Raw genomic sequence first — 114,983 nt, 5'->3', positions numbered from 1 at the left:
CGGTGATCTTCTTGTTGCGCTTCGCCTCCTCGGCGGCAGCGGGCGCGCAGGTAAAATCATCCTCGCGCACCAAAACGGTGACGTGGCGCGCGTACTTGGTGAGAAAGACGCTCTCCTCCGCCGCGGCGAAACCGCCGCCAACAACAAAGACGTCCTTGCCGGTGAAGAACTCGCCATCGCACGTGGCGCAATAGGCGACGCCGTGGCCGCGAAACTCATCTTCGCCCGCAAAACCAACGCTGCGAGGACTGGCGCCCGTAGCGAGCAGGGCTGCGAAACAGGGGATATCGCCCTTAGAGGTCTTCACCCGCTTGACATCGCCATCCAGATCAAAGCCCATCACTTCCGCGAGCATGAACTCGGCACCAAAGGCCTGGGCCTGGCGCCTCATGGTCTCCGTGAGCTGCGAGCCGCTGGCGGCGTACACGCCGGGATAGTTCACCACCTCATCGGTAATGGTGATCTGGCCTCCAAAATGATCCTTCTCAACAACCAGCACGCGGTAACGTGCGCGGGCGAGATAGATTGCAGCGGTAAGGCCGGCAGGCCCTCCACCAATGATGACGGCATCATAGAGTTTATCGATGTCCATAAATTGGTCCTCCAACGTTATAAGCCGGGAAAGCAGCCATAACGGCGCCCGCCCGGCAAAAGGGCCGCGGCGAGGGATCTCTTCCCCACCGCGGCCCCTCTTAGGATCGTGTATGTGCCCCAAGGGGGCTCATGTGCGAAATCGCGTCGAGCAAGCGCATCGAGAATACCCTCGAAAAAGGCTCTCCTTACAGCTGACCCACCAGGTCAAGCGAGGGCTTAAGGGTCTCGGCGCCGGGCTGCCACTTAGCCGGGCACACCTCGTCACCGTGCTCGGCGACAAACTGGGCTGCCTGCAGCAGGCGGAACAGTTCGTCCGCATTACGGCCGATACCGCCGGCGTTCACCTGGTACACCTGGATCTTGCCCTGGGGATCGACGATGAAGGCGCCGCGCTCGGCCAGACCGTTCTCCTCAATGAGCACCTCGAAGTCACGGGAAAGCGCGTGGGTGGGGTCGGCGAGCATAGGATAGGCTACCTTGCCGATGCGCTCAGAGGTCTCATGCCAGGCCTTGTGGGTAAAGTGCGTGTCCGTGGAAACGGAGTACACCTCGCAACCGGCAGCGGAGAATTCAGCATACTTGTTCGCCAGGTCCTCAAGCTCCGTGGGGCACACAAAGGTGAAGTCAGCGGGATAGAAGAAGAACAGCGACCACTTGCCCAGGACGTCGTCCTTGGTGACGTTGCGGAACTCGTTGTTCTGATAGGCCTGGACGGAAAAATCGGCGATCTCTTTTCCGATAAGCGACATAATTAGTCTCCTTTCATCACAGCTATTTGCTGTCTTTATTAGTACTGAATCTTATTATGAGTAGGTACAAGGAGATGTCAAGCAGAAACTTGAGATACGGACCGAATTCTGTTGAAATATACAAGTGAGGTTATGACATTTATTATTTGCATCGCACTGCCCGCGCGTCGCGCTACGACGCACGCTTATGCTACCGGGGCGGTATAGATGCATCGAAAGGGGTCACCATGGGTGTGCAGAGACGCAACACGCGCCAGCGCGCGCTTGTGCTCGACGCCGTTCGCGCGCACGATGATCATCCGACAGCGGACGATATCTATTTGGACGTACGCCAGCAGGACGAGAAAATCAGCCGCGGCACCGTGTACCGCAATCTCAACCTTCTTGAAGAAGCGGGGATCATCAGCTCGGTCAAAACGCCGGGCGGCAACCGCTTTGATTGGAGGTCGGACGGGCACGCGCACATTCTTTGCAGAAAATGCGGGCGAGTGCAAGACGTTCCACTCGCCTATGACCTTGACCTAGATGAGGCATGCGGCGCGCAAACGGGTTTTGCCGGCATCGATCACAGCACCCTGTTCACCGGCATATGCCCGGACTGCCTTGGGGATTCCCCCGTCGCTGATACAGCTCTAGAGGACCGCCAAGCCGACTAGCGCGCAGAGGCTGGACGAGAACGGACGTGAATCTACCAACCGCGCAAAATATGGCCCCGTGCACGCTTTCATGCACGGGGCCTTTGCATACGCAAGTTTACTCGTCCACCGGGGTGTAATACGTATCTAGCACGGTCTGGTAAACCGCATCCTGATTAAGATGGAACTCCGCATAGGTTTCGCCCTCGCCCATCTCGCCATCCAGGGTGACCACGTCAAAGGAAGTCATGCCTTTCGCCAGCATAGTGCTTGCCAAATAGGAGAACTGATCAAAGCCAAGGTTGGTCCAGGTGTAGTCCTGCGCTGTCTGGTACAGGCTCAGCAGGGCCGCGGGGTCGCCCGTTGCATTCTGGAGCACCTTGCCGGTAAACGCCTTAAGGTAGGAAACCTGGCGACGCTGGCGGTCAAGCGAGGAGGTCAGCGTAGAGGTGTCGCGGAACTGAACGTAGCGCTCAGCCGTCTTGCCGTACAACGTGGTTTCCATGCCCTCGCTGATACCAACGCTGGGGACGCTTTGAACGGGCACCAGCGTGACACCGCCCACGGCATCGTTTAAGGGGCCAACGCCCTCGACGTTAAGGGTGAAGTAATAGTCGATGGGCATGCCGTACAGCACGCGCGAGGCGCAGCGGGCAACAAGCTCGGAGCTCTCCTCGCTGGTCGAACCGTAGGAATACTGCAAGCAGATCTGCATGGAGTGCGTGCCGTTGTAGTTACCCGAGATATAGGTGTCGACGTCAACCATGCTGTCGCGCGGAATGACGATGCCCGTGGCCTTACCCGTATCCGTGTTGAGGGCGACGACCATGATGGTGTCCGACTGGCCGGCGACGTCGTTGCCGCTGGCGGAGTTGGTAGTGCGATTATCGAAGCCAATAAACGCCACGGAGACCATATGCTCGTTGAGGGCGTAGGTCTTGCCGTTGTACTCGACGGTCTTGCCCTTCTCCTCGATAGCCTGGCTCATGGAGTCTTCGAAAGCCTTGCGACCACGGGCGATGGACTGGTTGATATAGATGGCACCGGCGGCGACGGCCACGGCCAAAACGATGACAACACCTAGCAGCACCCGCAACGCGATGCGGCGCTTGGACCTTTTCGCGGGCGCTTTAGTGCCGTCCTCCGCAGCGGGCGTGGAGGATGACCCCTCAACGACCTTACCCGCAGAACCCGTCGCGACCTGGACATCGGCTTCAGGCTCGAGTGGCGGCGCGGGCTCGGGAGCGGCGGAGCCGACCTCGAGTTCGGGGGCTGCGGCATGTGCAAACCGCTTACCTGCGGGAGCGGTGCCCTCGGAAGCAGAAGAGCTGCCGGAAAAATGGCGCCCGGTCATCTTCTCATCGTCCATTTACTTGGTCTCCTGATCATCAACAAGCACGCCCGTCACAATGTAGCGCGAAGATCCATGATATTCATCAAGCATGCAGGTGCTAAATTGCACGATCTTGCTGTCGACATTCAACTCGACGCCGTCGCGCACGCATTTGAGCATCGAATCGGGATTGGCCACGTAGGCAAAGTACTCATCGCGAACGCTCGCCTTGCTAAAGTCGAACGAGTTCAAAATGTGCCTATCGTCGTACTTATAGGCGGAAACAATGGTGTAGGTCAGCACGTGGCCAGGCCGGTAAATGTAGAACGTATCGTTTTGGTCAAAGAACTCCTGGTCCTCAAAGTAGTGCAGGTTCTTAAAGACGCCGTCGGTATCGTGACCGTAGATCACCGTGACGGGATCGGAGAAATCAAGGCTGTTGGCAGACTGGGTAAACGCGCACCCCACTGGGGAACCCTCGCGATTCTGATCATGCGTGAGGTAGTAGAAATCGTCCGTGGAACTCTGCTGAATGGGCGCATTGATCTGGGTGCCCGGGATATAGACCCATGCGTAGCTCTCAACGTTGTTCTCCCACAATGCGTTGAAATCGATGGGGTTCTCTTGCAGCTCTCCCCCATCATCGGGGGTATCGGGAACAGCGGCGCCCTGCATCTGCTGCTGGGCGCGAAAGACCTGGAACTGCTGCCAGATAAGATAGCCGCACCCGCACAACACGCATGCGATGAGCACACCCAAAAGAACGGTAAGCGCGCGCTTGCGCTTGGACGATGATTCGTTGGACATGGGACTCCCACAGATCAAGCCGTTTAATACGGAAAGGGGTTCGCCAGAAGACGAACCCCTATCTACATCAAGAGCGATAAAGTCAAAGAGGCAGGCCCGTTACTCGGAAACCTTCTTGCGAGCAACATACACGGCGCCGGCGGCGACGGCGACGCAAACGGTGCCGGCAGCAACGGCAGTGGTGTTCAGGCCGGTCTGAGGAGAGGTGGAGCCGGTGTCGGTGTTGACCACGCCATCTGCCTTCTTGGCTACAACGGTGTGGATGGACAGCGCGTCCGTGGTGAACGTGATGGTGCCGTCAGAGCTGGCAGTCTTGGTAACAACCTCGTTCTCCGCCTTGCCCTCATGGTCAACATAGACGGTGACCTCTGCGTTAGCATACTCGGCGCCCAGGTTGTAAGAGAACTGGTAGGGCGGCTCAACATCGCCGGTGGACTCGATCTTGAAGGACGCGACCTCGGTGAAGCCCTCGGGGACCTCGGCATTGGAAGCCTTGACAGACTCCTCAGGGGTGATGGTCAGCGAACCGGTGCCGTTGCATGCGGCAGCAGCCTTGACCTCTACGCCGGAGGGCGCCTCATACGTAACCGTGGAAGCCTTGACGTCGCCGGTAGGGCTCACCCAAGCGAAAGCGCTGACGGGCAGCGCAAGCGCCATAACCAGGGCGCCAAGAATTGCAGCGTACTTCTTCATATCAATATCTCCTTCATCCCTCAATGCATTGCGTCATGACAACCAGATGGAACGTCATGCAAGTGCCAAAAGTATAACGCACGCGCAAATTGTTGCAACCGCATCACCATAATATGCGCAATGAGCCTACCCGCGAAACATGGGCGAAATGAGGCCGATGGACTACAGAAGGCCAAAGTGCTCGCATGCCTTCCAAATACCGTCATCGTCCACCGAGGTTGTAACGTAATCCGCGCGCTCCTTCACCGTGTCCCAGGCGTTTCCCATGGCAACTCCGGTACCGACGGCCTCAAACATAGAGAGGTCGTTCTCGCCGTCGCCAAACGCGATCGCTTCTTGTGGCGAGATGCCGTAGCGCTCAAACGCCGCCCGGACACCATGAATCTTGCCGCCGTCTGCGGGCATGATGTCGCAGAACAGATGCGTCCAGCGCGTGGTGGCGACATCCGGAATGGCGTCGGTGATGATATGCTCGCGGTCCTGTCCCAAAAACGCACAGAACTGATACACCGGGGCATCGAAGGTGCGATCGATGTCATCGGGCTCGTACTCAAGGCCGGCAGCGCGCGCCACCTCCGCCACGTCATCGGTGAGCTTGCTGCAAAACGCCCTGTCGCCCTGCAGCACAAGGGCCTCGTAGCAACCGCTTTTGACTTGTTCCACCACGCTGGCCACGCCAGTTTTGGAAATGGGGTTGGAGCGAAAGACGCCGTCTGCGTCATAGCACAGCTGGCCGCTCAAGGTGATGTAGGAGTCGAACCCGGTCTTGATGCACGGGGGCAGCTGGTAGGTGGGGCGACCAGAGGAGACTATGGTCAAAATCCCTTTTTCGCGCAGCGTCGCCAACGCTTGCTTGGTCGATTCCGGCATCTTATGCGTCTTAAAGCTAAGCAGCGTGCCGTCGATGTCAAAAAACGCGGCCTTGATCATGGTTCCCCCTTCATCCCTGCAAAAGACCCCACCATGCTAGCGCATGCAAAAGCACGGGGATGCCTTGGTAGATGATACCGAAGAATCCCCGTGCGGGCTCGCATTCGCCGGAAACAAGGCTATTCGCTTAAGGCAACACGCTACGACACGCTTCCCAGGCAGGTTCTATGCCTTCTTGAAAAACGCCAGCGCGATGGCGCCGGGCCCCACATGCGTACCGATGGTCGCGCCCACGGAGTGGACGGGCAGCTCCTCCCCGGGATACTCCTCCCACAGCGCGCGGCTGTCCGCGATGTATTTGCGCAACAGCTTATCGTCCAAACCGGCGTAACCAAGCTCGATAGGCATGGAGAAGTCCGCGCCACCCACTTCCTCGATCTTCTTAGTCAGCAGGTTGCGCCCGTTCTTGGATCCGCGCGCCTTGCCCATCAAGTGGACCTCGCCGTCCTCAACGGTGACCACGGGCTTGATGGAAAGCATCTCCCCCACCGCGCCCATCGCGCCGGAAATTCTGCCGCCGCGACGCAGGTACTCAAGGGTATCGAGCAGGCCGATGACAACCACGCGGTCGCGCGAGGCTTCAACGGCGTCGGCGATCTGCTGGGCATCAAGCCCCCGGTCCACCAGCTGCAGCGCGTACTTCACCAAAATGTGCTCGCCAACCGTAACGCTTTGCGTGTCCACAATGCGCACGGGCGCATCGATCTGCGCGGCGGCGGTCACGGCGCTTTGATGCGTGCCGGAGAGTTTGGACGAGAGGGCTATGACCACAATGTCCTCTCCCGCAGCGACGGCCTCCTCGTACGCCTGCGTATAGGCATACGGGTTCACCTGGCCGGTGCTGGGCAACTCGTCGCCCTCGATAAGCAGCTCGTAGAAGCGCTCATGGCTCAAATCGACACCGTCTTGGTACACGGTGGTGCCAAAGGCAACGGTCAGCGGCAAAACGGTGAGCTGCGGATGATCGACGCTCGCCATGTCGCAGGCGGAATCGGCGATGATACGTACGGGCATGGATGTACCTCCTGGGTTCATTGCGCGCGAGCGCTAGTCGCGCGAGATCTTTTTGAGTTGGTCGAGAATGGTCGAAAGTGACGAGTACATGATCGCGCGGTTACGCTCGGACACCGCATCGCCGGACTCGCTGACCACGCGGTCGATGATCTGAGTTGCAGACTCCATAGCGGCGGCACCGCGAGCGGAGAGCATCACCGCCGCGCGATACCTGCCGGTCCCTGGATCCGGCTGCACCATGACAAACCCCTTATCCTCTAGGGTGGCCAGCGCGCGGGAGACGGCGGCGCGCGTCACGCCGCAGCGCCGGGCGAGCTCCGCGCTGGTAAGCCCCTGCGGGTGGCGTGCCAGCTGGTAGAGCAGCATCACGTCAGCGCCCTTGATGCCAAGCTTTGCCGCCTCGACCATCTTGATGCGTTGGATCTCCTTCGACAGGGCGGAAATCACGCCTACGAAGTCCTCGAACCTCTCCTGCTCCTTCTCGTCCCCTTGATCCACCGCCGCCTCCTTTCATCTACTTGTTAACACATTAACATCTTACGGGTTATTGTTAATAGGTCAACATCTTTTGAATCGCCATCCTCCGCCTGCGCAAGGTCACCACATATGAGAAAACCCCGCCGGCGCCCAAGGGGAAGCCGACGGGGTTTTGAAAGCTTTGGTCTTAATTAGAACTAGATGCAGGCAGCTTGGACCCAAGAGCAGATGAATCGAGAGCCGCTAGGCGCCAATAAAGGCAAGCGCGCTCATACCAACCAGAAACGCCAGGACGTACGGCAGAACGGCCTTGAGAAGCTCGGCATCCTTGCCGGTGACGCGCACGGCGGCAAGGCCAATAGCCAAAGTCTGCGGCGAGAGCATCTTGCCGGCGGCGACGCCCAGCGAGTTCAAGGCCACCATCCAGTAGGGGTCGGCGGAAAGCGCTTGGGCCGCCTCGCTTTGCACCTGGCCAAACAACATACCGGAACTGGTGCCGGAGCCGGTGACAAAAGTGCCGACCATGCCGATCCAAGGAGCGACCAGCGGGAAGAACGCACCGGCCACGCCAATGCAGAATGAAGAGATGGAAGAGATCATTCCGGAGTAACCCATCACCTTGGCGCAGCCCAAAACGGAAAGCATGGTGATCACGGTGGGCATCATCTGCTTGACGGTGGCAGCCAGCACCCCGCCCATGGTGCGCAGGCTCGCGCCCTGGATAAGACCGCCGGCAAACGCGGCCAGGAATATCCACACACCCGGGGTGTTGATCCAAGAGAAGGTAAGCGACCCAGGGTTATCGCCGTTAAACACGGTGACGGTGGTGGCGAACTGCGCCAGGAAACCGTTCACGGGCGGCACCAACTTAGAGGTGCCCAGCAGCAGGATGAAGATAAAGATAAAGCACGACCACGCCTTGAGCGCGGAGCGCGCATCCAGCTCCTGCCCGGCGGAAGCCTCCATATGAAAGGCGCTGTCCAGCTTACCGGAGCGCTCCGTGCGCATAGCCATAAGGGCGGTGACCGCCAGCGAGCAGATGCTGCCCACAACCACGCAGAGCTCGGGACCAACAAACGTGGCGACCGCATAGGTGGGCAAGACAAACGCCACGGCAGAGGCCAGGGTAAGCGGCAAAACGCCCTTAAAGCGATCGGCAAAGCCCACCTTGGCGCCAGAAGCGTCGCCGGAAAGCGAAGAGCCGCCCGCCACGTACACAATCAAGAACGGGGCGATCAGGAAAAATGGCGAAAGCTGCAGCATCTGAGTAGACGCCAGCTGCGCGGAATCAAGCCCCACCAAGTTGGCAAGCGACACCGTGGGGATGCCAATGGAGCCGTACGGGGTGGGAACGCCGTTAGCGAGCAGGCACATCAGCACCGCGGGGATAGGCGAGAAGCCAAGCGCGGCAAGCATTCCGGCGGGAATGGCGACGGCGGTGCCAAAGCCAGCCATGCCCTCCATAAAGCCGCCAAAGCACCATGCCACCAACAGCGCCAAAATCCTACGGTCGCTAGAGATAGAGGTGATCATCTGGCTGATAACGTCCATAGCGCCGGTCTTGACGCACAGGTTATACGTAAACACCGCGGCGATGATAACCAGCACGATCGGCCACAGCGCCATGAGAAAACCCTCAAGGCTTGCGGTGGCCGCCTGGTCAACCGGCATATGCCAGTACGCCACGGCGAGCAGAAACGACGCCACAAAAGAGCCGATAGCGGCCTTCCACGTGGGCCACTTGAATACCAAGAGCATGACAACGAGCCACAAAATGGGCACAAGGGCCAAAACAAACGAGACAAAATCCATACAGAGTCCCCAACACTGTCCGGCGACGCGGCTAACTCGCAGCTTGTCGCGCCGGTACCGTATAAAACGTGCAAAAGGATAGCGCACTCCGCGCGGCCTTGGGACGAGCAACATTTGTTGTTACCCAATAGTATTGTCGCGCGCCACATTTCTGGCGAAACTATAATAATTTGCCAAACATCTCAGCAAGCAAGTAACGTACAAGCCGGCGTGATGAGATCGATAAGAACAAAGTGACGAGGACAAGGCGGGCTAGCGTGGCAAACACTCCTTTGGACATCATCCGCGAACGCATGGCGAGGCGCGGCGATATAGTTGTGGGCAGCCCGCAAAGCAGGCGCGCCACCGTCACAAAGGGGTCCCGCCCCTCCACCGCATCAAGGCGCGGCACGGGACGCGACCAGCGCCGGCGGCCGGACCGCGAGCAAACCTTTGTGGCGCGCATGGTCAACCAGTGGTGGAACCGCCTGCTGCAATCAATCTACGAGGGTTCGCTCAGTGAGCAGGAAGCCGAGTACGAATCGCACAGCACCAAGCGCGACTACCTGTGGAACACGGTGGGCATAGGCGTATGGGGCATGGTGTTTCCCCTGCTCACGGTTGTAAGCACGCAGTTGGTGGGCACCGAGCAGGCGGGCATGTTCTCCATGGCGTTTGTCACCGGCACGCTGCTTATGATCGCCGCCAACTACGGCGTGCGCAACTACCAGGTGTCAGACATAGACGAGGTCAACTCGTTCTCGTCCTATCAAATCAATCGCTGGATCACCAGCATGCTGGCGCTGGTCGCCGGTATTTTGTACTGCACGCTGCGCGGATACGAGCCCTACATGATGACCGTCTCCGTGGGCGTCTACATATATAAGATGGTCGACGGCCTAGCGGATGTGTACGAGGGGCGCCTACAGCAAGCGGACAAGCTCTATCTTGCCGGCATCAGCCAGGCGCTGCGCTCGGTCGCGGTGGCGGCCGTGTTCTCCGTGGCGCTCTTTATCACGCGCAACTTGGCGGTGGCGTCCGTCGCGATGGCCGTGGTCGCCTGCGCGTCGCTGGTCTTGGTCTCCGCTCCCCTGGCCCTGCTCGAGACGGAAAAGTCGCGCCGTTGGAATATGGGCGAGGTGGGATCCCTGCTTCGCCAATGCTTCCCGCTGTTTGCGGCGTTGTTTTTATTCAACCTTATCGAGAGCATGCCCAAGTTTGTGATGGAGGGCATGCTGCCCTATGAAAACCAGCTCTATTTCAACGCGCTGTACTTCCCTGCGCAGGGTATTTTGCTGGCGATTGGCTTTGTCTACAAACCTCAGATGCTGCGCTTGGCAAGCATTTGGTCCAACCCGCGCAAGCGCCGTCGCTTTGACATGGTGGTGTTTGCCGTTATGACGGTCATCCTGGGAATCACGGTAGCGACCGCGCTATTCATGGGGTCCATCGGCATTCCCATCATGAGCTTCATGTACGGCGTGAACTTCGAGCGATTCCGCAACCATGCCCTGCTTATGATCGCCGCCGGCGGCATCACCGCGGCCATCGACTTTCTCTACGCCATCATTACCGTGCTGCGTCGCCAGGACGATGTCATGAAGCTCTACCTCATCGCCTTTGCCGCCAGCGTTGTGGCGCCGCTCATCTTGGTGGCGACGCTCAAGCTGATGGGCGCCGTGTTGAGCTACCTTCTGGTGATGTTGCTGTTGCTGGTGCTGCTCGTGCTGGAATACATCAACATCCGCCGCGCCATCACCCGCGAGCGCAATCCGTTTGGTTGATCGAGTCGCCGGGCAAAGCGGCATGCTGCGAAAAGCCGCCGCTGGGCCGGGGCCCTATACGCAAGCGCGCCCGGCATCGCTACTATAGAACAATAATGCTCCCGCCGGCCGCAGCGCCGCATAACCCGTAAGGCGAGAAGCCATGAACCAACCAGGTAAGACATCCGCAGATAGAAACCCTTGGAACACCGTTGGCAGCGTATCGGCAAAAAGCGGCTTACCCGCAAAAGCGAGCGATGACGCCCCGACAAACCATGCGCCCCAAGTCCCTGTGCCGACGGCGCCCGCGCCCGCCGCTCCCCTGCCGGGTCCCGAGCCCGGGCCCGCGCCAGCCGCGCCCCAAACGTTCCCGCCCGCCCCGCAGCAGCCGGTACCCGCGGCAAAAAGCACCGGTGTTCTGGCGCTCATCTTTGGCATCGCTTCTATCCTTCTGTGCTTTTTGCCCATCATCAGCACCATCATGGGTATTGCGGCAATAGCCCTGGCAATCCGGTCGGCCCGTCGCGCAGAGCACAGCGGGGCCCTTACCGCCGGCAAGATCACCGGCACCATCGGCACCGTTTTGTCCCTCCTCGTCCTAATACTCATAATCCTCAGCATAACCGTCGCATCGCGCATGTACGGCTCGCTTGGCTCACCCGCCAGCAACATCGGCGTAGACCAGGGCTACACGCCCGATCAGCAGCGGGCGTGGACCGCGGTCGAGGACAAGATGGACGCCCTTGCAAGCCAAAACGAGCAGGACGCCGCCGCGATCGCAGATCTATTCACCCAGTATGTCAACGATGACGCCGAGCTTGCCCCATACATGCAGGGCTGCGATCCCGCGCTTTACGCAACATGGTCCGTTCTGGGGCTTGAATATGAGGACGATGGCGTGTTTATCGCGGACCAAGAGGGCTACGCCTACGTCAACGTCACCGCAAGGGATGGCTTTGAGCTTGTCGGCCTTTGGTCTGACCTGCTGGACCAGGCGGCGGCAGACCCTGGTTTAGCAAACACCACGGACGAGGAATTCGCCCAGATCTTCACAGACACCTATCTACAGGCCCTTGCCGCCAGCAACGAAATGTATGAAACCACCATCGTGCTCGACCTCCAACAGGATGCCGACGCCACATGGTCCGTTGTGGAAGAAAGCTGGGATGAGGCGTTAGCCTATCTTTTTGGCCTGTAAGGGCAGGTCAAGGAAACCTTGCGCCCCGCCATGGGCAACTCGATTGAGATAAGCGGCGTCGCCTGTTCTGCCGCGGGCCCCTACTCGCCCTCGCGAACCTCCGCATACCACACGCGGCGGTCCTCAAGACGCATCACGCCCACGCGGCCAGAAGGATAGCCCGTCGCCGCGGCGCAATCCACGCAGATGCGGTCCGCCTCGCCAAAGGTGCTTGCGGTGGCGCCGACCTCCACCATGCATCCGTACATACCTTCATGCGCGCCGGTGCCGCCCATCAACGTTGCGTAGCGACGCAGCAAGATCGATGGCGTGTGCCCTGCCACAACAACCGGTCCGCGCCCGTCAGGACCCACAAGGCCCGTAGGCGCTCCCCAAAACTCGGAACGTATCCACAGCAGGTCGTCGGCAGACTGGCTCGCCATCATATCGCGCAGCGTCGCCACGTCTGCGCCCGATGCAACGCTGGAACCCGCGGCGTCTGCAAAAGCCCCCGTGGATCCAGCCGTGCCGGCCATCGCAAGATATGCCCGCGCCGCAAGCGCGTCTATGCCGGCATGGGTCAACAGGTAGGTACGACGGGCATCGCAGCCCAGCACACCCGCGCGCGCCGCGGCGCCCGGACGGCGATCGTCCACCTCGACCACATCGAAAAGCGGCAGTTGCGCGATCCAGTCGATAAGGTCGGCCGCCTCGTCAGACGCCAGCGAATCCAAGCCGCGCGCGGTAGTGGACCCGCCGTTCATCTCCCAAATAAAGACCTCGCGCTCGTCCTCGCTCATCAAGGTATCCAGCAGCATGCGCTCGTGGTTGCCCATGAGCACGCGAGCGTTGGGAAGGGAGCGCACCAGACGCAGCACGCCAACGGGGTCCGGCCCGCGATCAACCATATCGCCCAACACGTAGACGACGTCGCCGCTACCGGGTCCCGCAAGCTCGAGCGCGCGATCAAGCGCCCGAACATGACCGTGAGCATCCGAGGTTACATACGTCGCCATATCTCCCCCTCAGGAGTAAACCTTCAACCTTCAAGTGATAGTTTACACTTTCTGGTCCCCGGCATCGCAAAAAAGACAATATGCCCCATTCGCCATCAACCTACCATGAATGCGGTTATTAAAAGAAGACGTCCCCGCATCGCGCGCCGAGACCTTCCCGGCGCCGTCTGCTATGTTAGGTAACGTTTTCATTACATGGAACATACTCCACTATAGTAGAGTACTAAGGCAAAATTCCTGGACCCCGCAAGGGAGGTCATTTGACGATGACACGCGTGCACAACTTCTCCGCCGGCCCGGCCGCCCTTCCCCTGAGCGTGCTGGAAGAAATCAAAAACGAGCTGCCGGAATACGGCGACTCCGGCATGTCCGTAATGGAGATGAGTCATCGCTCCCCCGCGTACCAGGCTATTATCGAAGATGCTGAGGCGACGCTTCGACGCGTCATGGGCATACCCTCAAACTACCGCGTCCTGTTTTTGCAAGGCGGCGCCACCCTGCAGTTCGCCGGCATCCCCATGAACCTCATGCGGCGCGGCCGGTGCGGACACGTAGTCACGGGCAACTTCGCGAAGAAGGCTTGGCAAGAGGCCGCTCGCTACGGCGATGCCCGCGTGCTCGCCTCAAGCGAGGACACGCATTTCGACAGGATTCCCGCACTCGACGCCGTTGAGCGGGCGTGTGTGGACGATGACCTGGATTACGTCTACATTTGCCAGAACAACACCATCTTTGGCACGCAGTTCCACACGCTTCCCAACTGCGGCGATACTCCGCTGGTGGCAGACGTCTCAAGTTGCTTTTTGTCGCTCCCCATCGACGTGGAGCGCTACGGCCTTATCTACGCCGGCGCGCAGAAGAACGCGGGCGCCGCGGGCGTAACCGTGGTCATTGTCCGCGACGACCTCATTGGGCAGAGCCCTGCCAACCCCTACTGCCCCACGTACATGGATTATCGCATCCAGGCAGACAAGGGCTCCATGTACAACACGCCCAACACCTTTGGTATCTACGTATGCGGCAAGATCTTCCGCTGGATCGAAGAAACCGGCGGTCTTGTCGCCATGGAACAGCGCAACCGCGCCAAGGCGAACCTGCTCTACAACCTGCTCGACAACAGCAAGCTGTTCTGCGGCACCGCCCAAAAGGACAGCCGCTCCATCGCCAACGTCACCTTCCGCACGCCCAGCAAGGAGCTTGACGCGGAATTCATCGCGGGCGCGGCCCAACGCGGCATTGCCAACATCAAGGGACACCGCGTTGCCGGCGGCATGCGCGCCAGCATCTACAACGCCGTCACACTTGAAAGCGTCCGGGCGCTGGCGGCATGGATGGACGAGTTTGAATCGCTGCATTGTATGGGACAGCGATCTTTGTAGCCCGCATCGACCCTGCGCGCATTGATTCCGCGCGCAGCGGTGCCGGCGGGCCCACCCAGAAGCTTCCATCTCATCCATGCAGCCAAAAGGAGACTTGCAACCATGCGTCACATCAAAACTATCGACGACATCACCAAAGACGGCGACGTAGAATTTGGAGAGGGCTATGACTTTGTAGCCACGGCGGAAGAAGCCGACGCCATCCTTATGCGCTCGACCGACCTGCACGGCTACGACCTACCCGAGGGCATCCGCGCCATCGCCCGCTGCGGCGCCGGCGTGAACAACATTCCCGTCGAGGAATACGCCCGTCGCGGCGTGGTGGTTTTCAACTCGCCCGGCGCCAACTCCAACGCCGTTAAAGAGCTGGTGCTCGCCATGATGATTCTGTCCAGCCGCGGCGTGGTGCAGTCCATGAACTGGGTGCGCGCCAACGCGGACGATCCCAACATTCTCGCGGATGCTGAAAAGGCCAAGAAGGCCTTTGTTGGCCGAGAGCTCAAGGGCAAGCGCGTTGGCGTAGTTGGCCTGGGCAACGTGGGCTCCAAGGTGGCGAACGCCCTCGTCGACCTGGGTATGGATGTCTACGGCTACGATCCCTTCATCTCTGTCGAGCACGCATGGGCGCTGTCTCAAAACGTCCAGCGCGTGGGAACGCTCGAGGACCTGTGCCGCGGCTGCGACTACCTAACCCTGCACGTTCCGTCCAAGGCGGACACCAAGGGCATGATCAGTACGGAACAGCTCGCCCTTCTGGCTCCGGGTGCGGTACTCATCAACTATGCGCGCGAAACCATCATCGACGAGGACGCCGTGCACGCAGCGCTTGAATCCGGCAAGCTTTCCTGGTTCGCCGGCGACTTCGCCACCCCCAAAACCGTGCTCATGCCCAACACCTACATCACCACCCACTCCGGCGCCGGCACCGGCGAGGCAGAGGCCAACTGCGCGGACATGGCCATCTCCGAGCTCAAGGACTATCTGGAAAACGGCAACATCGCCAACTCCGTCAACTACCCCGCCTGCAACATGGGTAAGGCGCGCGCCGCGAGCCGCATCGCCTGCCTGCACGCCAATGTACCCAACATGATCGGCCAGATCACCGCCATCCTGGCAAAGGACAACGCCAACGTGCAGCGCATGGTTAACGAGAGCGCCGGCGAAAACGCCTACACCATGTTTGACACGGACGAGCATCTGGATTCCTCTACCATCGAGGCGCTCAAGCAGATTCCCGCGATCTACCGCGTCCGCGTCATCAAGTAGCGCTTCCTGGATTTGCTTTTTCGTTTCCAGGCCTGCTATCGGCTTCTCCAATTCGCCACTTTCACACGGCCCGGCCCATTAACGTTTACTACGGCGTTGGGTCGGGCCGCACTTCGTGCTCCGCGCTCGCCCTTGGCCCTATGCCCCCGCGTCGAAAACGTCGATATGTATCAATGACCGCCAACCCTTCTAAAATCATTCTGTTTGCAACGCTCCCGTACATCATCTCGCAAAAAGGAGTAAGGTAAGCACTGGGAGGCAAATCATAAGAGGCGAGCCACGTGCACGCCTCTTGTTTTGCTACCGAAGGGAAGCCGATGAATGCATGGCGACTGGCGCAACAATTGGTGCGTATAGATAGCTCTAATCCTGGAGCGCAAGAAGATACGATCGAACGCTATATCAAACTACTGGTAGAGCAGCGCGTTTCAAGCATGCCTGCATGCCTTGTAAAGCATATCTCCATCAAGGAGATCGAGGTCTTCCCCGCTCGGCGCAATCTCAACGTCACCATAGCGGGATATGGCAGCGCGCCCAATCTGGTCTACATCTGCCACATGGATACCGTCACCTTAGGCGAGGGCTGGAGCACGGACACGCCCACGCTAGGAGCAACCGTCCGCGAGAACCGCCTCTACGGGCGAGGCGCATGCGACATGAAAGGCGGGCTTGCCTGCGCTCTCTCCGCTCTATTCTCGCTAATGGACGCCATGGAGCATACCGGCACTCAACCAGAGCGTGGGTTCTCGCTCATCTGTACCGTGGACGAAGAAGCCAACATGCGCGGCGTTGAAGCCGCTATCGATGCGGGCTGGGTCGGCACGGACGAGTGGGTGCTGGACACCGAGCCCACCGACAACCAGATCCAGGTTGCGCATAAGGGGCGCACATGGTTCGAGCTCGATATCAAGGGCGTCACCGCGCACGCAAGCCAGCCTTGGGAAGGAGCAGATGCCGTCGCAGCAACGGCGGAAGCAATCAGCCACATTCGCCGCAGCATCGAGGCGCTGCCGCACCATGCAGACTGGGCGCCTCGACCGTTACCTTTGGCATGGTTCAAGGCGGATACCAACCCTACGTTGTCCCGGATGCATGCACCACGTGGATCGATATGCGATTGGTACCTCCGGCAACCACGGCGAAGGCGGAAATGATAGTTCAGGATGCAATCGAGAGGGCGCAGCAAGAGGTCCCGGGCATCCAAGGCGCCTACCGCATCACGGGCGATCGTCCTCCCATCGAGCGCGACCCCGGTTCTCCCCTGCTGGCCGCCCTTAGCAAAACGGTCGAGCAAACCACGGGGGCGCCCGCGCAGGTAAGCTATTTCACCGGCTACACGGATACCGCCGTCATAGCGGGAACCCGCTCAAACCATAACTGCATGAGCTACGGCCCCGGATCGCTCGCGCTGGCGCACAAGCCTAACGAGTGGGTGCCGCGCGATGATATCCAGCGCGTCGAGGCGGTGCTTACAGACCTGCTGCTATCGCTATCGGGCCTCGCATAGGCAAAACCGCAACGCGTCAAACGCCGTTCATCTAGCCCATCGCCGCACTATCCCAAGGAACGATCTTATCAAGATCATCGGAAAGTCGACGACGAGCAAGTTGAGTGTCGTAAGCCGCTTGAGCACGAAGCCAATATCCATCCGTTAAACCAAAAAAACGGCACAAGCGAAGATCGGTATCCGCCGTAACAGAACGGCGGCCAAGCACAATTTGCCCAATGCGCTGCGCCGGAATACCGGTCTCTTTCGCTAGACGATACTGAGAAATACCCATAGGAACAAGGAACTCTTCCTTAAGCAGCTCCCCTGGAGAGACGGGGTCAATGTATTCAATCATCCGACATCACCACTTTAATGATAATCAACTATCTCAACATCTTGAGGACCCGCTGATGTCCATCGAAAACAGATTCGAAAGCAATCGTTTATTCTGATGCTATGCTGACCAAAGCGATCACCCTGAAGGATTTCCAACCGATTACCCGGAGGAATCCTCAGATCATTAATGCTTGCGGCTAATTCAAGTTGTCGCAGCTTGCGCAAAGCGACGCGCTCGAATGGCAAAAAGCGTCTCACCCTTTCTCCTCGTGCCAATCTTTCGGTCTCTTTATCGGCATAGGATAGAATCATAGTATCGCCTCGCATTACTATTGTAAATCCCCTTGTATCATTATAGAACATGTGTTCGTTCTGAACAACTTTATGAGATTCGAAAGTAAAAATCTTTTGAATGCCAAAGGCCCAGGGCTCAGCCCAATGTCCTCGTTGCTTCTGCTTCCTTTTTAACGCGCATCCCGCCAACGTTACCCTTCCAATAACCCTCTCAGCGGCGCGTGCGCGCCCGTCGCGCAGCACGTACAATGAGAAAACGGCATAACGCCACCAACAAGGAGGATCCCCCATGAAGGCATTGCCCTTTCCCTGCATACGACCCCTGCCGCAGCACGCCGCGCAGGCGGCCTCGCTTCCCTACGACGTCTTCGACCGCAAAGAGGCCGCCGACTACGTAGTCGACCGCCCGCTGTCGTTCCTCAATATCGACCGTCCGGAGACGCAGTTCCCCGCGGACCAGGACATGTACGCGCCGGAGGTCTACCAGCGCGCCGCCCAGCTCATGCAGGACCGCATCGACTCCCGCATCTACATGCGCGACCCAAACCGCTGCTACTACATCTACGAGCTCGAGATGGATGGTCGCGTGCAAACCGGCCTGGTCGCCGTATGTTCCGTAGACGAGTACGAAGACGGCACCATCAAGCGCCACGAGCTCACCCGCGAGGACAAGGAACGCGACCGCATAGAGCACATCCGCGCGCTGGGCTGCCAAACCGGCCCCATCTTCCTGGCGTATCGCGACCAGCCCGTACTCGACATGATCCTGGGCGCTGCCAAAATGGCGACCCCGCTCTATGATTTTGTGGACGAGGAAAACGTGCGCCAAACCGTGTGGGAGGTCAAGCGCTCAGACACGGTCGAGGCCATCGCGGCCATGTTCCAGCACATCCCCTGCGCCTACATCGCAGACGGCCATCATCGAACCGCAAGCGCCGTCAAAGTCGCCCAGCAAATGCGCGAAGAGGCGAAAGCGGCGGGCACCTACACCGGACGCGAGCCGTTCAACTACTTCCTCTCCGTGCTGTTCCCAGCAAGCCAACTCACCATCCTGCCCTATAACCGCGTGGTCAAAGGCCGCTGCGGCCTTAGTGCTGATCAGCTGGTCGAGCGCGTGAGCCAGGCAGGCTTTACGGTTGAGCGGGCGAATGCACCCGTAACTCCGCAGGAAGCCGGGCGCATGGGCATGTTCGCAGATGGTCAATGGTGGAACCTGTCGCTTGGACAGGAGCTTGCGCAGCGGGTCGCAGCGGCAGACCCCGTCTCCGCGCTCGATGTCTCCATCCTGCAAGAACAGGTGCTCTCGCCCATTTTGGGCATTGGCGACCCCCGTCTGGACCCGCGCATCAGCTTTGTTGGCGGCATTCGCGGTGCTGACGAGCTCGAGCGTCGCGCCGGCACCAAGGGCGTCGCGTTCTCCATGTGCGCCACGGGAATCGACCAGCTGCTCGCCGTCGCCGATGCGGGCCTGCTCATGCCGCCCAAATCCACTTGGTTTGAACCCAAGCTTCGCAGCGGCCTGTTCATCCACCAAATCCGCAAGTAAGCAACCAGCGCTTAGCCAATCACAACGCAAGACGTCGATTCCACAACAAGCGGAATCGGCGTCTTTTTTTCTTGGACAATATCAGCGGCCACCGGTGAGCAGCACCAATCAACAGTAATCAACTATGCTCATTGTTATAGCGTTTAGATAAATGGCATATGCAGTATGAGGACAGATCCGGCGGAGTCCGCGTGCGGGCGGCGCTTCTCAAGAGAGGAGCAAAGCCTATAGATACAATCCTGCAAGTCATTCGCGCCCTTGAAGCGCTTTCAAGCATCGCAAGGCTGCTCTTGGAGCTGCTCGAACGATGGAATCGACGTAAGCACATCGCGGAAGACGAAAGGCAAAAGTAAGGACTCGGGTGCCACCGAGTCCTTAAAGTAAACCCCTTGCATCGCCCGCGCCAATTTCACGAGAGACGGGCTCCGCTGGTTCTATTGCGATTGCACCCCAAACTGTGTTGTGGCACTCATAAATCAAAGAGAACACAGCTGCGGTCAGCTGAGAAACGATTACAGAAGGCATCGATTGTCTGCCGAGGCCGCGAAACGCCAAAGCCGCGACTCTGCAAACGGGCTGCACACCACAACAGCACCACGCGCCCTACTCGCCCAACACCGCGCGCATCTCGCTCTGCTCCACAACGCGAACCAGCTCAAAGCGCTCGCCGTCGAAGGCGTAACGCATAACAGAGCAGTTGCCGGGAACATCCGGATAACCCAAATCCTTACCCTCGCGCCACTCCAGCATAAACTCGCGGCAGGCGGATCCATGGCTCACCACCAGCACGTTCTCATGTCCGGGCCGCGCCATGATCTCGCGAAGCGTAGAGCAGATGCGCGCATGGAACTCCCGCTCGCCCTCGCCCCCAAACTGAACAAAGTAATCGCCCCAGGGGCGCGCAGGCATAAGATCGACGCGCTCTCCCTCATAGGCGCCAAAGAACCACTCGCGCAGGCCCGGTTCACGCCCGTAGGGCATATCGGTTATCGCCTCTATGGTCTGATGCGTGCGCGCCAACGTTGAGGCATATGCATGGTCGAAAAAGACGCCCTCGTGGGCGAAATAGCGGCCGACGCGGGCAGCCTGCTCCTCGCCCTCGCGGGTCAGCGGCGAATCGCACCAGCCCTGGATAACGCGCTTCTCGTTAAACATGGTCCTGCCGTGGCGAACCAGGTACAGCGTTGCCGGCATTGCATCCCCCTTGGTCTCATGTCCCGTCGCAGGCGATTGTAGCATTGGTGGACGCAATCATTTGTTAGCACGCTCTTAAATGGGTATACCACACTTGAGGATTATTACACATCTATACAATTGGAGGTCCTCATCATGACGTTCTTCGACAAGCACTCACTAGACCACGCGGATCCTTTTTATTTTGACGAGTACAACATGATAGACCACGTCATCACCACCGTGCGCCGCCTGTACGGCATCACGGGAGCAGTGAGCATGCTCGCCGGCCTGGCGCTGCTGTTCTGGCCGGTAAAGACCCTAGTGGTGCTCACCGTGGTGCTGGGCATCTACTTTATAGTGGCGGGCATCATCCGCCTTGCCACCGCCATTTGGACGCCGCTGCTGCCGGGCGGCTGGCGCGCGCTCAACATCATCACCAGCCTGCTTCTATTCTTTGGCGGACTCATAATGGTGCGCAACCAAGCGCTCTCCGCGGCAACGCTAGCAACCTTTGTAGTGATGGCTACCGGCTTTGGCTGGATCATCGAAGGCGTCATGACGCTGGTCGAATCCGCCGCCGTCCACAACCGCGGCTTCGCCATCTTCTCCGGAGTGCTGTCGATTTTGGCAGGCATCGTGGTGCTCATGTTCCCGCTTGAATCCACGGACATGCTTGTGCTGTTCGCTGGAGCCGCGCTCACCGTGCTGGGCATCACCCTGCTGGTCCGCGCGTTCACGTTTGGCAAGATCGCCTAGCAGCCCAACATCGCGTTCGGCGTCATCCTTAAACGCACCCCATCCTCATTCGCATCCCATCCGCACATGCATCACCAAATCATCGCGCCCTTCCAGCACGTCCTCCTCATAGGATAGCTGGGAGGGCGCGTTATGGTGGATAAGGTAGGGCACGCCGTTCTCGTTTCGCCGATCGGACACTATGCCAATATGCGAATCAAAAATCGCAATGTCGCCGCCCTGCCACTCATCGATCGCGTGAACGTCGCACGTTAGTTGGGCAGCATGCCTGGCAAAGAACACCTTGAGGTTGCGCACGCGTCTAAAGTCGATCGCGGGATCCGGTGCGTCCAGTCCGTAGTCATCCGGGTGCTCGGTGATATCGGTCGCCACCAGCGCCTGCAGATTGTAGCCCGCATCGCGCAGGGCAAACGCCACCACGTCGGTGCACACGCCGCAGCCGTCATCCGGATACCCGCCCGAATAGTACTCGCTGCGATACACGGGTTTGGTCTGCACATAGCGCAGCGCCGCAGACAAGATATCGGTCTGGTCATCCACCCCGTCGCCATCTGCATCGGACGCGCACGCATACGGCGCCAGCACGCCCGTGTATTTGTTTTCCGGCCTAGAAGCAGATGTCACGTTGACGTTGCCCGTAGCCACCAAACCTGCAAGCCCCGCAACGCCAGCACCCAGAATCAGAAGCGCTGCCAGCACAGCAAGGACAACGAGCTTAGAAGAATGCACGCCTTTCGGTGTTTTTGGACGATGACGGCGCCCGCCACCTGCCGTGCGCCCCGCAACGGCCCCGCGCCTGCCACCTGCCATATGCCTGCCACCAGCCGGGCGCCTGCCGGCAGGCGCTCCTCGCCCCGTAGCCCTAACCCTACGCGTGCGATCGACCATGGTAGACCCCCATCCAACGGAGCCAACGCAAAGACACAACGGAATACCAGCGGACGCCCAAGACGGACATTCAGCGCAAGCAAGCGCAGCCAGCCGCAAGCCTCGCTAGAAGCCCAGCAACATCAGCACCAAGCCCCAAAGAACGGCGACCAGATACAGCAAGATCAGAATCGCTATGTTCTCGCGCATACTGCGGTTGGTACGGAACAGCACCAGATAGCCCACGCCGGCGGACACCAAAAGGCCTGCCATAGCGGGTGCCAGCGACAGCACGCCCTCAAGGTAAAGCTGCGTGATAACCACGCTGGCAGAGCAATTGGGAATGATGCCCACCAACGCGGAACCCAAAATGGCAAAGGCGCGGTTGGAAGAGAGGAACGCCTCCATAGCGGGCTCGCCCACGGTCTCCAGAACCGCCACCAGCACGAAGGTGACAATGAAGATGAAGACCGTCACCTGCACGGTATGCGAAAGCACGCTCAAGACAATGGACTTGATCGCACCGGCGCCATGCGCGTGATCGTGATCATGTCCATGGCCGTGGTCATGCCCATGGTTGCAAGCGCACGCAGCGGAAGCGCCATGGGAGCCACTACCGAGTACGCCATCTTGGTGGGCGTGCTCGCGGTGATCGTCATCGTCGCCATGCCCATGATGGCCATCGTCCCCATGGTGATGGGCGTGAGACTCCTCGCAGCCGCAGTGGTCGCGCTCGCACAAACGGTGAATGTGCTCGGCGCTCTCCCCCGCTTCCGAGAGGCTGTCGATGATATCGGCCGCCCTCGACCCGTCCTCACCCGCAAAGGACTTAGGACCCAAAACCGTACGGCGAATCGCCGCATGGACGCGGGCGTTACGGCGCAGCGCGCGCAAGGCGGCATCCACTACAACGCCAGAGATCAGCGCAATCGCAGCCTTGGCGGCAAGCAGCGTCGCCACAGAAGACGCGTCCACCCGCTCGACCAGCAACATGGGCAGCATCTCGTCTGACGTAGAGAGAAACACGGCCACCAGCGTGCCCAGGGTGACAACGCGCCCTGCGTACAGGGTCGCCGCCACGGCGGAAAAGCCGCACTGGGGCAAAACGCCCAGCGCAGCGCCCACCACGGGACCAGCGGCGCCCGCGCGGCGCACGGTGGCGTTGACGCGGTTGCCCGCCGCATGCTCAAGCGCCTCGAGCACCAGGTAGGTTACGAACAGGAACGGAACGAGCGACAGCGTGTCTTCCAACGCGTGCTCAACAAAATGCAGCAATAAGTCCATAGAGTCAGGTCTCCTAATGCCATCCACTATTTAAAACTCGTCATGAGGGGAAGACTGATAAAACGACTTTGGCGATAGGGTGGACGATTTTTGTATAAGTCATTTGTTACCCCGCTTGCGGTTTTCCTAACGCCCCATCTAAGGTAGGCTATTGTAGCGTCAGAGTTTCACAAGGGAAACTATTATTTTCCGATCGTTACAATCAGTTTGGAAGGCACACATATATGAATGCACAGCAAGCGCTTGAGTATTACCGCCAGCCGTTTATCCCCATGTTCATCTACGGCGACTACGACGCCATGGAGTCCGAGCGCCAGCGCGGCGAGGAGGCCCTGAAGGCCCTGGTGGACGAATGGCGCGCAAACGATGAACCAGGATTCGACTTCGATGTCATCCTGGACCTGGCGGATCGCAACCGCGAGCTCTGCGACCAGATTGGCGAGGCGCGCCTGCGCAACCTCTCCAGCCCGCTGCTCGCCCGCAACCTCTCCGATGCGGACCTGTGCGCCGCCATCGGCAAGATGCAGGGCCGCGCCGCCAGCGCCGTCGCGCGCGAGGTCCGCGGCGACCGCGACGCGTACTCCGTCGCCTACGTGCGCAAGCCCATCAAGGGCACCGTCCTGGGCATCGACATCGAGACCACCGGACGCGCGCCGGAACGCGGCTACATCATCAACGTGGGCTGGGAGATCATGGAGCTCACCAGCGACGCCGTCCCGCACGACCCCCAGGCCTTCTACTGCGGTATCCCCGACCTGTACCGCGAAACCGGCGTGCCGCTGGCCGACATCCACCACATCCAGTGGAGTGACCTTGAGGGCAAGACGCCCTTCCGCCTGGACACCAAGCTGCAAAAAGAGCTGCTGAAGCTGATGAAGAAGTATCCCATCATGGCTCACAACGCCGCGTTCGAGGACAGCTGGTTCATGCTGCACCTGCCCGGCTACGCCGAGGCGCGCCGCGCGGGCAAGATCATCGTCATCGACTCGCGCCACATCTGTCGCTCCGTTGACGGCGAGGTGCGTACCCTGCCGCGAGAGAGCGCTCCCGCGAGCCTGCAGAACTGGGCGCGCCGCCGCGGTACCCTTGCCGCAGACGAGAACGAGCTGCACCTTGGCTTGGACGATACCGATCTTATGCTGCGCACCGTGCAGGCGGAGTTTAACGGCAAGGGCATGTTCTTGAAGTAACGCATGTGTAGCGAGCGAGCGCCCTGCCCGCAGAATACGGCGAGCGTCCCGGTGGCTTTCACCGAGAGGGTTAACATCCGAGTTGATAGGATTCGTCCAAATGACCGCTATGGCGGCTTTGGGCGAATCTTTTATTATGCGCGTGAGCTACGGCATTTGTAGCCCTCATCGTCGACCGCCGCAGACATCCCGCCCTAAGCCCTGGGTCGTCCAGGCTTTCTATCCGATGCCAGCAGGCGGTTCACGCTCTCGATCGTCACCATGCGCCTTCCGTTCACAAGTCTAACGTCAAGCGCGCCAGACTTCACAAGAGCGGTCACGCGCGGGCTGCTTACCCCAATGCGTTCCGCCGCCCCCGTAAGGGTGACGCAGCGAGCCGCCTCGACATCGTCATCGCTCACATCAACGCTCACAACGTGAACCTCTGCCACATGGGCCTGCCTTGGTGCGGAGGCACCATCGGTCATCAGGTCCACCGCCTCCAAGGTGAGCACATCGCGTGCGGCCTTCAGAGCATCGGTCCTGGTCTTGCCGCTTGTCGCAACACCGCCGAATTGTGGGAATTCCGCCACCCACGAATCACCGTCGCGAGTCAAAACGCACTCAGCGGACAAAAGCATGTAAACCCTCCGTTGATTCTATGCAGGCGCGATGACGCGCTATCACCGCGCCCTTGCGCATTAAGACCACCCTGCCTGCCTCTTGATGCTCTGCCACTCTCTCCAAGTAGCATGCTTGCCGCCCTGGTCCCTCACGGTAACCTTGTAGCCGTTTTTAGAGAAACGGCGGTGATCGCCTGCGGACGCTCGTTCGACGAAGCCCTCACGAAGCAGTTGTTGGATGATCTCGCGGTAAGTCGGTGGTTGCACGTCTGCCCCCTTCTACAAACCGCTAAATTAACTATATAAAAATTAATAGTTATTTACAACACTATTTAACTTTTTTAGCATACATCGCACGGCGAACACGCCATTACATGAAGCAGGGTTTTCCATAGCGCCCCGTCCAGACAGGTTTTCTTGTCCAGACGGGGCGCTATCATTATGCGTCGTCGCTATCCCCTAACCCAGAGGCTCGTCATGTTGAACCGCACGGAGGCTCCGCGCCGCAGGGCCAATACCCCGCACATCCTCATCGTCCTCATCCTTGCCCTGATACTTGCCATGGGTGGAAGCGCGGGCTGCTCCAGCGCCGGCGCCGCGACCGGAAGCGCCGCGCAGGCGGTCGCGGGATCGAGCGCGATTGGAAACGCCCACGCCGGAACCGGCGCGGAAAACGCAGCTGCAAGCAACACCTCTAGCGACTATCAAACGCCGGCTACAAGCAGCGGCTTTGATTATTCGCAGGTCCCCGCCTACTCCGGCAGCCCGTACGCCGTGATCAACGATAACGCGCCCAACCTCAACGTTGCCGACGCTGAAGCCCTGCCGGCGCAGGCGAGCTCCCCCGCGGAGGCAGAGAAGTTTTCACCACTCGACAACCTCGGTCGCTGCGGCGCCGCCATGGCGGTGGTAAACCCTGACACGCAGCCCACCGAACCGCGAGGCAGCATCGATATGATCAAGCCCTCCGGCTGGCACACCGTACGCTATGACGACCTAGTCGATGGCAGATACCTCTACAATCGCTGCCATCTCATTGGCTACCAACTCACCGGCGAGGGCGCCAACGAGCTCAACCTCATCACCGGCACGCGCTACATGAACACCCAGGGCATGTTGCCCTTCGAGAACTGGATCGATAACTGCGTGGACGCCGGCGGACGCGTGCTGCTGCGCGTTGAGCCCGTGTTTGCGGACGATGAGCTTGTTGCGCGCGGCGTGCACATGGAGGCGCTCTCGCTTGACGATGACGGTGCGTCCGTGAGCTTCAACGTGTTTTGCTATAACGTGCAGCCCGGCGTTGGCATCGACTATGCCACGGGCGACAGCTGGCGCGAGCAGGATGCTGGAGCGAGCACGGAGCCCGCCGGCACCGCTGCTCAGAGCAACGACGAGCAGGCGCACACCTTCGTGCTCAACACCAATACGCGCAAGTTCCACCTGCCCGGGTGCAGATCCGTTAGCCGCATGAAGGCGCGCAACAAACAAGAAGTCACCATGACCAGAAGCGAGGTCATGACCCGGGGCTACGAACCATGCGCGCAATGCAATCCCTAGTGGGCCGCTCGCCAAACGAATCCAGCCATTGGCAGACGCTCTTTTATTCCACGGCTCGATGGGAATAAGTACGCTAACCGGCAGCAATTGCCGAGCACTCCTAGAGATGCGGAGGCGACCATGGACGCTATCAAGCGGTACTGGACGGCATTGGACCAGGCGTCGCGCCGTGCCTTAAGGCGAGCATTCATCATCCCCCTCGTCATAGGCACCGTCTTGATCGTTGCAGCCGCCGCCCTCTACATGGCGACGGTCGACGACATCGAAACTTCGGCGGATCTTGCACGGGAAATTGGCATGCTCCAGGCGCTTATGGCGGCGACCGTGATCGCGGGAATCTACTCGTACTTCTTGATTTACAAGGCGCACAAAGCCATCAAGGAGAATCTCTTCGCCCACCCGGCGGACGGACGCCCCACGCCCGAGACCTGGAGCCGCAAAGACGGCGTTATCCTAGCTCTCGCCCTTCTGGGCGTTGTCAGCATTCCCGGTGCCGTAGTTGGACTTGTTGCGATGGCGGCCTTGCCCATCGACCTTGAACCGTCTAACTTCGCGCCACTTATCTGGCCCATCATCGGCCTGGCGCTGGGGCCCTGCGCTGCAAAGCGCTTTATACCTGTTGAGCAATAAGGATGGACGGGGTCCTAGCGCTGGCATTTGCGCTGCTGACGCGATGTAGCATCTAGCTAGTCCTCGTCCAAAAACGCTGGTAAACAACGGTTAGCGCGCCACCAAGCGGACGTTGCACAAGATATTTGGCAGCGCTAAAGGCACGAAGATCCTATAGTTCCCTTAAGGGGTCTCGCGGGATTCCCCTAAGGGTTCTTTGGTGTGCAGTGGTGTGGACGAGAGGCGCGGGAGCGCGATCACACCGCCGACGGAAAGGGGCGACAATGATTCTCTCCGAGCAGATCAGGCGCGGACGCAAGCAGCTTGGCATGTCGCAGGCGGACCTTGCCGATGCCATCTGGGTGTCCCGCAACACCATCAGCAACTGGGAAAGCGGTGCCACCACGCCGGATATACAGAGCCTTGTGCTTATGAGCGCGCTGTTTGGCGTCACGCTGGACCAGATGGTGAAGGACGACGACCAGGTGATGGCGCGGGCGTTCGCTCGCGACAAGAACCACATTCTGCTGGCGAGCTCCGTGATTGACGCCAGCGGCACAAACGAAAGCGAGGCCGACGGATCCAATGAGGAGGACCTGAGCCTTTTTGGCCTGCGGTCGCTGGGAAACCCGTTGTATGGCAAGTTTGAAAACGCCGATATCACCGACACGTGCGGGCTTGCATACCGCTTGGTGCGCGCGGCATCGTTCTTTAGCCGAGCGCTCTATTTCATCATCGACGAGAAGGGCGAGCGCGTGGGCAGCATCGCCCGCAAACACGCTCTGCATCACCCCGTGTTCCAGGTGCGCATGGATGGATTTGACCGCGTGCAGCTGCGCCGCGAGATTCGCTTCGACACCGGCTACCGAGACGTGATCCGCATCGACGGCGAGGGCGTGGGCGTTGAAGGCAACCTCATGGGCGATGATTTCGCCGTGACGCGCAACGGGTCCTTAACGGCCCGCGTACACGTGCAGCCCGCGCTGAACCGCGTGGCATACGGGATTGAGCTGGTGGACCAAAAGACCGCTCCCCTTTCTCTTGGCGTGGTGCTCACCATCATGATGCTGCGCGATTACGACCGCGTGTGGGTAAGAGGCGCGGGAGCGCGGACGGATTTGAAATAACCCGTTTGAGATGAGCCTTAATGCGCGGCGAGATTGCGTCGCGCATCTTTTTTGCCTGTGATTGCCAAGTTTTGGAACGCCAATCGTATTGTTGGTAGAGGGAGATATCGAAACCGGTCCCTCGTCCAAAAAACAACGACGACCGAAACGAGGTGAGATCATGGCGAAGCAACAATGCGAGAAGGCCGCATGCCCCAACCGCACCTACGCGACCGAACCCGAGCGGCTGGTGGACACCTATGCGGACACCATCTTGCGCGTGTGCTACACATACCTGCGCAGCACGCAGGACGCAGAAGATATATGCCAGGACGTTCTGCTCAAGGTTCTGCAGCGCCCGCAGCGATTTTTCTCGGTAGACCACGAGCACGCATGGATCATCCGCGTGGCGGCAAACGCATGCAAAGACCTGCTGAAGAGCCGCGGAGCGCGGGCCACTATCGCACTTGATGATGCGCCCGAGCCCGCAAGCGCGCCATATGCGACCGAAGCGCAGCTGGCGACACGTTCGCAGAGCGTGCTGCAAAGCGTCATGAACCTGCCTGCGAATTATCGCGAGGCAATCTACCTGCACTATTACGAGGGGTACTCGATCAAGCAGATCGCGGAGCTGGTAGGTGCGAGCGAATCCGCCATAGCGACCCGACTGAGCCGCGGGCGCGCCATGCTACGCCCCGTTTTGAAGGGAGCCGGCCATGACAACCTTTGATAGCGATACGTATCGTACCGAGCTGGACCAGCTCTGCTTCTCCGATGAGCAGAAGGCCCGCATGGCGCAGCGGCTTAAAGCCGCCGCGAGAACGAACAAGGTGCTGGAATTGCACGGAACGCAGTCGGCGACGGCGAGCGCACACAGCGACGAACGCGATAGCGACCGCGGCGATGCGCGCCGTACCACTCGCTGGAGCGCTAGCCGCGCCGCCAGGCCGCAGCGCGCACACCGTCGCAGCCCGCACAGGATCGCCGCCGCCATAGGTATCGCCGCCGTGCTGGCGCTGGGCGGAGGGACCGCCTACGCCACGGGCACACTCGCCCGCGCGGCGGACTCGCTCGCTGCCGTCTTTGGCGCCGGCCCCGCGCAGACCGAGCTTATCGACCAGATTGGCCGGCCCATAGGCGCCAGCTGCACAAGCAACGGCATCACCATCGCGGCCGACGCCATCATAGGCATGCGCAACGCCTACGCGGTGGTCTACACCATCGAGAAGGACGACGGAACGGCGTTCGACGAGCTCACCATGAACCAGAACAGCGCGTATAACCTCGTCCTCGATGGTGGTGGAAGCATCAACGCGCTAACCGCGCTGCGCCTTGGCGCAAAGGGAATCGGGGGCACAAGCTACACCTTTGATGCGGACCCCACGGACAACGCCATTCAGCTTGTTGAGATGATGAGCTTCGGCGGGTCCGGCGTCTCCCTCGTTGGCGAGACGCTGCACTTCAACGCTACCGAAATTGGCTTTACCCGCGTTGGAGAAGATGGGCGCAACCTGCCTTCGCAGGCAATCGCTACCGGCGACTGGAACATGTCCTTCAAGATCGACTACGAGGACCTCTCCATCGACCTGCCTGCGGGCCAGACGTTCACCATCAGCGGCAACAGCGCTGTTGTGGACGAGCTTGCCGTCTCCCCGCTTGGCGCCACCATCACCTATACGGTTGATGCCACGGACGGAGCATCGGGACCCACGGGCCTTGAAACAGATGCCGAAAAACGCGTAGGCCATGGCAACTTCACCGTCACCTTTACCGATGGCACCACGCAAGAGCTTGGCAGCGGCTACAACTCTTGGCAGCAGGACGACAAGACCGTGGTGCAGAAGACCTGGTTCTTCGACCAGATTCGCGATGTCGACGATATCGCCAGCATCACCGTGGGCGACCTGACGGTTCCCGTTCGGTAGCGGCTGCTTAGCATGCCGGCATCAACTGGCAGCATTAAACAGAAGGCAGAAGGGCGTCCTTGCGGCGCCCTTCTTTGGTGTATGTAGTTATTTATATTCACCCCGAAAGAGATCCTCGTGTCTCCCCATCCTCACAAACCTAAGGGAAGGATTCGTCTTATGAGGTTTATAAAGCACTAGAACATCAACGGCACCGTCAGAAAGATGGAAATCAATATGGCCGTTGTAGTTACCGCCCGTGTTAACTAGCTCATGCGGGCCATATTCTGGAGGCAACACGCCATCGATTTCAAGCAATTCAAGAGCGCGCCTCAACTCACGGGTAACCGCTGGCCACCATTTCTTCACCTTCCGATAATCCTCCTTGAATGAAGGCTCAAACTTCAGGTCATACATATGCTATTCACCGTCGAGCCAATTAATTGCTTCATCAGCTGTGGTGAATGAAGGAGAGTCATCATCAATAAGGCCATATTCTTTCGCCTCAGCAGCAATCATTGCTCGACGAGTCTCCTCAGAGGGTTCCTCTTTTGCAGGAAGTATCTCAAATGGGATGCGCCTTTGGTTGATGAGTTGTTTGACCGCCATATTGAGATATCCGTTGAATGTCAGGCCCATCGATTTAAGAAGGTCGGTTGCTTCGCTTTTATCTGATTCTTCGAAACGCGTTGTCGATGCTGTAACCATATTCCCTCCTCATTTATTAAGAGCATTTAGTTCATTATAAGCTTATTTAAACTCTATTTGATATTTGCTTACTTCTAAATGCAATACTTTGACATTATTCCATTGATTGTTGCGCTCAAGGCAGCTCTCCTTAAAACGAAATGGAATGGAATATCGAAGCAGGCGTCTCGTCAGTCACACGCATTCCTGTCGCTACCAACAACGGGAAATACGGCCGGAGGCACAACGCGAGCAGTTGCTTCACTACCGGGATTTGACAAGAAGGCCCTCTTATCAAAAGTCAAAATCCCATACCATCTCCTCCCTTTCCTCGTCTAAAGAAATTCTTAACCCCGTTGACGCCTTATACTATGCGTCATATGTTATAAGTCGAAAGGAGGTATCATGGACGCACAGATGAAGCGAGGCTTCCTAGAGATCTGCGTGCTGGCGTCGTTGCGCGGCGGCGACAGCTACGGCTACCAGATAGTGAAAGACGTGCCCGACGTGCTGGGGCTGACGGAATCCACGCTCTACCCGCTGCTCAAGCGCCTGGAGAAGGCCGACTGCCTAACCGCGTACTCCGTGGAGCACAACGGGCGCCTGCGCAAGTACTACCGCCTAACCCAAGAGGGTGCGAGGCGCATCGAAGAGTTTTTGGCCGAGCAGGCCGACATCCTTTCAATCTATGATTTTGTGAAACGAGGTGCATCGCAATGACCAAGCAGGATTTTCTCGCTGCGCTGGAACGAGCGCTCGCCAAGCTTCCGCATGCAGAGGTGCAGCAGGCAATCGCGTTTTACGACGAGGCGATCAGCGACCGCGTCGAGGACGGCATGTCGGAAAATGATGCAGTTGCAAGCCTGGGCGATGTGGACGAGATAGCGCGGCAGATCGCAAGCGAGATCCCGCCCATTCCCCGTGCGATCGCCAAGGCGAACACCGGCAGCCGCGCGCTCAATATTGTGCTGCTAGCCCTGTTCTCCCCTGTCTGGGTACCGGTTGCAGGCGCGCTGGCGTTGGCCGCGCTATGTATCTACCTGGCTATTTGGCTGATTATCGCCGCCATGTGGATGCTGGTTGTCATCCTTATCGGCATGGGGCCTTTAGGGCTGTTTGTCTTCGCCAACATCCTTGCACGCGGGTTTGTGCTCTCGAGCTTCTTTGCCTTAGGGCTCTGCCTTATGGCGTGCGGAGCGGGCCTTCTGGCAACGTTTGGCGTGATGGGCGTAAGCAAGCAGCTGGCGCTTCTCACCCGCGACTTCGCGCGCTGGGTGCGGGGGCTGTTTGTTAAGGCTGATCCCGTGCCCGCACCCGTGGATGTGGATGCGCCCGCAAATACGCCCTGCGATCTCTCGGGAAACTCGTCCAGCGCTTCCCCCGCTTCGAAAGAAGGTGCCCTGAATGCGTAACGTTAAGAAGACCCTGCTCATAGTGTCCGTCGCGCTCATTGCGGGAGGAGCGGTGCTCGCCGGCGGCGCTTGGGCCGCAGCCGGATTCGACTTTGCAAAGCTTTCCACCCACGTCAACAAGTTCGATAGACAGACCAAAACGCTTGAAGCGGAGTCGACGGCACCTCACAAGGCGATCCGCGTTGAGAGCGAATTTGGCAACGTGAAGCTTGTGCCCGCGGACGGCGATGCCATCGAGCTGGTGTATTGGACAAACGCCAACCGCACCGCCGACGTGAAGGATGAGAACGGCGTACTGACGCTTTCTTTTAAAGAGACCGAATCGATTGGATCCATTGAGATCAACCTGATGGACAAGGGGCAGGATGACACCACGGTGGTGCGCGTGCCCAAGAGCTTTACGGGCGATATCAGCGTGAGCAACGACTTCGCCAGCACCACGGCGACGGATCTTGAGGGAATCTCGTCCTGCACGCTTGTGTCATCAAGCGGCGAGGTTTGGGCGAGCGACGTGAGCACCAAGACGCTCGACGCCACCTCTAATGATGGCGTGGTCATGCTCAACAACGTCGCCGCGGACACGCTCCGCGCGCAAAGCGACAACGGAGAGGTGGGCGTTATTGGCTGCTCGTCCAAAGACGCCAGCGTAACCAGCGGGAACGGCAAGGTGACCGTAAAGGAGAGCACGTTTGATCGGGCCGGTGTCCGCGCGGACAACGGCACCATAGCGCTGGCGCATCTGGCTTGCGCGAAACTGGTTGTCGCAGCGGATAACGGCACCATCACCGGGCGCGAGCTCGATGTGGCGGATGGCGAGTACACGTCCGACAACGGCATGATCACGCTAGGATATGTGGGGTCGTCCAGCGCATACGTTATCGACGCGGCATCCGCCAACGGTACGGTCACGGCACCCGCGAGCAACCTGGGCGCCACCCGCATTGTGCGCGCGCTGAGCGACAACGGCATTATTACGATCGAGTTTGAAGAGGATGCCCAGTGATATAGCGTTTGCGCCTATCGACACCAAGTCAGTAAAACTCAACGACTTCTTATAGCCGATAGGCGCCGCACCGCCATCCTCCCAAGCAATCTAACAACGCTGACAAAGATATAGAAACCGTCTACACGGAGGTCAATCATGTCCGCTGTGGCACTGAGCCTTACCGGAATTACTAAACGCTATCGAAATACCACCGTATTAGGCCCGCTATCCCTTGAGCTTGAGAAAGGTCGAATCTACGGGCTTATCGGAGAAAATGGAGCGGGTAAATCGACACTCATTAGGATCATTATGGGACTTAGCAAGCAAACGGATGGAGACATCGAGCTATTTGGACGGTCCGGGGAGGGCGACCTTACCCTTGCTAGGGCGAACGTTGGATATGTTCCAGATTCAAGCGCAAGCTATCCCCTGCTTAGTGCATATGACAATCTCAAAGCGCGGTGCCTTGAATGGGGAATCGACCAGAATCAGATTCCCAGGCTACTTGATACCGTTGGGCTTGCTCAGGTCGGAACCAAAAAAGCTCGCAGCTTTTCCCTTGGAATGAGAAGGCGACTGGACCTTGCCGTCGCGCTGCTGGGCGAACCACGAATGCTCGTTCTCGACGAGCCGACAAACGGGCTCGACCCCCTTGGAACAATGGAGATGAGAAATCTAATCAAGCGACTTAATGCCGACAGGGATATTACCGTCATCATTTCAAGCCATAACCTTGCCGAGCTTAACCGCATTGCAGACGAGTACCTTGTCTTAAGCGCAGGCTCGCTAATAGCGCGGCTTAGCAGCAGCGATGTCAGAGGTGATTCCCCAAACGATTTAGAAGACCTATACGCCAGCATTGTTCTAAAGGGGCAAATTGGTACACCAAGAAAACCCGGAGGCCATTATGCTCGATAAGGCGCGCCGAGCACTAACCCTTTCCCCGCATTTGAACCCAGTAGCCCAGATAGTAAGATCGTTCGCGAGCGAACTCTACATCACCAAATGCCGGGGAGGATTTCTCCCCTATGTAGGAGCTGCCACTCTTCTCGCCGTTGCGGGCATGGTGCCATCTGAGTACGGTCCGCTATTCATGGTAGCGGGCGATATCAATGGACCGGTTGGCGATTCGATTGGATTCATCGGCAACATTCTCGACCCTGAACACATTGCTGAATCTGCCGTACGTTCATCGTTCTGCTACACAGTGTTCTGGATCCCCTTTGTCGCCATTATGGGAGTATGCGCGGTAGGTGAAGGGATAAAAGGCCTCCAGAGCCAACTTAGCGTGGCACATGGCGTGTCCGGCGGATCAAGCACTTTAGCCCGAGCACTTGTTAACGTCATATGCATACCCCCGTTCTATCTTCTATCCTGTCTCCCTGGGTTCCTAGCAAAGATGTTTCTATACGATGCGCCTATATCTATGAATAGCATCCACCCATTTCTCATCTATCTAATAGTAAATTCTTTTATCCTGTGTGCGTTATTCGCCATGTCCTCGCTGGTCGCCATCATGCTCAGGCCCGCCATCGCCTCGACGCTCTTAAGTATCCTCCCCCATCTTGGAGCGCTGCTCTCATACCCAAGCAATTACGCGATGGGCAATGCCTCTCCGCTTTGGTGGACAAGCCCCGCCACTTGGCTAATGCACTCTTGCTCGTTAAATCTAAGCCAGCCAGCGACGCTCCTCGCCCTGATTTACTCTCTGGCAGTCCTCGCCATTTCATTCGCTCTGATATATGTAGTCTGCTGCCACCAGGAGGCACATCGATGAATCCCCGTAGAAACCAAATGGCTCGTACTTCAAGTCAAACACCTCATAAAAGCCACCACGCTGCCACGGCGGCGCTCGTCTTCAAAGGTGCAAACCTTGGCCTTTGCAGCATTGTCTGCATCGTCGCGCTCGTCCTATTCCAAACCTTCAAAGGAGAAGGAGCTTGGATGTTCGTTAACCTCGATACTGTCTGGAGAGGTTTTGTCCCGGACCCTTCGTATATTACCGCAGAAACCAAAACGGAATTAAACGATGCGATTGCCTTCTCCGCCCTCGCGGGAACCGTTTTCCTACCATTTATCGACCTTATCGCCTGCATCCTTTTTTCCAAGGCGGCATACGACGACAATCAACTTATTCTTTCCATAGCACGAGGTAGCTCTAATTGGCGCGCGGCGTTCTCGAGCCTGGCAGTAATATCGCTACCAATCCACGCCTTATTCGCAATCTCATCTCTTTCTATGTCTTTGACGCTATCCCAACAATACGGGCTTCAACCCGATAGCATCGCAGAAGTTGTAAGGACACTGCTACCGAACCTAGCGCTTGTATCCGCTGTGAACCAATCATTCTTAGTATGCTGTCTTGCTATTGACCGGATTACACAGAACCACATCGTTTCGATCGGAATCATGTCTGCAGCCTTCATCGCTACATGTGTACTGCAAATGGCTCAGCCAGAATCGATTATTCCCGTTCACGCAGGCTATTGGTTCACATTATGCAGTACCCGAAGCAGCGTCGACCTCGCGCTGGGTGCCTTACTTTTTTCAACGACTTCCTCGCTCATCGCATTTGGAATCCTAGCAACCGCCCTGAATATGAGGACGCGCAGGGCCTAGCACGTTGCCCCTGAAAGCATTGCAAGCAGAATGCGCAGGACTTTGCGCCCACAACGATCACCACGACAGATTAGCTTCCTGCATGCCCATCCACATCAACACATACCTCATCTGGGATTGCCCCCCTACCCCCCTGTGGTACCCTTGCAAACTTGAGGGGGGGGAACACAAATGATTGCAATCGATCTTGCCGGCATTTGTTGAGGAAAACGAAAATGCCCAGGCGAGAGCTTGCAAGCATGCACTGAACATTTGAAGACGCCCTTCGCTGCAAGAGCAATGCGATTCCATACAAGACGCGCACGGCGTGTGAAACCAACTCAAGGAAGGCCGCCCATGACAGACGCCATAACACGAGACAACTACGCAGATGCCAATGCTCGAGCAATCGACGGGTGGAATGCAGACGGCTGGGAATGGGGCACGCCCATAAGCCATGAGGACTATCTGCGCGCATGCCAAGGCGACTGGGAAATGCTGCTCACGCCGACCAAGCCGGTTCCGCACGAATGGTGTCCGGCGGACATGACGGGCCTGCGCGTGCTTGGACTCGCCTGCGGCGGCGCGCAGCAGATGCCCATCTTCGCCGCCCTTGGCGCCGTGTGCACCGTACTGGACTACACCCCCAGCCAGCTTGAATCTGAGCGCATGGTCGCCCAGCGCGAGGGTTATGAGATCGAAATTGTTCGCGCCGACATGTCCAAGCCCCTGCCCTTTGAAGACGCGAGCTTCGATATGATCTTTCACCCGGTCTCCAATTGCTACATTGAAGAAGTCAAGCCGCTATGGCTCGAATGCAACCGCATTTTGAAACCCGGCGGCAGACTGCTTGCGGGGCTGGACAACGGCTTTGGCTACGTGTTCGACTACCCCGACGAAGAGCGAGCGATCTACGGCCTGCCGTTCAATCCACTGGTTAATCCCGAGCATATGGCAGCGCTTGACCCGGTTGAGGACGGAATCCAGTTCTCGCACACGCTGGAAGACCAGATTCGCGGCCAGCTGCAGGCCGGGTTCCAACTGGTCGACTGCTACGAGGATACCTATGGCGAGGGGCGCCTGTATGAGATGAACATCCCCACGTTTTGGGCAACGTATGCGGTAAAGCCGCTGTAGAGCGCTCCGTTTAGCGCAACCTGGAACCAGGCAACGGGCTCGTTGACGGTCAGCGTATAGACAGAAGGCCCGATGACGGCCCGCGGCTCCCTGTTTTTATGGCACCGCGGGCCAGCCGCCAGGTTCCATAACACCTTTTGAAGAACCGTCCCCATTCCCGATAGCAGCTGAGGGCCACGAGGCGGAGGACGGGCGCGTGCGGAGAAACGTCTGCTCCCCGCCGCGCGGCCCCAAGCTGAGAAAACCGCGGATTACCGCAACGTACACCGTCTAGGCCAGACCCATGCGGTCGTCCACCTCATCGTCTGGAATATATTCCAGCAGGTCGCCCGGCTGACAGTCGAGAGCCCGGCATATAGCATCCAGCGTCGAGAAGCGCACGGCGCTGATCTTACCCGTTTTGATGCGCGATAAATTCACCGGCGATATTCCGATGCGCTCCGCCAGGTCCTTGCCGTTGACCTTTCGCTGCGCCAGCATGCGGTCGAGCCTCAGCACAATCACAATGCCACCGCCCTACAGCAACTCGTCATCTTGTTGCTGCAAGATAGCGCCGTATTCCAGAATGCGGGCGAACACCAACAGAAAAAACCCATAACGCAAAGCCACGGTTGGAAATCCGGATATATGGAAAGCGACCCCGCGTAGCCCATGGTCGCCAGCAGCACCTCGATTACCGCCCACACCACCAGCGAGGGTACGATGGATGCTAGCACGGCGATCGCTCCGATACGCTTGACCCGGTGCGCGGCGACGGAGCCGAAGGGGCGCCTAGTGGAAGCGACCTCGCTGAAAAAGCGACCCGCGACCGCCGGCGCCCACGCCATGAGCAGCATAGACAGCTCGCGCGCATCGGATGCCTCATGGATCAACGCCTTTTTCATTGCGGACGCCTCCTTTACCGTTGGAAGAGAGTGAACCGGATGGCCTTTATCCTCCTCTATTCAACGTATAGAATATCATAATTAATGTTTATTATTGATTATTTTCAGAGAGCATACCGTTCGCATACTTCCTCCTATACAGGCTTGACATATGAGCATACGTTCATATAATCATAAATAGTTCAATGTATGAGCATGTGTTCATATGAAAGGAGGAGAATATGGCCGAGGAGAACGCCACGTCCCAACCGACGCACGCTGTCTGCGAAAGCGACGGCATGCCAGAAGAAGAACTGCTGTACGATCTCGCAGACCTCTTCAAGGTGTTCAGCGACACCACGCGCATCAAGATCCTATACGCATTGATGTCCGACGAGCTCAGCGTCAACGACCTTGCCGAGGCCATCGGCACGTCGCAGTCGGCCGTCTCGCACCAGCTGCGCATCTTGAAGCAATCCCACCTGGTCAAATTCCGCCGCGACGGGAGAAACATCCATTACTCCCTGGCAGACGACCACGTGCTCACCATCTTGGACCAGGGTCTCACCCATATCTGCGAGTAAACCAACGCCGTAAAATACGCGCCCGCGGGCGCGACGCATTAGAAAGGAATCCAACCATGCGTAAGTCTTTCAAGCTCGATGAGATCGATTGCGCCGTCTGCGCCGGCAAGCTCGAGGACGCTATCAAGAAGCTCGACGGCGTGACCGACGCCAAGGTCAACTTCCTCACCCAAAAACTCACCCTCGAGGCGGACGATACCTCCTTTGACCAGGTGCTTGACGCCGTTGTCAAGCTCACCGCCGACATCGAGCCCGACTGCGAGATCCTGCGCTAGACATCAGCGAACCACCACGCAACGACGGATTACCGTCGCCTTCCCCGTAAGCTCTTAGACATGCTGGCGGCATCGCCACGGGAGAAACAATGAACAAGAAGCAAAAGAAATGGCTCAAGCGCATCTTGATCGCGCTCGTCATCTTCTTCGCCATCATGGTCGCGGACCATCTGGGGCTGCTGGCGCTGGCGTTCGGCGAGCCCGGCGCGCTGTACGCGAGCTTTGTCCTATACCTTATCCCCTACCTTATCGCCGGGCACGACGTGCTCGCCAAGGCATGGCGAAACATCCGCCGCGGCGAAGCCTTTGACGAAAGCTTCCTCATGGCTATCGCCACCGTGGGCGCATTCGCGATGATCCTCTTTCCGGACACCGAGCCGCACATGGCCGAGGGAGCCGCGGTCATGCTCTTCTACCAGATAGGCGAGCTATTCCAGAGCTACGCCGTGGGCAAGAGCCGCAAGTCCATCGCCGACATGATGGACATCGCGCCGGACTACGCCAACATCGAGCGCGACGGCGCGCTTGAGCAGGTCGATCCGGACGAGGTCGCCGTAGGGAGCGTCATCGTGGTCAAACCCGGCGAGCGCGTACCCATCGACGGCATGGTGGTGGAGGGCTCCTCGCAGCTGGACACCGCCGCGCTCACTGGCGAGTCCATACCCCGTCACGTGGAGGAGGGCGCAGAGGTAATCTCCGGCTGCATCAACATGACCGGACTTCTGCGCGTGCGCACCACCAAGCTCTTCGGCGCATCGACCGTGAGCCGCATCCTCGAGCTGGTCGAGAACGCGAGCGAGAAAAAGGCCAAGACCGAGAACTTCATCACCCGCTTCGCGCGCGTCTACACGCCCGCCGTCACCTTCGCCGCGCTGGCCATCGCCGTCATACCGCCGCTTCTGGGCATGGGCGCCTGGGCGGATTGGATCTTGCGCGGCCTCACCTTCCTGGTAGTCAGCTGCCCGTGCGCCCTGGTCATCAGCGTACCGCTCTCCTTCTTTGGCGGCATCGGCGGTGCCAGCCGCTTGGGCATCCTGGTCAAGGGCTCCAACTACCTGGAAGCGCTCTCCCGCGTCGACACCGTGGTATTCGACAAGACCGGCACCCTTACCTCCGGCACCTTCAACGTGGTGGCGATCCACCCCGAAGAATCCATCGACCCCGACTACCTGCTCGATCTCGCCGCTCACGCAGAAGCGTTCTCAGACCATCCCATCGCCGTCTCCGTAAAGGCCGCCTATAGCGGCAAGATCGACCAGGCGCGCGTCGACAAGGTCACCGAGGAATCCGGCCACGGCGTCTCCGCCCGGGTGGACGAGCACGTGGTCATGGTGGGCAACGACAAGCTCATGGCGGCGCACGGATCGAGCTGGCATGATTGCGAGCTCACGGGCACCATCCTGCACGTATCCGTAGACGGCCGCTACATTGGCCATATCGTGATCGCAGACGTGGTAAAAGACGATGCCAAGCAGGCCGTCCGCGACCTGCACGCCGCCGGTGTCGAGCGCTGCATCATGCTCACCGGCGACCGCGAGGACGTCGCGGCCGCAGTCGCCAAGCAGCTTGGCCTGGACGAGTACCATGCGCAGCTGCTCCCCGGCGATAAGGTCGAGCGCGTCGAGCAGATCATGGACGGCGTGCGCGACAACCTCGCTTTTGTTGGCGACGGCATCAACGATGCCCCCGTTCTCACCCGCGCCGACGTGGGCATCGCCATGGGCGCTATGGGCTCGGACGCCGCCATCGAGGCCGCCGACATCGTCCTTATGGACGACAAGCCCTCAAACATCGCCCGCGCCATCAGCGTCGCCCGCAAAACCATGGCGATCGTGTGGCAGAACATCATCTTCGCCATCGGCGTCAAAGTCATCATCCTGGTGCTTGCCGCCTTTGGTATCGCCAACATGTGGCTGGCCGTCTTTGGCGATGTGGGCGTAGCGGTCATCGCGATCCTCAACGCCATGCGCGCCATGAACGTCAAGGAGCTCTAGGCGATCATCCGGACGCGCGCCCGGCTTGCAGGCATCGACAAAGCCCCCTTTGCATACCGCGTTCGCAGATGCAAAGGGGGCTTATTGCGTTGCGTTAAATCCAAGCCTGCGAGCCAAGAGCCGCGGCACCTCTTCTTCGCCTAGTTGGACGAGGTCTTCTTGCGCACGACCACCTTGAGCGAGGGAGAAAGGCGTACCACCGTGGAGATACCGGTGCCGGAAAGGCGCGCGGCAGGGTCGAGCGACGCCTGCTCCACAGTGGTCTGGATACCGGGAATGCTTGCAAGCAGGCGCTGCAGGGCTTCGCTGTGCGGAGCCATCAGCTCGCCCGCCTCGCCGCGAAATAGCGGAACGTGCATGTTGCCCACCTCCCAGCCGACGCGGGCTACAAGCGCGGGGTCAACCGGCTGGGACGCGGTGAAGCGGATTCGCACCACGCGGGCGGAGCGCAACTGCACCGCGACCACCACGGGCTTGCCGCCGGATGCGGACGCGGGTGCTGTGGCGGCGCATGGCTCAACCGAAGACGCGTGGGCCGTCAACGTGTCAGGGGCGACATCGCACCCCAACACGTCGCCGTCTTTGAGACCAATCTCCTCCACCCGCTCGCCCAGGCGAATCTCCACCACGCGACCGGCGCCGCTCTTCACCACGAGGCGGCGCGCGTGCACCTGGTCCCACTCAAGGTCAACGTAATCAACCTCAAAGGGCGCGCCCAGCCTGCGCTGCAGCGCGATGACGCTCGACGGGTCGTTGATGTTTCCCAAAACCTCGGTGCACAGCATGCAGAGAGCCTCCTTGTTGTTGCGAGCAACCAACGCCTAGCGTTCGACGCACTCGATGTAAGCTTTCAACTTGCTGAAGGAGTCGTCGGAAAGGCAGTGCTCCATATGGCATGCCTCCTCCGCCGCCACGTGCGAGTCAACACCGGCAGCCGACAGCAGATCGCGGAAGAACAGGTGCTGCTCCAGCACGTGCTCGGCACGCGCAAGGCCTTTTTCCGTTAGACGGACATCTCGCTTCGCCATCTCGACATAGCCGCGCTCCTCTAGCATCGACATGGCCTTGGAAACGCTCGCTTTGGTGACACCCAGCTGATCGGCGATATCCACGGACCTCACCACGCCGTGCGCGCGGTGCAGCATGAGAATCGCCTCCAGATAGTCCTCGCCAGATTCCCTCAGTGCCATAGCCTTCCCTGCTTTCCGTACGTTATAAAAAGCGCTCCGTCGCGCTATTCGCTAGTTAGTCATAGCTTACACTAGCGAAAACGAGACGGAGCGCAAGTCAGTTAGACAAGGTTAATCAAATTGCCAGATTTGCAAAGCCGGGTCAAGCCTACCCAGCGGCAAACCCTCGCGACTTTAACCCTAGTCCAGAACCTCGACCAGCTCGATATCGAAGTTGAGATCCTTGCCTGCCAGCTCGTGGTTGGCATCGAGCTTGACGCCCTCGGGAGTAACCTCGCATACGGAAACGGGTACAGGCATGCCACCCGGCCCCTGCAGGAACAGCTTCATGCCGACCTCGATCTTCTCGAAATCGGGCACCTGGTCGGCGGGGAAGAAGAGGATCATGTCCTCGCTGCGCTCGCCATAGGCCTCGGCAGCGGGAATGTGAACGGTCCTCTTCTCGCCAACGGCCATATCGAGCACGGCGGCGTCGAAGCCCTTGATCATCTGGCCGGCGCCGGCAACAAACTCGATGGGCTCGCCGCGGTCGTAGGAGCAGTCGAACTGGGTGCCGTCATCCAGCGTACCGCGGTAGTGCGCGCGGACCTTCTTGCCTTCATTGGACATGGAAATCCTCTTTCAGTCGAAAACACTTGCCGGCAACTCGCCGGCAACACCGCTCCACTATACCCGACTATCCAGCAACTCATGCAAGATGCGCTCACGATTATTGATAAAGAGCTCTGTTATCTGGTAGCTCTCGGTCTCCTCGTACGCCACGCGGCGCAGCTCTCCCCCATCAAAGGAAACGATCTGCGCGCCGGGAAGTCCCAGCAGGATGGGCGAATGAGTCGCAACGATCAGCTGGCTGCCGTGTCGTGCGAGCTGATCCATCTCGTAGAGTAAGGTGAGCTGACGTGAGGGCGAGAGCGCCGCCTCAGGCTCGTCCAAGAAATACAAGCCGTTTTCCTTAGAGGAATCTTGGATAAAGCCTAAGAACGCCTCGCCATGGCTCATTTCATGCAGATACGCCCTGCGCCCCGTCGCGGGGTTGTGGTATCTTACGCCGGACGTCCCCGGGAGGAGACTGCACGCCTCCGCCTCGGTCGCCACGTTGTAGAAGCTCTCCGCCCGCAAAAAGAACGTGGTCCACGGTTGCAGCCGTCCACGACGCATGAAGACGCCCTCGTAGAGCGCGGAGTGGGAATCGCGCGTGGAGAAGGCGTAGTTGCGCGTGCCGCCCTCCGGGTTGAGGCCGTATGCGACCGCCATGGCCTCGATGAGCGTCGACTTACCCGATCCGTTTTCACCGACTAGAAACGTCACGTTGGAATCAAACTGCAGCGGAGTCGCGCCCAGGCTCGCCAGCACCGGGATCTGACGAAGATAGGCATCGCCGTGGACGTGCTCCCACAGCACCTGGACCGATGATATGAACAACTCGCCTTCGAGCATGGCTATCGCCGCCTTTGTCGACATAAATCGCGCCACCTTCTGCAGCGCCCAGCCGCCCGCCGTGCAGATGTGACGGATAATTGCACAGATTTGATATTTGCCTTTGTATACCCCGGAAGCGCACTTTTTCTACCAGCACCTTCTCTTGCCTGGAAGGCCTGTCTACTTCGACTTTTTCAAAATCGATGCAATTATCCATCGCAACTGCACATCGCGGTCGCACCACAGCGGAGAACCACCGTCTGGAAAGCATCGTTTTTCGACATCTGCACGCCAAAAAACGCTACAGTCTACTGCCGGGGCCCATCTGGGTAAGAAGGACCCCGGCAAAACAGAAGCCCGCTCGCAGGAAAACCCCAGGAAGAAAGGAAAGATCCATGTGCTCAAGCGCCTCGGGAAACGCCGTGCGCACAGCAGTCATCACAACAACAAGCGGCGACCGCAGCATCCAGGCAACCGTGACGCGCAAGCACGTGAAGAACCTCAACCTGCGCGTCCACGCAGACGGCACGGTGACCATGAGCATACCCATGCGAACCAGCATCGCCCGGGCGCAGGATTTCCTTGACCGCAAGGCTCCCTGGATAGCGCAGCGGCTCGAGTGCATCGAGGCTGCGCGTAACAGCCGGGGCATCATCCATCCTGCGGCAGCGCCCGCGGACAGCGCAGACGCCGTAACAAAGCCGCGCCTGCTTCTATGGGGTGAAGAGGTAGATGCATACAGCACCCTGCAAAAACATGGCCTTCTACCAGAAGTCTTCGGTGGCGCGGACAGCAACGCCGCCGGCGCCGGCATCGACACCGCCCGGTTGCAGCGCCTGGTAGACGTCCTATACAAACAGGAAGTCGCCCGCGCAATTCCGCAAATAGCCCAACCCCTGGAGTCCGCTATGGGCGTCGCCGCGAGCCGCTGGCAGGTACGCAGCATGAAGACGCGCTGGGGATCGTGCACGCCAAAAACGGCGGCGATCCGCATCAACTCGCAGCTCGCCGCCTATCCAATCGATTGTCTAAACTTTGTTGTCGCGCACGAGCTGGTCCACCTTATGGAACCCAGCCACAACGCGCGCTTCCACATGCTGCTCGACGTCTACTGCCCGCGCAACCGCGAACTCGCCGCACAGCTCAAGCACGCGCCCGCCTAGCGCAGGCGCTCGATCTCTACGCCCACCGAGCGCAGCGGCAGGCCCACCGGGGCCCAGGGCTTCTCGATGCGTAGGCGCACGCCTAAAAGCTGCGCGTATCCATCCAGCAGGCGCTCGGCCAACGACTCCGCCATGCGCTCCACCAGCTTAAACGTATGGTCGCGCAAAAACCCGTCTATGTCGTGGCACACCGCGCCGTAATCGATTGATGCATCCAAATCGTCGGTCTGCCCCGCGCGGCGCGTGTCGCAATACAGCGTCGCGGAAACCACGAACTTCTGGCCTAGCTTGTTCTCTTCCTCGTACACGCCGTGGTTGGCAAACACCTCCAGCCCGTCGATGAAGATCTTGTCCGCCAGCGCGATCTGCTCCGCGCTCACGTGCGCCAGAGCGCCGCGTCGCGCGGGCAGGCCGGAACCGTCTCGGCGCGCGAGCACGCCGCGGTCGTCCTCGATGCTCTCGGTCAGTTTCTTCTCACTCATAGCAATCGCTTCCCTACCACGTAATCGTGAGATTCTTCTTCCCATCCGGCCAATTGCACAGCTCGCGGGCAGGGCACGCATAGCAGGCGCGCGCGGCTTTGTCGGCATAGCGCAAAGCATCTGCCAGCGCACCAGCGCTGCACACGCCCTCGGCAGACGCGCCCCCAGCGCAGCCGGCACTCGTTCTGTGATGTGTGATCGCCGCGAGAATCTGCTCGCATTCGCCAGACGAGAATCTCTTGTCCTGCTCTACCGTACCCAAAATCTCGGCCGCAATCCGCGGGCCCGCAATATCATGCGGCTCTCCGCTCTCATATTCATCGGCCCGCCCAATATCGTGCAGCAATGCCGCGGCATACACCACGTCGCGCGCAACCTTTGGACAATGCACATCGGCCGCCGCATCGACTACCATCGCGCCACCATCCGCCGCATCGCCACCCGACAACGCGTCGGCATACGGCGCCGCAACGCCACGCTCCAGCAAGACAGTCCAGGCGATGCGCGCAACATCCAAGAAGTGCTGCAGGTCATGGCTGCAAAACGCCCTGTCGCGCTCAGCGCGTTGCAAAGCTCGATATCGCTCTTGATATACCGGATGGTTCCAAACGGCATCGACCCGCGGCATGGCCCGGGAACGGTCGGTCGCCATTACCCGCGGTCCAACATGTTGAAAAAGCGCTGCTCCAGAGCCGGATCGTCCTCAAAGACGCCGCGACGCGCCAGCGTCACCGTCTTGGTCCCGGGCTTTTGCACGCCGCGCATGGTCATGCACATGTGCTCGGCCTCCATCAGCACTATTACGCCCTGCGGAGCCAAGAACTCCATCATGGCGTCCGCCACCTGCGCGCACAGCTGCTCTTGCAGCTGAAGTCGACGGGCGAAGGTCTCAACCGTGCGCGCCAGCTTCGAAAGCCCCGCCACGCGGCCGTTGGGAATGTATCCAATCGCCGCCTTACCGTAAAACGGCAGCATATGGTGCTCGCACAGAGAATAGAACGTGATATCGCGCTCGATAACCAAATCATCGCTGCCAACGCTAAACGTCTTAGAGAGATGCTCGCTGCCGTCCTGGTCCATGCCCGCGGCAAGCTCGGCGTACATACGGGCGACGCGCGCCGGCGTCTCGACCAACCCCTCGCGCGACGAATCCTCGCCAATGCCCTCAAGCAACAGGCGAACCGCCTCTTCTATTTTTTGCTGGTCGACCATGGAACCTCCTGCATCTCAAACCATGCAGGTATCGTACCATCAGCGCGCGGGCGCATGGGCGTGTGTGGACGAGGATACACGAGGTTTCACGCAGCTGCTATACCGCCGCCTCCCCCGCCGCCGGGTGCAACGCTACATTCTGTGGGTCGCATACACCGGACCGTCGTCCCACAGGCAGACAGCCTCCGCCGGCGCAAATCCCGCCGCCAAGCGCTCGCGCGTGCGGTTCATATCGATCAGGCGCTGGTTGGACGACCCCCTAAAGCGCAGCGTGATGTCATAGAGATCTTGCACAAAGGGGCCGTCGACCAGAACGTCGATGCACTCAAGCAGACGATCGGTCACGTCCGTATGGTGCCTACCGCCCTCCAAAAGTTCGGCTTCCAGCGTGTCGCCCGTGAAGCACCAAATGGTTTTCGACGCGGGGGCATCACGGGGAAACTCCTTGCGCACGCGCTCCAAAAAATCCACCAGCCCGGCCTGGTTCTCCGGTTCCATGGGCTCACCGCCCAACAGCGTCAAGCCATCGATATAGACGGGACGCAGGCCCTCGATGATCTTATCCTCGACCTCGCGCGTGAAAGGCTTGCCCGCAGCGAAGTTCCAAGCAACCTCGTTAAAGCAATTCTTGCACCCGCGACGGCAGCCGCTCACAAACAGCGTGGTGCGCACGCCCTCGCCGTTAGCGATGTCGAAGTTCTTAATCTCCGCGTAGTTCATGCAAGTCATCTCCCAAATACGTGCGTGGGCCCAAGCAAATACGCGCCCGTCAACAAAACCATACACCTCCGGCGCCCTCTTGCTAACGAGCGAATCACGCTTTTGAGCACCCTGCCCGCAATCCCAAAGAAGCCCGCATTCGCGGGCTTCCAAGAAAGGATCGATTGGATATATGGAAAACCGCTCTTAACCGCTTACAGATGCAGCACGCGGTCACGGATCTCTTCCGTGCGGCCCTGGTTCCAGAACTGGGTGCCAATGTAGCCGCAGGTACGACGAGCCACGTTCAGCTTCTCCTGGTTGCGGTTGCCGCAGTTGGGGCATTCCCAGACAAGCTTGCCGTCGTCTTCCACAATGCGGATCTCGCCGTCGTAGCCGCACTCCTGGCAATAGTCGCTCTTGGTGTTGAGCTCCGCGTACATGATGTTCTCGTAGATGTACTGCATCACGCGGATAACGGCCTTGAGGTTGTCCTGCATGTTGGGCACCTCGACGTAGGAGATGGCGCCACCCGGGGACAGGCGCTGGAACTGGCTCTCAAACTTGAGCTTGTCGAACGCATCGATCTCCTCGGACACGTGGACGTGGTAGCTGTTGGTGATATAGCCCTTGTCCGTGACGCCGGGGATGATGCCGAAACGGCGCTGCAGGCACTTAGCGAACTTGTAGGTGGTCGACTCCAGCGGCGTGCCGTAGATGGAGTAGTCGATGTTCTCCGCGGCCTTCCACTCGTTGCACTTGTCATTCATGTGCTGCATGACTTCCATGGCGAACGGGGTGCCGTTCTCGTCCGTATGGCTGTAGCCGGTCATGTACTTCACGCACTCATAGAGGCCCGCATAGCCCAGGCTGATGGTCGAGTAGCCGCCATAGAGCAGCTTGTCGATGGTCTCGCCCTTGTCAAGGCGGGCCAGCGCACCATACTGCCACAGGATGGGCGCGGCATCGGACAGGGTGCCCAACAGGCGCTCGTGACGGCAGCGCAGGGCTTTGTGGCACAGCTCCAGGCGCTCGTCGAAGATCTTCCAGAACTTCTCCTTGTCCTGATGGGAGGACAACGCGACATCCGGCAGGTTGATGGTGACCACGCCCTGGTTGAAGCGCCCGTAGTACTTGGGCTTGCCGGGCTCGTAGTTGAGCGCGCGGGCCACGTTGTCATAGCCGTTGCCGGAACGGTCCGGGGTGAGGAAGCTGCGACAGCCCATGCAGGTGTAGCAATCGCCGTTGCCCTCGGTCTCCCCCTTGGAGAGCTTGAGCTCGCGCATCTTCTTCTCAGAGATGTAGTCCGGCACCATGCGCTTGGCGGTGCACTTGGCCGCCAGCTCGGTGAGGTAGAAGTACGGCGTGCCCTCGGCGACGTTGTCCTCTTCAAGCACGTAGATGAGCTTGGGGAACGCAGGGGTGATCCACACGCCCGCCTCGTTCTTCACGCCCTCGTAGCGCTGGCGCAGCGTCTCCTCGATAATCATGGCGAGGTCGCGCTTCTCAGCCTCGGAGCGGGCCTCGTTGAGGTACATGAACACGGTGACAAACGGCGCCTGGCCGTTGGTGGTCATAAGCGTGACGACCTGGTACTGGATGGTCTGGACGCCGCGGCGGATCTCATCGCGAAGACGGCCCTCGACGACCTCGGATATTTTTTCCTCGTCCGCCTCAAAGCCAAACTGGTCAAGCTCCGCCTGCACCTGACGGCGAATCTTCTGGCGACTCACCTCGACGAAGGGCGCGAGGTGCGTCAAAGAGATGGACTGGCCGCCGTACTGGCAAGATGCCACCTGGGCGATGATCTGGGTCGCGATGTTGCAGGCGGTCGAGAAGCTATGGGGGCGCTCGATGAGCGTGCCGGAGATGACCGTGCCGTTCTGCAGCATGTCCTCAAGGTTCACAAGATCGCAATTGTGCATGTGCTGGGCAAAGTAATCCGAGTCATGGAAGTGGATGAGGCCCTCGTTATGAGCGGCGACCACGTCCTCGGGCAGCAGCACGCGCTGGGTGAGGTCTTTGGAGACCTCGCCGGCCATGTAGTCGCGCTGCACCGAGTTCACCGTGGGGTTCTTGTTGGAGTTCTCCTGCTTGACCTCTTCGTTATTGCACTCAATCAGCGACAGGATTTTATCGTCCGTAGTGTTCTTGGTGCGTTTGAGCCCCTGAACGTAGCGATAGATGATATAGCGGCGGGCGACCTCATAGCGATCGAGCGCCATGATCTCGTCCTCCACCATGTCCTGGACCTCTTCGACCGAGACGGTGTGGCCGCACTTTTCGCAGGCCTCAGCGACGTTCTGCGCGGCATAGACCACCTGGCGATCGGTCAGGCGCTCGCTGTCGCCAACCTCCGCGTTCGCAGCCTTGATGGCACTGATGATTTTCTCGATATCGAACGTTACCTCGGTGCCGCTGCGCTTGATGATCTTCATGAACGCCGCTCCCTCTTCCGTAAACCCCGCGAGGCCAAGCATCTCGCGGGGAAATCCCTACCTTGCCAAGACAGCGCAACTCCCCAGGCACGGCCGGGACCGTACCAAACGTGGCTGCGTGTCTATCGATTCCCAACTACCATATCGCGCCGCCCGGACACGGTTTTCCGTGCGCGCGCGTGGCGTTTCCTCTTTTCGTGCCTGTCTATGATACACCACCTCAACGCGCTATATCCTGATTGATTCTTAAACGGTGACACAACATATAGTGTTTTAGCAGGTCAGGGACGATACTCATGAGCGGCTCATTTTGTCAAGCCCGTTTATGTTTATAAACTGCGCGAGGACAAGCGCAGGCCCCACCTGCAGCTTTGCGCGCGGCAAACGAGAACGTGAAAATAAAATGTTCCACAACTAAGCCATAGGCGTGAAGATGAACGGCACAACCCTCCATCAAACCCAGATGTTGTGTTTTGGCCGTGACCCGATCGGAGTCGGGGTGAGGCACGGACCCCATGCCGCGCTACGGCATTGTCGGCAAAGCGATTCGATAACAAAAAGACCGAGAAGGAAATCCTCCTCGGTCTTGTCATTCTTGGTGGGCGATACAAGATTTGAACTTGTGACCCCTACCGTGTCAAGGTAGTGCTCTACCCCTGAGCTAACCGCCCCAATTGGCCGCGCCTCAGCGCGAGAATTTATAATAGGGTATTGTCCGGAACATGTAAAGGACTTTTTTAAAACTTTTCTAGCAAGCCGGCATGCTGCAAGCCAGCTGTCAACAAACCGCTACCATCAAACCGGCTTCCGACAGGCGACATGGAACTAGGATGGCATGGCCCTTGGATTACCACGCAGATCACTGCGCACCCATCCTACGCGCGAACGATGAGATAAACAAAACAGGCCATGGAGACTTCCCCATGACCTGTGTACTGATTGGTGGGCGATACAAGATTTGAACTTGTGACCCCTACCGTGTCAAGGTAGTGCTCTACCCCTGAGCTAACCGCCCCAATTGGCTGCGCTTCAGCGCGAGGAATAATATAACCGAGAGCGATGAACGTGTAAAGCGACATTTTCAAAAAAGTTTACGAGACGGGCCTTGGCGCACACTCAAGCATGTACAGCCACGCGGCCTCGCCTCGTCCACGCCTACCGCTGCGGCCCGGTGAAGGTCATGTTCTCAAAGGTGTCAGCCATGAACTCGTCGTTATAGTGGGTGTCAACGTAGACCTCGAAGGGGTTTCCGGGTGGCACGCCCTCTTGTCGCTTACCGGCGCGGTAAAAGCACATGAGCGTCATAGCTATGTCCGCGGCGACAAACACGGTCAGCAAAGTTACCACGGTCATCTGCCTTGTAGTGGTGGGTTCGCCTATGCGATAGATCAGCTCCGGCATGATCACCTTGCACCACGCGATACCGATACAACCCCATATTGCAAGGAAGCGCCAAGCCACCCATTGCGAGATATGATCGGGCAAGTGTAGATAGCTCCAAGACTCCGCGTGCATGAAGTATTCCATGCACCAGCCCGTCCCCTGCTCGAGAAGGCCGCCGGTGACCGCCGACACGACGAAGATCACCCACCACGGTTTTTTACGCAGCTTCCATAAAAGCATGGTAAGCAGAACGGCGCCGAACCCGTAGAGCGGAGAAAACGGACCCCAAACCAGGCCGACGCGACTCTCGACGATGCCGAACATGACGAACATCCAGACCATCTCGAGCACCAAGCCCAAGATGGACGCGATCAGAAAGATGATGATGTATTGGTAGAACCCTGGTTGGATATCGTCCAAAAAGTCATCGCGCATCTGCGTTTTGGCGGCGCGGATGATGCGTTGCTGCTCGCGCGAGATCTTGGCCCGCAGTCGCTTTTTGCCAAAATGCTCGACCTCAGACCAAACGGCTTCCTCATACACCTGCGCATCGAGCGCGCCGCTTTTGAGCATGCGCTTAAACGAACGGCCGGTGCCGCGGGCGTCATGGTACTTCTGAACAAGAAGGATTCCCAGCCTGAACAGCAAGAACACTGCAAGGATGAGCACGGTGATTGCGAACACGTACGGTCCTCCCCTCTCATTCGAACAGCGCGACCGCATGCAGGCATGATAGCGGCCATCTATCTACAAACAGTCATCATTTTAGCTGCGGCGCATATTTTTTTAAGATTCCGCTTGCAACGACCCCAAGAATCGCGTATATTACTTTCTCGCAAGCGGACATGGCTCAGTTGGTAGAGCACAACCTTGCCAAGGTTGGGGTCGCGGGTTCGAGCCCCGTTGTCCGCTCCATTGCTTGCTTGAGGGCCGATTCCTTTTTCGGCCCTTTGCATATCGGCGAAGTGGCCAAGTGGTAAGGCAGAGGCCTGCAAAGCCTTTACCCCCGGTTCGAATCCGGGCTTCGCCTCCAGAACTTTTTAGGGCGTCCATATGGGCGCCCTTTTTGGTATGTACGCGGGCAGTTGGTGGGACGTTGACCTGCCCTGAACTTGCCGCTCCCCGCTATCCCCGTGCTGTAAAGACGCCCTCCCCCCCTCTGGTACCAGCGTTGGAGTTGTCCGCCGGGATGGCGAGCCGAGCGGGAGGGCCACTGCGAAGCGGCATGATCCGATACATGTATTACTTTGAGCCACTATTTGGATCCAAAGTGGTTCCTGGTAATACGTAAAATGAGATCGGTATTATAGATAACCACTTTTTCTGATTTTTCTGGTCCGCTGTAATACCGATTTCAACAGTGGTATTACAGCGGACCATATGAAGAGGTTCAATATGGTCCAATCTAATACATGTATCGATTGGAACCAAACCGTCGCCGCACATCCAAGCAACAATATCGCTCCATTACGCGCGGCGCTACGCCAACACCAAGCCGCCACCACCACGCGCTTGCCCGCACTACAGCAGCCACCCGTCAGGGCACCCATAAATACCTGCTCATTCCACACTGCGAACACATTCGATATTTATGCTTGCATCCACCCTGGCAATCACGTATAGTAATTCCTCGCAAAGCGGACATGGCTCAGTTGGTAGAGCACAACCTTGCCAAGGTTGGGGTCGCGGGTTCGAGCCCCGTTGTCCGCTCCATTGCATGCGGACATGGCTCAGTTGGTAGAGCACAACCTTGCCAAGGTTGGGGTCGCGGGTTCGAGCCCCGTTGTCCGCTCCATTGCATTGAGAAAGCCGGTCGCAAGATCGGCTATTTTCTTATATCAACCATCTCTCCCCTATAGACGCAATAATAAGATGCAGGGCAAACGCGCACTCCCTCGCGCCCGCAGTTCCGCGTATACACGATCTCATGACAGCTGCCAATCGGCAACCGCACCCGCAGGCATTAAGCTGCGGCAGCACCAATCAGCTTGACAAGCCTCACGCAGGTACCGGGAACGTCGCGACGCCTAGACACGTCTACGCTATCGACCAGCATGCGCATGAGCTTGATACCGCGTCCACGCTCCTCGCTGGCCTCAATTTCTTGATCAGCGGACAACTCGAAGCCGGCACCGCCGTCGCGCACCTCAATCACAACTCGATCGGGATAAGCCTGCACCGTCATGGAACACCCCACGCCGCCGGCATGGTCAAAAGCGTTGGAAAGCGCCTCGCCGGCAGCCAGCGCCGTGTCAAAGCGAGCGTCCGCTGTCATGGGCAAGGTGGCTAGCAGCTCTGATACACGATGGCGATACGCGCCCAGGCACTCGATTCCCCCGGTGACGGATAGCGTCTTGTTCCATTTGGGCAGCACCCCCGCTGAAAGAACGGGCAATGCCGTCTTTTGCGCGGGGCGAACATGCAGCACATCGATCAGTCGGGCGATTTGGATAAAGCGAATCACATTAGCCGACGCGTTGACCAACGATAACAGGCCCTCGCCGCGTGCCAGCCGGCGCGCACATGCGAGCAAGAACGCCAGCCCGGTCGAGTCGATAAAGGCAACGTTTTGACAATTGATGATGATGCGCCGCATGCCCATGTCGATAAGACCATCGACCTGCTCGCGCAGCAGGGGGACCGACGCGATATCGATATCGCGCACGGGAACCAGTACCGCTATGTCATTCCACTCATTCATGCTGGTATGGTTCCCGCTTTAATCGCGTCTTAATCATTACTTAAGAAAGCTCTCGCTCGTCCCCGGCCCAACGCCGCGACACCCGTGTACGGCAAAGCTCCCCTACAACGCGTCCGAACGGCCCGTGTCGAAGCGCAGAGCCACCATGGCGATGTCATCGTCCAAAACTGATCCCGTAAACTCGTCCAAAGACAAAAGAACGTTGTCGCACAAGCCCTCGATACCCTGCAGGCTCTGGGTTAGCAACAGGTCGCGAAGGCGCTGCTCGCCAAAGAAATCACCTTGGGCGTTTCTAGCCTCAATAGCCCCATCCGTGTACATAAACATGATGTCGCCCTTCTCAAACGTGAACGACCCGGTCTCATACACCATGTTCTCAAACGCACCCACCACACCGGACTGAACGCTCAGCATCTCAACCTCGGCCGCGATATTGCGCCCCTCATGGGGCACGCGGGCGATCATTGTTGGCGGGTGCCCCGCAGAGCAGTACACCGCCGTACCCGCACGCAGGTCGATCTTGGCGATGAACATGGTCGCGAAAGTCTCTACTCGCGAGAAGCCCATGAGCATGCTGTTGAGAGAGCGCGCCAGGCCAACAGGGCTGCGGCCCTCCCATGCGTAAGCGGTCAACGCCGTCTTGACCAGCGCGGACATAGATGCAGCCTCCACGCCCTTGCCGGACACATCGCCCAAGATCATGACAGCGCGATCGTCCGGAAGGCGGATCAAGGTGTAGAAGTCGCCGCCCACAAGCGCCTGCTTGGTTGCGGACGAGTATAGCGAGTCTGACGTTATGCCCGGCACGCGACCAAGCTGGCTGCGCATGCCGGCCTGCAGCGTCTGCGCGATGCGCTGCTCTTCCTTTTTACTGCGCACACCGGTCTCAATCAACTCAAGGTCGTGGACCAAACGCAGCAGGTAGTCATACTCCATGTCATCGATGGGCTCCTGCGTGCCGTCGCGAAGCAGCAAGAACATGCGGACGGAAGCATCTGGAAGCTCAACAGATGCCAGCGAGGTGGACGAGGGCGCGGCAGACGAGGGGTCGCCAGCAGTTGCGCCACCGGCCTGCGGCGAATCCTCGCCATCGGCAATGTCATGCTCGGGGCTCATCGCGTCCAGCACGGCTCCACGCCCCATATCGATGAACACGCCCTGGCCGGGCAAACCGTGAGCATAAAGCCACTCGCCCATCTTAGTGGTCCTGTCAACACGCACCAGGCGCGCGTTCTTAAGATCCGGCTGCGTTGCGCCGGCGCCGGGCGAAAGCACATCCGCTGGCGCGCTAAGGCGCGAGGCGGGCGCTTTGGACGAGAAGAAGGCATCGTCCACAGAACAGGGTAGCGCCACGCGGCTGCCGCCCTCAAAATCGATAACGTAGCTCTTCAGCGTCGCGTCGAACACCACGGGGCATATGCGGCATGAAAGCATGCGCTTGAGTTCGGATACGATCTGCCCGCGACTTTCGCGAGGCCGGTCCTCGAGCGAGAACATGGCGTCGCGCATCTGGTTAAGCGAGCGGGTGAGCTCGGCCACGCGCTGGGAACGCATGGATCCAACCAGGCCCACCAACTCTATGGACAGATAGTCGCAAATGACCTCCAGCACGCGCACCTCGCTCACGCGCGGCGTTGTGTGGCGCTTCCAGCCAAGCTCGATGATGCCCAGCACCTGCGTGCCAAAAAACACGGGAGCGGCGATAACGGTCTTGAACGGAGGGGTGTCCTGCACTCGGATAGGCGTGCTCACACGGGCATCGATATCGTAGAACACGGCGCTAAAGGGCCCGCGGGGCTCCGTGGTGGGAGCGATAGAGAACCTGCAAGCATGTGCCTCGCGCGTCACATAGGTGCCGATACCCGCCCCATAGGGAATAAAACCCGGAAGATACTCCCCCGCAAGGCCTTTCGAGGCGCCGCGGAGCTTGAAGCCGCCGCTCTCTGAGAAGTAGATAGTGGTGCCGTCGGCGTCCAAGGTGTCCGCAAGCTTGTTCAAGACGGTGTCGAGCAGCGCCGAGAGGTCTTCTGACCCCACGGTGGACATGATGACCGACAAGGTACCGGAAAGGCGCTTATTTGCCGCCTGAAGCTCCGAGAGCAGGCGCTTGGCGCGGCGGTCCTTGGCGTATTGCTCCTCCAAGTTACGCAGTACGACCAACACGCGAGGAGGACGATGGCTAAGGCCGGTGAACTTGGGCGGAGTCATCATCAGCGAGCGAACGCTCACCGGAATGAACGAACCATCAGACAGCTTGAGCATCAAGGTGTTCTCAGACCCGTCGACGCCAAACGGCAGGCGATGGTCCTCCGAGCGCTCAAAGGTGTCGCTAAACAGCATGTCCTTGATGTCGATGCCTATAACGTTTTCGCGCATGCCCGACACAAGCGATAAGAACTGCTTGTTAACGTGCAGAACGCATCCATCAGGTTGGCAAACAACAACGGCGTCGCTGGTGATCTCCACCAAGCGGGCGAGATTGGGGAACTCCTCGTGAGCGATGGCCTCCACGTGAACCACGTCCCTCTTGACAAGAGTCGGTAGATAACAAAAAAGGCCTCCGAAGAGACCTCTTAAGATTTGATGGTGTCGGAGGCGGGACTTGAACCCGCATGACCGAGAAATGGTCACTAGCACCTCAAGCTAGCGCGTCTGCCAATTCCGCCACTCCGACTTCCTTGTGTTGCTCCTCGCAACGAATAGTATATTAACCCGAACCCCGCATTGAGTGCAAGCACTTTTTTCAAAAAAGTTTGGACGAAGTTTGCCTGATCTTTTGCAGCAACGTTTATGCAGGTAGAAAGCAATCTGTATCGACAGAAAAGAAGAAAATAGCGCGCTCCCCCACCTGATCCGGATTGTCGTCCTAAGAAAAAAGGGATACCGGTTATAAACCGACATCCCTTAGATGTGCATAATCCCTTGAGCGAACCGCATATCTTAGATGTTGATGTGCGACTCCTTGATGGGGAACGGCTTGGCAAAGTGGCAGGAGCAGAAGTGGCCGTTAGCGACCTGCTTGAACTCCGGAGCCTCCTTGCTGCAGATCTCCTGAGCAATGGGGCAACGCGTGTGGAAACGGCAGCCCGAAGGAGGATCGATGGGCGACGGAGGATCGCCGGCAAGGATGATGCGCTTGCGAGTCTTCTGAATGTCCGGATCAGGCACGGGAACAGCGGACAGCAGAGACTGCGTGTACGGATGATGGGGCTCGGTGTAGAGCGTCTTCCAGTCAGAAAGCTCGACCATCTTACCCAGGTACATAACTGCAACGCGATCGGAGATGTGCTGCACAACGGACAGGTCGTGAGCGATGAACAGATACGCGGTGCCAAATTTGTCCTGGAGCTCTTTCAGCAGGTTCAGAACCTGAGCCTGAATGGAGACGTCCAGAGCGGAAACGGGCTCATCGCAGATGATCAGCTTAGGACGAAGAATGAACGCGCGGGCGATACCGACGCGCTGACGCTGACCGCCGGAGAACTCGTGCGGATAGCGGTTGATGTGCTCCGGGTTGAGGCCTACGACGTCGAGCAGCTCGCGAACGCGCTCGATGCGCTCTTCCTTGGTGCCCACGCCGTGGATGGTCATGGGCTCGGAGACGATTTCGCCGATAGTCATACGCGGGTTGAGCGACGCGTAAGGGTCCTGGAAGATGAACTGCATCTCGCGGCGCATGTCCTTGAGTTCATGCTTGTTCATCGCGGAGACGTCGCGGCCCTCGAAGAAGACCTTGCCCGCGGTGGGGGCGCTCAGGCGCATGATGGTTCGACCGGTGGTGGACTTGCCGCAGCCGGACTCGCCTACCAAACCAAAAGTTTCGCCGGGATAGATCTCAAACGAAACATCGTTAACGGCGGAAACAACGCGCTTGGAGAAACGGCCGCCGAAGGCGCCGGAGCCAGCGGGGAATTCCTTGCTTAGATGCTCGACTTTGAGCAGGGGTTGCCTCTCGGTCATTTATGCCCTACCTCCAATCACGGAAGGGTCGAGAACGTCGGGGGTGCCAGTTGCGATCTTGCCGCGGGAACGCGACGTGTCCGGAGCGTTCTTCTTAACGAACTCGTCATCGCCGGCGAAGTGGCAAGCGGAGTAGTGTCCCGTAGAAGTGGTGTAATGCTCGGGCAGCTTCTCGTGGCAGATCTCCTTGGCATAGGGGCAGCGCGGTGCGAACGGGCATCCCTTAGGAAGGTTCATAAGCGAGGGAGGATTGCCGTCGATGGGAGTCAGCGGCTTCTTCTCGTCCACGGCCTGCTCCGGAATCGAGCGGATGAGGCCCCAAGTGTAAGGGTGACGGCTATCGTAGAAGATCTCGTCGGCGGAACCGAACTCGACGGGGCGGCCGGCGTACATGACCATGATCTTGTCGGCGATATCCGCAACAACGCCCAGGTCATGGGTAATCATGACGATAGCGTTGCCGTTCTTCTCCTGCATCTCCTGCATGAGCTCGATGATCTGCGCCTGGATGGTAACGTCCAGGGCGGTGGTGGGCTCGTCGGCGATGAGGATGTCCGGATCGCATGCAAGGGCCATGGCGATCATGACGCGCTGGCGCATACCGCCGGAGAACTGGTGCGGATACTCGTTGACGCGCTTCTCCGGCTCGGGAATACCGACCAGGTCGAGAAGCTCGGTAGCGCGCTTGAGAGCCTGCTCCTTGGTGTAGCCACGATGCAGGCGAAGGCCCTCGCCCACCTGCTTGCCGATCTTGTAAACCGGGTTCAGGGAGGTCATGGGGTCCTGGAAAATCATTGCGATATCGTTACCGCGAATGTGCTGCATCTCTTCCTCGGACATATCGAGCAGCGAGTGACCGCGATACATGACGCGACCGCCCTCGATATGGCCGGGAGGCATGGAGATAAGACCCATGATGGTCATGGCGGTCACGGACTTGCCGGAACCGGACTCGCCGACGACGCCGAGGGTCTCGCCGCGATCGAGCGTGTAGGAAACGCCATCGACCGCGTGGACGATGCCGTCCTCGGTATGGAAATACATCTTGAGGTTATCGACCTCGAGAAGGTGCTGACCCTCGGGGATGGGCTGCGTCTTAAGGTCGACGTAGTTCTTATTGGACTTCTTCTTCATGAACTTACGCATCCTTCATCTTGACGTCGAGAGCATCGCGCAGGCCGTCACCAAGCAGGGTGAAGGCGAGAACGGTGGAAAGAATCGCCAGACCCGGCATGATCATCATCCACGGAGCGGTCTCAAGGTACGCCTGGCCGGCCTGAATCATGGAGCCCCAAGACGGGGTGGGCGGAACAACGCCCATGCCCAGGAAGGACAGGGAGGACTCGGTAAGGATGGCGCCGCCGATGTTCATGGTCGCGTAGACGACGATGGAAGCCACGGAGTTGGGGAAGATATGACGCGCGATGATACGAGCGTCAGATGCGCCCATAGCGCGAGCGGCGTCGACGTAGTCGTTCTCCTTGACGGTAAGGATCGCGGAGCGGAACACACGGGCGATCGACGGCCAGCCAAGGATACCGATAGCGATAAAGACGTTGGTAAGGCTCTGCCCGATAACCGCGATCATGGCAACGACGAACAGGATATAGGGGAACGCCAGGAACACGTCGGCGAGACGCATGATGATGGTGTCCCAGATACCGCCGTAGAACGCTGCGATCGCACCAAGAATCAGACCGATTGCCGTAGAGATGGCGGTGGCCATGATACCGACCGACAGCGAGACGCGCGCGCCGTAGATAACGCGGACAAGGATGTCGCGGCCCAGCGGATCGGTGCCGAACGGGTGCTCAGCCGAAGGAGGCAGCAGCGAGGTGGTCGCCATGAGCGTAGAGTCGGACGCGGTGGGCGAACCCAACCAATCCTGCGCCCATAGGTCCGCGGTGAGAGCGACCAGGGCGACGAAAATGATCCAGATCACCGCGAGGACGGCGAGCTTGTTTTTACGAAGACGCTTGAAGGCATCGCCCCAAAGCGTGCGGGACTTGGCGGCGGGCTTAACCTGACCCTTGGTCTCCGCCTTTGCGGCCATGCCGGCGCGCTGAGTAGGACTCGGTTCTTGCATGCTAACCCTCCCCTACGCCTTGTCCTTGGGCGCACCGTAACGAATGCGAGGATCAAGGAATGCGTAGCTGATATCGACCAGAAGATTGATAACCATGACCACGACGACAACCACGGTCACGCCACCCATAACAATGGGCCAGTCACGCTGCGTAATAGCGCGATAGATCTCATAGCCAACACCGGGCCAGTTGAAGACCGTCTCCGTGAGGATTGCGCCGGCGAGCATAGCGCCAAAGTCGACGCCAATATAGGTGACAACCGGGATAAGGGCGTTCTTAAGAGCGTGCTTCCAGATGATGGCGCGATTTGAAAGGCCCTTGGCCTTAGCGGTGCGGATGTAGTCCTGGTTCATAACATCCAACAGCTGCGAGCGCATGATGCGCGCGGCATAGGCGGTGGATACGGAAGCCAGGGTGATGGAAGGCAGGATATAGTGGACCCAATCCTGGTACTGGGATGCGGCACCGCCGGCACCGGAGATAGGCAGCGAGAACGCGCCGCCGGTCAAGTCCTTGATCCAGACGCCGAAAATCAGCTGGAGCAGCATGCCCAACCAGAATGCCGGCACTGCGACCAAAACCGACGTAGAGAGGGTTACGAGGATATCCCAGAACGAGTATCGCTTCACTGCCGAGATGATTCCTGCGCCGACGCCCATAATGGCTTCCAAAACGATGGCGCAGATAGCAAGCTTGATGGTATACGGATACTTGGAACTTAAGATATCCGTGACCTCCATCTTGCGCTGGTAGGACTCACCCAGATCACCATGGAACAGGTCGGTGATGTAGGTGACGTAGCGGTCCAGCATGGGGACCGGAACGGGATCGCCGTTCTCGTCGAGAATAGCGTGGCCATTCTCATCGACCTGAACAAGATTATAGCGAATGCGCAGGTTAAGCTCCGCTTCCGGAGTCATGGCCTTACCGCCGCCGCCTATAAGCTTGATCGGATCGCCCGGGACAATGTTCTGCAGCGCAAACAGAATAAGCGTTACGCCAAAGAACACCGGGATGAATTGCAGCACTCGCTTGAGGATGTACTTTCCCATAGATACGATCTCTCCCCTGTCGTCGGGACTAAATGTGAAGATGGAGACGGTCGGGGTTCCTCTCCATCAGGAAACGGGATGCCGACGCGAGCATCGGCACCCCGTTTTCGCGAACAGTTAGTATAACCTAAAAGGCAATTACTGTACGTTAATTGACATTATCTACGCGGACAGCTCAGCGCGGCCAAGGTAGGCCTTCTTCTGAGGATCGATGTAGAGGTTCTTGATGCGGCTGGAGCCGACAAGAGTGTGGGTGTAGAACATCACAGGGATGACGGGCAGGTCGGCGCCGATGAGAGCGTCGGCCTCCTGCATCTTGGCGATACGAGCAGCGTCGTCGGTGATGCCACGGGCGTCCATGATCATCTTGTCAACCTCGGCGTTGCTGTAACCAGACTTGTTGTCGCCACCCAGGGAATCAGAGTGGAACAGCGGGTACAGGAAGTTGTCCATGATCGGGTAGTCGGCAACCCAGGCCAGACGACCGATCTGGAAGTCCATGTTGTCATACTTGGACAGAAGAGCAGACCACTCGGGGGTATCAGAGGTGACCTCGACGCCAACCTTGGCGAGGTCGCCGATGACGGACTCCATGATCTCCTTGTGGCCGCCATCCTGGTTGTAGGACAGAACCATGGAGATGCCGCGAGAATCACCGTTCATGGGAGCGACCTTGTCGAGGTACTCGTTGGCCTTGTCGACGTCATAGGCAGAGAACTCCCATGCGCCCTCCTTGTAACCGTCGATTCCCGGAGGAACGATGCCGTCGGCGGGGGTACGGGTGCCCTTGAAGATGGACTCGCAGATAGCCTCGCGGTTGATGGCCAGAGAAACGCCCTTACGGAAGTCGGCGTTGTTGAAAGGCTCGATGGTGGTGTTGCAGACCAGGTAATACGTGGAGGGCTCGGCACCAAGAAGCATACGACCCTTGTCGTTCATGGTGTAGCCGTCCTCAGACGTGCCGTACTCCTTCTTGGCGGCATCGATCTGAGCGGTGGGAACGTCGGCGACGTCGAAGTTGCCAGCCTGGAACTCCTTGTACGCGGTCTCGATGTCCTTCTGGACGCCGAAGTGGATGCCGTCGATCTTGGCCTTGTCGCCGTGATAATCATCAAAACGGACGAGGTCGATGTACTGGCCGTCCTCCCACTTGGTGTCCGGCTTCATCATGAAGGCGCCGTTGCCGATAGGAGCGAGGTAGAAGTTCTTGGCGTCGGACTCAGCGGCCTCGGGCACGGGAGCCAGAGCGGGGTGAGAGCAGACGTAGGGGAAGTCAGCGTAGGCAGCGGTGAGCTCGACAACCAGCGTGTTGTCGTCGGGGCAGGTAACGCCGGCGAAGTCGTCGGCGTCGCCAGCGGCGAGCTCGGAGTAGCCCTTGACCATGGACAGGTGGTAAGCGATCTGGGAGGGACCGTACTCTACCTGAACCGCGCTCTTGGGGCTGACCAGACGGGTCCAACCGCGCTTGAAGTCAGCAGCGGTAACGGGGTCGCCGTTGTGGAAGGTGGCGCCCTCGATCAGGTGGAAGGTAAAGGTCTTGACGTCATCGGAAACCTCATAGCTCTCGCAGGCGAGCGGCTTGAGCTCGTTGGCCTCGAAGTCGAACTTCATGAGGGAATCGAAGAGCTGGAACTCGACCTGGGTGCCCTGGTCCTCCTGGACGTTGTAGGGATCGATGCAGACCGGGTTGTTGATGTAGTAGTTCAGGGTGCCACCCTCAGCAGCGGTAGAGGTGCTGCCGCTACCGGAAGCGGTGTTCTCCTTCTTGCCGCATGCGGCGAGGAACGCCAGAGAGCTCGCAGCGAGGGTGCCGCCGACGAACGCGCGACGACCGACTACGGGCTGGTTCTTCATTTCAGTCATGCCATCCTCCTTTAAGATGAAACCTTCCGATGCACGGTGATTTCGAGCGCACTCGACCGCAGCAAAACCGCGCACCGTATCATCGTCCAACCCATTGCCCACACTTGGTAACAGGCTGTGATGTTGTACTACCTTAGCGCATTTAATGCATAATTAACGTCTCTTTTTGTGTAACCGCAAGGATTTTCTTTATTTGGCAAAAGTGCGATTGTGCATATTGATACTTTTTAGCGAATCGCACTATTTCTACCTGCAAACTCATGACACCGCTCACCAAACTCAAAAAAGTCAAGTTCAAGTTCGGCGAACGGTGACATGCCCAGATGGATGAAACCATTTAGAAACAATATGCGTTTACAAGCGCTTTACCTACCGTTTGAACAAGCTTAAAAACCCACGCTTGACCACATCGAAAAAGCTCAGCGACCGCACCAGATGGTCCTCTGGAATATAAGCGCGCATGGCGCGCAGGGTCTTCTTGTTGTCCTTGGTAGAGAACGAGAAGTCCCCGTCGTTCTTGGTCATGATCGCAAAGCGCGCGATCCACTTGCCACCAAACATGACGGAGCCCGCTACATGGTCGATCTGCTCCCACGGTATCTGAATGAAATCCTCGGGATTCTTCTCGTTATAGAACTCAAAGGCTTTGTTGCCGATCATGACGTTGCCGTAAGTGGCAAGACCATGGTAGGACGTTGCGGGAATCGTAAGGTCCACGACGCTGTTTTGCGACTGAGCCATCCCCACTCCCCTCATTAGAATATGCAGAAACCATTTTACCGTACCACATAGGTACCAGTGAATACAGTACGCCCCGTGCACGCGACGCAAAGTCGAATACACGGGGCGCGAATGCAAGAATCAGGCTGCTACCGGATTCATCGTCCAAAAAAGCCGTACATGCACGTCGAACGACGACTTACATGATGCCAAGCAGGCGTCCGCCGATACCGACGGCGAACAGGCACAGGATGATGACGATGGGGGAAACCTTCTTCTTAAGCAGCTGGCAGCACAGAAGCGTCAGGCAGACAGCGGCGAGACCCGGGATAAGGGAGTCGAGGTTGGCCTGAAGCGTGGTGGTCTTGATGACGTCAAGGCCGGTGGCGCCAAGCGAGGAGTACTGCGTAAGGGCCTCGCGGATACCATCGGTGCCGGCGGGCAGGTTAGCCCAGTCGATGTAGGCACCGGCAGACTGGGTGACCCTGGAAACAACCGGGGTGAAGGAAATGGAAACCCAGCGCTGGACCAGCGATCCGATGATGAACATGCCGAGGATGGAAGCGCCCTCGGTGATCTTGCCCATCAGGCCGCCGGAGAGGTCCTTGGTGATGGAAGTACCGACCTTGTAGCCGAACTCCTGGGTGTACCAGAGGAACAGCATGCGGATGATGTTCCAGCCGAAGAAGAACAGCAGCGGACCCAGGATGGAGCCGCCGAGCGCCAGCGAAGCGCCCAGAGCACCGAGAATGGGGCGAAGGGTGAACCAGAAGACGGGATCGCCGACGCCGGCCAGCGGGCCCATCATACCGACCTTAACGCCCTGGATCGCTGCGTCCTCCACCTTGGCGCCGTTGGCGCGGTCCTCTTCGAGGGCCAGGGTAACGCCGATAACCGGAGCGGAGACGTACGGATGGGTGTTGTAGAACTCCATGTGGCGCTTAAGCGCGGCAACCTGGTCCTCCTTATTGGAGTACAGCTTCTTGATAGCCGGGACCATGGAATAGCACCAGCCGCCGTTCTGCATACGCTCGTAGTTCCAAGAGCCCTGCAGGAATTGGTGACGCCAGGCAACGGCCATACGGTCTTTCTTAGAGAGAGTAACCTTCTCTGCCATTATCGTTGTCCCCCTTTCCTACTCGTAATCGTTCAAGATGTCGCCGAGCGGGTCACCGGAGCCGCCGCCGTTACCGTTCTTGGCAAGGTCCTTGAGGCCAAGGTAGATAAGGGCGAGGGAGATACCGATGACGCCGAGGGCGATCAGCGTGAGCTGGCTGATGGCGGCGAGGCAGAAGCCCAGCGCGAAGAACGGCCAGACCTCCTTGGTCGCCATCATGTTGATGACCATGGCGTAACCAACGGCGGCGATCATGCCACCGCCGACGGCCATGCCGCCGGAGAGCCATGCGGGCATCATGTTCAGGGCGTCGGTAACGACCTGAGCGGGAACGAAGCACAGCGCGAGCGCCGGGATGGCGATGCGGACGCCCTGCAGGCAGATGGCTACGATCTGCAAGCCGTCGATGGCTGCGAAGTTACCCTTCTCTGCCGCCGCGTCCATAGCGTGAACTATAGGAATAGCGATGGTACGGCAGATCATGGTAAGGAACAGGCCGGCGACGGACAGCGGCACGGCCAGGGCGATCGAGGCGTTGATCGCGTCGGTCGAGTTCGCGCTACCGCCGTCCAGCGCGAGCACCATGATGATCGCGGAAGCGACGGAAGCCAGGGCGGCATCCGGAGCGACGGCGGCGCCGACGTTAGCCCAACCAAGGGCAATCATCTGCAGGGAGCCACCGAGCATGATGCCCTCGGCCAAATGACCGCTCACCAAACCAATGAGCGTGCACGCCACCAGGGGCTGATGGAACTGGAACTCGTCCAGAACGCCCTCCATGCCTGCAAGGAAGGCGACGAGGACGATAAGTGCAATCGTGATAATCGACATTTCTACCTCCTTTTAGGCAAGTTCGGCCTTAGCCTTCTTCAGCATGGCGTCGATAGACTCCGGCGAATCTGCCGGAACCTTGCGGACGTCGAACTCGATGCCCTTAGCGATAAGAGCCTCGATGGTCTCGACGTCTTCCTTGCCCATAGCGACGGCGTTGGAGACAACGACCTTGCCGACGGAGTGGGCCATGGAGCCCAGGTTGACCTTCTTGATGTCAACTCCGCCCTCGATGGCACGCAGGAGATCCTGCGGGTTCTCGAACAGGAGCATCGCCTTGGTAGCGCCAAAGCGCGGATCCTTTGCAACGGAGATCATCTTGTCGATGGGCACGACGTGAGCCTTGACTCCCGGAGGAGCAGCCTGCTCGATCATGGATTTGCGCAAATCATCATGCGCGACGGCATCGGAGACCACGATGATACGGTCGGGACCGGTCATCTTGGTCCACGTGGTTGCAACCTGACCATGGAGCAAACGCGTGTCGATGCGGCAGAGCACGTACTTGATGTGACCATCACCAAGAACAGTGCCCTCGGGGATCGCACCCTTGGGAGCGACAGCGGCTGCAGCGGGCTTCTCCTCTGCGGGCTCGAGCTCCTCGGGTTTGATACGAACGCCCTCGCGGGCAGTCTTGAGAACCGCGACGGCAACTTCCTGCGCGGACTCACATGACATACGGGATGCATACGCCTCGATCAACATAGGCAGATTGAGACCGGTTACGATGGCCCAAGAATCCTCATGGCCATCGAGCACGGCGCTCGCCTGGTTGAACGGGGTACCACCCCAGAGATCGGCCAGAATCAATACCTGATCCTGGTCGTCGAACGAAGAAATGCATTCTTCGATCTTGGCACGGATATCGTCGGGACCCATGCTTGGCATCAGCGACACGGCGCCGACGTTGGGCTGGTCACCGAACACCATGCTGCCCGCCTGCTTGATACCGGGTGCGAGCTCGCCATGGCTAGCGATAACAATTCCTACCAACTCTCCAACCTCCTTTTATCCGACTCTAATCCCTTCTTGCGGATATTGGAGCGTGCAGCGGCTGGTCATACCTTTGCGCACTCCACGGCACATTATTGTAGCCGTTTAGTGGACGAGTTTTGTAGAAAAGTTGATGAACAACCGTTAATCAACTGTATACATTGCATATACTTTTCTATATAATGAATATATTAAAGCATATTCCCTTATTTTTTTATTGCATATTGTATATATTGAATCAGATATTCATGCACAATTATCCGTTAACAGATTTATACTTGACAGTAAATCCCTGATTGTCAAGGCAGAATCCGCAAGCATTTTGTAACAACAATTAGTCCTCGCGCGTAAGATGATCATCGCGAAAACCACGAGACACGCCGTACGACCACACATATAAGAAAACCCGCCTCGAAACTGAGACGGGTTTAGAAAAAGTCAGCTCCCTAAATAAGAGGGCTCTCCCCTATTGCAAACAAGCGCCTTACAGGCCGACGATGCCCTGGGGGAAGAAGAACATGGCGAGAACAACGCAGACGGAGAACACAACGGCGACAATAACCGTAAGTTTATCGAGATTCTGCTCCATAACGCCGGTAGCAGCGCTGGAGTTGTACAGGGAGCTGGCGATCATGTCGGAAACGCCGGTGCCCTTACCGGAATGCATCAAAACGAGAGCGATCAGCGCGATCGCAGAAAGCGCCCAAACGGCGAAGAGAAGAATCTGGAACGGACCCACGTTGACTCCTTTGAGTGGTTTACTGACAGCCCATCATGGTATCACAGCATGGGACCGTTCGGTGAAACCAAGGGAAATTGCACGTTTTCGGCAAAGGCAAAAGAGCTCGTCCTCCCCTATTTGCATAGAGGGGAACGAGCTCTATATGATTCAGGTCAAAGAATCCTCGTCCAAAAGCTTAATGAAGGTCGAGGGGCGCGTCTACTCCTCGACGGCGAGAACGCGGCCGGTCATCTCGGCGCTGGGCTCAAGGCCGGCCATGGTAAGCATGGTGGGAGCGATGTCAGACAGGCGACCGTCCTCGATGCCGGTAAGCTTGGCGGAGTCGCTCACGATGATGAAGGGAACGCGGTTGGTGGTGTGCGCGGTGAACGGCCTCTTCTCGCCATTGACCTCGTCAAACATGTGATCCGCGTTGCCGTGGTCAGCCGTGATGAGCGCAAAGCCGCCCTTGGCCTGGATGGCGGGGATAACCTGGGACAGCGCGTTGTCAACAGCCTCGACGGCGGCCTTAGCGGCATCGAAGACGCCGGTGTGGCCAACCATGTCGCAGTTGGCGAAGTTGACGATGTAGAAGTCGGCGCGGTCCTCGTTGATGGCGGCGACCAGCTTCTCGGTAACCTCCGGTGCGCTCATCTCGGGCTTGAGGTCATAGGTAGCGACCTTGGGGGAAGCGACAAGCACGCGCTCCTCGCCCTCCTTGGGCTCCTCGATGCCGCCGTTGAGGAAGAAGGTGACGTGCGCATACTTCTCGGTCTCAGCGGTGTGCAGCTGCTTCAGGCCATTGGCAGCGATGACGTCAGCAAGAACGTTCTCGGGGAACGTCTTGGGGAAAGCGACCTCGACGTTGAAGGAGGGGTCATACTCGGTCATGGTGACAAAGTGGGACAGTGCGGGAACGACCTCGCGGTCGAAGCCGTCGAAGCCCTCCTCCGTGAACGCGCGGGTCATCTGGCGGGCGCGGTCCGGACGGAAGTTGAAGAAGATGACGGCATCGCCATCAGCGACGCCCTCGTTGTGGCAAACGAACGGATCGACGAACTCGTCACCGCGCGGGTCCTTCTCGTAGAAGGCCTTGATGCCCTCAACCGGATCGGACTCGGCATCGGACGCCTTGGTGATGGCGTCGTAGGCGAGTTGGACGCGCTCCCAGCGGTTATCGCGGTCCATGGCCCAATAGCGACCCTCGATCGTGGCGACGCGGGCGTCGCAGCCGGTCTCGGCGGAAACCTTGGCTAGGAAGTCGACAAGGTCGGCGACGTAGCCGGCGCCGGACTGGGGATCGACGTCGCGGCCGTCCATGAAGCAGTGGACGCGAACGGTCTTCACGCCGCGCTCGGCAGCCATAGAGACCAGGGCCTCGCAGTGAGACTCCATGGAGTGGACGCCGCCGGGGCTCATGAGACCCATGAGGTGCAGGGTCTTACCGGAAGCGGCGACATCGTCCATGGTCTTGGTGAAGACCTCGTTGGTCTTGATGGAGCCGTCCTTGATGGCGTTGTTGATGCGGGAGAGCTCCTGAAACACGATGCGGCCGGCACCGATGTTGAGGTGGCCCACCTCGGAGTTGCCCATCTGGCCGTCGGGAAGGCCGACGTCCTCGCCGGAAGCACCCAGCGTGGTGTGGGGATACTTCTCGTACAGCGAGTCGATGAACGGGGTGCTCGCAGCGGCGACGGCGTTATCCGCGCCCTGGGGCGCCAGACCGAAGCCGTCCATAATGACGAGCAGCGCAGGAAGATGATGGTTAGCCATATCTAATTTTCCTCTTTTCAAAAGAGTGGGCCGCAGCGCGTGAACGCCACGGCCCGAATACCAAACAGGTACTACTCCGCAGACTTCACAACCATCTGGGAGAAATCAGCGGCCTTGAGGGAAGCGCCGCCGACAAGAGCGCCGTCCACATCGGGCTTGGCGGTGAGCTCGGCGATGTTGCCGGGCTTGGCGGAGCCGCCGTAAAGGACGCGGATGCCGGAAGCGAGCTCGGCGCCGAACAGATCGGCCAGTGCCTCGCGGACGGCAGCGCAGACCTCCTGGGCATCATCGGCAGTGGCGGTCATGCCGGTGCCGATAGCCCAGATGGGCTCGTAAGCGACCACGAGCTGAGCCGGGTCAGCGATCTCGAGACCCTCCAGACCAGCCTTGACCTGAGCGACGACGTGCTCGACGTAGGTGCCCGCCTCGCGGACCTCGAGGGGCTCGCCGCAGCAGAAGACCGGAACCAGGCCGGCGGCGACCAGGGCCTTGGCCTTCTTGTTCTGGTCCTCATCGGTCTCATGGAAGTAGTCGCGACGCTCGGAGTGGCCGATGATGCAGTAGGTGCAGCCAGCGGACTTCAGCATGTCGCAGGAGGACTCTCCGGTGTAGGCGCCGGCGGCCTCCCAGTAGACGTTCTGGGCGCCCAGCTTGATAGCGGAGCCATCGAGCTTGGCAGCGACCGTGGTGAGGTCGATGGTGGGCGGGCAGACAAGGACCTCGACGCCATTGTCGACGCCGTCAAGAGCGGCGACCAGCTCGTCAGCCAGGGTGGCTGCAGCCTGAACGTCGTTGTTCATCTTCCAGTTGCCTGCGATGAGCAGGGTGCGGTTATTCTGCGTCATTGAGTGCCTCCACTCCGGGAAGGGCCTTACCCTCGACGAGCTCCATGGAAGCGCCACCGCCGGTGGAAATCCAGCTCATCTTGTCGGCCAGGTTGAACTTGTTAACTGCTGCGACGGAATCGCCACCGCCGATGATGGAGGTGCAATCGGCGTCGGCGACGGCACGGCAAACGGCCTCGGTGCCGTGGGCGAAGTTATCGAACTCGAAGACGCCCATGGGGCCGTTCCAGAAGACGGTCTTGGCGCCCTTGATGGCCTCTGCGTAGAGCTCCTCGGTCTTGGGGCCGATGTCCATGCCCTCGCGGTCGTCCGGAATAGAATCGGAAGAGACAACCTCGGGAACAGCGTCCTCGCCAAAGTGGTCGGCAACGCGGTTGTCGACGGGGAGCAGGATCTTGACGCCCTTCTCCTCTGCCTTCTTGAGCATCTCGCCAGCGCGCTCGACCCAATCCTCTTCCTTCAGGGAGTTGCCCACGGAAAGGCCCTGGGCCAGGAAGAAGGTGTAAGCCATACCGCCACCGATGATCAGGGTGTCGGCAGAGTCGATGAGGTGATCCAGGACACCGATCTTAGAGGAGACCTTGGAGCCGCCGACGATAGCGACGAAGGGACGCTCGGGCTCGGCGAAGATACCGGTGAGGGTGTCGACCTCCTTCTCAAGCAGGAAGCCGGCGACGGCGGGCAGGTAAGCGGCGGGGCCCACAACGGAACCCTGGGCGCGGTGAGCGGTGCCGAAGGCGTCGAGGACGAAGACGTCGCCATAGGAAGCGAGGGTCTTGGCGATCTCGGGGTCGTTCTTCTTCTCGCGCTTGTCGAAGCGGACGTTCTCGAGAACCAGAACCTTGCCGGGCTCGACGGCGGCGACTGCCTCAGCGGCCTTCTCGCCATAGGTGTCGGCGACGAAAGAGACGTCCAGGCCGGAGAGCTCGGCCAGCTTGGCAGCGACGGGCTCGAGGGAGAACTCGGCCTGGAAGCCGGTGCCGTCGGGACGGCCGAGGTGGCTCATGAGGATAACGCGGGCGTTGTGCTCGACCAGGTAGTTGATAGTGGGAAGAGCAGCCTTGATACGGGTGGTATCGCCAACGACGCCGTCCTTGATGGGCACGTTGAAGTCAACGCGGACGAGGACGCGCTTGCCGTCGACATCGATGTCGCGAACGGTCTTCTTGGTGAAAGCCATGTGCATCTACCTTTCAAATCGAATGCGGTCGCACATACGTGCGGCCACGATATAAAAAGGGCGCGACCCCGGGCTGGAAGCCTTGAGGCCGCGCCCCTCTTAGACGCTTATCAAGCGAAAATGGAAGCCATCGGCAACTTAGGCGACGAACTTCTCGAAGTACTTGATGGTGCGGACCATCTGGGAGGTGTAGGAGTTCTCGTTGTCGTACCAAGAAACAACCTGAACCAGGGTCTGGCCGTTGCCCAGATCGTTGCACATGGTCTGGGTGGCGTCGAAGATGGAGCCGTGGGTCTCGCCGATGATGTCGGTGGAGACGATGTCGTCCTCGTTGTAAGCGAAGGTCTCGGAGATGGTCTCAGCGTAAGCCTTCATAGCAGCGTTGACCTCGTCGACGGTGACAACCTTGTCAACGACGGCGTAGAGGTTGGTGAGGGAGCCGGTGGGCGTAGGAACGCGCTGAGCGGCACCGATCAGCTTGCCGTTGAGCTCGGGGAGAACCAGGCCGATAGCCTTAGCAGCACCGGTGGAGTTGGGGACGATGTTGACGGCGCAGGCGCGGCCACGACGCTTGTTGCCCTTGCGCTGCGGGCCGTCGAGCGGCATCTGGTCGCCGGTCCAGGCGTGAATGGTGGTCATGATGCCAGCAACGATGGGAGCGAAGTCGTTGAGACCCTTGGCCATCGGGGCGAGGCAGTTGGTGGTGCAGGAAGCCGCGGAGATGATGTTGTCCTCAGCGGTCAGCGACTCATGGTTGACGTTGTAAACGATGGTGGGCAGGTCGTTGCCAGCGGGAGCGGAGATGACGACCTTCTTGGCGCCGGCGTTGATGTGAGCCTGAGCCTTAGCCTTGGAGGTGTAGAAACCGGTGCACTCGAGAACGACGTCGACGTCGAGGTCGCCCCAGGGCAGGTTGTTAGCGTCGGCCTCGGCGTAGATCTTGATCTCCTTGCCGTCGACGATGATGGAGTCCTCGGTAGCCTCGACCTTGTGATCGCGAGAGTAGTTGCCCTGCGTGGAGTCATACTTCAGCAAGTACGCGAGCATGTCGGGAGAGGTGAGGTCGTTGATGGCGACGATCTCGGAGCCCTCGTGACCGAACATCTGACGGAAAGCCAGACGGCCGATGCGACCAAAGCCGTTAATAGCAACCTTTACTGCCATTGTGTCTCCTTTCGTTAGGCCCGGCAGGATCCCTTTGTCTGCCGCTTGGGCCCACAAACTAACCACTCACCAAATATACCTTTTTTCTTCCCTGAATATCGCGGGAATAGAAAGATTTGATACCACGCAACGATTAAAATCGCTTCAAAAAGTGCTGGTAGAAGTATTTTGAAGCGTTTCATATTAGTATTCTTGCTAAAGGTCTCAACGTCCACGGGCGCCCTCGACCATCTTCTCCAATCGCAAAACACGGTGGTACAGGGCCGATTTTGACAGGGGCGGATCGGCCAGCTGGCCCAGGTCCCTCAAAGACAAATCCGGATTCGCCTCGCGCAAAAGACAGAAGTCCTCGAGCGCCTGCGGAAGACCTTCTCGTAACCCTAAATGCTCCAATTCTCCAATTAGCTCCATCTGGCGCTGGGCTGCACCGGCGCTCCTGGTCTGATTGGCCAGTTCCGCGTTAACGCGGCGGTTCACCTCGTTCTTAACGGACTTTACCGCTCGCGCCTCCTCAATCTCCGCCACGCAACGGGTCGCCCCCGCAAGCGTGAGCAGCTTCTTGATATCGTCCGCGCTCTTTATGTACACCGCGAACGAGGCGCGCCGCGGATTCACGCGCGCGTTTATGCCCAACTCCCCTATCAGCCCGGCAAGACCGCGCGCAAACTCCTCGCCCTGCACGGCGATCTCTAGGTGAAAATCGCCCTTGGGGTCCGCCACAAAGCCGCCGGCGATAAGCGCGCCGCGGATATAGGCCAGTCGGCAGCAATCGCGTGCCACCACGTGATGAGGAACGCCGCGCACCAGCGCACCATGGCGGTCGAGGATTCCCAAAAGCACCAGCGCTTTGCCAAGATCCGGCTGGTCGGGTAACGCGATAAGGTAGTTTCTCACCTTGTGAAGCACGGACTTGCGCACGGTGAACTCGGTCTTGAGCTTCAAGATCTTATGGGTAAGGCCGATCATGGTGCGAGCGACGGCACCCGTCTCCGTGGCTATCTGCAGCCGATATCGCCCCGGGCCGGCAAAGCTCAGGGTGCCGCAAACACGCACCAGTGCGGCGAGCGTTGCCAGGTCGCAGTATTCGCACTTGGGCTCGCAGCGGGCAAGCTCGTCTCTCACCTCCGCACTGAACGACATTGATCAAGCACCTCCTCAAGCGCGCTCGCCAGAGCCTGCACATCATGAACCGCAGGGGATTCGCTACCCGTGAAATCTCGGACGAGAACCACCGGAACGCTTTGCTCGATACGGGAGATCTCCCGCTCGCCGGCCTGAATGGGGCCAAAAGGCGCGCGCTTGGCCAAATCGATATCGCGTGCGGTCACCACATCGCCCGCCAACGCGCTCGTACGGTACGCAGGGCCGGGGGCATACGGGAAAACAAACTCCGGGGCATCCGCATGGTGGACCAAAACCGCATCGAGCAGGGGCGGGGACGCCAGCGATAGCAGCTGATCCACGTGGTCCGCCACGCTCATCCCCTGGGTCTCGCCCAATGAATCGATTTTAGGGCACACGAACACTCGAACGGCATGAGTGCCCGCAAGCGCGCGGGCGATACCCGGCACCTGCAGATTGGGCACGATCGAGGTGAACAGCGAGCCCGGGCCCAAGACCACCAGGTCGGCTGCGAGGATGGCCTCGACCGCCTGCGGGTTCGCCGCGGGATCCTGCTGGTCAAGCCATACGCGACGCATGGCGTTGCCGCCATATGAGATGCGCGCCTGCCCATGTATCTGCTGGCCGGCAACCGTAACCCCGGACATGGTCACCGGGTCGAGCGTCGAGGGATGCACATGGCCCACGCATCGCAACAACTCCTCGCATACGCGAATGGCCTGGGAAAACGAGTCCATCTCCTCTGCCAGCGCCGTAAGCACCAAGTTGCCCAGAGCGTGATCATCTATGTAGGGAAAGCGGTGCGCGAAAGCGCGCGCAAAAGCGCACTCGGGATCGCCCGCCAGCGCGGAGAGGCATTTCCTCACATCGCCGGGAGGCAGGATGCCCGCACGTTCGCGAAGAACGCCCGTCGAACCGCCGTCATCTGCCATAGCGACCACCGAATCAATCGACGCCCCCATATGGCGCAGGGCCGCGATAGCCCTGGGCTGACCGGTCCCCCCGCCTATGGACACCGCGCGAATCCTGTGTTCCATAAGGCGCTAGCTCCTGATATTCGCTTTTGCGAGGTCGCGATGGGATGTGTTTACATGGTACTGCTGCTTCTCAAGGTAGCGAGAGGTGGCCTCTGCGATGGCGACGCTGCGATGCTGCCCGCCGGTGCACCCAATCGCGATGGAGAGCTGCGGCTTGCCCTCCGCCACGTAGCCGGGCATAACGGCATCGAGCAGCTGGAACCACGCCGTGAGGAACTGCTGGGTCTTAGGATGATCCAATACAAAATCAGACACCTTTTTATCAAGCCCCGTAAGCGTGCGCATCTCCGGGTCATAGAAGGGGTTTGGCAAAAAGCGGACGTCGATCATAAGGTCCGCCTCTGCGGGCAGGCCGTGCTTAAAGCCAAAGGAGAAGACGTGTACCTCCATAAGCTGCTGGTCGGACAGTTCGGAAAACGCGGACCGAAGCTTGGTGCGCAGGGCGGACGTCCTCAAGCGGCTTGTATCGATAATCATGTCAGCGTGGTCGCGAATGAAGCGAAGCTGAACGCGCTCGCGAATGATTGCGTCCGCCGTGGTCTCGCCCGGAAGCGCCAGGGGGTGCGGGCGGCGGTTCTCGCTATAACGGCGGATAAGCACCTCGTCCGAGGCCTCCAAAAACACAACCTTGCAGCTGATCTCATGCTCGCCCAGACTGCGGATAACATCGAGAAGCTCGTCGAAGAGCCCCTGGCTTCGAAGGTCGCACGTTACGGCAAGGTGCCTGCCAATACCCGCGTTAATGCCCACCACCTCGGCGATCTGCATAATGAGGCGCGGCGGCAGGTTATCGATGCAGAAGTAGCCCATGTCTTCAAACACATGCATGGCCTGCGTGCGCCCGGAGCCGGACATACCGGTGATGATTACCACGTCGGGAACGCGGTCGGCAAGCTCGGCGGCGGTGATTTCTGAGCGCTCGGACATTGAAGCCCCCTTACATAGAAACGGGGACGACGAAACGCCCCCGCACGGTTTCTATCAAAGTATAGCCCGAAGTTGCTCACGCCATTCACCCGTGCGCGCCGCCCCGTAAAAGTTGCAACCTACGCGGCCGATCGTCTTAAGGTCGCATTCAGGTACTCACGGGTGGACGGCCGACGGGCGCTGCGCCCCCTACTCGTCCAGCGCGGCCTTGAACCAGCTGGTGAGGCTGGTGGGATGGGTGATGGCGGTACCCACCACCACGGCCCAGGCGCCGGCGTCTATGGCCGAGCGGGCCTCCGCCGGGGTGTGGACGTGGCCCTCGCAGATGATGGGCAGGCCCGGGAACTCCGAGGTCGCCTGGCGCAGCAGCGGTAGGTCGGGACCCTCGTCCAGCGTGGTCTCGATGGCGGGCTTGTTGTGCGACAGCGTGGTGGAGACCAGGTCGAATCCGAGCTCGACGGCGCGGCGGATGTCCTCGATGGTCATGCAGTCGGCCATGAGCAGCACCCCCTCCTCCTGGAGCGGGCGCACCGTGTCCTCAAGGGACTTGCCGTCCGGGCGCGGGCGGTCGGTCGCGTCGATGGCGACGATGTCGGCGCCGGCGGCGACGCAGGCGCGGGCGTGGCGCAACGTCGGGGTGATGTAGACGCCCTCGTGGCCGTCCTTCCACAGGCCGATGACCGGGATCTCGACGCGGCCCTTGATGGCGGCGATGTCGGAGAGGCCCTGGCAGCGGATGGCCGCGGCGCCTCCCAGCTCGCAGGCGCGCGACATGGCCGCCATGTGCTCGGGCGTGCGCAGCGGCTCGCCGGGATAGGCCTGGACGCTGACGACGAGCTTGCCCTTGAGGGATTCGATCAGGGGATGCACGGACATAAGCAGGCTTCCTTTCTGCTGCCGCCCCTCAAACGGGGGCGAATGGATAAAAGGAGGGACGCCGCGCTACGGCACCCCTCCCCTACACGTTTACCAATAAGCCCGGAGCGCATATGGACGAGTTCATCCAGCAAGGCTCCTTGAGGCTACAAGGCGGCTGCTAGCGCGCAGCGACGCCGGCGCGCGACTAGCACTCAGCGTAACCGGAGGAGACGAAGTTCTCCGCCGCGCCAATCAGCGGTGCGTCGCCGCCAAGCTCGCCGCCCACAATGGGCGTGGTGGCGACGGGCGGCATGGCCTGGCTCTTGAAGCCCTCGGTCATGGCATTGGACCAGTTGCGGCCGCACTGAGCGACCGAGCCGGACAGGATGACGCACGCGGGGTCAAGCATATTGCACATGCTGCCCAGAACCTCGCCCAGCGCAAGACCGGCGCGATGCTCGGCGCCGATGGCCGCCTCATCGCCCGCGGCGGCGCGGGCATCGATCTCCGCGCCGTGCATGGGGGTTCCATCCGCGCAAAGCTCATCGCCGCCCAGGCGAATGTACTCGCGGATGATGCCGGGGCCGGCGGCGATGGGCTCCAGATGCGCGCTCGCGCCGCAAGAGCACGGAATGCCGGCGGCCGCGGGGCAGCAGACGTGGCCGATGTGGCCCGCCTCGTCATGAGCGCCCAGCATGATGTGGCCGTGCTCTACAAACGCTCCGCCGATGCCGGTGCCAACCGCAACAACCAGGCAGCTGGACGCATCGCGCCCGCCGCCGTGGCGGGCCTCGCCCAGCGCATGGGCGTGCACGTCGTTGAGCACGCGGCACGGAAGGCCGCACTCAGCCGTGACCTCGGCCCCCAGGGCGGTACCGCCCCAGCCGGGCATGAGCTCGTTGGCGTAGGTGATGTCGCCGTTGCGGGGGTTGACCACGCCGGCGCTGGAGATGCCGACGCCCACGGGATCGCCGTCGCAGCGCTCTATGGCGGCCTTGACCTGTTCGATCACCGTCGCCAGAACATGCTCGCCACCCAGCTGCGCATCGGTGGGGACCTTCACTACGCTCTCCACCACGGGCGTCTCTCCGCCAAGGGTGACAAGACCGCACGCGATCTTGGTGCCGCCGATATCAACGGAGACGATCGTCTTAGTATCCATGGAACAAGCCCTCTTTCATATACAAGGTGTGCGGACGAGGAAAAGACGACGCCCTACAGCAGGCCGTTGTCGACCAGGACCTTGCGGATGGCCTCGACGTTCTCGCCCTCAAGCGCCTTGACGGGACGGGGCATGGTGGGGCTATCGAATACGCCCATGAGGTGCATAGCGGTCTTGAACGCGCCGACGCCGCCGGCGTACCCCTGAACGCCGGTGGTGACATCCCAGATATGGCTGATCTCGTTCAGGCGATCCTGCTCGGCCTTGACGGTTGCCCAGTCGCCGGCCTGCGCGGCCTTCCACATGCGAACGTAGCCCTCGGGCTCGACGTTTGCCAGACCCGGGACGGAGCCGTCGGCGCCGCCCAGGTAAGCGCCGTCGACAACAACCTCGTGACCGGTCAGCAGCGTCAGAGGGTGACCAAGCTTCTCGTTCTCCTGCACCAGGTAGCGGAAGGACACGTCGTCACCGGAGGAGTCCTTGACGCCCGCCAGCACGCCCTCGGCGCCCAGCTTGGCAAGGAGCTTCCAGGGAAGCTTGGTGTGCACGCACACGGGGATGTCGTACGCGAAGATGGGCAGGTCGAGCTCGGCATGCAGGATGCGGAAATGCTCCTCAACCTCGGCCATGCCGCCCAGGGCATAGAACGGGCAGGTGGCGACCAGCACGTCGGCACCAAGCTCCTGGGCAACGCGGCCGTGCTCGAGGACGCGCTCGGTCTCGGTGTCGATGATGCCAACCATCACGGGAACGCGATGGTCGACGATGCGGACGGCCTCGGAGATGATCTGGCGGCGGCGCTCATCGGTGGAGAAGACAACCTCGCCCGAAGAGCCCAGGAAGAACAGGCCATCGACGCCGGCGTCGATCATGCGGTTGACGCTGCGCTCGAAGGAGGCAACGTCAAGCTGGTGATCGGGGGTATCGGGGACTACGACGGGCGGATAAACACCGGTGAACTTAGCAGTGGTCATAATGACGACTCCTTATCTGTAAGGCCCTGGACACCAAGCCCAGAGCTGTTGGTCATAAACCGTCAACGCAACGGCAGCGACCGTGAACGGACGCGAATTATAGAGCACCCAAGAACGCGCGCCCAGCGTAAAGTGCCGGACGCGCGAACTCGTTCAAATAATACGACTACTCACCGAGCTTGGGATGCAGCAGCGAGGGCGCGGCGCCAAGCAGCAGCTTGGTGTAGGGGTCCTGCGGGTTCTCGAAGACCTGCTTAGCGGGACCCTGCTCCATGATCTGGCCATGGTTCATGACGATGATCTTATCGGAGATGTAGCGGACCGTCTGGATGTCATGGCTGATGAACATCATGGACAGGCCAAGGTCCTTCTTGAGGTCGGTCAAGAGGTTGAGGATCTGGGCGCGAACCGACACGTCGAGTGCGGAAGTGGGCTCGTCGGCGATGATGGCGCTGGGGTTCAGCGACATGGCGCGGGCGATGGCGACGCGCTGGCGCTGACCGCCGGACAGCTGGCCGGGAAGGGCGCGAAGGGCACTCTTGGGAAGGCCGACCAAGCCGATAAGCTCGTTGATGCGCTTCTCACGTTCGGCGGGGCTTCCCACCTTGTGGACCAGCAGCGGGTCGAGCAGCTGATCATGGACGATCATGCGGGGGTTCAGAGCCGTCGCGGGATCCTGGAAGACGACCGAGACCACGCGACCCATCTGCTTGCGCAGATCGGCGGTGCGCTTGGTGACGTCCTGGCCCTTGAAGTAGACCTTGCCGGACGTGGGGCTCTGCAGGCCGCACATGACGTTGGCGGTAGTGGACTTGCCGCAACCGGACTCGCCGACGATACCGATGGTCTCGCCCGGCATGAGCTTGATCGAGACATTGTTGACGGCGTGGACCAGGTTGGGATGGAGGAGCGAGCCCGTACGGGTCTTGAACGTGACGGAAATGTCGTCGAGGAAGATGATGGGCTCCTTCTCGGCATTCTGCGCAGCGCTCATCTACATCACCTCCGAGGCAGTCTTGGCGCTGATGGTCTCAAGGTAGGGCGTGAGGCCGTTGGCCTTGAGGTAATCGTCCGGAAGCTCCGAGTAGCGATGGTACTTGCCCGGAACGGACTTGATAACGGGATGGACGTCCAGGCCAAGGGTGGGGTGGCTGGAGCGCGGTGCGAAGCGGTCGCCGCGGGGGAAGTCCTCCGGAGAGGGAACCGAACCGGGAACCTGATGCAGGCGCGTACCGTCCTTGGCGCCCTCTTCGATGGAGAGGACGGAGCCAAGCAGGCCGCGGGTGTACTCGTGGATTGGGTTGGTGAGCAGCTCGACGGTGGGAGCCTGCTCGATAACCTGGCCAGCGTACATAACGGTGATCTCGGAGCCAACCTCGGCCACCAGGGCAAGGTCGTGCGACACGAAGATCATAGCGAAGCCGAGCTTTGCCTGAAGGTCGTTCAGGAGCTTGATGACCTGCTTCTGAACGGTAACGTCCAGCGCGGTGGTGGGCTCGTCGCAGATGATGAGCTTGGGGTCGCGGGTAAGCGCCATAGCGATAAGGACGCGCTGGCGCTGGCCGCCGGACAGCTCATGCGGATAGCTCTCGAGCGTGCGCTGCGGATCGAGGCCGACGAGCTCGAGGAGCTCCTCGGCGCTGCGGGTGCCACCGCGGCTGGTAAGCTGCTTCATCTGGCTGGAAATGAGCATGGAGGGGTTGAGCGAGGACAGGGCGTCCTGGTAGACCATGGCGATCTCGTGGCCCAGAAGCTGACGATGCTCTTCCTTGGTGAGCTTGAGCAGGTCCTTGCCATTAAACAGCACCTGGCCGGTAATCTGCTCGCCGGGGTCGGTAAGGCCCATGATGACCTTGGTGGTAATGGACTTGCCGCAACCGGACTCGCCCACCAGCGCCATGCACTGGCCGGGGCGGACCTCGAAGGACACGCCGTCGACAACCTTAACGTCGCCGTGGCTCTCGAAGCTGATGGAGAGGTCCTTGACCGCGAGCAGGGGCTCGACGGACAGGTCGGGCACGTGGCGGTCGGTACGCTTGAGCTCGACATCGCGCAGGGCGCCGAGACGACGATTCAGGGACTCAGCCTGCTGCTCGTAAGCAAGAACGGGATTATTGACCAAGATGTCGTCAGCGCGGTTGGACTCGGAGTCGTTGGACTTGACGGGGGCGCCGGGCTTGGCAGCCATAGCGTCGGTCAGGCCCTCGGAAAGAATGTTCAGCGCAAGGCAGGTAACCATAATGGCGATGCCGGGGAACAGCGCCTGCCACCAACGGCCGGCAAGTACGCCACCGCGGGCGTCAGCGAGGATGTTGCCCCATGTAGCCGTCGGCTCGGTGATGCCCGCGCCGATGAAGGTAAGGGACGCCTCGAAGATGATGGCGTCTGCGACCAGGGTGACGGTAAAGACCATGATGGGCGCGATGCAGTTGCGCAGGACGTGCTTAACGAGGATCCAGGGAGCCTGGGCGCCGGACACGATGACCGCGCGGACGTAGTCCTCGCCGTATTCGGAAACGATGTTTGCTCGCACGATACGAGCGATCTGCGGCGTGTACATGAAACCGATGGAGAAGATGATGGCGGGCACGGAGTTACCGAGGATCAAGACCAGAACGGCTGCCAGGGCGATGCCGGGAACCGACATGATGATGTCGAGCAGGCGCATGATGACCTCGGACACGGCCTTGCGGGAAACGGCGGCGATGGCACCGACAATGGAGCCGCACACCAGTGCGAACAGGGTTGCACCAAAGCCGATGACCAGCGAGTAGCGACCACCGTAGAGCATGCGGGACAAGATGTCTCGACCCTTATCGTCCGTACCGAACAGGAAGCCGCCACCGGGCGCCTGGCGCGCGGTAAAGATCTCCAGCGGGTCATGCGGAGCGAGTACAGGAGCGAGGATGGCAGTAAGCGCCACGAGCACGAGAAGGATGAGGGAGATCTTGCTTCCAAGCTTCATGTTCTTGAAGCCGCCGAACTTAAGGCCCTTGGAAGCGGCATCCTCGAGGCGCTCGGTCTGTTCTTCACGAATCTTAACCATGGCCTACACCGTCCTAATACGCGGGTTGATGAGCAGATACAGCATATCAACGATGATGTTGATGATGACGAAGGCGAGCGCGACGACGATGACGACGCCCTGGACGAGCATGGTCTCGCCACCGGTGATGCCAGCGAGAATCGCCGTGCCCATGCCGGGGAGGTTGAAGATGACCTCGATGACGACGGCGCCGCCCATGAGGTAACCGATCTTGAGGCCCAGCGTGGTAACGGGGGTGATCAGGGCGTTGCGAAGCACGTTGCGGGCGATGACCACGAACTCGGGAAGGCCGCCGCCGCGAGCAGTGCGGACATAGTCCTTGTCGAGCTCCTCGACCATAGCCGTACGAACGATACGGGTCATCTGGCCGGTCAGCGGGAACGCCAAGGCGATGGCGGGCATGAGCATGCGCGCAAGGTAGCCGCCAGGGTTGGTGGTGAAATGCGGCAGAGGACCGGAAGCCGGCAGCAGGTGCATGTAAGACGAGAACACCAAGATCATCAAGACTGCCAACCAGAAGGAAGGCGTAGCGATGCCGGCGATCGAGAACACGCGGATCAACTGGTCGGGCCACTTGTCGCGGTAAAGTGCCGCGATGACGCCAAGCACGAACGAAACGATGGCGCCGATGATGAGACCGATGAAGGTCAGCTGCATCGTAACGGGCAGGGCCGTGGCGATACGGGAGGACACGGACGTGCGCGCTGCGCCGTAGGTGCCAAGGTCGCCGTGGAGCAGACCGCCGATGTAATTCACGTAGCGCTCGGGCAGCGGGTCGTTAAGACCCTGCTCCTCCATATACTGCTCGATCGCTTCAGGCGAGGCGCCCTCGCCCAGGGCGTTGCGCGCGGGAATACTCGGGTCGGTGAACGACATGAGGCCGAACACGAGCAACGTGACGCCGAGTGCCATGATGGGCAGCGCGACGAGACGTCGGCCAATGAGGCGCAAAAGATTGTTCACTGCTTCCCCTCTCTCTACTGATACTGCAGTAAACGATGAATGGGGGGTTCAGGTAGAGCGAGTCACCCAAACCCCCCACTTCACGTACTTTTTGTCACGCGTGAAGGCGTGCTCGTGAAACCGAAGTTACTCGGTAACAGTGGTGCAGTCGATGAAGGACAAACCGGTGGTGCCGATGCCCTCGAAGCCCTCGATGCGGACACCCTCGGCGTTGGGGTTCTCGCTCCAAGAGGCGGTAGCGGTCTTGACTTGGAGAACCGGGTACAGGACAGCCTGCTCGGCGATCATGTCGAAGCACTTGTTCCAAGTCTCCTGCTGCTCGTCGCCGGTCTGGCCCAGAGCGGAGGACATGAGCTCGGTGAGCTGCTTCCACTCAACGGACTCGCTCCAGCGGGCGCGGACCTTCATCCAAGCGTTGTCGCCGTACCACCAGTTCATGAGCAGGTCGGGGTCGGCGCCGAAGCAGGAAGGATCGCCAGGGGCGAGCAGGAGGTCGAAGTCGCCGCCGGCGTCGATGTCGGCGTAGGTGTCGGCGGTGGTGCGGGTCACGATCTCAGCGTCGAAACCGAGCTCCTTGAGGTCCTGCTGGACCTGGACGGCCATGGTCTTGACCTGCTCGTTGTCCGTGGTGAGGAGCTTGATGGCGCCACCGGTAGCGCCGGCCTCCTCCAGGAGGGACTTAGCCTTGTCAACATCATGGGTGTAGACCGTGGAGGCCTCATGATAGTTGGTGTAGGACTTGGGCAGATAGCAGGTGGGGGCGGAGGCGAGGCCGGCGAACGCGTTCTCGATCATCTTGTCGTAGTCGAGAGCGTACATGATGGCCTGGCGGGCCTTGACGTTGTCCCACGGAGCCTTCTGGGTGTTGAAGAGCATGAAGCGGGTGCCGAAGCCGTCGACGACGTCGATCTTGCAGCCGGCGGACTCGAGCTGCTCGACGGCGTCAGCGGTAACCATCTCCATGACGAGCGTGGAGCCTTCCTGCTGAGCGGTGACGCGAGCGGTGGGGTCGACCAGGATGTCGTAGTGCAGCTTCTTGTCCTTGGCAGGATGATCGCCGTTGTACTCGGGGTTGGGAACCATGTCGACGGCGGAGTCGGAGATGGACTCATACATCCAGGGGCCGGAGCCGACGGGCTTGGCGGTCATGTCCTCCTTGGTGGAAGAAGCAGGGACGACGCGGACGATCGCCAGACGCTCCTTCAGCAGGGAGAAGTTGGGAACGGTGGTCTTGACGGTGACGGTGGCGTCGTCCTTCTTCTCGACGGAGGCGATGGGAGCCAGCATCGGGATGTAGATGTTGCCCTCGGCGGTAGCGCGGACGAAGGACTCGACGATGTCGTCAGCGGTCACGGCGTTGCCATCGGAGAACTTGGCGCCGTCGCGCAGGGCGATCTCATAGGTGGTGTCGTCGACCTGCTCGGGGTCGCCGGCGGCCAGCTCGTTGTAGACGCTGTAGTCATGGAAGTCCAGGCCGTACAGACCCTCGACGACATGCCAGTTGGTGCCGCATGCAAGAGCGGAGGAGGTGCTCGACGGATCGAAGTTGGTGGTGGTGTAGGCGGAGCCTGCGGTGATGGTGCCGCCGCCCTTGGTGCCGCCCTCGGCCGGAGTGGAGCCAGCGGGCTTGTCGCCGCCGCCACCGCAGCCGGCGAGACCCAGGCCGGCAACTGCGGCAGCGCTGCCAGCGAGACCGAGGAAGGAACGCCTGTTCATCAGATCGTGCATAATAGCTCTCCAATCACTAGAGCTTTCACGCGGCAGGGCAAAACCCGCCGTGCAATTTACGGACAACCTAACAATACCGACCACATCCGAACGCTCGGTTGTCCGCTCGGCGAGCGTTACCCTGAATCGCGCATACGGAAAAACCGACCGTTCACGGATTTGTTGACTTATTATTGCCAAGGTGTTATTGAGAAGACCACTAATACCAGTTTATTTCGAGCTTGCTTCGTATACATTTGTACATTATTAGAGTTACCCCAGTTGAGCACTCTACTTTAGTAAACCGCCCTATCACTCTCGTTTTTTATCGAATTCTTTCAGCCCTTTTTTCTTCATACCACTTGTTATAACCAGATGACAAAAAAACATCCCGTGAAATATGCCGTTCACGGGATGAAAACTTGCACTTTACCGTTTGTTATGACAGAGGAAAAAACTGTGCTGAACAGTCTTATGCACGAAGGGTATCGTAAAGCGCCCGGGCAACGTCCTCGCTTACGCCCTTAACCGCCGCGATCTCATCCACGCTCGCCTCGCGCAGTCGCTTCATCGAGCCAAAGTGCTTCATGATGTCCTTTTTGCGACGCGGTCCTATACCCTCCACCTCGTCCAAAATAGATACGGTCATAGCCTTGTCACGAAGCTCGCGGTGGAACGTGATCGCAAAACGATGGGCCTCGTCGCGCACCTGCTTGATGAGGTAGAGCGATGCCGAGCCGGTGGGAAGCACAACGGGAGTCTCGTCCCAGGGCACAAAGACCTCCTCGTCCGCCTTTGCCAGACCGCACACGGGGATGTCGAGCCCCAGCTCTTCCAGCTGCGTGAGCGCCGCGGTCAGCTGCGGCTTGCCGCCATCGACCACAAGTAGATCCGGCCGCGAGCCAAAGCGTTCGTCCGCCATGCGCTCTGGAGCATAGCGGCGACCCAGGACCTCTTGCATGGAAACGAAGTCGTTCGCCTCGTCCAGCTCAGCGCGGATCTTGAAGCGGCGGTATTGCGATTTGTCCGCGCGACCATTGGTGAACACCACCATGGACGCCACGGTAAACCGACCGTGGATGGTGGAGATGTCGAAGCACTCGATGCGAAGCGGCGGCGCGGGCAGGGCCAGGGCGCTCTCCAGCTGAAGCAGGGCCTGGTTGGTGCGGTCGTCTGCATAGCCGGTGCGCACCATGTAGCGAAGCAGCGCATGGCGGGCGTTTCGCTGCGCCGTCTCGAGCAGGTGGTGCTTCTCGCCGCGCTGGGGGCGGTGCAGGCGGCACACGCGGCCGCGCTTGGAGGTAAGCCACTCCCCTATCATCTCGCCGTCTTCAAGCTCGCAGGCGACGTCGACCTCTGCGGGGATATCCGCCGTCTCGTCGTAATAGCGCTTGACAAAGCCCTCTATGAGCTCTTCTTCCGAGACGTCGAAGCCCTTGTCCAGAATGAACTCGCAGGTGCGCTGCGTGCGGCCCTCGCGGACTACAAAGACGCAGGCCCCGGCGATGGTCTCCTCGCGGTAGAAGCCGATGACATCTATATCCACGCTGGTTGGGAACACCACCTGCTGGCGATCGTCCAGCCCGTCGATTACCTCGAGGCGGCGCTTGACGCGGCCGGCACGCTCGAAATCAAGCTCCGCGGCGGCAGCGGACATTTCCTCTTTAAGGTCTGCGATGAGGTCGCGACGCTGGCCGGACAAGAAGCGCTCCACACGGCGCACGTTCTTAGCGTAGGAGTCCGCGTCGATCATGCCCGCGCACACGCCCGGACCGCGCCCCACGTGGTAATCGAAACAGGGGCGGCCCTTCTGCGCGCAGATAAGACCGATGAGGTCCGCATCCTGGGGGCTTTTCTCTAACAGGCGGCGCACGCGCTTCCACTCCGTACACGACGCACTGCAGATGGGGCACACCTTGCGCAACGTATCGATGGTCGCCCGCGCCGCGCGGCTGTCCGTGTAGGGGCCGAAATAGCGCGTATCTGGACGATGCTTCTCGCGCGTGTACTTGATAGCGGGAAAGACGTCGCCCTTGGTGATGGCGATGTAGGGATAGGACTTATCGTCCTTGTAATCAACGTTGAAATAGGGATGGTATTGGCCGATGAGGTTTCGCTCGAGCACAAGTGCCTCGTGCTCGTTGTCGACCACGATGTAGTCGAAGCTGGAGACCAGCTGCATCATGAGGGGTATCTTTTGGCGGTCGTCCTGCAAGGTGACGTACTGGCGCATGCGGGCGCGCAGGTTCTTGGCCTTGCCCACGTAGATAACCTGGCCGGAAGCGTCTTTCCACAGATAGCAGCCGGGATCGGTGGGCACCTGCGCCACCTGCTCGGCGATACTCGGCACGGGACCGCCCGCGATATCCATGCAGCTCCTCCCAAACGCTGTAGATTCCTCGTCCAAAAACGCACCGTGCGCACCGCCGTGAAAGCAAGGGCACGGCCATGCGGTATCATGTCCCCTTAGCGACCGCGCGCCGAAGGGCCGCGCGACCTTGCCCGTGAAACATCTCGATGCAAAGGGGACGAATATGGTCCGCATCTCGCATGATGCATCTATCCTACCAGTCATCTTGGGAGGCGACATTGGCGCCTACGCTATTGGACGCGAGTTCCACGAGGCATACGGCTGCAAGGCGATCTCGCTGATTCAGGAGCCCATAGGCATCATCAAGCATTCGCGCATTTTTGAACACGTTCGCTGCACCACCACCGAACCGGAGGAGATCTGCGATCACGTGCGCCGCATCGCGGTGCGCAACCGCGATAAGACCGTGGTGCTGATCACCAACTCCGAGCCGTGCATCCCCGCCGTTAACGCCGCCAAGGCGCAGATCGAGGGCATAGTCTCGCCCACCCCGTCCGCCGAGGTGATCGCACAGGTCTCGAACAAGAACCGCTTTAACGAGCTATGCCGCGCGCACGGCCTGGACACGCCCGCAACCGAACTGGTGCGCTTGGCTGGAAACGAGCCGATCGCCCCCAGCAAAATCGCTTTTCCCCTGGTTGCCAAGCCCGCGTACTCGCCCGAATACGCCAGCTTTATCAACATGGGCTTTAAGAAGGTCTACTTTATCGAGCGCCAGGAGCAGCTGGACGAGCTATGGGCCAAGCTGCGCGACGCCGGGTTCGCCGGCAACTTTTTGGTGCAGGAGCTTATCGGCGGCGACGACACCTATATGGACAGCGTCACCCTCTACATAGATAGCCATGGCAAGACCACCATGTTTGGCGGCGCTCAGGTGTTGCTGGAAGACCACGCGCCCTCTATGCTGGGCAACCCCGTGGCCATGATCACCCAGCCCATGGACGACGTATGGGACAAGTGCGCCCACATGCTCACCAGCATTGGCTACCGCGGTTTTGCCAACTTCGATATCAAGCGCGACCCCGCCACGGGCCGCCGCTTGTTCTTGGAAGTAAACCCGCGCATTGGCCGCAACTCGTTCTACAACTGCGCGGCGGGGGCAAACCCCATGGCGTTTTGCGTTGAGGACCTGGTTTGCGGACGAGACGTCGGGCCGGTGCGCATCACCAACGAGATCCTCTACTCGCTGGTGCCCACCCGCCTGTTGCGCCGCTACGTGCGCGACCCGGAACTGCTGGCGCGCGTCGACCGCCTGATGAGCCAGAACCGCGTGTTTGACCCGCAGCGCTACGCCGCGGACCGCTCGCTGCGCCGCATGGTGGACGTGGAGTTGACGGAGAACAACCAGTACCGCAAGTTCGCACGCTACTACCCCGAGCCCACCGAGACCTCGTTCTAGCGTCGCTCGGCGGCTGCGGCGGCGCGCCTTGCAGCGATGATGCGCGCCGCCGACACTGACGCAAAAAACGGTCAAAAGTAATACCCGGAACTCGCGTATTACTTTTGACCATTTTGAACCGTTTCATATGGTCCCCCGTAATACCGATTTTGGAATTGGTATTACGGGGGACCACTTTTTCTCAGATTTCTGGTTCTTTTTAATACCAATCTTAAAATGTGTATTACAGCGAACCATTTTACCCTCATAAAACGGCCCAATTCGATTCATGTATTACAACGGGCCGTTTTCCAAGAGCACAAAGCGACGGGCACGAAAGGCCACGCACGGAAGGCATGGCCACAAAAACCTACTTGAACAGCCTGCGATACAGCTTGAGCGAGCCCTCCCATACGCCAAACAGCGGGCTCAGCGGCTTATCGAACGTGCCGATCCACTGCGTGGGCTCCTCGATAAAGAGCATCTTAAACTTGCTGATACCGTCGTTGAGCAGACCGTTGAGATCGTAGAGTACAGCTCCACTCTGCTTAGCCTCAAGAATCGCCGTCCACTTGAGCAAGTAGTTGGCGCGCTTTGTTTTACCTTCCTCGTTCACGCCGCCCCAGAGCTCAAACGCAGCGGCAGGCGTGGTGACGTTCCACAGAAACGCGAGCAGGCGACCTTCGCACTCGGCGACAAAGACCTGGTTCACATCGTCCATAGCGTCAAATGCCACCTGGTAGTAATGGTCATCATGGATAAAGAAGTTATCCTCTTCAGCCGTCTTGTGATAGAGGTCGAGAATGGCCGGCAGGTCCTCGCGAGTTGCACGACGCACCTCGACGCCCATGCGCCCGGCCTTGCGAATGTACTGGCGGGCCTTCTTGGAATGAAAGCTCTTGAGAACGGCATCCTCATCCGGCACGGTATCGATCACCGCGGTGTTGGCGATCAAGATGGTGCTCCCCTGCTTCCAACCGTCATTGAGGGTCACGCCGGACACGCCCGGGTCGATCTTGAGCGAAACGGCGTGCACGTGCTCGCGGCACCACTGGGCGATAAGGTCCGCAGCGCGGGGCAGATCGGCGACATCCTCAACAATGGGACCGCGCGGAGAATAGCAGATGCTCTTGAACGGCCAGGGAAGCTTGCGAACCAGTACCAACGCGGCGCAGACAAATGAGCCGGCATCCTCGCACACCACATGATGCGCGGTCCAAGAACCGGTCTGCTCCTTGAGCGATCCCCAGCCCCAAGACTGCATGGGGTGGCCGTTATGGGTTCGGACAATCTGGTCCCAGGCCTCTTGCGTGTCGATCAGACGATATTCCACGGTTGATACTCCATCTATCTCTAATATCCGGCAACCATGCCGGGCTTCATTACAAAGATTGGCAGACAGGTAGGTGGACGATGAAGGGCGGCGCAACCAGAAGCGGGCCCGCCCCCGCCGTCCTACGCCCTGCGCACCAGACGACCTACCTTGCCAAAGATAGCGTCGAAGAACGGCGCCTCGGACTTATGCATAGCGTATGACAAGCCATAGCACACAATCAAGGATGGGATTCCGGCCGCGCAGGCATAAGTCAAGCCGCGCATCATGGATCCGCCCACTTCGCCCGCAAACATGCTGAGAGCGAGCAGGATACCGGCGCCGGTCGCCGCGCCCAACAGGCCAAAGACCAGCCCGCGCACGCAGCTGGACACCACGGACGAAAGACCCAGGGAGCCAATCTCGCGGCGAACATTCAAAATGGTCACCACGTCGACGGCGATAAAGAAGAACGTGGAGCTAAACGGAACCACGTACAGGCCGTAGACGGGCGTGAGGACGATGCAGAACGTCACCTGCACCACGGCGGCCACGCAGGTGGCGATGGCGTAGAACTTCATGCGCATAAGCGAGGAGCATACCTTCTGCAGATAGGTGGACAGCGCGTAGAACGGCAACGCCACGGCCTGGACCTGCAGGTAGGCAGCCGTAAGTGCGGCGTCCTCGGCATCAAAACCGCCAATGACCGCGATGAGCACCGGGGCGAAGACAATCAGCAGCAGCGAACACGGAATGAGCGTGAACATAAGCTTGCGCATGCCGGAGACCAGCGCGCGCTTGTAGGCGTCCATGCGGCCCGCAACGCGGAAGTTGGACAGCTCGGTAAACATAGTGACCGAGATGGGGATCGCCAAAATGGAGTATGGCAGCACGTACCACACGCGCGAGTAATATGCGATGGCGGCGCCGTTGGCCGTGACCTGCAGGGCGCAAGAGGACTGCACGGCAGACGTTGGGAACGACGCGAACGTGACCACCAGCGTGGGCAGACCGATAGCCAAGGTCTCCTTGATGGCGGGGTCGTGCAGATCGACGCGGAAACGCAGGCGTACACCGTGGCGCGCCAGGGCGGGTATCTGCATAAAGACCTGCGCGGCGACGCCCAAGGGATTGCCCACGGCCAAGATGATCAGTGCCTGCTCCCACGTAAGGATGCCGCTCTTGACCACATATGCATACAGCGAGAACGACGCGATGGTGATGACGTTGTTCACAATGGGAGCGGCGTTGCTCCAAAAGTAGTCACGCTCCGCATTGAGTACGCCGGAGATAATGGACGAAAGACCGTACAGCACGATCTCAAACGCGAAGAACCTAAAGAACCATACCGCGAGGTCGAAGTTGAAGTCAGAGCTGGCACCTGCGGACTGCGTCCAAATGAGCGGCGCCGCGAAGATAAAGCTCACCACGGACATCACGCCCATGAGCATGACCACGAGAGAGAGCAGGTTGGACGCGTAATCCGCCGCGCCTTGGCGTCCCAGACGCTTGCGTACGGAAACGTAGACGGGCAAAAACGAGGTGATGAGCATGCCGCCCATGACCAGCTCGTACAAGAAGTTGGGCATGGTCGAGGCAACCGTGTAGCAGCTCGCCACCGCCATAAGGGCGCCGGACAGCGCGTTGGCCTGGGCCATGGTGCGGCCAAAGCCGGTAATGCGGCTGATGATGACGAGGATGCTCGCCGTGTTCGCCTTTTGCGAGGCGATCTGCTCGACCTCTTCCTCGCTCTCAAAATCCTCGTCCATAGCTGGAATTACACCCGTGGACTCAACGGGTTCAGATTCCAACGCAGCATCCCCGCGGGCGGCCGCATGAGCGCGAGCGGCAACATGCGACGGGGTAGCGTGCGAAACCAGAGCTGCATGGTCACCACAAAGCGCGCCGGTCACACCGGCGTCGCTAAACAACTCGCCGGTGGCGAAATCGCTCCCTTCCTCTGCCACAAGCTCGGAATCAGCGGGGAACAGATCGCCCACGTTGTCCATCTCGCCCATAGGCTGCACAGGAACAGGGGCCAGCGCCGCCTCTAAACGCGAGCGCTCCGCAGCAGACAGATAGACAGACGTCTCGTCCGGTCGGCGCATGGGCATGCCATCGCCTTCAAAGCGCGTGCGCGCAGCGGCCAGAAACGCCGTCGTCTCATCGGGACGAGGCGCCTCGCTCCTTACGGTGGGCTTGGACGCAAAATGCCTGCCCCGCGGTCGTTCGTCCATATCCATTGGGTCCCCCTTAGGTCCCTTCATTGCTCCATAGTCTCTTAACTATAAATCAGGCTCCGGGAATGACCCGAAGCCTGATAATCATCACACGTTGACGTGTTTTCTATGTAACTGCAATCTCGCGAACGGATTACACCGGAGAGCCGCCGCCCATATACGTGGCGCTGCCGGTGTTGAGCGTAGCGGTAACAACGCCAACGCCGGGCATGGAGGCGTGAACGTAACGGCCGCCGCCAATGTAGATGCCCACGTGGTAAATCGAGGTTGCGCTGTAACCCCAGAAGACCAGATCGCCGGGTTTCAGCGAGCTTGCGGAACGCACCAGGTGACCCTTGGACTGAACCAGGTTGAACTGGCCTTGCGACCAATGGGTGATGGAATAACCAACCTGCGCGTAGCTGTAAGACACCAAGCCGGAGCAGTCGAAGGTGTTGGGGCCGGCAGTACCGTATACGTACTCCTTGCCCACCTGCGCCAACGCGATATCGACCACGCTGGAAGGAGCGTTGCCGGAATTAGAGCCGTAATCAGGAGTGCTGGGCTTGCTGCTGCCGGACGAGCTGTTGTTGTTGGAACCGGAGTTGCTGCTGGAGCCGGAGTTGTTGTTGGAGTTGTTGTTCGAATTGCTGTTGGAGTTGTTGTTCGAAGTGTTGTTGTTGGAGTTGTTGGACGAGGAATTGTTGTTGTTGGACGAGGAATTGTTGTTGGAACCACCGTTGTTGGTATTTCCAGCATTACCCGTGTTGGAAGAGTTGTTGTTGGACGAGGAGCCGTTGTTCTGCTGCTGGGCGGCCTGCTGCTTCGCATATTCCTCCTGGGCGATGCGAAGGGCCTCCTCCTCGGCAAGCTGCTCCTTCAGCTGGTTATCGAGACCGCTGTAGAAGTTCTGCTGGGCGTTGACGCGAGCGGCGACCGTATCGGTCTGCTGCTGCTGGTCGGCGACCAGCTGCTTCTGCTCTGCCTCCTGCTTCGCCAGGTCCTCCTGCTTCTTCTCAAGCTCGGACTTGGCAGTGCGCACGGCGTCGATTGCCTGCTGATCGCGCTCGGCGATTTTGTTCGCGTAGAACATGCGAGAAAAGAGCTCGCTAAAGTCATTTGCACCAAGGATGACGGAGAGAAGGCTCGCGTCGCCTCGCTTATAGCTATCGGACAGGCGACCGCTCAGTTCCTCCTGAGCCACCTTGAGCTCTGCTTCCTTCTCAGAGATCTCGGTCTTGGTGGCCTCGATCTCAGCCTGGACGTTGCTCAGGTTGGCTTTAACCTCCTGAAGCTTGTTGCCGGCGAGCTCGAGCTCCTGCGTGTAGCTCATAAGCTGAGCATACGCCTCGTTGACGCGCTGCTGCAGCTGATCGGACGGCTCAGCGTAAGCGGGCTGAGCGGGAATAGTGCAAGCCGCGAGTGCAAATGCAGTGGCAACCGTAACAGCCGCGCGAGTACGTTTTAGCATCATTTCATCGACCTTTTCTATCGACGGCGGACCGTTCTATACTAGCAGCCCCGCAACCATCGCGCCAATGGCGTTCACGTCCTCAACACCTTTCAGGCCGTTTACGGGCCCCAATCACACGCTCGCGTCGGTCGCACGGCAAATGTCGGCAAACGTCGCCGCGCAGTAAGTTCCAAGGTCATCGGGCGTGATTTCAATCTGCACACCGCGGCGTCCGCCAGAGATCATGATGGTGTCGAATAATTGTGCAGTTTCATCGATGAGTGTGGGAAAACGCTTCTTCATGCCCACGGGAGAGCACCCGCCGCGAACGTATCCCGTTGTTGCAAGCAGGTCGCGAACATGCAACATCGACAGAGACTTCTCCCCCGCCGCTGCTGCCGCGCGCTTAAGATCCAGCTCCTCGGCAACCGGGATGCAGCACACCACATGACCGCCCTCGGGCGTCGCCGTCACCAACGTCTTGAACACGCAATCGGGATCCTGCCCCAGCACGCTGGCAACATGCGTACCGGATAAATCGGATTCGTCCACCTCATACGTATGGACCGTATAGGCGAGCCCAGCGCTATCGAGTTCACGCATTGCATTGGTCTTCTGAAGCTTCTCGCGCTTTGCCATCGCGCTTCCTCCTTTTGATCCCCGCGCCCCGGCTCCGTAGGCGAGCCCTCGGGCTGATTACTTGGACGAGCTTTTGGGTGGAAACCCTCTAAAACGAGTCCCGATACAACAAAGGCCCCACGAGGAGGCCTGAAAAAATCTGGAGCCGGAGGAAGGATTTGAACCTAGAATCTGCGGAAAACGAGACCGCCGCTCTAACATTGAGCTACACCGGCATATATGGGCTGCTCTTGCAGCGAGATATATAGTACGCTCGCTTGCCGCCGCACACGGGGCCGAAGGGGAATATGCACATCTTCAACACGAAGCCTCATCGCGAGGCGACCGACGGGGCCCTGGCATGGCCCCTTCACGCCCCTACGGTGAGCTCTCTGGCACCCAAAGGAATCCATCACCCCGTCCCCCGAATACGTACGCGCCGCATGCCGACAAGACAGAATATTCCACACAATCGCGGGGAAAATGGAATAATTAGTATGTTCTGGACGAGTACAGTCCGGATCCGGGCTTGCCCGGCAAATGTGAAAGGAGCATATACATGCTACTGGAAGGCAAGAAGGCAGTTATCACCGGCGGCACCCGCGGCATTGGCTACGCGATCGCAGAGCGCTTTATCGAGGAGGGCGCCGTTGTAACCGTCTTTGGCTCCCGCCAGGAAACCGCTGACGCCGCAGTCGAGAAACTGCTGGCAGCGCACCTCGATGCCAAGGTTTGGGGCCGCACCTGCGACCTTACCTCCCTTGACGCCGTGACCGAAGCCTTCAAGGCTGCCGCCGAGGACATGGGCGGCCTTGATACCGTCGTCAACAACGCCGGCATCTCCCAGTCCACCCCGCTGCTGGACTACACCGCAGACGAGTGGCAGAAGGTCATGGACCTCAACGTCACCGCGGTCTTCAACGGCTGCCGCGCCGGCGCGCAGATTATGACTGAGGCGGGCCACGGCGGCACCATTACCACCACCAGCTCCATGGTCTCCAAGTACGGCCAGCCCTCCGGCTGCGGCTACCCCACTTCCAAGTACGCGGTCAACGGCCTTACACAGTGCCTGTCCCGTGAGCTCGCGCCCAAGGGCATCCGCGTGAACGCCGTCGCCCCCGGAATCACCAAGACCGACATGGTCGCCGCGCTGCCCGAGAAGATGATCGCACCGTTGATCGCCACCATCCCGCTGGGCCGCATCGGCGAACCCGAGGACGTCGCGAACGCCTTTGTCTACCTGGCAAGCGATATGTCCTCCTACGTGACCGGCGCCGTCATCCCCGTCGACGGAGCAGCCCGCTCCTAATCGCGCCACATTAATCGCGCATCGCGCTAGGCATAGCTCAAACAGAGGGCCCCGGCATCGTGTTGGGGCTCTTTTTCTCCAGCATTACCAAACAAGAAAATGGCACGTTTTAATACCTCATATCTATTTATTAGAGCGTGCCACATTGAAGCGCTTAAAGTGGTTCGTTCTAATACCAATATCAACATCGGTATTACCATGTGCCGCTTTTTCCTAAAAAAACGGTACTTAGTAATACCGATTCCAACATATGTATTAAAAAGACCCATTTGAGCTACTAAAAATGGTCCATTTCAATACCTCATCTACCGAGAGCGACAGTAGAAGAAAACTGGAGGTTTGACAGGCGCTCAACGAGAAGCCCAGCCCCACAAGTCCACCCAACAACAACGAACGCGCTGCCGACACTTAGATATCGACAGCGCGCTCGCGTTCGCGCTATGTATAGGCACGCACCTCCCGGGGGCGGGCCCGTTTCTTAGAAATGCATCTTATCATCCCACGCAAGCAACGCGGAAACCCTCGCTACTCACCCAGCTGGGCCTGGCGCGCGCGGTCGCGCTCCAGGATGGGGCCGAGGAACTTGCCCGTGAAGCTCTCCGGGCACTTGGCAACCTGTTCCGGCGTGCCGGCAACCACCACGGTACCGCCGCCGTTACCGCCGTTGGGGCCCATGTCGATGATACGGTCCGCCACCTTGATAACGTCCAGGTTGTGCTCGATCACCAACACGGTATTGCCGGCATCAACCAGACGCTGCAGCACGTCGAGCAGCTGGCGCACGTCCTCAAAGTGCAGGCCCGTGGTGGGCTCGTCCAGAATATAGAACGTCTTGCCCGTCTGGCGACGGTGGAGCTCCTTAGCCAGCTTGACGCGCTGGGCCTCGCCGCCGGAAAGCGTGGTGGCGGGCTGACCCAGGCGCACGTAACCCAGGCCCACATCGTAGAGGGTCTGCAGCTTGCGCTTGATCTGGGGAATGTTGCCAAAGAACGCCAGGGCCTCGGTCACGCTCATCTCCAGCACGTCCGAGATCGACTTGCCGCGGTAGGTGACCTCCAGCGTCTCGCGGTTGTAGCGCTTGCCGCCGCAGACCTCGCACGGCACGTAGATATCCGGCAGGAAGTGCATCTCGATCTTGATCTGACCATCGCCCTTGCACGCCTCGCAGCGGCCGCCGGAGACGTTGAACGAGAAGCGGCCCGGCGAGTAGCCGCGCGCCTTGGACTCCGGCACGCTGGCGAACAGCGCCCGCAGATCGTCCCACAGGCCAATATAGGTCGCCGGATTGGAGCGCGGCGTGCGGCCGATGGGGCTCTGGTCGATATCGATGACCTTGTCTATCTGGTCGATGCCCTCGAGCTTCTTATACGGACCCACCACGCGCGTAGAGTGGTGGATGGCGTTGGTGAGGGCGGGCGCGATAGTATCCGTAACCAGCGACGACTTGCCCGATCCGGAGACGCCGGTCACCACGGTTAGGGTGCCGAACTCGATCTTCGCCGTGACGTTTTTAAGGTTGTTGGCAGAGGCGCCGGTGATCTTGAGGGCGCCGCGACCAGGCTTACGGCGCTTCTCGGGCACGCGGATCATGCGCTTGCCGGTGAGGTACGCACCGGTCATGGAGTCCGGGCATGCCATGATCTGCTGAGGCGTGCCCGCGCAAACCGCCTTGCCGCCGTGCTCGCCCGCACCGGGACCCATATCGATCACAAAGTCCGCCGCGCGGATGGTGTCCTCATCATGCTCGACCACGATGACGGTGTTACCGATGTCGCGCAGGCGCTCCAGAGTCTTGATCAGGCGCTCGTTATCGCGCTGGTGCAGGCCAATGGAAGGCTCGTCCAAGATATAGAGCACGCCCATGAGTCCCGCGCCAATCTGGGTCGCCAAGCGGATGCGCTGGGCCTCGCCGCCGGAAAGCGTGGCGGAGGCGCGGTCCAGGGTAAGGTAGTCCAGGCCAACGTCCACCAAAAAGCGCAGGCGCTCCAGGATCTCCTTGACTATGCGTCCGCCGATAAACTGCTGGCGCTCGGTAAGCTCCAGCCCCTCGAAAAACTCCAACGACTCGCGGCAGGAAAGGCAGCACACGTCATAGATCGACTTGCCGCCCACCGTGACGGCCAGCATCTCCGGGCGCAGGCGGGCGCCGTGACACGCGGCGCAGGGCTCCTCGCGAATATATCGCTCAAGACGGGTCTTGGTGTTCTCGTTGGTGGTCTCCGTGTAGCGCTCGTACAAGATGTTGCGCACGCCGGAATACTTGGTATCCCAATGCGTGTCGCGACCGTCCTGCGTGTGGTAGTCCACGCGCATCTTTTTGTCGCCCAGGCCGTCCAGGAAGATGCGGCGCACGCGGGCGGGAAGGTCGCGCAACGGGGTGGTCGGCTCTACGCCCAGGTGTTTGCACAGCGCGCGGAAGATCTGCGGGTAGTAATTGGACTTGCCAAAGAAGGTGCCAAAGACGCCGTCTTCGATAGGGAGCGAATCGTCTTCAATCAGCGCCTCGGCGTCCACCACCTTTTTAAAGCCAAGGCCGTCGCACTCCGGGCAGGCGCCGTAGGGCGCGTTGAACGAGAAATCGCGCGGCTGCAGATCATCGATGGAGTGCCCGTGCTCGGGGCAGGCAAGTGCCAGCGAGTACTGCAGTAGGTCGCCCTCGGTACCCTCCGGCGCATCGCGATCGGGCAGTAGGTACACGCCCACGTTGCCGTGAGCCAGACGGGTCGCCTGCTCAACGGCCTCAGCGATGCGGCCCAGGGAGTTCTCGCGGATGACGATGCGGTCCACCACCACCTCGATGGTATGCTTGAACTTCTTATCCAGCTCGATGTCCTCATCCAAACTGCGGACCTCGCCATCGATGCGAACGCGCGAGAAACCCTCTGCGCGCAAATCCTCGAGCAGCTTGGTGTACTCGCCCTTGCGACCCATAACCACGGGAGCCAGCATGAAGGCACGGCGTCCGTTGCCGGCTTCCAAGATCTTATCCGCCACCTGGTCGGTGGTCTGGCGCTCGATCACGCGGCCGCACTCCGGGCAGTGCGGGGTGCCTATGCGAGCGAAGAGCAGACGCAGGTAGTCGTAGATCTCCGTCACGGTACCCACCGTGGAGCGCGGGTTCTTGCTGGTTGTCTTTTGGTCGATGGAGACCGCCGGCGACAGGCCGTCGATGGAGTCAAGATCCGGCTTGTCCATCTGACCCAGGAACTGGCGGGCGTAGCTGGAGAGGCTCTCCACGTAGCGGCGCTGGCCCTCCGCGTAGATGGTGTCGAACGCCAGGCTCGACTTGCCCGAGCCCGAAAGGCCGGTGATGACCACCAGCTCGTCGCGCGGTATGGTGACGTCGATATCCTGCAGGTTGTGCTCGCGCGCGCCGCGGATGACGATCGAATTATCAGACATGCTGCAAACTCCCATGCTGGGCCAAACAAGACCCCTTCTCAATAGTTTTGCAGCTTCTCAGTCTAGCGTATGGACGAGGACTCTGCACGAACATTTGTACGCAGATAATTGTCACCACGGGAACCGCACGTCTTGTTCGATTGGACCGAACCCCGTCGCTAACGCCATTTCCAACCGCTCTACTTAGCGCGGATAAGGACGCCGCACCATAATAAGCCGGCTCATCGCTTTACGGAATGCGCCCAACGCCGCCAGATGCTACGCAACGTCCGCCACGACCAAATTCCGTATCGGTTCCGAACTGAGATGCAATTCATATGTGCCGGCGGGTAACTCGCCGTTATCAGAATCCACATATCCCGTGGCAGCGCTATAGGGAATATGGGTAGTGTAATCGGTCTGCGGCACTATGCTAAGCGCACCCAAACCCCCTGAGGGAACGCTCGGTTCAGACTTCGACCACAACTCGTTATCAATCTGCAGCACGGCATCTCCATTTGCAAGGTTCAGGCCCATGCCTATAAGCTCGATCGCCGACCCTTCGGAATCGGGCGCCGCTGCATTTCTCACGTTCATCTCAACGCAGATAACAGACTTGGTACTGTCGCCGTCAAGCCCCGCCGCTTTGTCGATTCCGTAGCGCTCGATATACTCATCATGGGTCATACGCTCCATTCCAAGAACCGTCACGCTGTAGTCTTCCGATCCAAGGGGTTCGTTAATGAAGGACCCCGACAGCTCGATGGCCTCCCCCACAGCGTGTCGCCTCGCCTCAAAACGAATCGCGGTCGCGTTCACAAAAGCGATCCTCGCCACGCAAAGGGCAACCAGAACGAGGGACAGCAAGAGCACAACCTTCTTCTTCATACCTTCGGCACCCCCTCCAGACCATTCTGCATCGGGGCCGGTGAGACGGCTCTCCTCTGCCGCTGAATAATGTGGCCGTCTTCCATGCGCACGATCTCATCCGCAACGCGACGCAGCATGGCCGCATCATGGCTCGCGATAATACCTATTGCCCCGCGCGTCTTGATATCCCTTGCGATTCGATCCATAAGCCCGTACCCGCTCTCGTCTAGAGCGTTCGTCGGCTCATCGAGAAAGACTGCGTCGGGATTTCCCAAAATGGCGGCAGCTATGCCGAGCCTTTGCTTCATGCCGAGCGAGAACTGGCGATATTTCCTTTTGTCCCGCGGATCGAGGCCCACGTACGCTATGCGCGAGCGAATTGCCTCGTCCGCAACTCCGCCAATAAGGGCCGCGATGTACTGCAAGTTCTCAAAAGCGGTGTAGCGATCAAGAAATGCCGGGTTTTCTATCAGCATGCCGGCGCGGGGAATAAAATCCAAATCGCGCCCTAATCGCCTTCCGTTGTATTCGACAAATCCCTTGTCAAGATACATAAGGCCGGTCATAGCACGCATCAGCATGGTTTTTCCGGATCCATTGGCGCCGCACAGCCCAAGCACCCTTCCGGATTCGCACGACACGCTCACGCCATCCAGCACCTTGATGCCCCGGACGGTTTTCTCCGCACCCTGAACTACGAGCCTATTCATTGCGTCCTCCCCCGGATAGCAATTGACGAGAAAAGAAGATACCCCCTATGGCGACCGCCAGCCAGGCGACCACCAGGCACTCGGACAATCCGACGTTGAGCGGAACGCCTTCTAGGAACAGCCCCTTGTGCCTTCCGGTGATGAGGTAGTTGCCCAGCAGCAACACGTGCTGGAACATACAGGAAAGCAGCAGATAGCTCATTACGACCGCGTACGCGGGAATGCGTTCGACCAGCATTGAGATGGAGAACTGCACCAATTGCAGGCAACACGTGACGCCGACGATCGAAATGATGAACAGCCCCACATTCGCCCCAGCCCCCAGTTCCTGATCGGCGGCGAGGATCGAAGAACCGTCCGACCTGATGACATTCAGGCCCTCTACCGTCACCTCGAGGGTCATATTCGACCCCGCCATGAAAGCAACGAACGCGATCCCAAAAAAGAACAGCGCCCAGAACAGCAAGGAGGATGCCACGCACCACGCGCTCTTCGCAAGCCACCAAGACCAACGGCTGCCAGACAACGCTATGCTCTTTGCGCCGACTCCAAACGTGTCCTGACGGGGATAGTCAAGCGTGCAAGCAAAGAAGAGAGCAAACGGAAGAACCCACTCGAACGATAAACTCACCGGCCTGCCCTGCATCACCCGCCACCAATCGATCGGAACGGGATGGTCGAAGGTCTCCGCAACGATGTCGCCAAGCGTGAATGCCGCTGCATCGCCTATTGCCACCTTAGACAAAGCAACCGCGCCAAATCCGAGGACAGCCCCCAAAAGAACTGCCCCTATGTAATAGGGCAACAAGCGAACGAAGCCAAGGCGAATGTCCCTGGCAAGCAGTTTTGCGAACATCATAGGTAGCACCTCCTCTTAAACGAGATGATGGGAACGAGAATTCCAATCAAGGAATAAATCGCGATTAAAACGGCGATTGCCGTCATCGACGGACTGGTGGACACGTATCCCAAAGGATGCAACACGGTAAACATGTCGAGCGTCTTGTTGCTGCCCATGAAGAACATGTTATTTACGGATAGGGACATATAGTTGATGAGCAACTGCGCTAAAACCGACCCGATGAAGAGCCGTACCGGGCTTTTCGCGTACAACGAGACGGCAAGCACCGCGATAGACCACAATCCGCAAAGAAGCGCCGCGGTGCCACTCCAGCAGAGCAGGTACATGCCAGGTTGAGTAAAGAAGAGCGATCTAAAGGGGGTATCGAGCGTTATGGGGATGCCAAACGCGAACACCTCGTTTGGATCGGGCGTGCCCCAGGGCCCCACCAAGCTGGCAAACACAATCGCCAGCAAAAGTGGAATAAGGGCAATTAGCGCACCCGACACAAAGCAGGCTAGGGCTTTAGCGCAATAATATGCACCGTCGGCAACCCTGGAAAGCGCATGGGACTGGAATCCAGACCCGCGGTCCTCCACCAGCGTTCCAGCACCCGGAAGCAGACACAGCATGGGAAGAAGAAAGTAGAGCAACGCGGAGAAGGGCTTGCCATCCGTTCCCACCCAATACATGGGCGCCAAGCGGCTTTGCATGCCATAGCTTTTATAGAACTCCCCCCGATCAAGCGCCACCCGCGCATATCCATACCATTCGCTATAGCTCAGATAGTCGAGGACGGCGCTTGCGGCAACGAGTGCCACCGCCACGGCAACCGTCCCGATAAACCAAGGGGAGTGGAGCATCCTTCTCAACTCGGCGCCGAATAGCCGAGCAAAAGCACCGCGGCTTGATAGGCGTCCTGCTTTAACACGCCCAGTTTGTACCGGTCTCATAGCACCCCCAAATCAACGATACAAGACCCCAGGCTACTGGGATTATCAAAAACCAACGCATAGTTAAATTGCCCAGAAGCTGCCTGCTTTTTGGCAGCGTCATCGTAGAGTCCAACATTGAATATCATCTGTGTATGCGTTGTCTCGCCCATGGGAAGAGACACGGCGCCATCGATCAACGGGTTCTCATGCTCTACCGTTGGCGTAATCCAACAGCATCCGTAACTGACACCCGTACCCCCAATCTCCTCGATGGGATTTCCGCTGGAATCACACGGGAGAACGCGTAAATCGTTAAGATTGATCCAGTAATCCTCTTGCCCATTTTCCTGATGGCCGGCAACCGCATTCAGATTGGTAATATCGACATCAAGAACAATGAACTGATATTCTGCCGTTTTATCAACCCCGTCGCCGTACCACTCAGAGAGCTTTGCGCGAACGTCATCGGGGACATCAAGCCCATCTACGGATGAAACACGCTTAGCGCTCAAAACACTCCAGTCAATCGTTCCGTAATAACCAAGGGCGCATAAAAACGTGCGGGTAAAACGCGAACCCTCTTCGCTGTCCGGATCATAGCCAGTCAAGGAGAACGATTCGCCAAGAAGATGACGCTGGCTCACTAGATCTGCCAACTCACTGTTCTCCCGCTCGTAGTCCTCCGTATACTCAAGTACTTTTTGAGGGGTGCCATCGCCCAAAAAACGAATTGACGCCACCGACCCCGCAACTACCAGTAAGGCTGATAGGGAAAGAAAGGCACGCCTCGTTACCCGCTTTACCACATCCATCAACTCCAGTTCCAGGGCGGGCGAACCGAGTCGCCCGCCCATCAAAGGACCTACCAAATATTGGGGTTGCAGTAACCGTTGAGCGGAGTGTAAGAACGCAGGCTGTCAGGGCTCCAAACACCTTCAACGTAGCCCGTCTCCCCATTGCTCCATCCCGTCAATTGGCATCTAGCAATACCCGATTGGCCGAAGCGCTCGTATACAAGATTTCGTATGCAGTACTGGCCGGTAGCCATTGAGCTCCGAACGGTAGCGTTAGACCCGCCCATGCAATTCACCAAACTGGTCGCCCCTGAAGGACCACCGTCCACATAGAGATTTGCCTTGGGAACCGTAATGCTGTTGATGCATACGTACGTGGAAGTCGAATTATGCTTATTCTCCAACGAATCAGCGGCAGTGGTCTGGAAGAAGCTGAAATCAAAGTGGAACGCACAGTCATTGTTATGGTAAGGAGTCACCTCGTTAGTTGAGGCAACAGCCATAACGGGTGCGGCGCATAGCGCGCCCATGCCGACAGCCACCGCAACGGCAAGGCCGCACAACCGCCTGCTCAAATTAATCCTCTTACCCATAGCGCTTCCTTCCTACTGGAAGATCCCCGATTCCCTCGGGCTTGGAAAGAAGCGTGCGCCAATTGGGCGGCCTTGTATGTGGACAGGGGGTGATAGACCACGCAAATGGCGTGTCTACAAGCCCGTTACCTGCTGAATCTTATCCAACGCACCTTGAGCGTCGTGGACACCGAGCTTTGCGTAGGCGCCGCGGCGGATGGCGTAGACGGCGCTGGGCGAGTAGTGCAGGTCGCGAGCGATCGCTGAGCAGACGCATCCGTGGAGCGTTTGGATTATCACCTTAGCCTCGAGCGCGTCGAGCCCCATGGCAACGCAGACCGCCTCCATACGATCGCGTGGAATGGCAGCGGCGTCCCGAGCGGCATCGAGCAAACGGGATCGATAGTAACGAGTTGCCGCGAGGGCCACGGCGGCGATAACCGTCGCAGCGCCGATAGCGCCCAGGCCCAAGCCCAGAGCCGCGCGTGCCCGAAGCTCGCTCATCGCCCCCTGTACGACCTCGGTTTCATACAGATGCGACCCTATGGCATTGACCCCCGCCATACCGACGAGAACGCCAAGCGCGAACGCAGCCATCGGCAACTTGGAGGAAAAGACGAGTGGCCGGTTCCCCTCGTCAAGCTGAACCAGAAGACATAGAGCGACAAGGGGCAGGGCGAACTGCATCCCGTGAGTATCCATGGCATATATCGCCGCCGCTCCCGCAGCCCCAGTTGCAAGCGCGCAGGCAAACCTCTTTGACGCGGCATGTTCGATGACAAATATCAGGACCACCAGTTTGAGCGACCATGCATAGGGCTCGATGCTTGCCGTGTACGGCCAGGAAGACGAACGCCAGGAGATGGCGAGCACCAGCCCCGCAACGACCATGAGCGCGGCAACCAGGAAGACCTGCAGGGCGTCATCCAATCCGGACTCTTCAGATAGCTCCGAATGAAGCACCCTTCCCACCAAGACGGCGGCGACAAAGGCCGCAGCGGGCAACGCCATGAGAAACCACAGGTTGGCAATCCACACCGCGGCAGCAGCTAAGCCCAAGCATGCAACGTCCGCAATGCCGAGAGTATCGCGCCCACAAGGCAGTTTAGGGAAGAACTCGGCGACCGCAAAGAAAGACATGGAAAACAGCAGGCCCAGGGAGATGCCGATGCAAACGTTGTTGGGCAGGTTCCACGTTACCCTCACGATACTCCACGGCATAACACCGATAAGGGCAAACAGACTTAGCGCGCGGACGACAGGCTTTAGGCGAGCATCAAGAGATGCGGGATCGAAGAACCGCCCATGCGACCCCTTCGCACCATCCCGCTCTTCCGCTCCTTCCAGGCCCTCAGCATCATTCGGCATATCGTCCACACCCGGCGCAACCAGCTCACGCGCGTCCTCGATAGAGTCCACGCCCATCTTGGCGCGGGCGCGACCCCATAGGCTCCTGACCGTAGAGGGGCTAATCCCCATGCGAGCAGACGCCTCCTTGGAGCTGAACCCCTCGATTAGAAGCCGAGTCGCCTCGAGCTCGCGTTCCGACAGTCCCCAGACGTTGTCAAAAGACATGCCGCAAGAAGCGGACTCGCCATCATCTTCCAGAACTTCTGCCGCAGCACTGGCAGGCTCACGCACCTGAATGTCTGAAAGCAAAATCGGCGCAAGGAAAGAGGCGGCAAGCGCCGCGGCGACCAGCCCCAGGGAGACGAGGGGGTTGTCAATAAACCAGAAAAATTGGTCGGGCAAATACCTGATACACATGCGCGCCGTGATCTCTCCCGCGCACAGCCCCCACGCGCAGGCGAACAACCCGCGCGCGCCGACGGCTCTGGACGAGCGCTGCAAAAAGGCTCCGATAATACCGAGCGGAACGAACATGATGGGTGCAAACAGAGGTGACACCATTTCTTGCATATAGCCCATGGGCGCGGCGCCGAGCATAAGCGCAGAGAACGCGGAGGCGCGCAAAAAACCAATACACACCGAACACGTCAGCAGAACAACAAGCAAAGCGCGGCTGGGGGCATCCACCGATCGATCATAGGCGGCGCGCAGATACATATGGACAGCGCAGGCCACCATGGATCCGATTGACGTCACCTTCCAAATTCCATGGAGGGATGAGGCGGCCGCGTACGCGTCCGCAGCACCGAGACAGCGCGCTGATATCGCAAGGACCGATGAAGCGCAGAACCACATCGCAGCTAGGGCAATGCAGGTAGCACGGACGAAGCGGCCACGCCGCCCGGCGAACGCTCGGCCTCCGATGCGAGCGACGACGCGAGGAGCAAGCGCCGCCCCAACAAAAACGCAGCAAGCCAACCAATAATAGTCAGAGAAGGCGAGGGAGCTCATACCGAACTCGACGGGCGTCGGATCGAGGATCGACGGGACGGCGAACAGCAGGGCGAACCACCAAGCATCGACGACCATATTCCCCTCCCAAATCATTCCTCGCACGCAACTTGAACAATTGTAAGTCCAGGTCATCAGATTGTGAACGGAGCCATTCTAAACAAATGAATCATCGCCTCGCGCTGATGGCTAATATAGAATTCCCGCTAAGAAACCTTGCTCCATGGATCAGGGTGGACTCATACGATGCATGTCGTCCATAAACAAGGCTTGCAACACCTGTCCACACGTTGTCTACAGCCACTATAAGACCGGGTCACAATTAGTCTGCATCGCTATTGTTGCTACTTACGACTTATTTACGATGCCCCGGGATGTAAAGTGAGCGAGGGCATTGCCCCACTCCCAAGGTCACATGCATACATGCGTCTCCACGGGTACAATGGGTTGCGTATGATTCGACCGAGCCGGACGGCACGGGCGCGAAGGGGACGCATACCCGCCGGCCTCGTCCAAACCCGACTCAATACGCGTATTCGCGCGACCATCCGCATCCATATCGGGCGGCACGCGCGCAGAGAGGACAACCATGGGTTGCGAGCACGCACAGGCAGCGGGCGGGCAGACCGCTCCGAAGCAGTTTGATGAGAATAACCTTTCCGAGGTGAAGCACGTCATAGCCGTACTTTCCGGCAAGGGCGGCGTCGGCAAGTCGCTGGTCACCGGATCGCTGGCCATCGAGCTGGCACGCGCGGGCCACAAGGTGGGCATTCTGGACGCCGACATCACCGGCCCGTCCATCCCCAAGATGTTCGGTATGAGCGGTCGCCGCGCCATGGGCCTGGGCAACCTGCTTTTGCCCGAGATCTCTACCCACGGCATCAAGGTGATGTCCAGCAACCTGCTGCTGGCAAACGAAACCGATCCGGTCTTGTGGCGCGGACCCGTGATCGCCGGCGCCATCCGCCAGTTCTGGAGCGAGACCAGCTGGGGCCCGCTCGACTACCTGCTGGTCGACATGCCTCCGGGCACCGGCGACGTGGCGCTCACCGTGTTCCAGTCGCTGCCCGTGGACGGCATCGTTGTCGTTACCAGCCCGCAGGATCTGGTAAGCATGATTGTCGCCAAGGCCGTGAACATGGCCGAGAAGATGGACGTGCCGGTTCTGGGCGTGGTCGAGAACATGAGCTACGTGGAGTGCCCGGACTGCGGCAAGAAGATCGAGGTCTTTGGCCACAGCCGTCTGGACGAGGTGGCTGCCGCCTACAACCTGGACATCCTGGGCCGTCTGCCCATCAACCCCGCCTTCGCCGCAAGCTGCGACGCCGGCACCCTTGAGGACGACCTGCCCGCCGGCATGCTGCCCGAGGCCGTGGCCGCTATCCAGGCAACCGCCGAGTTCCTGGACGCTAAGGCCGCGCTCGAGCAGGAAGACGTCGCCGCCGATGCCGACGCTGCTGCGCCCGCCGAGGACGCCACCGACGCCGAGTAGGCAGACGCGTAAGAAATCCTCGTCCAAAAACACGCACCCGCGCCCGCCCGCGCCCAACCGTGCCCAACCGCGGCCAACCGCGCCCGCCCGCGCCCGGCCGCACCACCCGCCCGCTGCCCGAAAGCGAGAAACCATGAACGCCCGCCCGCAGACCCGCTACGACGTTGCCATCATTGGCGGAGGGGCCTCCGGCCTTGCCGCCGCCATAGCTGCGGGCCGCGCGGGCGCCTCCGTCTGCGTGCTCGAACGCGACGTGGCCTGTGGTCTGCCCATTTTGGCCACGGGCAACGGACGCTGCAACCTGTCGAACGCTCAACTTGATAGCCGCCGCTACTACAACGCCGCAGCCGCTAAGGCCGTGCTGGGACGCGACGGCGCGTCGCGGGCGGAGGCGTTTTTTGACTCGTTGGGCCTTATGACCTGCGAGGTCGAGGGACGGCTCTACCCCATCACCCGACGCGCGGAGACCGTGCGCGACTGCTTGCTGGGAGCCTGCGAGCGCCTGGGCGTTGACATGCGCTGCGGCGTTGAGCTCCAAGGCGCCGCCCTTGATCCCGCGATCGCGCCGGACGCCGCAGGCGGCGCGTGGATCCTCGATACCAGCGAGCCCCAGCGGCCCGTCTACGTCCACGGCGACCAAAGCGACCGCGCCGCCCTGCGCCGCGCCCGCAAGACGCTCGCCGGCGCCCAGATGGCCCAGCGGCAGATTCGCGCGCGTTCGCTTGTTATTGCCGTCGGCGGCTCTTCGCATGACATCTGCGACATGCTTGATATTCCCCATGTGGACGAGGAACCCGTGCTCTGCCCCATCGCCGGGACGCTGGCACGCCCTGGCAACAGCGCGGATGCCGGCAACGATCCACTCGATGCGCTCGACGGGCTGCGTCTGGAAGCCATGCTCACCCTCAAACGCAAGGGTGCCTGCATCGCCTACGAAGAAGGCGAGGTGCTCCTGCGGCCCTACGGCATCTCCGGTATCGCCGTATTCAACCTATCGCGCCGCTGCCAAGCGGGCGACCTTATCGAGATGGACCTGTTCCCCGCCTGCAACAACGACCAGCTCGCCCACACGCTGCGTGCACGCGAGCAGCATGTGGGCCCTTGGAACGGAGAGGCAACGTGGTTCGACGGCGTGCTGCCGCGCGCGCTGGCCTCATACGCGTGCGAGTGCGTAAACGGGGCAGGCGACGCGATCGCTGCCAGCGCCGCGTTGCTGCACCGCATTACCCTGCGCGTTACCGGCACGTGCGAGCACCAGCAGGCGCAGGTGCGCCGCGGCGGCATCCCGTTTTCATCCATTGATGCTGACACGCTTGCCGTCACAAGCCGACCGAACCTATTTGCCTGCGGCGAGGCCCTGGATCAAGATGCGGACTGCGGCGGCTACAACCTGGGCTGGGCTTGGCTTTCCGGCCTGCGCGCGGGCGAGGCCGCCAGCCGTTAGGCGCAGCCAAATGGCCGCGCGTTTCAAGCGGCCGCCCGCCTCGCGACAGCCCTCCCATGCGACCGAACATATGAAACGGAGTTCCCCGTGATAGAGATTTCCGAGATCAAGGTTTCCCTCAAGGAAGGCACCACCGAGCAGGCGGCCCTCGAAGCGGGAATGCGCGAAGCCGCCCGCCTGCTGTCGCTGGCACCCGCGGACATTGCGCACAGCGAGCTGCACCGCACGTCCGTCGACGCGCGCAAGAAAAGCGACGTCCACTTCACCGTGAGCGTTCGCTTTACCCTGCGCGACGGTCTTGACCAGGCAGACGTCCTCGCACGTGCAGACGCGAAGGCAGCCCGGCGCATTCGTATTGTGGACGAGGACTCCCCCTCCTACCCCGCCCCGCTTGGCAAGCACGCCCGCCCCGCGCTGCGCCCCGTGGTGGTGGGCGCCGGCTGCGCAGGCCTGTTCGCGGCTCTCACGCTGGCGGAAGCTGGGTTGGAACCGCTCTTGATCGAGCGCGGCGACAATGCTGCCGACCGCACGCGCGCTGTTGAGCACTTCAACGCCACAGGCGAGCTTGACCTAGAGAGCAACATCCAGTTTGGCTTGGGCGGCGCGGGCACGTTTTCCGACGGCAAGCTCACCACGGGTACCAAAAACCCCGCGCACCGCCTCATCCTCCAAACGCTGGTAGATGCCGGCGCCCCGCGCGAGATCCTGTGGGAGGCCAAACCGCACGTGGGCTCCGATATCTTGCCGGGCGTGGTGTCGCACATGGTGGCGCGCATCCGCGACCTGGGCGGCGAGGTTCTATTCCGCACGCGCTTGGTGGATATCGACCGCGGGTCAAGCGGCCAGATTGAGGCTGTCCACGTTTCGCACAACGGTGAGGACGAGGAGCGCATCGTGTGCTCGCACCTTATCCTTGCCTGCGGACACTCCGCACGCGACGTCTTCGAATTGCTGGATCGCCGCGGCTTTGAGCTGGCGCGCAAGACCTTTGCCGTGGGCGCGCGCATAGAGCACCTGCAGGCGGACATCGACCGCGCGCAATACGGTCCCGCCGCCGGCCACCCCGCGCTGGGCGCCGCGCCCTATAAGCTGGTAGCGCATACCAAAAACGGTCGTAGCCTGTTCAGCTTCTGCATGTGCCCGGGCGGCGAGGTGGTCGCCGCGGCCAGCGAGGCGGGCGGCGTGGTCACCAACGGCGCCAGCCTCCATGCACGCGCCGGTAAAAACGCCAACGCCGCCCTGCTGGTCAACGTCAACCCGCAAGACCTGCCCGGAGACGATGTACTGGCCGGCATCCAGCTGCAGCGCGAATGCGAGCGCATGGCATATGAGCTTGGCGGTGGCGCGTACAAGGCCCCCGCGCAGCTGGTGGGCGACTTTTTGTGCGGTATTCCCTCCGTGCGCGGCGGCAAGGTAACGCCCACCTACCCGCGCGGCGTCACCTGGGGATCCATCAATATGGCGCTGCCCCAACACGTAACCGAGACCATGCGCATGGGCATTCCGGAGCTCGCGCGTCGCCTTCGTGGTTTCGATGACGAGGAAGGCGTGCTAACCGGCGTGGAGACGCGCTCCAGCTCGCCCATCACCGTGGTGCGCGACCGCGCCTGCCACGCCCAGGGCGCCCAGGGGCTCTACCCTTGCGGCGAGGGTGCGGGCTACGCCGGCGGCATCATGAGTGCCGCCACGGACGGTATCCGCTGCGCGGAATCGCTCATCGCGGACCTGGGATAGACGGTTCTCATCAGAACGCCCGCTTTTACCCGCGATCTAGTTTGGCGACGGAAGCGCCCAGCACGCCGTTGGGCTTATAGAACTGAAAAGAACCTTAAGTCCAACGGGATCGCTCGTCATCGTCCTGTTGCGCGAGCCTAGACTCAAAGTATCGCTATAAACGGCAAGCCGGGCTGCACTCCATGTAGACAGCCCGGCCACTTGAGACAGAAAAGATTAATGCCGATCCCGGTTTCTTCTTCTATCGAGATACGAGAGAAAACTACCAAGAGCCAGAAAGATGGACGATGACAGAATGCAGGCGAGGCGCGCCCGCTCATTGTCGTGAACGACGAATGCAATGCTAAGGAAAGCTAAAACAACTGCAAAGACCTTGCATGCTAGGGAGACATTTCGAATAAGACTCATCTCAACCCCCTACTGAACCGGCTTATCAGAAGCTATCATGCCAACAACTGATGCCTGGCCGCCCACACCCGGAAACAATCCAATCATTGCAAGGATTAATGGTCGATTAATTGATTCTACCATAGAGCATTTTTGCAGGACGTCCAATATGATTCCCCTAAAGCTACACCTTTGCTTGAGAACGGGGACGGCCATGAAAAGAGTATGGTCGATTGCTAGTCTTCTGATTATTATTCTGATTGGAATCACTTCTTTTATTAGTGCTAAAGGCGTTTTCGATACCCTTGCTATTCGGCAGGTCGACAGTTGGTTTTCCAATCGACCGATTATCTTTACTTCCCAGCTAACTGACAAGCAGAAAGGCATCTTCGTATCTGAGCTTCAGGGACTTGTCAGCGAAGGAGGGTTCGTTGCAATTGGGCGCAACGATGAAACCTTGCAGTCCGGTGCAGCTCTGTACACGTTTAGCGTGCTCCCAACGCGGCCCAATGAAGGGGCTACCATCGATGCCCTTTCCATACTCGAAACCACCGTGGTAGACGGTTCCGTCATCGATAGCGTGGTCGCTGGAGAAGCCAACTGTTACGCCGGTTACGGGAACGATTCGTTTTCCAGAGTATCCGACCTTCCAAGCATTCGGTCTGGTTTGTACTTCCGCGTTGACAAGATGAATTCCGGAGAGGACCTAGGCGATTCATGCGCATTCTTTGGCCTTGATTACGATGACTTCCAAACGCTAGTGGATAGGCTGTCATCTGCCGTTGGCGTATCTTCCGAGACGCTTACCACCAAAATGTCCGGTGCAACCTCGGAAATAGGATTGATCTACTTTTTCTGCGCCGGAGCTTTGGTCCTGCTGTCCCTCGTCCTCTGCCTCCTCATGGTGGCTCGGTCATTGCTTGAACTCAAGACCTTGGGAGTGCATCTCATGTTGGGATGGAGCAGGGTTGATTTTGCGAGCAACCTCTTATTTCCTCAGGCACTCCAGCTTCTCTGCCTTGTTCCCATTGGCGTGATTGGCACGCTTGCCGTTTTTGATGGGTTCACTATTGGAGCCGATTTGGCAAAGTACGCTTTTATCTCCATGCTCCCCGCAGCGATGGCGATACTAGCGTCTATGCTGGTCGCCGTCATTCCGCTCTTTTTTACGAAGCCGGTCGAGACCATTCATGGACGGTACTCCAGACGAGGGTTTTACATCCTCACCGCTGCGGTCTATCTTGTGTGCCTGATCGCCATCTTCGCAGGCTGTCTCTACATCGATCAGCCGCTCTCCATGTATACGAATCTTGCTCGCGTGCAATCGACGTGGCAACAATACGAGGGGTGGTATGTGGTACGAGACTTCCGTCTTGATAACGCCCGCTTTACCGGAAACCCCATGGATCTGTCTGGAGATTTGTACGCCTGGTACAGCGAACATGAGCATGATGAAGGCGTCTATCTCGCAAACACCAAGCACTATGAAGAAGCGTCCATTCAAAGGTATGTCGGAGATAGCGCAACGCTCAAGCCGTTTTGGTATCTAGCCGCGTCGCCATCCTACCTCGAGCAGATAGGGGTTGACGTTCCAGCCGATCTTATCGAGAAGGCCAACCAGGGCGTGCGCGTCCATCTCCTTCCAAATACGCTGAGCGCAGCAGAAACAGATGAGATGAAAGACCTTCTCATTGCCTCCAGGAAGCCTGTCGACTCAAATATCGTCACCACCTTTATGGAGAACCCTACGTATGAGTTCGCCCCATATGATAGCGATAACGAGCTTTTCACATGGTCTACCGACGATGAGCTTCCACTTGTGTCCAACGGATTTGTCATAGCGGTGATTACAGCCGAAAACATGGTTCCCTTTGAATCCGAAAGCCTCGTTTCTTCCGGTCTCGACAATGCGTATATAAAACTTGACAGCCAGGCGGCTTCAAATCTACTTGACGCTGACGGGAGGGCCGAGCTCAACGGTTCGATGAACGCTCGGTTTGCTACGGTCGGCAACTGGTTTGAATAACTATCAACATTCTTGCTTGGTTCGATGAACGCTCGGTTTGCTACGGTCGGCAACTATATAGACGGAATACAAAAGAGCCTTGAAGAGCTATTCGCCCTCTTCTCAATTGTTCTGATGGTTTTAATGACAGCCGTTGTTGTTATGGTGATGTGTCTCATCGATGTCGCGAACCGGGTGAACGCAAAAGAGATCTCCGTCAAATACATTCTAGGCTGCGGGCTATGGGGGCTGTATCGAAGAGAAATTCTGTTCGTATCCCTTACCGCACTGATAGGCATCTGCACAAGCATTGTTCTCAGAAGCCGGGCTGGCGTGCTTGTTGGCGTTGCGCTGCTGTTTATCTCTCTTTTCGCCATCGGAGTCGTGTCGCGAAAAAGATCCACGGCCGTTGTATTGGAAACAATTTCTAAGGAGTAGCGATGCGACCGTATATCAAAATCGAGTCTTTATCGAAGTCCTATGGAAACCATCGCGTTCTTTCTAATCTCAAACTCTCTATCAACAGGGGCGAGACCGTCGCCATCACCGGCCCGTCCGGATGCGGCAAGACAACGCTGCTGAACATTTTGGGATTGCTCGAATCGTACGACTCGGGCGCTGCCCACCTATGCGGAAAGGCACTCCCCAAAATCGAAAGCAATCAGGCAATGCTCTTGCGCCGTTACGAAATAAACTACCTCTTCCAATCATTCGCCCTTATCGATTCAAGAACCGTGCGAGACAACCTTATGCTCGCCCTGCACCACACAAAGCTAGATAAGAAAGAGAAGAATCTGGCTATCGAAGAGATGCTGAGGAGGTTCTCTCTTGAAGACAAGCTGAATGCGGTTGTGAACGAGCTATCAGGCGGCGAGAAGCAGCGAGTTGCAATGTGCCGCGCGATGCTTAAGCCAGGCGGACTTATTCTTGCCGACGAGCCGACCGGATCATTGGACGCGCGCATGGCGAGCATTGTCATGAACTCCCTTGTCTCATCAGCGCGAACCATGAACAAGACGCTCGTGGTGGTAACGCACGATATGGCCATGGCGGCAATGTGCGACCGCGCCTTAAGCATGAGCGACGGGAAGCTCGTTTGATGGTCGAGTGTGTCTATGCGTTAGGGTTGTAGATATCGCAGACGCTCAGACCCAACGACGGGCTGTAATCATATTCAACGATGCAGCAGTTGCCCAGGCGCTTGCCGCTCGAACGGTAGTCGTAATCCAGAGCGCGCAGCACCTGGGCGCACGCGGCCCCATGGCTCACGGCCAGCACGCACTCGTGGTCGGGGCGATCCATGATGCGCTTCAGGGTATCCATCAGGCGAGCCCTAAATTCCATCTCGCCCTCGCCCCCAAACGGAACGTAGAAGTCACCATAGGGCAACGGAGGGTTGGTATCCTCGGTAAGGCCCTCGAAGGTGCCGAAGTTCCACTCTTTCAAACCCTTCTCGCGCACGTACGGCACGCCCGGGACCACCAGCTCGCACGTATCGCACGCGCGCTCGGACGTGCTGGAATACACGTGGTCGAACGCGATACCGTGCCCGCGCAACCACTCACCCGCCGCGCGCGCCTGCTCAATACCAGTTGCGGTAAGCGGAGAGTCGCACCACCCCTGCTTGCGCTTAAGTACGTTGAACAGCGTCTGACCGTGACGCATCATATAGAGCTTCGCCATGCTGCATCCCCCTTGCATTCGATATACCGGCTCTTGTCCTCGTTCACATTATACGGCTCGATGCCGAGTCATAAAAAATGGGGACCGCGAGCGATCCCCATAAAGCTATCTGTTATGCCGCCCGCATGCGAGCGAACCGTGCCCCGCCACCAGCGAGACATGCAACCGCAAACGCGCTTGTGGCTACGCCACGGCCTTGGCCTTCTTGGCACGGCGGAACGGGCAGGAACCCTTCTGCGGAGCCACACCGGAGAGCACCAGCGCGCCGTAGACAAAGCCCCAGCCGGCCAGGAACAGCTCCAGGCAGGACAGGGCAACGGAAGCGCCCTCGCCCGCAAAGTTCATCATGTTGAAAAAGCTCACGGCCCAGATGGCGGCGGCGAGAACCAGCGTCACAAACCAGTGGCCAACGCCCTTACGGTCCATCTCAAGCGCGATGAACATCACGTAGAACGCCAGGAAGATGCCCACAAACGCATAGGTCAGCGAGAAAACGGCGATGTCATACGGGAAGAACAGCTCCCAAAAACCCGCGACAAACATCAGCGCGCCCAGCACCGGCTCGGTCCACCCAAGCACCCACGTGGACTTGGAGACAAAAGACGCGATGAACGTGGCGGCGCCCAGGAAGATACCGATCAACGGCAGCATCTCCAAAAGGCCCGCAAGGCCGTTGTGGGGCGTAATCATGAACATTCCCAGGCCGCCCTCTACCGGCGTCACATACATGTAGATGGCGAACAGGAAGCAAAACGCGGCCATGATGACCAGGTTCCACTTCACGTCGAGCAACTTCTTGATGATTTCGTCTTTCATCGATACCCCTTTTTCTTCCCATTAGATCGCGCAGGCGACAGCGCGCTCCTCTTCAAGGTCAAAGTATAGCATCCAGATTTACCGTGTTGAAACATAGGTTAGCGGGACGAGGAAGGGTTAACGTACGGCCGGGGTCCCACCGGTCTTATCACGGGATGCGTTCGCCGCTCTTTTGGACGAGGGAGGGCTTGTATTTGGTAACGTCTGATTTACGAAAATGGTAAAGGCCGCTTTCCATTCCGGTAAACGAAAATTTTCCGAAATGGTAAGGCCCGCGCCGACCGCCGCCTTGGACCGACAATTGTCGATGCGATCCGATTTCGACATTAGGAGGTCCGGAAAGGAAATGATCGGCGTGGACAAGGTAGAGGATATCAGGAGGAGGGCCAGGAGGGGCGAGTCGGTCAGCGGCATAGCCGCCGCGACCGGCGTCTCGGGCCCGACGGTGAGGAAGTACATCGCGGCGGGGGACCTGTCCCCCAGGCCGCCGGCGACGCGCGGCAGGACGTCGTCTCCTATGATGGAGCCCTACGCCGAGACGGTCGAGGGATGGCTCAGGGAGGACTTGCGCGTGTGGCGCAAGCAGCGCCATACCGCGAGGCGCATCCACGACAGGCTCGTCGAGGAGGAGGGC

106 protein-coding genes, 7 tRNA genes and 1 pseudogene (1 of these 114 running past the window's edge) are annotated in these 114,983 nt (G+C 59.4%); 39 read left to right on the top strand and 75 right to left on the bottom strand.

Annotated features, from left to right (window positions below):
• Window positions 1-592, bottom strand: the 5' portion of a protein-coding gene (locus HMPREF9452_RS00565; RefSeq protein ID WP_009140140.1) for an FAD-dependent oxidoreductase. The gene continues 1,106 nt to the left of window position 1, outside the view; only the first 592 of its 1,698 coding nucleotides appear in the window; it begins with the start codon at window positions 590-592; its stop codon lies off the left edge, out of view.
• Window positions 593-779: 187 nt separating this feature from the next.
• Window positions 780-1,343 (bottom strand): alkyl hydroperoxide reductase subunit C, encoded by a 564-nt coding sequence (gene ahpC / locus HMPREF9452_RS00560; protein WP_009140139.1) that lies wholly within the window; start codon window positions 1,341-1,343, stop codon window positions 780-782.
• 227 nt (window positions 1,344-1,570) lie between these two features.
• Between ahpC and HMPREF9452_RS00555 the strand changes: the two genes are divergently transcribed.
• The gene (locus HMPREF9452_RS00555) at window positions 1,571-1,999 is read left to right on the top strand and encodes a Fur family transcriptional regulator (protein ID WP_009140138.1); all 429 of its coding nucleotides are present in this window, start codon (window positions 1,571-1,573) and stop codon (window positions 1,997-1,999) included.
• Window positions 2,000-2,096: 97 nt separating this feature from the next.
• On the opposite strand, the gene HMPREF9452_RS00550 is transcribed toward HMPREF9452_RS00555, so the two are convergent.
• The 7 genes from HMPREF9452_RS00550 to HMPREF9452_RS00520 all read right to left on the bottom strand — a co-directional run bounded on the left by HMPREF9452_RS00550 (window position 2,097) and on the right by HMPREF9452_RS00520 (window position 9,044).
• On the bottom strand, window positions 2,097-3,347 hold the full coding sequence (locus HMPREF9452_RS00550) for an LCP family protein (RefSeq protein WP_009140137.1): 1,251 nt from the start codon (window positions 3,345-3,347) through the stop codon (window positions 2,097-2,099).
• On the bottom strand, window positions 3,348-4,118 hold the full coding sequence (locus HMPREF9452_RS00545; RefSeq protein WP_009140136.1) for a class B sortase: 771 nt from the start codon (window positions 4,116-4,118) through the stop codon (window positions 3,348-3,350).
• A gap of 99 nt (window positions 4,119-4,217) precedes the next feature.
• Window positions 4,218-4,811 (bottom strand): hypothetical protein, encoded by a 594-nt coding sequence (locus tag HMPREF9452_RS00540; protein ID WP_009140135.1) that lies wholly within the window; start codon window positions 4,809-4,811, stop codon window positions 4,218-4,220.
• 162 nt (window positions 4,812-4,973) lie between these two features.
• On the bottom strand, window positions 4,974-5,741 hold the full coding sequence (locus tag HMPREF9452_RS00535) for a Cof-type HAD-IIB family hydrolase (RefSeq protein ID WP_009140134.1): 768 nt from the start codon (window positions 5,739-5,741) through the stop codon (window positions 4,974-4,976).
• 165 nt (window positions 5,742-5,906) lie between these two features.
• Entirely contained in the window at window positions 5,907-6,755 is an 849-nt protein-coding gene (locus HMPREF9452_RS00530; protein WP_009140133.1) for a DegV family protein, read from the bottom strand.
• Between the two features lie 33 nt (window positions 6,756-6,788).
• Window positions 6,789-7,253: a MarR family winged helix-turn-helix transcriptional regulator gene (locus HMPREF9452_RS00525; protein ID WP_009140132.1), complete on the bottom strand. Its 465-nt coding sequence runs from the start codon at window positions 7,251-7,253 to the stop codon at window positions 6,789-6,791.
• Window positions 7,254-7,475: 222 nt separating this feature from the next.
• Window positions 7,476-9,044, bottom strand: a complete 1,569-nt coding sequence (locus HMPREF9452_RS00520; protein ID WP_009140131.1) for an L-lactate permease — start codon at window positions 9,042-9,044, stop codon at window positions 7,476-7,478.
• 257 nt (window positions 9,045-9,301) lie between these two features.
• Here HMPREF9452_RS00520 and HMPREF9452_RS00515 point away from each other — a divergent pair, with 257 nt between their 5' ends.
• Together HMPREF9452_RS00515 and HMPREF9452_RS11155 are read left to right on the top strand one after the other, a co-directional pair.
• Complete coding sequence (locus HMPREF9452_RS00515; protein WP_009140130.1) at window positions 9,302-10,807, top strand: lipopolysaccharide biosynthesis protein; 1,506 nt, start codon at window positions 9,302-9,304, stop codon at window positions 10,805-10,807.
• Between the two features lie 142 nt (window positions 10,808-10,949).
• The gene (locus HMPREF9452_RS11155; protein WP_009140129.1) at window positions 10,950-11,984 is read left to right on the top strand and encodes a DUF4190 domain-containing protein; all 1,035 of its coding nucleotides are present in this window, start codon (window positions 10,950-10,952) and stop codon (window positions 11,982-11,984) included.
• Between the two features lie 80 nt (window positions 11,985-12,064).
• Here HMPREF9452_RS11155 and HMPREF9452_RS00505 read toward each other — a convergent pair whose 3' ends face one another.
• Window positions 12,065-12,979 (bottom strand): metallophosphoesterase, encoded by a 915-nt coding sequence (locus HMPREF9452_RS00505; protein WP_009140128.1) that lies wholly within the window; start codon window positions 12,977-12,979, stop codon window positions 12,065-12,067.
• Between the two features lie 266 nt (window positions 12,980-13,245).
• Between HMPREF9452_RS00505 and serC the strand changes: the two genes are divergently transcribed.
• The 4 genes from serC (at window position 13,246) to HMPREF9452_RS12080 (ending at window position 17,131) form a co-directional block, all read left to right on the top strand.
• A complete protein-coding gene (gene serC, locus HMPREF9452_RS00500; protein ID WP_009140127.1) occupies window positions 13,246-14,358 on the top strand; it encodes a 3-phosphoserine/phosphohydroxythreonine transaminase in 1,113 nt (370 codons plus the stop codon).
• Window positions 14,359-14,460: 102 nt separating this feature from the next.
• Complete coding sequence (locus HMPREF9452_RS00495) at window positions 14,461-15,624, top strand: phosphoglycerate dehydrogenase (protein ID WP_009140126.1); 1,164 nt, start codon at window positions 14,461-14,463, stop codon at window positions 15,622-15,624.
• A gap of 317 nt (window positions 15,625-15,941) precedes the next feature.
• Complete coding sequence (locus HMPREF9452_RS00490) at window positions 15,942-16,778, top strand: M20/M25/M40 family metallo-hydrolase (protein ID WP_009140125.1); 837 nt, start codon at window positions 15,942-15,944, stop codon at window positions 16,776-16,778.
• Window positions 16,676-17,131 (top strand): M20/M25/M40 family metallo-hydrolase, encoded by a 456-nt coding sequence (locus HMPREF9452_RS12080; RefSeq protein ID WP_261792586.1) that lies wholly within the window; start codon window positions 16,676-16,678, stop codon window positions 17,129-17,131. Before HMPREF9452_RS00490 ends, HMPREF9452_RS12080 begins: the two co-directional genes overlap by 103 nt.
• Window positions 17,132-17,162: 31 nt before the next feature.
• Here HMPREF9452_RS12080 and HMPREF9452_RS00485 read toward each other — a convergent pair whose 3' ends face one another.
• Both HMPREF9452_RS00485 and HMPREF9452_RS12075 read right to left on the bottom strand, forming a co-directional pair.
• Window positions 17,163-17,468 (bottom strand): HigA family addiction module antitoxin, encoded by a 306-nt coding sequence (locus HMPREF9452_RS00485; RefSeq protein ID WP_040362073.1) that lies wholly within the window; start codon window positions 17,466-17,468, stop codon window positions 17,163-17,165.
• Window positions 17,469-17,482: 14 nt separating this feature from the next.
• Entirely contained in the window at window positions 17,483-18,058 is a 576-nt protein-coding gene (locus HMPREF9452_RS12075; RefSeq protein WP_232204986.1) for a type II toxin-antitoxin system RelE/ParE family toxin, read from the bottom strand.
• Here HMPREF9452_RS12075 and HMPREF9452_RS00480 point away from each other — a divergent pair.
• Window positions 18,033-19,289: a DUF1015 domain-containing protein gene (locus HMPREF9452_RS00480; RefSeq protein ID WP_009140123.1), complete on the top strand. Its 1,257-nt coding sequence runs from the start codon at window positions 18,033-18,035 to the stop codon at window positions 19,287-19,289. The genes HMPREF9452_RS12075 and HMPREF9452_RS00480 overlap by 26 nt on opposite strands.
• A 603-nt stretch (window positions 19,290-19,892) precedes the next feature.
• On the opposite strand, the gene HMPREF9452_RS00470 is transcribed toward HMPREF9452_RS00480, so the two are convergent.
• The gene (locus tag HMPREF9452_RS00470; RefSeq protein WP_009140122.1) at window positions 19,893-20,483 is read right to left on the bottom strand and encodes a histidine phosphatase family protein; all 591 of its coding nucleotides are present in this window, start codon (window positions 20,481-20,483) and stop codon (window positions 19,893-19,895) included.
• 135 nt (window positions 20,484-20,618) lie between these two features.
• Here HMPREF9452_RS00470 and HMPREF9452_RS00465 point away from each other — a divergent pair, with 135 nt between their 5' ends.
• Complete coding sequence (locus HMPREF9452_RS00465) at window positions 20,619-21,221, top strand: HdeD family acid-resistance protein (RefSeq protein WP_009140121.1); 603 nt, start codon at window positions 20,619-20,621, stop codon at window positions 21,219-21,221.
• Window positions 21,222-21,266: 45 nt separating this feature from the next.
• Here HMPREF9452_RS00465 and HMPREF9452_RS00460 read toward each other — a convergent pair whose 3' ends face one another.
• Both HMPREF9452_RS00460 and HMPREF9452_RS00455 read right to left on the bottom strand, forming a co-directional pair.
• On the bottom strand, window positions 21,267-21,950 hold the full coding sequence (locus HMPREF9452_RS00460) for a DUF1287 domain-containing protein (RefSeq protein ID WP_040362071.1): 684 nt from the start codon (window positions 21,948-21,950) through the stop codon (window positions 21,267-21,269).
• 264 nt (window positions 21,951-22,214) lie between these two features.
• Window positions 22,215-23,372, bottom strand: coding sequence for a putative manganese transporter (locus HMPREF9452_RS00455; RefSeq protein ID WP_009140119.1), 1,158 nt, complete (start codon window positions 23,370-23,372; stop codon window positions 22,215-22,217).
• 224 nt (window positions 23,373-23,596) lie between these two features.
• On the opposite strand from HMPREF9452_RS00455, the gene HMPREF9452_RS00450 reads away from it, so the two are divergent.
• Window positions 23,597-24,562: a 3'-5' exonuclease gene (locus tag HMPREF9452_RS00450; protein ID WP_009140118.1), complete on the top strand. Its 966-nt coding sequence runs from the start codon at window positions 23,597-23,599 to the stop codon at window positions 24,560-24,562.
• Window positions 24,563-24,756: 194 nt separating this feature from the next.
• On the opposite strand, the gene HMPREF9452_RS00445 is transcribed toward HMPREF9452_RS00450, so the two are convergent.
• Window positions 24,757-25,182: a type II toxin-antitoxin system HicB family antitoxin gene (locus HMPREF9452_RS00445; protein WP_009140117.1), complete on the bottom strand. Its 426-nt coding sequence runs from the start codon at window positions 25,180-25,182 to the stop codon at window positions 24,757-24,759.
• A 60-nt stretch (window positions 25,183-25,242) separates the two neighbouring features.
• Window positions 25,243-25,431, bottom strand: a complete 189-nt coding sequence (locus HMPREF9452_RS00440) for a type II toxin-antitoxin system HicA family toxin (protein WP_040362069.1) — start codon at window positions 25,429-25,431, stop codon at window positions 25,243-25,245.
• A gap of 210 nt (window positions 25,432-25,641) precedes the next feature.
• Here HMPREF9452_RS00440 and HMPREF9452_RS00435 point away from each other — a divergent pair, with 210 nt between their 5' ends.
• From HMPREF9452_RS00435 to HMPREF9452_RS00415, 5 genes are all read left to right on the top strand, one after another.
• Complete coding sequence (locus HMPREF9452_RS00435; RefSeq protein ID WP_009140116.1) at window positions 25,642-26,721, top strand: DNA/RNA non-specific endonuclease; 1,080 nt, start codon at window positions 25,642-25,644, stop codon at window positions 26,719-26,721.
• 120 nt (window positions 26,722-26,841) lie between these two features.
• Entirely contained in the window at window positions 26,842-27,351 is a 510-nt protein-coding gene (locus HMPREF9452_RS00430; protein ID WP_009140115.1) for a hypothetical protein, read from the top strand.
• A gap of 263 nt (window positions 27,352-27,614) precedes the next feature.
• Window positions 27,615-28,457 (top strand): helix-turn-helix domain-containing protein, encoded by an 843-nt coding sequence (locus HMPREF9452_RS00425; RefSeq protein WP_009140114.1) that lies wholly within the window; start codon window positions 27,615-27,617, stop codon window positions 28,455-28,457.
• Window positions 28,458-28,617: 160 nt separating this feature from the next.
• Window positions 28,618-29,166 (top strand): RNA polymerase sigma factor, encoded by a 549-nt coding sequence (locus HMPREF9452_RS00420; protein WP_009140113.1) that lies wholly within the window; start codon window positions 28,618-28,620, stop codon window positions 29,164-29,166.
• Entirely contained in the window at window positions 29,153-30,361 is a 1,209-nt protein-coding gene (locus tag HMPREF9452_RS00415; protein WP_009140112.1) for a DUF4179 domain-containing protein, read from the top strand. The genes HMPREF9452_RS00420 and HMPREF9452_RS00415 overlap by 14 nt, the downstream gene beginning before the upstream one ends.
• Before the next feature lie 87 nt (window positions 30,362-30,448).
• On the opposite strand, the gene HMPREF9452_RS00410 is transcribed toward HMPREF9452_RS00415, so the two are convergent.
• Window positions 30,449-30,757, bottom strand: a complete 309-nt coding sequence (locus tag HMPREF9452_RS00410) for a type II toxin-antitoxin system YafQ family toxin (protein ID WP_040362067.1) — start codon at window positions 30,755-30,757, stop codon at window positions 30,449-30,451.
• Between the two features lie 3 nt (window positions 30,758-30,760).
• The gene (locus HMPREF9452_RS00405) at window positions 30,761-31,048 is read right to left on the bottom strand and encodes a type II toxin-antitoxin system RelB/DinJ family antitoxin (RefSeq protein WP_009140111.1); all 288 of its coding nucleotides are present in this window, start codon (window positions 31,046-31,048) and stop codon (window positions 30,761-30,763) included.
• Window positions 31,049-31,432: 384 nt separating this feature from the next.
• Here HMPREF9452_RS00405 and HMPREF9452_RS00400 point away from each other — a divergent pair, with 384 nt between their 5' ends.
• The 7 genes from HMPREF9452_RS00400 to HMPREF9452_RS00370 all read left to right on the top strand — a co-directional run bounded on the left by HMPREF9452_RS00400 (window position 31,433) and on the right by HMPREF9452_RS00370 (window position 37,159).
• Window positions 31,433-31,747: a PadR family transcriptional regulator gene (locus tag HMPREF9452_RS00400; protein WP_009140110.1), complete on the top strand. Its 315-nt coding sequence runs from the start codon at window positions 31,433-31,435 to the stop codon at window positions 31,745-31,747.
• Window positions 31,744-32,439 (top strand): DUF1700 domain-containing protein, encoded by a 696-nt coding sequence (locus HMPREF9452_RS11150; protein WP_009140109.1) that lies wholly within the window; start codon window positions 31,744-31,746, stop codon window positions 32,437-32,439. Before HMPREF9452_RS00400 ends, HMPREF9452_RS11150 begins: the two co-directional genes overlap by 4 nt.
• Complete coding sequence (locus HMPREF9452_RS00390) at window positions 32,432-33,442, top strand: DUF4097 family beta strand repeat-containing protein (RefSeq protein ID WP_009140108.1); 1,011 nt, start codon at window positions 32,432-32,434, stop codon at window positions 33,440-33,442. Before HMPREF9452_RS11150 ends, HMPREF9452_RS00390 begins: the two co-directional genes overlap by 8 nt.
• Before the next feature lie 138 nt (window positions 33,443-33,580).
• Complete coding sequence (locus tag HMPREF9452_RS00385; protein WP_009140107.1) at window positions 33,581-34,342, top strand: ABC transporter ATP-binding protein; 762 nt, start codon at window positions 33,581-33,583, stop codon at window positions 34,340-34,342.
• Complete coding sequence (locus HMPREF9452_RS00380; protein ID WP_009140106.1) at window positions 34,332-35,201, top strand: hypothetical protein; 870 nt, start codon at window positions 34,332-34,334, stop codon at window positions 35,199-35,201. Before HMPREF9452_RS00385 ends, HMPREF9452_RS00380 begins: the two co-directional genes overlap by 11 nt.
• Window positions 35,202-35,368: 167 nt before the next feature.
• Entirely contained in the window at window positions 35,369-36,043 is a 675-nt protein-coding gene (locus HMPREF9452_RS00375; RefSeq protein ID WP_040362066.1) for a hypothetical protein, read from the top strand.
• Window positions 36,044-36,379: 336 nt separating this feature from the next.
• Window positions 36,380-37,159 (top strand): class I SAM-dependent methyltransferase, encoded by a 780-nt coding sequence (locus HMPREF9452_RS00370; RefSeq protein ID WP_009140104.1) that lies wholly within the window; start codon window positions 36,380-36,382, stop codon window positions 37,157-37,159.
• A gap of 270 nt (window positions 37,160-37,429) precedes the next feature.
• Here HMPREF9452_RS00370 and HMPREF9452_RS00365 read toward each other — a convergent pair whose 3' ends face one another.
• Together HMPREF9452_RS00365 and HMPREF9452_RS00360 are read right to left on the bottom strand one after the other, a co-directional pair.
• On the bottom strand, window positions 37,430-37,663 hold the full coding sequence (locus tag HMPREF9452_RS00365) for a helix-turn-helix domain-containing protein (protein WP_222703954.1): 234 nt from the start codon (window positions 37,661-37,663) through the stop codon (window positions 37,430-37,432).
• Entirely contained in the window at window positions 37,660-38,043 is a 384-nt protein-coding gene (locus HMPREF9452_RS00360) for a hypothetical protein (protein WP_009140102.1), read from the bottom strand. Before HMPREF9452_RS00360 ends, HMPREF9452_RS00365 begins: the two co-directional genes overlap by 4 nt.
• A gap of 221 nt (window positions 38,044-38,264) precedes the next feature.
• Here HMPREF9452_RS00360 and HMPREF9452_RS00355 point away from each other — a divergent pair, with 221 nt between their 5' ends.
• The 3 genes from HMPREF9452_RS00355 (at window position 38,265) to HMPREF9452_RS00345 (ending at window position 40,875) form a co-directional block, all read left to right on the top strand.
• Window positions 38,265-38,606 (top strand): ArsR/SmtB family transcription factor, encoded by a 342-nt coding sequence (locus tag HMPREF9452_RS00355; RefSeq protein WP_009140101.1) that lies wholly within the window; start codon window positions 38,265-38,267, stop codon window positions 38,604-38,606.
• A 56-nt stretch (window positions 38,607-38,662) separates the two neighbouring features.
• On the top strand, window positions 38,663-38,881 hold the full coding sequence (locus HMPREF9452_RS00350; RefSeq protein WP_009140100.1) for a cation transporter: 219 nt from the start codon (window positions 38,663-38,665) through the stop codon (window positions 38,879-38,881).
• A gap of 89 nt (window positions 38,882-38,970) precedes the next feature.
• Window positions 38,971-40,875 carry a heavy metal translocating P-type ATPase gene (locus HMPREF9452_RS00345; RefSeq protein WP_009140099.1) on the top strand — a complete coding sequence of 635 codons (1,905 nt, stop codon included), beginning with the start codon at window positions 38,971-38,973 and terminating at the stop codon, window positions 40,873-40,875.
• 140 nt (window positions 40,876-41,015) lie between these two features.
• On the opposite strand, the gene HMPREF9452_RS00340 is transcribed toward HMPREF9452_RS00345, so the two are convergent.
• The 4 genes from HMPREF9452_RS00340 to HMPREF9452_RS00325 form a co-directional block, all read right to left on the bottom strand.
• Window positions 41,016-41,660: an urease accessory protein UreE gene (locus HMPREF9452_RS00340; RefSeq protein ID WP_009140098.1), complete on the bottom strand. Its 645-nt coding sequence runs from the start codon at window positions 41,658-41,660 to the stop codon at window positions 41,016-41,018.
• A 36-nt stretch (window positions 41,661-41,696) separates the two neighbouring features.
• The gene (locus tag HMPREF9452_RS00335) at window positions 41,697-42,065 is read right to left on the bottom strand and encodes a metal-dependent transcriptional regulator (protein WP_009140097.1); all 369 of its coding nucleotides are present in this window, start codon (window positions 42,063-42,065) and stop codon (window positions 41,697-41,699) included.
• 180 nt (window positions 42,066-42,245) lie between these two features.
• Window positions 42,246-42,674: an FKBP-type peptidyl-prolyl cis-trans isomerase gene (locus HMPREF9452_RS00330; RefSeq protein ID WP_009140096.1), complete on the bottom strand. Its 429-nt coding sequence runs from the start codon at window positions 42,672-42,674 to the stop codon at window positions 42,246-42,248.
• Window positions 42,675-42,731: 57 nt separating this feature from the next.
• The gene (locus HMPREF9452_RS00325) at window positions 42,732-43,526 is read right to left on the bottom strand and encodes an AAA family ATPase (RefSeq protein ID WP_232204984.1); all 795 of its coding nucleotides are present in this window, start codon (window positions 43,524-43,526) and stop codon (window positions 42,732-42,734) included.
• 353 nt (window positions 43,527-43,879) lie between these two features.
• Between HMPREF9452_RS00325 and HMPREF9452_RS00320 the strand changes: the two genes are divergently transcribed.
• Entirely contained in the window at window positions 43,880-44,647 is a 768-nt protein-coding gene (locus HMPREF9452_RS00320; protein WP_009140094.1) for a M48 family metallopeptidase, read from the top strand.
• On the opposite strand, the gene folB is transcribed toward HMPREF9452_RS00320, so the two are convergent.
• The 8 genes from folB to HMPREF9452_RS00280 all read right to left on the bottom strand — a co-directional run bounded on the left by folB (window position 44,644) and on the right by HMPREF9452_RS00280 (window position 51,545).
• Window positions 44,644-45,129 carry a dihydroneopterin aldolase gene (gene folB, locus HMPREF9452_RS00315; protein ID WP_009140093.1) on the bottom strand — a complete coding sequence of 162 codons (486 nt, stop codon included), beginning with the start codon at window positions 45,127-45,129 and terminating at the stop codon, window positions 44,644-44,646. The genes HMPREF9452_RS00320 and folB overlap by 4 nt on opposite strands.
• Before the next feature lie 13 nt (window positions 45,130-45,142).
• Window positions 45,143-45,781 carry an HD domain-containing protein gene (locus HMPREF9452_RS00310; RefSeq protein ID WP_009140092.1) on the bottom strand — a complete coding sequence of 213 codons (639 nt, stop codon included), beginning with the start codon at window positions 45,779-45,781 and terminating at the stop codon, window positions 45,143-45,145.
• The gene (gene folE, locus HMPREF9452_RS00305; protein WP_009140091.1) at window positions 45,781-46,341 is read right to left on the bottom strand and encodes a GTP cyclohydrolase I FolE; all 561 of its coding nucleotides are present in this window, start codon (window positions 46,339-46,341) and stop codon (window positions 45,781-45,783) included. Before folE ends, HMPREF9452_RS00310 begins: the two co-directional genes overlap by 1 nt.
• A 132-nt stretch (window positions 46,342-46,473) precedes the next feature.
• Window positions 46,474-47,061: an anaerobic ribonucleoside-triphosphate reductase activating protein gene (gene nrdG, locus HMPREF9452_RS00300; RefSeq protein WP_009140090.1), complete on the bottom strand. Its 588-nt coding sequence runs from the start codon at window positions 47,059-47,061 to the stop codon at window positions 46,474-46,476.
• Window positions 47,062-47,255: 194 nt separating this feature from the next.
• The gene (gene nrdD, locus HMPREF9452_RS00295) at window positions 47,256-49,478 is read right to left on the bottom strand and encodes an anaerobic ribonucleoside-triphosphate reductase (RefSeq protein WP_009140089.1); all 2,223 of its coding nucleotides are present in this window, start codon (window positions 49,476-49,478) and stop codon (window positions 47,256-47,258) included.
• Between the two features lie 596 nt (window positions 49,479-50,074).
• Window positions 50,075-50,149: transfer RNA gene (locus HMPREF9452_RS00290), tRNA-Val, on the bottom strand.
• Window positions 50,150-50,418: 269 nt separating this feature from the next.
• Window positions 50,419-50,493, bottom strand: a tRNA-Val gene (locus HMPREF9452_RS00285).
• Window positions 50,494-50,633: 140 nt separating this feature from the next.
• Window positions 50,634-51,545, bottom strand: coding sequence for a putative ABC transporter permease (locus HMPREF9452_RS00280; RefSeq protein ID WP_009140088.1), 912 nt, complete (start codon window positions 51,543-51,545; stop codon window positions 50,634-50,636).
• A 155-nt stretch (window positions 51,546-51,700) separates the two neighbouring features.
• On the opposite strand from HMPREF9452_RS00280, the gene HMPREF9452_RS00275 reads away from it, so the two are divergent.
• The 4 genes from HMPREF9452_RS00275 to HMPREF9452_RS00260 all read left to right on the top strand — a co-directional run bounded on the left by HMPREF9452_RS00275 (window position 51,701) and on the right by HMPREF9452_RS00260 (window position 52,656).
• Window positions 51,701-51,776 (top strand) — tRNA-Gly (locus tag HMPREF9452_RS00275).
• Between the two features lie 44 nt (window positions 51,777-51,820).
• Window positions 51,821-51,894 (top strand) — tRNA-Cys (locus tag HMPREF9452_RS00270).
• 604 nt (window positions 51,895-52,498) lie between these two features.
• Window positions 52,499-52,574, top strand: a tRNA-Gly gene (locus HMPREF9452_RS00265).
• A 6-nt stretch (window positions 52,575-52,580) separates the two neighbouring features.
• Window positions 52,581-52,656 (top strand) — tRNA-Gly (locus HMPREF9452_RS00260).
• Between the two features lie 168 nt (window positions 52,657-52,824).
• Here the strand turns inward: HMPREF9452_RS00260 and HMPREF9452_RS00255 are convergent.
• The 28 genes from HMPREF9452_RS00255 to uvrC all read right to left on the bottom strand — a co-directional run bounded on the left by HMPREF9452_RS00255 (window position 52,825) and on the right by uvrC (window position 86,035).
• Window positions 52,825-53,562 (bottom strand): anti-sigma factor antagonist, encoded by a 738-nt coding sequence (locus HMPREF9452_RS00255; RefSeq protein ID WP_009140087.1) that lies wholly within the window; start codon window positions 53,560-53,562, stop codon window positions 52,825-52,827.
• A 102-nt stretch (window positions 53,563-53,664) separates the two neighbouring features.
• Window positions 53,665-56,073, bottom strand: a complete 2,409-nt coding sequence (locus HMPREF9452_RS00250) for a SpoIIE family protein phosphatase (RefSeq protein WP_009140086.1) — start codon at window positions 56,071-56,073, stop codon at window positions 53,665-53,667.
• 73 nt (window positions 56,074-56,146) lie between these two features.
• Window positions 56,147-56,236 (bottom strand) — tRNA-Leu (locus HMPREF9452_RS00245).
• Window positions 56,237-56,502: 266 nt separating this feature from the next.
• Window positions 56,503-57,522, bottom strand: coding sequence for an ABC transporter ATP-binding protein (locus HMPREF9452_RS00240; RefSeq protein ID WP_009140085.1), 1,020 nt, complete (start codon window positions 57,520-57,522; stop codon window positions 56,503-56,505).
• On the bottom strand, window positions 57,523-58,656 hold the full coding sequence (locus HMPREF9452_RS00235) for an ABC transporter ATP-binding protein (RefSeq protein ID WP_009140084.1): 1,134 nt from the start codon (window positions 58,654-58,656) through the stop codon (window positions 57,523-57,525). It abuts the gene before it with no gap.
• Between the two features lie 4 nt (window positions 58,657-58,660).
• Window positions 58,661-59,608, bottom strand: coding sequence for an ABC transporter permease (locus HMPREF9452_RS00230; RefSeq protein WP_009140083.1), 948 nt, complete (start codon window positions 59,606-59,608; stop codon window positions 58,661-58,663).
• A gap of 12 nt (window positions 59,609-59,620) precedes the next feature.
• Window positions 59,621-60,661 carry an ABC transporter permease gene (locus HMPREF9452_RS00225; protein ID WP_009140082.1) on the bottom strand — a complete coding sequence of 347 codons (1,041 nt, stop codon included), beginning with the start codon at window positions 60,659-60,661 and terminating at the stop codon, window positions 59,621-59,623.
• 162 nt (window positions 60,662-60,823) lie between these two features.
• Entirely contained in the window at window positions 60,824-62,524 is a 1,701-nt protein-coding gene (locus HMPREF9452_RS00220) for a peptide ABC transporter substrate-binding protein (RefSeq protein ID WP_009140081.1), read from the bottom strand.
• 369 nt (window positions 62,525-62,893) lie between these two features.
• Window positions 62,894-63,265 carry a DUF956 family protein gene (locus HMPREF9452_RS00215; protein ID WP_009140080.1) on the bottom strand — a complete coding sequence of 124 codons (372 nt, stop codon included), beginning with the start codon at window positions 63,263-63,265 and terminating at the stop codon, window positions 62,894-62,896.
• A gap of 178 nt (window positions 63,266-63,443) precedes the next feature.
• Entirely contained in the window at window positions 63,444-64,361 is a 918-nt protein-coding gene (locus HMPREF9452_RS00210) for a PTS system mannose/fructose/sorbose family transporter subunit IID (protein WP_009140079.1), read from the bottom strand.
• Between the two features lie 18 nt (window positions 64,362-64,379).
• Window positions 64,380-65,192: a PTS mannose/fructose/sorbose transporter subunit IIC gene (locus HMPREF9452_RS00205; protein ID WP_009140078.1), complete on the bottom strand. Its 813-nt coding sequence runs from the start codon at window positions 65,190-65,192 to the stop codon at window positions 64,380-64,382.
• 12 nt (window positions 65,193-65,204) lie between these two features.
• Window positions 65,205-66,185, bottom strand: a complete 981-nt coding sequence (locus HMPREF9452_RS00200) for a PTS sugar transporter subunit IIB (protein WP_009140077.1) — start codon at window positions 66,183-66,185, stop codon at window positions 65,205-65,207.
• Between the two features lie 484 nt (window positions 66,186-66,669).
• On the bottom strand, window positions 66,670-66,924 hold the full coding sequence (gene secG, locus HMPREF9452_RS00195) for a preprotein translocase subunit SecG (protein ID WP_009140076.1): 255 nt from the start codon (window positions 66,922-66,924) through the stop codon (window positions 66,670-66,672).
• A 201-nt stretch (window positions 66,925-67,125) separates the two neighbouring features.
• Window positions 67,126-68,679, bottom strand: coding sequence for a 2,3-bisphosphoglycerate-independent phosphoglycerate mutase (gene gpmI / locus HMPREF9452_RS00190; protein WP_009140075.1), 1,554 nt, complete (start codon window positions 68,677-68,679; stop codon window positions 67,126-67,128).
• A 71-nt stretch (window positions 68,680-68,750) separates the two neighbouring features.
• Window positions 68,751-69,524, bottom strand: a complete 774-nt coding sequence (gene tpiA, locus HMPREF9452_RS00185) for a triose-phosphate isomerase (RefSeq protein WP_009140074.1) — start codon at window positions 69,522-69,524, stop codon at window positions 68,751-68,753.
• A complete protein-coding gene (locus HMPREF9452_RS00180; protein WP_009140073.1) occupies window positions 69,511-70,704 on the bottom strand; it encodes a phosphoglycerate kinase in 1,194 nt (397 codons plus the stop codon). Before HMPREF9452_RS00180 ends, tpiA begins: the two co-directional genes overlap by 14 nt.
• Window positions 70,705-70,842: 138 nt before the next feature.
• Complete coding sequence (gene gap, locus HMPREF9452_RS00175; RefSeq protein WP_009140072.1) at window positions 70,843-71,868, bottom strand: type I glyceraldehyde-3-phosphate dehydrogenase; 1,026 nt, start codon at window positions 71,866-71,868, stop codon at window positions 70,843-70,845.
• 204 nt (window positions 71,869-72,072) lie between these two features.
• A complete protein-coding gene (whiA, locus tag HMPREF9452_RS00170) occupies window positions 72,073-73,008 on the bottom strand; it encodes a DNA-binding protein WhiA (protein WP_009140071.1) in 936 nt (311 codons plus the stop codon).
• Window positions 72,987-74,027 (bottom strand): gluconeogenesis factor YvcK family protein, encoded by a 1,041-nt coding sequence (locus HMPREF9452_RS00165; RefSeq protein WP_009140070.1) that lies wholly within the window; start codon window positions 74,025-74,027, stop codon window positions 72,987-72,989. Before HMPREF9452_RS00165 ends, whiA begins: the two co-directional genes overlap by 22 nt.
• Before the next feature lie 6 nt (window positions 74,028-74,033).
• On the bottom strand, window positions 74,034-74,954 hold the full coding sequence (gene rapZ, locus HMPREF9452_RS00160; RefSeq protein WP_009140069.1) for an RNase adapter RapZ: 921 nt from the start codon (window positions 74,952-74,954) through the stop codon (window positions 74,034-74,036).
• A gap of 189 nt (window positions 74,955-75,143) precedes the next feature.
• Window positions 75,144-75,830, bottom strand: coding sequence for an N-acetylmannosamine-6-phosphate 2-epimerase (locus HMPREF9452_RS00155; RefSeq protein WP_009140068.1), 687 nt, complete (start codon window positions 75,828-75,830; stop codon window positions 75,144-75,146).
• A gap of 187 nt (window positions 75,831-76,017) precedes the next feature.
• The gene (locus HMPREF9452_RS00150) at window positions 76,018-76,974 is read right to left on the bottom strand and encodes an ROK family protein (protein ID WP_009140067.1); all 957 of its coding nucleotides are present in this window, start codon (window positions 76,972-76,974) and stop codon (window positions 76,018-76,020) included.
• A 53-nt stretch (window positions 76,975-77,027) separates the two neighbouring features.
• On the bottom strand, window positions 77,028-77,948 hold the full coding sequence (locus HMPREF9452_RS00145; protein WP_009140066.1) for a dihydrodipicolinate synthase family protein: 921 nt from the start codon (window positions 77,946-77,948) through the stop codon (window positions 77,028-77,030).
• A gap of 166 nt (window positions 77,949-78,114) precedes the next feature.
• Window positions 78,115-78,942: an ABC transporter ATP-binding protein gene (locus tag HMPREF9452_RS00140; protein WP_009140065.1), complete on the bottom strand. Its 828-nt coding sequence runs from the start codon at window positions 78,940-78,942 to the stop codon at window positions 78,115-78,117.
• A complete protein-coding gene (locus HMPREF9452_RS00135; protein WP_009140064.1) occupies window positions 78,943-80,994 on the bottom strand; it encodes a dipeptide/oligopeptide/nickel ABC transporter permease/ATP-binding protein in 2,052 nt (683 codons plus the stop codon). It lies immediately after the preceding gene.
• A gap of 3 nt (window positions 80,995-80,997) precedes the next feature.
• Entirely contained in the window at window positions 80,998-81,957 is a 960-nt protein-coding gene (locus tag HMPREF9452_RS00130; RefSeq protein WP_009140063.1) for an ABC transporter permease, read from the bottom strand.
• A gap of 126 nt (window positions 81,958-82,083) precedes the next feature.
• Window positions 82,084-83,685: an ABC transporter substrate-binding protein gene (locus HMPREF9452_RS00125; RefSeq protein ID WP_009140062.1), complete on the bottom strand. Its 1,602-nt coding sequence runs from the start codon at window positions 83,683-83,685 to the stop codon at window positions 82,084-82,086.
• Between the two features lie 451 nt (window positions 83,686-84,136).
• Window positions 84,137-86,035 (bottom strand): excinuclease ABC subunit UvrC, encoded by a 1,899-nt coding sequence (gene uvrC / locus HMPREF9452_RS00120; protein WP_009140061.1) that lies wholly within the window; start codon window positions 86,033-86,035, stop codon window positions 84,137-84,139.
• A gap of 163 nt (window positions 86,036-86,198) precedes the next feature.
• Between uvrC and HMPREF9452_RS00115 the strand changes: the two genes are divergently transcribed.
• Complete coding sequence (locus HMPREF9452_RS00115; protein ID WP_009140060.1) at window positions 86,199-87,434, top strand: carboxylate--amine ligase; 1,236 nt, start codon at window positions 86,199-86,201, stop codon at window positions 87,432-87,434.
• A 349-nt stretch (window positions 87,435-87,783) separates the two neighbouring features.
• On the opposite strand, the gene HMPREF9452_RS00110 is transcribed toward HMPREF9452_RS00115, so the two are convergent.
• The 4 genes from HMPREF9452_RS00110 to ybaK form a co-directional block, all read right to left on the bottom strand.
• On the bottom strand, window positions 87,784-88,746 hold the full coding sequence (locus HMPREF9452_RS00110) for a lipid II:glycine glycyltransferase FemX (protein WP_009140059.1): 963 nt from the start codon (window positions 88,744-88,746) through the stop codon (window positions 87,784-87,786).
• Between the two features lie 122 nt (window positions 88,747-88,868).
• A complete protein-coding gene (gene murJ / locus HMPREF9452_RS00105; protein ID WP_009140058.1) occupies window positions 88,869-90,968 on the bottom strand; it encodes a murein biosynthesis integral membrane protein MurJ in 2,100 nt (699 codons plus the stop codon).
• A 130-nt stretch (window positions 90,969-91,098) separates the two neighbouring features.
• The gene (locus tag HMPREF9452_RS00100) at window positions 91,099-92,418 is read right to left on the bottom strand and encodes a C40 family peptidase (protein WP_009140057.1); all 1,320 of its coding nucleotides are present in this window, start codon (window positions 92,416-92,418) and stop codon (window positions 91,099-91,101) included.
• A 111-nt stretch (window positions 92,419-92,529) separates the two neighbouring features.
• Complete coding sequence (ybaK, locus tag HMPREF9452_RS00095; protein ID WP_009140056.1) at window positions 92,530-93,036, bottom strand: Cys-tRNA(Pro) deacylase; 507 nt, start codon at window positions 93,034-93,036, stop codon at window positions 92,530-92,532.
• A gap of 538 nt (window positions 93,037-93,574) precedes the next feature.
• Between ybaK and HMPREF9452_RS00090 the strand changes: the two genes are divergently transcribed.
• Window positions 93,575-94,324, top strand: coding sequence for an SDR family NAD(P)-dependent oxidoreductase (locus HMPREF9452_RS00090; protein WP_009140055.1), 750 nt, complete (start codon window positions 93,575-93,577; stop codon window positions 94,322-94,324).
• Between the two features lie 525 nt (window positions 94,325-94,849).
• On the opposite strand, the gene uvrA is transcribed toward HMPREF9452_RS00090, so the two are convergent.
• The 8 genes from uvrA to HMPREF9452_RS00050 all read right to left on the bottom strand — a co-directional run bounded on the left by uvrA (window position 94,850) and on the right by HMPREF9452_RS00050 (window position 104,866).
• Window positions 94,850-97,726: an excinuclease ABC subunit UvrA gene (gene uvrA, locus HMPREF9452_RS00085; RefSeq protein WP_009140054.1), complete on the bottom strand. Its 2,877-nt coding sequence runs from the start codon at window positions 97,724-97,726 to the stop codon at window positions 94,850-94,852.
• Between the two features lie 258 nt (window positions 97,727-97,984).
• Window positions 97,985-98,593 carry a hypothetical protein gene (locus HMPREF9452_RS00080; protein ID WP_009140053.1) on the bottom strand — a complete coding sequence of 203 codons (609 nt, stop codon included), beginning with the start codon at window positions 98,591-98,593 and terminating at the stop codon, window positions 97,985-97,987.
• Window positions 98,590-99,234, bottom strand: a complete 645-nt coding sequence (locus HMPREF9452_RS00075; RefSeq protein WP_232204982.1) for an ATP-binding cassette domain-containing protein — start codon at window positions 99,232-99,234, stop codon at window positions 98,590-98,592. The genes HMPREF9452_RS00080 and HMPREF9452_RS00075 overlap by 4 nt, the downstream gene beginning before the upstream one ends.
• Before the next feature lie 43 nt (window positions 99,235-99,277).
• Window positions 99,278-100,144, bottom strand: a complete 867-nt coding sequence (locus HMPREF9452_RS00070) for a hypothetical protein (RefSeq protein ID WP_009140051.1) — start codon at window positions 100,142-100,144, stop codon at window positions 99,278-99,280.
• On the bottom strand, window positions 100,141-100,953 hold the full coding sequence (locus tag HMPREF9452_RS00065) for a hypothetical protein (protein WP_147327620.1): 813 nt from the start codon (window positions 100,951-100,953) through the stop codon (window positions 100,141-100,143). Before HMPREF9452_RS00065 ends, HMPREF9452_RS00070 begins: the two co-directional genes overlap by 4 nt.
• Window positions 100,954-101,075: 122 nt before the next feature.
• Window positions 101,076-101,915, bottom strand: coding sequence for a hypothetical protein (locus HMPREF9452_RS00060; RefSeq protein ID WP_009140049.1), 840 nt, complete (start codon window positions 101,913-101,915; stop codon window positions 101,076-101,078).
• Window positions 101,916-101,923: 8 nt separating this feature from the next.
• Entirely contained in the window at window positions 101,924-102,448 is a 525-nt protein-coding gene (locus HMPREF9452_RS00055) for a hypothetical protein (RefSeq protein ID WP_009140048.1), read from the bottom strand.
• A 114-nt stretch (window positions 102,449-102,562) separates the two neighbouring features.
• Window positions 102,563-104,866: a helix-turn-helix transcriptional regulator gene (locus tag HMPREF9452_RS00050; RefSeq protein WP_009140047.1), complete on the bottom strand. Its 2,304-nt coding sequence runs from the start codon at window positions 104,864-104,866 to the stop codon at window positions 102,563-102,565.
• Between the two features lie 511 nt (window positions 104,867-105,377).
• Between HMPREF9452_RS00050 and HMPREF9452_RS00045 the strand changes: the two genes are divergently transcribed.
• The 6 genes from HMPREF9452_RS00045 to HMPREF9452_RS00020 all read left to right on the top strand — a co-directional run bounded on the left by HMPREF9452_RS00045 (window position 105,378) and on the right by HMPREF9452_RS00020 (window position 112,950).
• The gene (locus HMPREF9452_RS00045; protein ID WP_009140046.1) at window positions 105,378-106,280 is read left to right on the top strand and encodes an Mrp/NBP35 family ATP-binding protein; all 903 of its coding nucleotides are present in this window, start codon (window positions 105,378-105,380) and stop codon (window positions 106,278-106,280) included.
• A gap of 133 nt (window positions 106,281-106,413) precedes the next feature.
• Entirely contained in the window at window positions 106,414-107,724 is a 1,311-nt protein-coding gene (locus tag HMPREF9452_RS00040) for an FAD-dependent oxidoreductase (protein WP_009140045.1), read from the top strand.
• A gap of 87 nt (window positions 107,725-107,811) precedes the next feature.
• Window positions 107,812-109,458 carry an NAD(P)/FAD-dependent oxidoreductase gene (locus tag HMPREF9452_RS00035; protein WP_009140044.1) on the top strand — a complete coding sequence of 549 codons (1,647 nt, stop codon included), beginning with the start codon at window positions 107,812-107,814 and terminating at the stop codon, window positions 109,456-109,458.
• A 601-nt stretch (window positions 109,459-110,059) separates the two neighbouring features.
• Entirely contained in the window at window positions 110,060-111,871 is a 1,812-nt protein-coding gene (locus tag HMPREF9452_RS00030) for a hypothetical protein (RefSeq protein WP_040362061.1), read from the top strand.
• 24 nt (window positions 111,872-111,895) lie between these two features.
• A complete protein-coding gene (locus HMPREF9452_RS00025; RefSeq protein WP_009140042.1) occupies window positions 111,896-112,288 on the top strand; it encodes a hypothetical protein in 393 nt (130 codons plus the stop codon).
• 2 nt (window positions 112,289-112,290) lie between these two features.
• Window positions 112,291-112,950 (top strand): ABC transporter ATP-binding protein, encoded by a 660-nt coding sequence (locus HMPREF9452_RS00020; protein ID WP_009140041.1) that lies wholly within the window; start codon window positions 112,291-112,293, stop codon window positions 112,948-112,950.
• 13 nt (window positions 112,951-112,963) lie between these two features.
• Here HMPREF9452_RS00020 and HMPREF9452_RS00015 read toward each other — a convergent pair whose 3' ends face one another.
• Together HMPREF9452_RS00015 and HMPREF9452_RS00010 are read right to left on the bottom strand one after the other, a co-directional pair.
• Complete coding sequence (locus HMPREF9452_RS00015; RefSeq protein ID WP_009140040.1) at window positions 112,964-113,533, bottom strand: histidine phosphatase family protein; 570 nt, start codon at window positions 113,531-113,533, stop codon at window positions 112,964-112,966.
• A gap of 183 nt (window positions 113,534-113,716) precedes the next feature.
• Complete coding sequence (locus tag HMPREF9452_RS00010; RefSeq protein ID WP_009140039.1) at window positions 113,717-114,349, bottom strand: hypothetical protein; 633 nt, start codon at window positions 114,347-114,349, stop codon at window positions 113,717-113,719.
• Window positions 114,350-114,704: 355 nt separating this feature from the next.
• Between HMPREF9452_RS00010 and HMPREF9452_RS00005 the strand changes: the two are divergent.
• Window positions 114,705-114,983: pseudogene (locus HMPREF9452_RS00005) on the top strand (IS21 family transposase); the annotation flags it as partial.

Source organism: Collinsella tanakaei YIT 12063 (genome assembly GCF_000225705.1).
Taxonomy (GTDB): Bacteria; Actinomycetota; Coriobacteriia; order Coriobacteriales; family Coriobacteriaceae; genus Collinsella; species Collinsella tanakaei.
This window is presented reverse-complemented; position numbering and strand designations above follow the sequence as displayed.

Coding starts and splice junctions, on each gene's coding strand:
- HMPREF9452_RS00080 (WP_009140053.1), bottom strand. CDS start 98,593: ATGAAGAAGAAGGTTGTGCTCTTGCTGTCCCTCGTTCTGGTTGCCCTT.
- HMPREF9452_RS00330 (WP_009140096.1), bottom strand. CDS start 42,674: ATGTCCAATGAAGGCAAGAAGGTCCGCGCGCACTACCGCGGTACGCTG.
- HMPREF9452_RS00555 (WP_009140138.1), top strand. CDS start 1,571: ATGGGTGTGCAGAGACGCAACACGCGCCAGCGCGCGCTTGTGCTCGAC.
- gap (WP_009140072.1), bottom strand. CDS start 71,868: ATGGCAGTAAAGGTTGCTATTAACGGCTTTGGTCGCATCGGCCGTCTG.
- HMPREF9452_RS00220 (WP_009140081.1), bottom strand. CDS start 62,524: ATGACTGAAATGAAGAACCAGCCCGTAGTCGGTCGTCGCGCGTTCGTC.
- HMPREF9452_RS00405 (WP_009140111.1), bottom strand. CDS start 31,048: ATGGTTACAGCATCGACAACGCGTTTCGAAGAATCAGATAAAAGCGAA.
- HMPREF9452_RS00030 (WP_040362061.1), top strand. CDS start 110,060: ATGAAAAGAGTATGGTCGATTGCTAGTCTTCTGATTATTATTCTGATT.
- HMPREF9452_RS00420 (WP_009140113.1), top strand. CDS start 28,618: ATGGCGAAGCAACAATGCGAGAAGGCCGCATGCCCCAACCGCACCTAC.
- HMPREF9452_RS00535 (WP_009140134.1), bottom strand. CDS start 5,741: ATGATCAAGGCCGCGTTTTTTGACATCGACGGCACGCTGCTTAGCTTT.
- HMPREF9452_RS00345 (WP_009140099.1), top strand. CDS start 38,971: ATGAACAAGAAGCAAAAGAAATGGCTCAAGCGCATCTTGATCGCGCTC.
- murJ (WP_009140058.1), bottom strand. CDS start 90,968: ATGGATATGGACGAACGACCGCGGGGCAGGCATTTTGCGTCCAAGCCC.
- ybaK (WP_009140056.1), bottom strand. CDS start 93,036: ATGGCAAAGCGCGAGAAGCTTCAGAAGACCAATGCAATGCGTGAACTC.
- HMPREF9452_RS00355 (WP_009140101.1), top strand. CDS start 38,265: ATGGCCGAGGAGAACGCCACGTCCCAACCGACGCACGCTGTCTGCGAA.
- HMPREF9452_RS00165 (WP_009140070.1), bottom strand. CDS start 74,027: ATGGAACACAGGATTCGCGCGGTGTCCATAGGCGGGGGGACCGGTCAG.
- HMPREF9452_RS00135 (WP_009140064.1), bottom strand. CDS start 80,994: ATGGTTAAGATTCGTGAAGAACAGACCGAGCGCCTCGAGGATGCCGCT.
- whiA (WP_009140071.1), bottom strand. CDS start 73,008: ATGTCGTTCAGTGCGGAGGTGAGAGACGAGCTTGCCCGCTGCGAGCCC.
- HMPREF9452_RS00400 (WP_009140110.1), top strand. CDS start 31,433: ATGGACGCACAGATGAAGCGAGGCTTCCTAGAGATCTGCGTGCTGGCG.
- HMPREF9452_RS00340 (WP_009140098.1), bottom strand. CDS start 41,660: ATGCTGTGCACCGAGGTTTTGGGAAACATCAACGACCCGTCGAGCGTC.
- HMPREF9452_RS00205 (WP_009140078.1), bottom strand. CDS start 65,192: ATGTCGATTATCACGATTGCACTTATCGTCCTCGTCGCCTTCCTTGCA.
- HMPREF9452_RS00235 (WP_009140084.1), bottom strand. CDS start 58,656: ATGAAGAAGAAGTCCAATAAGAACTACGTCGACCTTAAGACGCAGCCC.
- HMPREF9452_RS00495 (WP_009140126.1), top strand. CDS start 14,461: ATGCGTCACATCAAAACTATCGACGACATCACCAAAGACGGCGACGTA.
- gpmI (WP_009140075.1), bottom strand. CDS start 68,679: ATGGCTAACCATCATCTTCCTGCGCTGCTCGTCATTATGGACGGCTTC.
- HMPREF9452_RS00375 (WP_040362066.1), top strand. CDS start 35,369: ATGTTCGTTAACCTCGATACTGTCTGGAGAGGTTTTGTCCCGGACCCT.
- HMPREF9452_RS12075 (WP_232204986.1), bottom strand. CDS start 18,058: ATGCAGGGAAAGGGCAATGCCTTCATGGGGGATCCTCCTTGTTGGTGG.
- HMPREF9452_RS00425 (WP_009140114.1), top strand. CDS start 27,615: ATGATTCTCTCCGAGCAGATCAGGCGCGGACGCAAGCAGCTTGGCATG.
- HMPREF9452_RS00240 (WP_009140085.1), bottom strand. CDS start 57,522: ATGACCGAGAGGCAACCCCTGCTCAAAGTCGAGCATCTAAGCAAGGAA.
- HMPREF9452_RS00390 (WP_009140108.1), top strand. CDS start 32,432: ATGCGTAACGTTAAGAAGACCCTGCTCATAGTGTCCGTCGCGCTCATT.
- HMPREF9452_RS00545 (WP_009140136.1), bottom strand. CDS start 4,118: ATGTCCAACGAATCATCGTCCAAGCGCAAGCGCGCGCTTACCGTTCTT.
- HMPREF9452_RS00155 (WP_009140068.1), bottom strand. CDS start 75,830: ATGTCCGTGCATCCCCTGATCGAATCCCTCAAGGGCAAGCTCGTCGTC.
- HMPREF9452_RS00320 (WP_009140094.1), top strand. CDS start 43,880: ATGTGCTCAAGCGCCTCGGGAAACGCCGTGCGCACAGCAGTCATCACA.
- HMPREF9452_RS00430 (WP_009140115.1), top strand. CDS start 26,842: ATGGACGCTATCAAGCGGTACTGGACGGCATTGGACCAGGCGTCGCGC.
- HMPREF9452_RS00025 (WP_009140042.1), top strand. CDS start 111,896: ATGAACGCTCGGTTTGCTACGGTCGGCAACTATATAGACGGAATACAA.
- rapZ (WP_009140069.1), bottom strand. CDS start 74,954: ATGTCCGAGCGCTCAGAAATCACCGCCGCCGAGCTTGCCGACCGCGTT.
- serC (WP_009140127.1), top strand. CDS start 13,246: ATGACACGCGTGCACAACTTCTCCGCCGGCCCGGCCGCCCTTCCCCTG.
- HMPREF9452_RS00450 (WP_009140118.1), top strand. CDS start 23,597: ATGAATGCACAGCAAGCGCTTGAGTATTACCGCCAGCCGTTTATCCCC.
- HMPREF9452_RS00310 (WP_009140092.1), bottom strand. CDS start 45,781: ATGGCGACCGACCGTTCCCGGGCCATGCCGCGGGTCGATGCCGTTTGG.
- HMPREF9452_RS00225 (WP_009140082.1), bottom strand. CDS start 60,661: ATGGGAAAGTACATCCTCAAGCGAGTGCTGCAATTCATCCCGGTGTTC.
- HMPREF9452_RS11155 (WP_009140129.1), top strand. CDS start 10,950: ATGAACCAACCAGGTAAGACATCCGCAGATAGAAACCCTTGGAACACC.
- HMPREF9452_RS00115 (WP_009140060.1), top strand. CDS start 86,199: ATGGTCCGCATCTCGCATGATGCATCTATCCTACCAGTCATCTTGGGA.
- HMPREF9452_RS00060 (WP_009140049.1), bottom strand. CDS start 101,915: ATGGGCGGGCGACTCGGTTCGCCCGCCCTGGAACTGGAGTTGATGGAT.
- HMPREF9452_RS00100 (WP_009140057.1), bottom strand. CDS start 92,418: ATGATGCTAAAACGTACTCGCGCGGCTGTTACGGTTGCCACTGCATTT.
- HMPREF9452_RS00445 (WP_009140117.1), bottom strand. CDS start 25,182: ATGCTTTTGTCCGCTGAGTGCGTTTTGACTCGCGACGGTGATTCGTGG.
- HMPREF9452_RS00145 (WP_009140066.1), bottom strand. CDS start 77,948: ATGACCACTGCTAAGTTCACCGGTGTTTATCCGCCCGTCGTAGTCCCC.
- HMPREF9452_RS00410 (WP_040362067.1), bottom strand. CDS start 30,757: ATGTATGACCTGAAGTTTGAGCCTTCATTCAAGGAGGATTATCGGAAG.
- uvrC (WP_009140061.1), bottom strand. CDS start 86,035: ATGGATATCGCGGGCGGTCCCGTGCCGAGTATCGCCGAGCAGGTGGCG.
- HMPREF9452_RS00490 (WP_009140125.1), top strand. CDS start 15,942: ATGAATGCATGGCGACTGGCGCAACAATTGGTGCGTATAGATAGCTCT.
- HMPREF9452_RS00215 (WP_009140080.1), bottom strand. CDS start 63,265: ATGGCTCAGTCGCAAAACAGCGTCGTGGACCTTACGATTCCCGCAACG.
- HMPREF9452_RS00435 (WP_009140116.1), top strand. CDS start 25,642: ATGTTGAACCGCACGGAGGCTCCGCGCCGCAGGGCCAATACCCCGCAC.
- HMPREF9452_RS00415 (WP_009140112.1), top strand. CDS start 29,153: ATGACAACCTTTGATAGCGATACGTATCGTACCGAGCTGGACCAGCTC.
- HMPREF9452_RS00540 (WP_009140135.1), bottom strand. CDS start 4,811: ATGAAGAAGTACGCTGCAATTCTTGGCGCCCTGGTTATGGCGCTTGCG.
- HMPREF9452_RS00150 (WP_009140067.1), bottom strand. CDS start 76,974: ATGGATACTAAGACGATCGTCTCCGTTGATATCGGCGGCACCAAGATC.
- HMPREF9452_RS00015 (WP_009140040.1), bottom strand. CDS start 113,533: ATGGCGAAGCTCTATATGATGCGTCACGGTCAGACGCTGTTCAACGTA.
- HMPREF9452_RS00360 (WP_009140102.1), bottom strand. CDS start 38,043: ATGAAAAAGGCGTTGATCCATGAGGCATCCGATGCGCGCGAGCTGTCT.
- HMPREF9452_RS00380 (WP_009140106.1), top strand. CDS start 34,332: ATGCTCGATAAGGCGCGCCGAGCACTAACCCTTTCCCCGCATTTGAAC.
- folB (WP_009140093.1), bottom strand. CDS start 45,129: ATGAGTGAGAAGAAACTGACCGAGAGCATCGAGGACGACCGCGGCGTG.
- HMPREF9452_RS00480 (WP_009140123.1), top strand. CDS start 18,033: ATGAAGGCATTGCCCTTTCCCTGCATACGACCCCTGCCGCAGCACGCC.
- HMPREF9452_RS00090 (WP_009140055.1), top strand. CDS start 93,575: ATGCTACTGGAAGGCAAGAAGGCAGTTATCACCGGCGGCACCCGCGGC.
- nrdG (WP_009140090.1), bottom strand. CDS start 47,061: ATGAACTACGCGGAGATTAAGAACTTCGACATCGCTAACGGCGAGGGC.
- HMPREF9452_RS00370 (WP_009140104.1), top strand. CDS start 36,380: ATGACAGACGCCATAACACGAGACAACTACGCAGATGCCAATGCTCGA.
- ahpC (WP_009140139.1), bottom strand. CDS start 1,343: ATGTCGCTTATCGGAAAAGAGATCGCCGATTTTTCCGTCCAGGCCTAT.
- HMPREF9452_RS00485 (WP_040362073.1), bottom strand. CDS start 17,468: ATGATTGAATACATTGACCCCGTCTCTCCAGGGGAGCTGCTTAAGGAA.
- HMPREF9452_RS00070 (WP_009140051.1), bottom strand. CDS start 100,144: ATGATGTTCGCAAAACTGCTTGCCAGGGACATTCGCCTTGGCTTCGTT.
- nrdD (WP_009140089.1), bottom strand. CDS start 49,478: ATGAAGATCATCAAGCGCAGCGGCACCGAGGTAACGTTCGATATCGAG.
- HMPREF9452_RS00045 (WP_009140046.1), top strand. CDS start 105,378: ATGGGTTGCGAGCACGCACAGGCAGCGGGCGGGCAGACCGCTCCGAAG.
- HMPREF9452_RS00550 (WP_009140137.1), bottom strand. CDS start 3,347: ATGGACGATGAGAAGATGACCGGGCGCCATTTTTCCGGCAGCTCTTCT.
- HMPREF9452_RS00230 (WP_009140083.1), bottom strand. CDS start 59,608: ATGCAAGAACCGAGTCCTACTCAGCGCGCCGGCATGGCCGCAAAGGCG.
- folE (WP_009140091.1), bottom strand. CDS start 46,341: ATGGTCGACCAGCAAAAAATAGAAGAGGCGGTTCGCCTGTTGCTTGAG.
- HMPREF9452_RS11150 (WP_009140109.1), top strand. CDS start 31,744: ATGACCAAGCAGGATTTTCTCGCTGCGCTGGAACGAGCGCTCGCCAAG.
- HMPREF9452_RS00210 (WP_009140079.1), bottom strand. CDS start 64,361: ATGGCAGAGAAGGTTACTCTCTCTAAGAAAGACCGTATGGCCGTTGCC.
- HMPREF9452_RS00180 (WP_009140073.1), bottom strand. CDS start 70,704: ATGGCTTTCACCAAGAAGACCGTTCGCGACATCGATGTCGACGGCAAG.
- HMPREF9452_RS00350 (WP_009140100.1), top strand. CDS start 38,663: ATGCGTAAGTCTTTCAAGCTCGATGAGATCGATTGCGCCGTCTGCGCC.
- HMPREF9452_RS00335 (WP_009140097.1), bottom strand. CDS start 42,065: ATGGCACTGAGGGAATCTGGCGAGGACTATCTGGAGGCGATTCTCATG.
- HMPREF9452_RS00055 (WP_009140048.1), bottom strand. CDS start 102,448: ATGGGTAAGAGGATTAATTTGAGCAGGCGGTTGTGCGGCCTTGCCGTT.
- HMPREF9452_RS00530 (WP_009140133.1), bottom strand. CDS start 6,755: ATGCCCGTACGTATCATCGCCGATTCCGCCTGCGACATGGCGAGCGTC.
- HMPREF9452_RS12080 (WP_261792586.1), top strand. CDS start 16,676: ATGGTTCAAGGCGGATACCAACCCTACGTTGTCCCGGATGCATGCACC.
- HMPREF9452_RS00520 (WP_009140131.1), bottom strand. CDS start 9,044: ATGGATTTTGTCTCGTTTGTTTTGGCCCTTGTGCCCATTTTGTGGCTC.
- HMPREF9452_RS00040 (WP_009140045.1), top strand. CDS start 106,414: ATGAACGCCCGCCCGCAGACCCGCTACGACGTTGCCATCATTGGCGGA.
- HMPREF9452_RS00125 (WP_009140062.1), bottom strand. CDS start 83,685: ATGCACGATCTGATGAACAGGCGTTCCTTCCTCGGTCTCGCTGGCAGC.
- HMPREF9452_RS00505 (WP_009140128.1), bottom strand. CDS start 12,979: ATGGCGACGTATGTAACCTCGGATGCTCACGGTCATGTTCGGGCGCTT.
- HMPREF9452_RS00465 (WP_009140121.1), top strand. CDS start 20,619: ATGACGTTCTTCGACAAGCACTCACTAGACCACGCGGATCCTTTTTAT.
- HMPREF9452_RS00140 (WP_009140065.1), bottom strand. CDS start 78,942: ATGAGCGCTGCGCAGAATGCCGAGAAGGAGCCCATCATCTTCCTCGAC.
- HMPREF9452_RS00325 (WP_232204984.1), bottom strand. CDS start 43,526: ATGTCGACAAAGGCGGCGATAGCCATGCTCGAAGGCGAGTTGTTCATA.
- HMPREF9452_RS00020 (WP_009140041.1), top strand. CDS start 112,291: ATGCGACCGTATATCAAAATCGAGTCTTTATCGAAGTCCTATGGAAAC.
- HMPREF9452_RS00470 (WP_009140122.1), bottom strand. CDS start 20,483: ATGCCGGCAACGCTGTACCTGGTTCGCCACGGCAGGACCATGTTTAAC.
- HMPREF9452_RS00050 (WP_009140047.1), bottom strand. CDS start 104,866: ATGGTCGTCGATGCTTGGTGGTTCGCCCTGCTGTTCGCCGTCCCGTCG.
- tpiA (WP_009140074.1), bottom strand. CDS start 69,524: ATGACGCAGAATAACCGCACCCTGCTCATCGCAGGCAACTGGAAGATG.
- HMPREF9452_RS00255 (WP_009140087.1), bottom strand. CDS start 53,562: ATGAATGAGTGGAATGACATAGCGGTACTGGTTCCCGTGCGCGATATC.
- uvrA (WP_009140054.1), bottom strand. CDS start 97,726: ATGTCTGATAATTCGATCGTCATCCGCGGCGCGCGCGAGCACAACCTG.
- HMPREF9452_RS00010 (WP_009140039.1), bottom strand. CDS start 114,349: ATGAAAGACGAAATCATCAAGAAGTTGCTCGACGTGAAGTGGAACCTG.
- HMPREF9452_RS00385 (WP_009140107.1), top strand. CDS start 33,581: ATGTCCGCTGTGGCACTGAGCCTTACCGGAATTACTAAACGCTATCGA.
- HMPREF9452_RS00455 (WP_009140119.1), bottom strand. CDS start 23,372: ATGGACTTATTGCTGCATTTTGTTGAGCACGCGTTGGAAGACACGCTG.